Here is a 115,343-nt window from a genome sequence, read left to right as displayed (position 1 = left end):
GTCATGACCTGGTGAAGATCTTTGCCGCGTATCAAAGCGCAATGCTCGAGGGCAAGAAACCTACGGTGATCCTGGCCCAGACCAAGAAGGGCTTCGGCATGGGCGACGCCGGGCAGGGCAAGATGACTGTGCACCAGCAGAAGAAACTCGATAATGAGGCGTTGATCGCGTTCCGCAACCGTTTCAACCTGCCATTGACCGATGAGCAGACTACCTCGCTGAGCTTCTTCAAACCGAGCGACGACAGCGCGGAAATGCGCTACCTGCATGCACGCCGCCAGGCGTTGGGCGGCTACATGCCTGCGCGACCTTCGGCCTGCGCGTCATTGGCCGTGCCCGACGTAGACAGCTACGCCGGATTTGCCATCGCCGCCCAAGGCAAGGAAATGTCCACCACCATGGCCTTCGTGCGGATGCTCAGCGGCTTGCTCCGAGACAAGCAACTGGGGCCGCGCATCGTGCCGATTGTGGCGGATGAAGCGCGTACGTTCGGCATGGCTAGCCTGTTCAAGCAGATCGGCATCTACTCCAGCGTGGGCCAGCGTTATGAGCCGGAGGACATTGGTTCGATCCTCAGTTATCGAGAAGCCCTGGACGGGCAGATTCTCGAAGAGGGCATCAGCGAAGCCGGCGCCATCAGTTCCTGGGTCGCGGCCGCGACCAGCTACTCGGTGCATGGCCTGCCGATGCTGCCGTTTTACATCTATTACTCGATGTTCGGTTTCCAGCGCATCGGCGACCTGATCTGGGCCGCGGCGGATCAGCGCGCTCGCGGGTTCCTGCTCGGTGCCACCGCAGGGCGCACAACCCTGGGGGGCGAAGGCTTGCAGCATCAGGACGGTAACAGCCACGTGATGGCGGCGATGGTGCCCAACTGTCGTGCCTACGATCCCGCGTTCGCGGGTGAATTTGCGGTGATTCTGGATCACGGCATGCGCCAGATGCTGGAGCGTCAGGTCGACGAGTTTTATTACGTCACGTTGATGAACGAGAACTACCCGCAGCCCAACCTTCCTGAAGGTGTCGAACAGGCGATCATCAAGGGCATGTATGCATTTGCCCGGCATGAAGTGAAGGAAGCGCGCGGCGCCGTGCAGTTGCTGGGTTCCGGCACGATCTTGCGCGAAGTCATTGCCGCTGCCGAGTTGTTGGCCAGCGATTGGAGCATCGACAGTCAGGTCTGGAGCGTTACCAGCTTCACCGAGTTGGCACGTGATGCTCGTGAAGTGGAGCGCTGGAATCGTCTGCATCCCGGACAAGCTGCCCAATGCAGTCATGTTCAAGAATGCCTTCGCGACTCGGCGCCCATCATTGCCTGTACCGACTACGTGCGCGCCTTGCCCCAGTTGATCGCCAGTTATCTCGATGGCCATTACACCGTGCTCGGCACCGACGGGTTTGGCCGCAGCGATACCCGCAACCAACTGCGCAGGTTCTTCGAAGTGGACCGCCACCAGATCGTCCTGAGTGCGCTGACCTCACTGGTGCATGAGGGGCGTCTGGACGCGAGTGTCTGTGCCCAGGCCATTGAACGCTACGCGATTGACGTTGACGCCGTGGCCCCTTGGGACGCTTGAAACCAGCTTCCTCCTGTGGGAGCGAGCCTGCTCGCGAAGACGGTGGTTGAGTCACATGGATGTTGGGCTTGCTGGCCTCATCGCGAGCAGGCTCGCTCCCACAGGTTTTTGTGTCGTGTGCAGATGCTGTGAACCCCCGCGAGTCTATGTGCGAGCTTGCTCGCGATAGCGGTGGTTGAGTCACATGGATGTTGGGCTTACTGGCCTCATCGCGAGCAAGCCCGCTCCCACAGGTTTTTGTGGTGTGTGCAGATGCTGTGAACACCCGCGAGTCCATGTGCGAGCTTGCTCGCGAAAGCGGTGGATCAGTTTGAAGTGATGTTGGCTATGCCGACGCCTTCGCGAGCAAGCCCGCTCCCACAGGTTTTTGTGGTGTGTGCAGATGCTGTGAACACCCGCGGCCCCTGTGGGAGCGGGCTTGCTCGCGAAGGCGGTGGTTCAGCTACATAGAGGCTGGACGTGTGTCCTGCTCTTGTTCTTGCTTTGGACTTTGATCTCGACGCCCCGTTATCTCAACTGCTCTCGCCAACAGCCAGAATGGTCGCCACCAAGGCTTGGGCGCGAGGCACCAGCGTGTCCAGTTCCAGGTATTCGCGATCGGTGTGGACCTTGCCACCCACCGGGCCGAGGCCACACAGGGTGGGAATGCCCAGGCTGGCGGTGAATCCGGAGTCGGCGCAACCGCCGGTGAACTCGCCTTCGACGCTGAAACCCAGCGCCAGCGCTTGTTGTTGGTAGATGTGCAGCAGCCGTTCGCTGTGATGGGCTTCCATGGGTAGAAAGGTCGTCGCTTCCTTGAGGATGGCGTGGGTGCCGATCAGTTCTTCTTCGGCGACGATGGCCTGGATGGCGCTGAAGATCCGGTCCCAGTGCTTGAGTTCGATGAAGCGCACGTCCAGCCGGGCCGAGGCGCTCGGCGCGACGGTGTTGCTGGACGTGCCCCCGGATATCAGGCCAACGTTGGTGGTGATGCCCGCCGGGTAATCGGTCAAGGCATGCAACTTGACGATCTTGCGTGCCAGGGCCTCGATGGCGCTGGCTCCGTCGGCATGGTTGACCCCGGCATGCGCCGCGCGACCGCTGACTTCGATGATCAGCGTGGCGCCACCTTTGCGGGCGCTGACCACGTTACCGCTGGCCCGACCGGGTTCGGTATTGAGCACGGCGCGGGCGGCACGGGCGGCGTGTTCGATATGGATTCTGGCGCTACCGGAGCCAATTTCTTCGTCACCGCTGTACAGAACCTGCACCGGATAGGGCAACGCCCCAGCGCGCTTGAGTGCCTTGAGCGCAAAGCAATTGAGCACCAGGCCGCCTTTCATGTCGGCGACGCCGGGGCCAAAGGCGAGGTTGCCATCGCAGCTGTAGCCGCGCGTCGTGGTGGTGCCTTTGGGGAACACCGTGTCGCGATGGCCCAGCAGCAACACTGGCTTTCCAGATTCGCCTGGTACTTCGGCCAGTAGCACGTCGCCAAAACCCTCCACCGGCATGCGCTTGAGCAGGATGCCGTCGGCTTCCAGTTCAGCCGCGAGCAGCGCGCCCACTGCGTCGACGCCCGCTTTGTCATAGCTGTTGGAGTCGGTGTCGACGAGACGCTGCAGCAGCGCTTCCATGGCCTGGCGCTGGTCGGCAAGCCAGTCCAGCGCCTGTTGTGGCGTGGCGCTCATTGTGCCTGCTCCCGCAACTGATGTTCTTGGGTCAGGCGTGCCGCATCGTTGCCCAGGTCCCAGAATAGCCCGGCCATGATTTGCAGGCTTTCCTTGACCACCGGTGCCAGCAAGTGCTCGTTCGGCGCATGTTGCGAGCAGGCCGGGTACGAGTGCGGCACCCACAATGTGGGCAGGCCGAGCACGTCCGCGAACACATCGTTGGGCAGCGAGCCACCGAGGTTTGGCAGCAGCGCAGGTTTTTTGCCGGTGGTCTGGGCCAAGGAGCTGAGCGCCCAATTGACCCAGGGGCTTTGCGGGTCCAGCCGAGTGGCATGCATCACGTCGATGCGGCTTTGCTTGACCTCGACATTGCTGAAACCATGAGCATCCAGGTGGGCGCGCACCGCCGGGATGAACGTCGTGTAGTCGCTGTTCACCACGAAGCGGATATGGCAATGGGCGTTGGCCTTGCCGGGGATCGCGTGCACGGGGGCGTCCGGGTTGCCGGTCTTGAAGGCGATGACGTCGAGGGTGTTCCAGCCGAACACTTTTTCGCTCAGCGAGAGTTCCGGGTTGCCCCAGTTGGCGTCGATCTGCGGATCGCCCGGTCCGCCACCGACGTCGATATCGGCCAGTGCCTGGCGAACCGGCTCAGGCAGTGTCTCGGGCATCAGCCCCGCCACTTTCACCCGCCCGTGTTCATCGACCATGCTCGCGATGGCATTGGCCAGAATGATGCCAGGGTTGGCCAGCAACCCGCCCCAGTTGCCAGAGTGATGAGCGCCTTCGCGCAAATTGACCACCAGCTCGAAGTTGAACACCCCGCGTGAACCGAGAAAAATCGTCGGTCGTGAGGCCGCCAGGCGCGGGCCGTCCGAGGCGATGAAAATATCCGCGGCAAGCTCTTTACTGTGCGCGGCACAGAATGCATTCAAGCCCGGTGAGCCTTCTTCCTCGCCCATTTCCAGCAGCAATTTGACGTTGAAACCCAGCTTGCCGTCGCGCGCCTTGAGCGTTTGCTCCAGCGCGGTCAGGTTGATCAGGTGCTGGCCTTTGTTATCCGCCGTGCCGCGGCCGTACCAGCGATCGCCTTCAGCAACGACCTGCCACGGCGACAGGCCTTCACGCCACTGCGCTTCATAGCCGCGCACCACATCACCGTGGCCGTAGCTGAGCACGGTCGGCAGTTCTGGATGTTCGATGCGCGTGGCGATCATGAAGGGGCCGCGCTCTGCCACCGGGTTGTCGTAGATCTTGACGCTGAAGCCCATCGCCTCGACATGCGGGGTGATGAAGTCATTGAGGTAGCGATACAACTCGGGCCGGCTGTCCGTTGCCTGGCTTTCGGTGTGCAAGGCGACGCTACGTTCGAGCAGATTGAAAAATGCGCCGTTATCAAATTGCTCTGTGGTGTTGCTGATGGCCAGTGAACGACTCATGAGTGGACGAGCTCCAGTGTTTGGGCAGGATTGTCGTGAAGGTGACAACGCACGTTGCCGCCGATAATCGGCTCTTTGGCCGGGTAGGCCGTTTTGCAGGGGGCGAAGCAGCTCGGGCAGCGTGGATGGAAGGCGCAACCGGGCGGCGGTGACATCGGATTGGGGAAGGAACCGTGCAGGCCGATGTCGGGAATGCCCAGGCGCGGATCGGGTGTGAGCACCGAATCCAGCAAGGCGCGGGTATACGGGTGGCCAGGTTTGGCGAACAACGATTCGCGAGTGCGTTCTTCGACGATGCGCCCCAGGTACATCACCGCGACCCGGTCGGCGAGGTGTTCGATGACCGCCAGGTTATGGCTGATCAGTAGATAGGTCAGGCCGAATTCGCGCTTGAGGTCTTGCAGCAGGTTGAGAATCTGCGCCTGCACCGAAACGTCCAACGCCGAGGTGGGTTCGTCGCAGATCAACACGTCAGGGCGCATGATCAACGCCCGGGCAATGGCCACCCGTTGCCGTTGGCCGCCAGACAGTTGGCTCGGATAGCTGTCGATGACCCGTTTGGGCAGGCCGACCACATCGAGCATCTCTTCGGTCTTCTTGCGCCGCTCGGCGGGGCTGCCAATGTCATGCACGATCAGCGGCAGGGTCACGATTTCGCGCAGCGTCTTGCGTGGGTTCAGCGAGGAATACGGGTCCTGGAATATCGGCTGGATGTGCCGGGACATTGCCTTGCGATCAGTCGCCGCTAGATGTTTGCCATTAACCAGCACATCGCCGCTGGTGGGCGGTAACAGACCGAGCAACATCTTTGCCAGGGTACTTTTTCCGCAACCGGACTCGCCTACCAGACCGAGGGTCTCGCCACGCATCAGGCGCAGGGAAACGCCATCGACGGCCTTCAGGGTGGCGGCGGGTTTGAAAAAGCCCTTGTTGATCCGAAACTCGCGACGGATGTCGCACAGCTCCAACGCGATGTCTTTTTTCATGACCGTGCTCGCTCTTGAAGGCGAATCGGCGCCGGGGCCGGTGTGGCGAACAGGCAGCGCGCCATGTGGCCGTCCTGTTCGACTTCTGGGATGTCTTGCGCGCAGGCCGCTATCGCCTGGGCGCAACGATTGCGGAACGCACAACCTTGCTGTTCGCCCACCAGGCTCGGTACCAGCCCTGGAATCGAACCCAGCGCCGCACCCGGTTGGGTCCGGCCAGGGATTGGAATACTGGCCAGCAGACCACGGGTGTACGGATGCTGTGGGTTTTCGAACAGTTGCAGGGCAGGGGCGGTTTCGACGATTTCCCCGGCATACATCACGGCGACCCGATCGGCGATCCGTGCCACCAGCCCGAGGTCGTGGGTGATGAAGATCACCGCTAGGCCGAACTCTTTCTGAATGTCGCGGATCAAGCGCAGGATCTGCGCCTGGATGGTCACGTCCAGGGCCGTGGTGGGTTCATCCGCGATGATCAGGTCCGGTTCGCACATCAGCGCCATGGCGATGATCACCCGCTGGCGCAAACCGCCAGACAGTTGATGCGGGTACTGACGCAAGCGTTCGGTGGCGTTGCTGATACCGACTTTCTCCAGCATCTGCGCGGCGCGCGCCAGGGCATCCTTGCGTGACACCTTGCGATGCTGAGTCAGCACTTCGCTGAGCTGATCGCCAATGCTGTAGGCCGGGTTCAGCGAGGTCATCGGTTCCTGGAAGATCATCGCCAGCCGGTTACCGCGCAGGTCGCACATGCGCCGCTCGCTCTGGCCGAGCATGTCGATGCCGTCCAGCGTCAGCCGGGACGCAGTGCGTTTGGCCTTGCGGGGCAACAGGTCCATCAGCGCCAGCGAGGTCAGGGATTTACCACAGCCGGATTCGCCGACGATACACAGCATTTCCCCGCGCTCGACTTCAAAATCCAGACCGCGCACGGCATGCAGCATGTCATCTGGCGTCGGGCTGTTGCCCATGGGGATGTCCACGCGCAGGTTTTCAACATGGAGTAGTGCCATTGTTCGGTGCCCTCTATCAATTGCGGCCGTCGGGCAGGATCAGATCGCGCAGGCCGTCGCCGACCAGGTTGATGCCCAGCACCAGAACCATCAGGGCGACGCCGGGAATGGCGATGACCCATGGGGAAAAGAACATGTAGGGTTTGCCTTCAGCGATCATCAAACCCCAGGACGGCGTCGGCGGTTGCACGCCAACCCCGAGGAACGACAAGGCCGACTCCAGCAGGATCGCGTGGGCCATTTCCAGCGTCGCGACGACGATCAGCGCGCCGACCAGATTGGGCAGAATTTCACTGACCAGAATGCGCAGGGTCGAGCAGCCAAGCGCTTGGGCCGAGGCCACATATTCAGCATCGCGAATCTGTTGCACCGAAGCCCTGACCACCACCGCGAAGCGATCCCATAACAGGCAGCCGAGCAGCACGATGACCACTTTCAGTGAGCCGCCCATCAGCGAGGCCGAGGCCAGCGCGACCATCACCACCGGCATCGCCAGCCGGGTGGTGATCAGGTAGCTGATAAACGCATCGACCTTGCCGCCGTAATAACCGGCCAACAGCCCCATGACGGTGCCGATAAAACCGGAAATCAACGCCGCCGCAATGCCGATGAACAGCGAAATACGTGCGCCGTAGAGCAGTCGCGACAGGTAGTCACGGCCCAGCTTGTCGGTGCCCAGGACGTATTCCCAGGTGCCGTTGGCCATCCATACCGGCGGTTTCATGCGCAGCATCACGTCTTGCGCATAAGGGTCGTAAGGTGCCAGCCACGGCGCGAACAGTGCACCGGCGAAGATGATCAGCAACAACACCGCGCCGATGGCGAAACCACGATGACGAAAGCTCTTGCCGAGTACTCGGCTCAGGCTGCTCGGGGGTGGCAGGTAGTCATTGATCGCGAGGGTCGTGGGGGTGCTCATGTAAGCCTCCTAGCGCACGCGAATGCGCGGGTCGAGCAGTGCGTTGAGCACATCGGCCAGCAAGGTGAGGATGATGTAGATCACTGCAATCAGCAGGACCACGGCCTGTACCACCGGAAAGTCGTCACGGGCGATAGCGTCCCAGGCGAGTTGTCCGATGCCTTGCAGGGAGAACACGGTTTCGATCACCACCGAACCGCCGAGCATGAAGCCGAACTCCACCGCCGCCAGCGCGACGACCGGAATCAAGGCGTTGCGCAGGGCGTGCTTGAACAGCACACGGGCAGGGCGCAGGCCCTTGGCGCGGGCGGTGCGGATGTAATCGGAACTGAGTACATCCAGCATGCCTGCGCGGGTCAGACGCATGATTGCCGGCGTGGCGTAGTAGCCCAAGGCGATGGCTGGCATGACGAAGTGCAGCAGGGTCGAGTTGCCGGACACCGGCAGCCATTTGAGCGTCACCGCGAACACCACGATCAACATCAGCGCAAACCAGAAACTTGGCATGGCCTGACCCAGCACCGCGATGCTCAAGGCCAGTCGATCAACCCAGGTGTCGCGTTTGACCGCCGCCAGCACGCCCAGTGGAATCGCCACTAGCAAGGCGATAGCCAGCGCCATGGCACCTAACCCCAGGGTAATCGGCAAGCGGCTGGCGACAAGGTTGTAGACCGACTCCTGAAAGAAAAAAGAGTTGCCCAGGTCCATCCGCAGCAAATCGCCCAGCCAGTTGAAGTACTGGGTCGGCAGCGGTTTGTTCAAACCGTACTGCACGCGGATCTGTTCGATCTGTTCGCTGGTGGCTTCCGGTCCGCCAATGGCTGTGGCCAGGTCGCCGGACAGGTGCAAAAGAGAAAAGCTGATCACCGACACGGTAATGGCAACGCAAATAGCGATGCCCAGACGGCGCAGAAGGAATCCAAGCATGGCAAGTTTCCTCATATCCAATGGATGACAGGTGTGAGGAGGTGTCCGTGGTGCGGGTTTGTTCGCAGCCACGGCACCTCTCGATCAATCCGCCCGGTGGCGGATTACTTCCAACTGGACTGAACGAAACGCGGCAGCTCATCCGGGTACGGCGTGAACGCGAGTTCGGCGGTGTAGGCGTAGTTCATCGAGTAGTTGAACATCGGCGCCCAGTACGCCTGTTCGCTGATGCGCTGCAACGCCTTGCGGTAGTTGTCCTTGCGCACTTGCGGGTCGAGGGCGTTATCGGCGGTCTGCAACCAACCCTGGACTTGCGGGTCCTTGATGTTGTCGTCCGGATTGCCCTTGAACCAGGTGCCGGCCGACGCCGAGGTGTCGAGGATTGAAAACGAGCCCCAGGCCTGAAACGACATCGGCACCTTGCCGCCACGTTGCTGATCGCGCAGGGCGGCGTACTTCAAGTAACGCAGCTTGGCGTTGATGCCCACAGCACGCAGGTTGCCGATGATGGCTTCGACGTAATCACGGTCGCGATAAGCGAAGATTTCTGTTTCGAAGCCATTTGGGTAACCGGCTTCGGCGAGCAGCGCCTTGGCCTTGGCCGGGTCATAGTCGTAGACCGTGGCCGCGGTGGTATCGCAGCCGAACTGGCCTGGATAACAGGCAACCTGCAAAGGTTTGGCTTCGCCGCCCACCAATTGCGTAGCCAGCGCATTGCGGTTGATCGCATGGTTGATGGCCTGACGCACCTTGAGGTGCTTCATCGGCGAGTTTTCCGAGGAAGTGCCCCGAGCATCAAGAATCAGGAAGCCGATGCGCATGGTTTCGCCGCTGCTCACGGTCAGGTTCGGCATGCCTTTGAGGTCGACTGCCTGATCCGGGGTCACACGCCAGGTCCAATCGACACCGTCGGTCATCAACTCGGCCAGGCGGGTTTCTGCATCCGGGATCACGCGAAATTTCAGGTGACCGATATGGGGCTTGCCTTGTGGACTGTCCGGGAAGTAGTCCTTGTTGAGCTCCATGGTGACGCCTTCGCCAGCCACCACCGATACGGCTTTATACGGCCCGGTCCCGATTGGCTTGCGGCTGAATTCGGCCAGGCCGACCTTCTCGAAGTACTGTTTGGGGAACATCGGAACGGCGTTGGACAGGTATTCCAGCGCCGGAGGGAAAGGCTTCTTCAAATACAGGCGGACGCTGTAGTCACCGGTTTTTTCGGCGCTCTTGATCCAGTCCACGTTTTGCACGGTAACGACTTTCGATTCCGGCGACACCACGTAGTTGAGGGTGAACACCACGTCGTCGGCGGTGAAGGCGTCGCCGTTGTGAAATTTGACGTCTTTGCGCAGATCAAAGTCGATGGTGGTGTCGTCGACCTGTTTCCAGCGGGTGGCCAACATGGGTTTGTATTCACCGCTGCTGGGGTCGCGGTAGATCAGGTTGTCCCAGATCAGCCGGCCAAGAATCACGCCCTCGCGTAAATCGTTGTGATAGGGGCTGATGTTTTCAGGCTCGCTGTCGGAAGCGTAAACCAGGGTGTCGTTGGCTTTACCGGCATGAGCCGGAAAACTGCTGATGAGGCCCATCAGCGCAATACTGCAGGCGAAACCTTTGATGCCCATGCCGTCGTCTCCGTTGGCGAGAGTGGTTGAATCAAAGGGCAGCGAATCGCAAACGCGCAAAGAAGGAAAAAAGATCGGCTCGTGTTTTTTTTGGTCTGGACTCGAATGTAGGGAAAGGCTATCAATGCCACAAGAATAATATTTCGATACTTTCTTTGCCGAAAAGGCAAACCTTGGGGGCGCCAATGCAGCTGTATGGTGTGCAGTCCACGGCACTGCGCTATTTTCTTGAAGTAGCGCGATGCGGATCGATCAGCGAAGCCTCGGTACGGCTGAATGTCGCCGCGTCCGCGGTGAGCCGGCAAATTTCCAAGCTTGAGTTGGCCTTGGATGCCAGCCTGTTCGAGCGCCGTGCCCGAGGCATGGTGCTGAGCGAGGCGGGGACGCGACTGGCGGCTTATGCGCGCAAGTCGCAGCTTGAGGCCGAGCAGGTGGTGCTGGAAATTACCGAGCTGCATGGCTTGCAACGAGGTCATGTGCATGTTGCCTGCTCGGAAGGGTTTGCACTGGAATACATGCCCAGCAGCATTAGTGCGTTCAGGCGTGAGTATCAGGGCATTCATTTCACATTGGAGGTCTGTGCGCCTGCGCAAGCGACGGAGAAGGTGCGTTCCGGCGAAGCCGATCTGGCGATGACCTTCAGCCTGACGCCGCAAAAGGAAATCAAGGTCGAACATGTCCTGGGCGGGGCGATTTTTGCCGTGGTCTCCAATTCCCATCCTTTGGCCGGGCGTGAATCTGTCAGCCTCGCCGAGTTGCAACCCTGGCCCATTGCGCTCCCCAAGGCCGACACCACGATACGGCAACTGTTCGACATCTGTTGCGGTGTACAGGGCTTGTTGTTCGACCCGGTGTTGACCACTAATTACGTTGCCTCGCTCTATAGCTTCGTCCGCGAAGAGGGCGGTATCAGCCTGGCCAGCGAAATGACCTTGCACAAGCAGGTGGCGGACAAGGCACTGCAATGCTTGCCGATCCTCGATGAGGGCATGCAGGCGCGGCGCATCGAACTGCAAAGCATGGCAGGACGCAATTTACCGGCGGCGGTTTCTGCGTTCAGGGATTTTTTGATTGCTGAGCTGGAGAGGGCGAAGCGTCGTTGAAAAAGGACGAGATAGGCGGGCGCACGGTTCCCCAGGAATGGCGTTGTACATAGAGTTAGGGTAACTTGCGGCGTTATTTTCCATCTTGTTGCATCAGGACCTTGCGTAGCTTCCCCGGCGACAGGCCAAACAGGCTCTGAAAATGTCGAATGAAATGAGGGGCATCCGCGAAGCCGCATTCAAAAGCGATCTCACCGATCTGACGGTCGGAACTCACGAGGAGCCATCGGCCGAACCTGAGCCGGACTTGGCGATAGAACTGGGCGGGGCTGTTGTTGGTTTCAGCGACGAACAGGCGTTCCAATTGCCGTTTACTGGTGCCGACCAGGTGCGCAATGGCCTCGATCTCCAGAGGTTCGGCCATGTGTTTTTCCATCAACATCACCGCTTCATGCAGCCGCCGATTGGACGAGCTGGCGTACCCGAGTGCCTTGCGCCGATCGACGAAGCTGCTGGACGTGTTCTTTGCCACCGTCATCTGATGCACAACCTTGCTTGCCCGATCCGGCCCGCAATGTAGGCCGATCAGGTGAAGGGCCAATTCGATCACTGAAACACCGCCTGCGCAGGTGATCCGGTCTCGGTCGATCAGAAAGTCTCTGTTGATGACAAAGCGCAACGAGGGAAACAGCCGCTTCCAATCGTCGCCATGATAGGCGTGGACACACGCCGTTCGCCCCTCCATCAGGCCATATCGCGCGAGCACGAAGCTGCCGGTGCACAGGCCGATCAACGGCACCTGTGCGGCGGCCGCCTGATGCAGGAACGCGGGATAGGTTTTCGGCACCGCTTCGATGGAATCGAGCAATCCCCCAATGACCACGATGTAGTCGAAGTGCTCTGGGGCAGCGAGTTCGCTGTCGATGGGCACGTCCAGCCCGCTGCTGGAAATGACTCTTTGCCCGGGTGTGCCGAGTACTTTCCATTGGCAGCGTATGGGGCGGCTTTGATCGCCGGTATCGGCGGCATGCCGCAATGCATCGGTCAGGCCTGAGAGTGACAGTAGCGGGAAGCGGGGCCATAGCAGGATGCCAATGGACAGCTCGCTGGCGCCGCGGCGGACGGGCGGATGACGGGCGTGACCGCGATCGAGCTCGCTCACCAGACTTTGCTGAAGCGTAGCCGGCTCTTCATCACCAGAATGTCGCAAATGTTCAATCATTCGTGCAAAGCATCCAACTGTCTATGCCGCCGATCCCACTACGATGGGCCCATACGAAACGTTCTGCTGCCACCACTATAACGAGCGAGGAACATCCGATGAAGAGATCAAACACTCAGCGTTTTTCCGGTATTTGTGCCGGTTTTCTGCTGTCTATGCTGTCTATGCTGGCTGCGGCACCGGTGTTCGCCTTGGAAACGGTAGAACCGGGAAGCCTGACCATCGCTTTCAGTGGTGATATGCCGGGCACAGGATATCAAGACGGTCGAATGGTCGGCTATGACGGTGAAATTATTCAACAAATTTCCGAAAACCTGGGGCTTAAGATCAAGCCGGCATTGATGGAATGGTCAGGGACGATTGCGTCGGTACAGTCCAAGCGGGTGGATGTCATGGCGGGGACTATGGGCTGGACCGAGCAACGCTCGAAAATCATGGCCTTGAGCGACCCTATCCATTACTTCAAGAACGGTATCACCCAGACCCGGAAGACCGATTGGAACAGCCTCAAGGATTTGCAGGGCAAGAAGGTCGGCACCATCACCGGTTTTTCGTTCATCCCTGAGATGCGCAAGATCGATGGCCTGCAAGTCGCGCTGTACGACACCTCTGACGCGGCTGTGCGTGATCTGCTTGCCGGACGCATCGATGCGGTGATCGGCGATCCACCGGTCATGCAATACGCCATTTCCCGCAACGAGCAATGGGACCTGCATTTCAACGCCTTTGTCGACAACGACCCGAACTTCCCATTGCTCACTGGCTTGGGCCAGGTGGTGTTCGGCTTCAACAAGGCCAATCCGGAAATGGTGGCTGCGGTGAATGCGCAGATACAGACGCTCTGGAAAAACTGTGAGATGCGCAAGATCGGTGCGCGTTATGGCCTGACCCAGGATGTCTGGTTCATGCCCGAAGGCAAAGACCTGCGCCAGGGTGTCGATCGCCCGTCGGACTGGACGCTGCCTGGCTGCAAGTAAGTGTGAGGCGATGGGACGGGTCACACACCGGCACCGACTCATCGCCAGGCCGACAACAATAAGAGGTGAGCCGACATGTCGAACCCGTCTGGCGCGGCGTTGCTGCGCGTGCATGAATTACACAAGCACTATGGTGATCTGGAAGTACTCAAGGGCATCAGTCTGGAGTTGAAACCCGGTGAAACCCTATCGCTGATTGGCCCAAGCGGATCTGGAAAATCCACCTGTCTGCGGTGCATCAATTACCTGGAAAAACCTACCAGTGGCGAGATCTGGCTGGGGGCCGAGTTGATCGGGCAGGTCAAGGATGGCAAGCGTTTACGCCTGATGAGCGACCGGGAACTGGCGCCGCAGCGCCGCGAGATCGCCATGGTGTTTCAGTTGTTCTACCTCTGGCCGCACTTGAACGTGCGCGACAACGTCGCACTTGGCCCTATCAAGGCCCAAGGCATACCGCGCAAGCAGGCGTATGAGTTGGCCGACGCGATGTTGGAGAAAGTCCATCTGCGCCACAAAGCCGAGTCTTATCCTGAACAATTGTCGGGTGGTCAGCAACAGCGGGTCGCCATCGCCCGCGCTTTGGCTCAGCAGCCAAAAGTGATCCTGTTCGACGAACCGACTTCCGCGCTGGATCCCGAGTTGGTCGGCGAAGTGTTGGCAGTGATTCGCGAACTGGCGGAGGAGGGCCGCAGCATGATCATGGTCACCCACGAAGTGAAGTTTGCCCGCGATGTGGCGGATCGGGTGATCTTCATGGACGGCGGGCGCATTGTCGAGCAGGGGCCGTCGGCACAAGTAATCGACAACCCTGGACACGAACGCACCCGCAGCTTTCTTGGGCGCATGGCAGTGGAGAGCGCTTGATGGCCAATCTGGACGCTTTCCTCGGGCTGTTGCCGTTGCTGTTGAAAGGCGCCATGAACGCGCTGGAAATCGCCCTCTGCACCTTGGTATTGGCCAGCGTGGGAGGGCTGGTGCTGGCGGTTTTACTGACCTTCAGTCGATCGCGCCTGGTACACGGCGCCATTGCCTGTTTCGTCGAGTGGATGCGCAATGTACCTGCGCTGGCGCACCTGTTTCTTATCTACTTTGGGCTGTCCTACCTTGGAATCAATTTGCCCGCGTGGCTGGCGGCCATCGTCGGTTTGAGTCTGGTAGGCAGCGCCGTGCTGGCCGATATTTTCCGAGCTGGCCTGCAGTCGTTGCACGTCGGCCAACATGAAGCCGGGCAGGCCGTTGGCCTGAATCGTATGCAAACTCTGCGCTACATCCTCTTGCCCCAGGCCCTGCGCGTTGCGTTGCCGGCGTACGCCAACTACGTCACGCAACTGATCAAGGACACGTCCATCGCTTCGGCCATTGCCGTGCCGGAAATCATGTTCCTGGCACGCAATCTGGTGACGTCGACGTTTCAGACCTCGCTGATTTATCTGGCAGTGATGTGCATCTATGCGGCGATGATTCTGCCCATTGGCGTGGGATTCATCCGACTTGAACGTCATCTGGGGGCGGCGCGATGATCAGTTTTTTCCAGCAGTACCCGGAGTATTGGAGCGACTGGAGCGCTCGCCTCCTACTCGGCGCACGGGTCAGCGCCGAATTGTCCCTGACCGGTTTCGCCCTGGCGGCGGTATTGGGCGCGTTACTGGCCTGGGCGATGAAGAGTCCCAGCGTCTGGCTCAAACGTGTGGCGGTGTCCTTTATTCAGGGTATGCGTGCGGTGCCGCTTCTGGCGTTGCTGCTGGCGCTGTATTTCACCTTGCCCAGCCTCGGGCTGACGCTGTCTGGTTACTGGGCAGGAGCCATCGGTCTGGGTTTGCAGGGCTCTGCCTACGTCGCGGAAATCTTGCGCGGTGGACTGGACGCCTTGCATCGCGGCCAACGTGAGTCGGCCATAGCCACCGGCCTGACGCCACTGCAAGCCTTCACCGCAGTGATCTTCCCGCAAGCCATTCGCGGCATGTTGCCGCCGTTGCTCAATGCCTACGTGTCGATTCTCAAGGACAGTTCCCTGTGCGCGCTGATCGCCACCGATGAGTTGATGCTGGCGGCCCGGGCTATCGCATCCGAATCCTTTTTGCCGATGCATATTTTCCTGCTGGTGGGATTGTTTTATTTCGTCATCGCTTTCCCTCTTTCTCTGTTGTCGCGAGCGCTGGAAGTGCGTTTTTCTCGCGGACGCAAAACCATTCGAGGTTGAACATATGAACACCCTGGATCGAACCGCTTCCCACAGCATTGGCCAGTTGCAGCAAGCGCTTGAGGCTGGAACGCTCACCAGTGAGTCCCTGGTTTGCGCGCAACTGGAGCGGATCGAGCACTTCAACGGTCAACTCAATGCTTATGTCGAGGCCTATCCCCAGCGTGCGCTCGGTGCCGCCATCGCGGCCGATCGGCAGCGGGCTGCGGGCGTCAAGCTGGGGCCATTGCACGGTATTCCGGTCGCGATCAAGGATTTGTTCGAGATTGACGGTAAGGCCATCACCGGTGGCTCGCTGGCACAGAAGCCGCGTATCTCAAGGCTGACCGCCACGGCCGTCCAGCGACTGGAACGCGCTGGTGCGATCATTATGGGTAAGACCCACACCGTTGAATTCGCTTTCGGGGGGTGGGGCACAAATGCGGTGATGGGCACGCCGTGGAACCCTTGGGACCGAGAAGTGCATCGTGCTCCCGGGGGTTCCAGCAGTGGTTCGGCGGTGGCCGTGGCTGGCGGGTTGGCCAGCGCGGCGTTGGGCACCGATACCGGCGGCTCGGTGCGGATCCCTGCGGGTATGTGTGGTCTGGTTGGGCTGAAAACCACGCGTGGGTTGATCAGCCGTCACGGTTTGATTGAGTTGTGTCCATCGCTGGATTCGGTGGGGCCCATTACGCACACCGTCGAAGACGCTGCGTGGATGCTTGATGCTCTGCTGGGGCCGGATCCGCTGGATCCGGTTTCGGCCAAGTCGCCGGTATTCAGCGCCGCAGCGGGCTTGAATCGTCCTGTGGCCGGTCTGCGCATCTGGGTGCTGCCACAGACCGAACGAGTACACATCGCGCCCGGCGTATTGGCCGCGTATGACCGGGGGCTTGAGCAATTGGCGGCACTGGGCATGCACCTGATCGAACAGCCGCTCCCGACTTCGCTGGACCAGTGCATGCGCGTCGCCGGTGGCCTTATGAGCGCCGAAGGCTACGCCAGCCTTGGCAGTTTGTTCGAGCGCGGTGATCTGCGCTTCGATCCTCATGTGCAACGTCGGGTGCTGAGCGGACGGGCCATCGACGCGGCGGCTTATATCCATTTGCACACTCAGCGACGTGTTGCCCGTCAAGCCATGGATGAAGCCATGTCCAATGTCGATGCCTGTGCGTTTCCGACCAACGCCATTGGCAGTGTGCCGTTAAGTCAGATCGATGAATATGGCACGCCTCTGGCTTTGCTCGGGCGTTTCGCCAACCTGCTCAATCTCTGTTCAGTGGCGCTGCCGGTGGGCTTCGACGAGCAACGCATGCCGGTCTCGATGCAGATCGTCGGTCGTGCTTTCGCCGAACCCTTGGTCCTGCGGATAGCCCACGCTTACCAGCAAGTCAGTGATTGGCACCAATTGCGGCCTGTGGGCTGGGATCTGTCGGACAGGGTGGTGGCGTAATGGAGATCTGTGTAGTCGGTGCCGGCATCGTCGGATTGAGCAGTGCCTGGTTTTTACACAAGGCCGGTCATCACGTCACCGTTATCGATCGGGCGGGAGGGCCTGGCATGGGGGCCAGCGCTGCCAATGGCGCACAATTGAGTTACAGCTATGTACAACCGCTGGCTGATCCCTCCCTGCTCCCGGGCATTGCGAAATTGCTATTGGAGCGCAACGGACCGCTGAAGTTTTCGCCGCAATGGAACGTGGAGCAATGGCGCTGGTGCGTTGAGTTTCTCGCGGCCTGCCGCACGTCCGTTTCGCGTCAGACCACAGTCGAGTTGCTGGCGTTAGCGCATGAAAGTCGGCTGGCGCTGGACGAATTCATCAGTCAGGAAAAGGTGCAATGCGACTTCGCCCGTAGCGGAAAACTGGTGCTATACCCTGATGCTCAAAGCCTGCGCAAAGCCAGCGAGCAGGTGCAATTCCAGGCTGGTCAAGGCGCCAGGCAACAAAAAATAGTCGGCCCCGAACAAGCCGTATCGATCGAACCGGCACTTGAGGGCTACAAGAAGGCGTTTCACGGTGCGATCCATACCGACAGCGAATGTGCGGTCGACGGGCGCAAATTGTGTGAGGAGCTTGCGCGGCTATTGAGCGAGCAGGGGGTGCGTTTTCTGTTCGACAGTGAGGTTAGCGGTTTCCAGCGTGAGCGCGGGCGCATCACCGCGTTGCAGATACACCACGCCATCGAAGGCCCTGGTCTTTTAGGAGCGCAGGCGGTCGTGCTGGCGGCTGGCGCTTACAGTGCGGGGTTGTTATCAGCGTTCGGTGTGCGCATGCCGGTCTACCCGCTCAAGGGCTACAGCATTACGTTGCCGATCACCGATTCGATGAATGCACCGACGGTCAGCGTCACCGACATGCGGCGCAAAACGGTGTTCGCACGGATCGGTGACCGCTTACGCGTCGCGGGGATGGTCGAGTTGTGTGGACTGGATGCATCGATTCCCGCCAAGCGTATCGAGCAACTGAAAACCTCGACGCAGGCATTGTTCGGCCTGAAAGCGAACGCCGTTGATTGCCAGCCTTGGACGGGCTGGCGTCCGGCGACCCCCACCGGGCGACCGATTCTGGCCGTCAGCGGTTGTGACAACCTGTACGTCAATTGCGGCCAGGGTGCGCTGGGCATGACCTTGGCGTTTGGTAGCGCTCAACGTCTGGTCCGATTGATCGACGGCACAGCGTCTTAACTTTCTCAATTCATGGAGTAAACCGATGGCCACGATTCAACGTTTTCAAAGCAGCGCGCGGATGTCCGGTGTGGTCAGTTGCGGCGATCTGCTCTACCTCTCCGGCCAGGTGCCCACTGATCTGCAAGCCGGCATCGAAGAACAGACGCATCAGGTGCTGGCCAAGATCGAGGCCCTGTTGACACTAGCGGGCAGCGACAAGGGACAACTTTTGAGTGCACAGATCTGGTTGAAAGATATTGAGCGTGATTTCGCGGCAATGAATTCGGTGTGGGACGCCTGGCTACCCACGAACAGTGCTCCGGCACGGGCCACTGTCCAGGCAAACCTGGCGCGACCCGAGGTGCTGGTCGAGATCATGGTGACCGCAGAGAAACTGGCTTCTGATGTTTGAGGCCTTCTCGGGAAATTCAGGATTCGGGTGTTGCGTGGTTTGCCCCCGTTGCTTAGCGAAACCAAGTAGCGCTGAAACCCTTGATTTCACTGGATTTCAGGCACAAAAAGACGTCCGTGGACGTCTTTAGATGATCAAATGGTGGGCCGGGGTAATCTGAACTGATCGTGTATCTATCTGATTTTGAGTAATAAATTGGGTAAGATTTTTTTGATGGAATACGTTAGGGAATACCACTGAGCGCGCTGTGGTTGTGTAACTAATAATGGCTACGATGGCATGCTCGCAAGAGGGCACCATTATCTCCCAAGGTACGTCGCCTAGAAGGACCCATTGTCGGCAGCAACCGATCCGTATCTGACGTTTGCCAAAGGTAGAAAACGGTCAGAAGCGGTCCTTCGTAGGAGGAGATTTACAACCGAAAACTGAAAATTGGAAGCGTTTAGGAACTTTGCGGCGATTTAAGGAGACTGTTCATCTCTTTAAGGGACATGAAATATCGAGAGTAAACTCGAATTTTGAAGCGTCTGCCAGCATCTCTCTTTGAAAATACCTATACCTTACAGGTGATGCCTATACCAAGAGCCTTCACGGAACGAATATGCTTTAAGAGCAAATAACAATAACTAATTAAGTTGGCAAATGCTCTGCGATAATACCAATAATTACTTTTGAGCCTGTCACTTGTTTAATATCATCATGATAAACGCTGGGGCGAGCATGAAAATGAATTCTACCACGATTGAAGGTAAATTTTGTATGCCACTCGCAAACTAGCGGGCTGTCATTAATCTCAATACGTCTTCTCGCCATAGCACGTCTATTGCCGTGCGTATTGGCGCTCTCAGGAGAAATTTCTACTCCTCTGCTGGCAGCCAGCTGAATGATTTGAGTGGGAAGATTTTCTTCAAAATCAAGTATAGCAAAATCATTCAAGTAAGACAGGTGACAAATAATAGCGCTGGAATATTCCCTATAACCTATCCCCATCCGTTTAAGATCACTAGGGTCCGCATGAAAGTAGATGTTAGGAAACATAAGCTCACTAAATCTATCTAAATGTTCTGGTTGCATCTCCAATGCATTGAACAGGAAGCGGAGCGCCAGTTGAAAACTCGTCAAATCAAACACGGTACACATTTTGCCGCTACGCCACCAACCTTCGGCGCTATAATCTAATCCAGTTACACATCCACCAACTCCAAGTCTCGCCAGTTCAATGACACCAGAATCAAGAGACCTACCATATTCGATAAATTCGCTCTCGCTTCTTTCAATTGCCATGTCAAAACGAAGAATCAGATCTCGATAGTCGCCATCGGCGCAATGTGCATACAAAAGGTCTGCAAATAATACCCCATCGAACTCTAAAGAATGCAGGTCGCGGATGTAATACAGTTTGGTGAATTCTGAAGATGCAATCTTGTCCAGGGCATCTACAAATCGTTCAAATGTCGACAGGCGATCGGTTAAATTATCGAGACATCCAGCAACAAAACTTTCGTCCATAAAGAAGTTCATTATAATTTTCCAGTTGCTAAGGCTCGGAGATTTTTAGAGTGCTGGTCAAAGAACCCCTCAGGCCATCTGTCAAGCTTACCATCAGCTCGAATCACCACTTGTTCGGCATGTGTTGACTCGTTTGAATGCTTGGTAAAGAAATAAAGCTGGATGTCTTCAGCAAGAACATTCTCTCTTAGTTTAACGGCCAATCTGATCCCATCCAGCACGTGATCACTGTGGGTTTCAATTAACACCTGAACACCAGAAAACGAAGCCATCGCCGCTAGAATGCCTAGGCTGGTTTGACCGCGAGGATGCAAATGAGCCTCCGGATTTTCTAGGATTAGGAAAGCGCCGGATTTTTTAATTCGCTCGAACCAATGCACCACTCTTGGATCGGAATCATCAACTACACTGGCAGGCATAGTAAGAAGCGAAAGCACAATAGGCAGTGCATAGCTTATCCCATACCCAGAGTTCGTTGGCCTGTAACCATCAATTGAAAGATGTGACATATCAAATTTTTCTTGTACGCCATAATCTAATCTGACACCTGGAGCAATATCACTCATCCACCAGCTCAATTGAGTCTTAAGCGTATTCCCCGGAGCACTCGGGTGCCTCAGGGGCTCCGGTATGATGCATCCCTCCATGAGCGCAGTGAAATGAGCTGAGTACTCACCATTTTGACCTATGGATAAAGAAGATACATCATCCCCCAATGTAGGAAGGCCGACGCGAGGACCAAACCTATCCGCAGATATAAATTGGATTAAAGGCGGAGGGGTTTTCCGCACATGAGAAAAAGAGTTTTTTGATATGTTTAACGAGATATCAGTGCCGTCTAACTTTGCTACCTCAATTTCTATTGAATCATTGGCTCCGGCCAGCCGAGAGCGAAGTTCGGAATAACCGCCAAGCCCATTTATATATGGTCCGCCGACAACATGCTCTGATAAGCACATTCTGAGTGCTTGAATGGCAGTACTTTTCCCTGTGTTATTCAATCCGGTAAAAACCGTTAATTTTTTTAGTTCAAGAGTCTGGAGTTCGAAAGACTTAAATTTTTTTATATCTATACTTTTAAGCACGTTGGTATTCCTTAAGTAGCGAAATCACTCTTGAGTACCTGTCTCGCACGCCGGCAGGTTCGCTGCCGTACTTACCGATAGCATCAGAGAACGCATCATCATCTAAAATTTCATAGTACTGCTGCAAGAATTCTTCTTTGTTCGCAATAATGGTTTCATATGTTGACTGGGAGATTCGCGCAAGTAATACAGTCCACATCTCAAATAGCGATTTATTTATCGGAGTCTTTCTGCGGTTATCATGCGACCTTCTAAATGCATGCTCGCCAAACAACGAATAACTTCTGAGAAGCGCACGCTTGAATGCCTCAGCTAACATGGCCTTATTGTAGGTTACCCTAACAGGTACCGTGTGTTCTCTATTTATGTGCCTCATGGTATCTGCTAGAAACCCATCCATATCGCCTTTAAAGTCAGCTCTTTTTCTTAAGTAAAAAGACATAAATCGTAAGACCAGTTCTCGGCCAGCCATTCGGTCATCTTTAACTGTTTTGCCAACGACCTTTAAGTAGGTTGGGCTTTCAACCAATTCTTTCAGTAAGTCTGATGCTTCACCTTGGTAAAGGGCGTGCCTGATTTCCTGAGTGGACAGCCTCATCCCACCAGTATTAATTCTTTTGAAGATGTTTCTTTTAACTTTTTCTGGGGTGTCTGGATTTATAATCGTAAAGGAAAGCTCAGCCTCCATAATATTGTTTACAATGCGCGCCGCGTTAAGCTTTCGGTCGATTGTGTAGAAGTCTTTCCCATCAAATGGCCCACTCCAAAACTCCAAGCCTCTAAGCTTAAAGCCTTTGCCGTCGTCATCTTCTCCTAAGACAAAATCCTTTATAGTAGTTAATCGCTGCAGCCCATCAACTACTTCCCACCTTCCATCCTTATCCTCGGACACATAAAACATCGGCAACGGAATCCTTAGCATCATAGACTCTATAAGCAGGCTCTTTCGTTTAACATCCCAGACGAAATTCCGTTGAAAATTTGGAGCTAGCTTTATAGTGTTATTGCGGATTCTTCTTAGAACAGTATCTAGAGCCACAACCTTTGACGATAGCGAGATGGATGCCGGATCAAATGGTTCTCCCGCGTCAAATTGATTTCCCTCTAGTTCCCTCTCAACGCCGGACCCAACTCCTTCGTCCGCCAGATCCTCTTGAATATCAACGGCCATTAATATGTCCTTGCATCGCGGTAATTTCTCCAGTTCGCCACATTTTGTGGAGTCTAAGCATCAGCCGCCTCATACGAAGCGCTCGTCCCCTCGGCAGGGACGCTTTGGCACCCCTAAAGCCATTAAAACTCCGCAATGATGCAGCCCATGAGTTGTCTGCGATGAGCTTCAACGTAACTCGAAAGTAACTCGGTTAACCTTACACACGGTTGAACCGAACGAGAAGCCTTTGCTATCGCCGTCCAGGCCGTATACCACAGCGATTAATTGGCGACCAATTTAATCACGGTTCTCGCATTTGTAGACCCCTCCCTCCAAACGCGGACTGCGTGTCGGAAAGGTTCTGGCCATTTTCTACCTCACGCGACGGGTAGAAATCGGCCAATTGCTACCGCATCAATGGTCTCCCGTATGACCTTCGCAAAGCGCACCCCGGAAGCTTACTTAAGTACGGCACTTGGTGGCCGATAGCCTCTCCATGATTACGCACACGCAATGAGTAAGTGGGCCGCAACGCTGGCCACTCGAGAACACCACACACAAGGATTGCTCGTATGGGTTGGGAGAAACTGATCGTTGCTGGAGCCGCAGCTGCGGTCGCGGCTAGTGTTGCTTACTGGAAACGTGACGAAATCAAAGATGTCTGGGAGAGCCTGATCATCAGCCTCAAAGGCAAGCGCGTGGCGGTGTTGGGAGAGCGGAATGTCGGCAAGACAGTCCTATTGAGGTTCCTTGCCAGTGGCGAGGTTCCCGACGAATACATGCACCCCGAGCAAACCATGTTGACCGAGAAAGTCGAACGAAAACGGTTTGCGATGGGTGACCTGAAGCTGGATCTGAAAGAGACACGAGACGTTTCCGGTGGGCATGATGCAATCGAGGAATGGAAAGCACTGCACGATGAAGCTGACATCGTCGTTTATCTGGTCAATGCTCAACAGGTGAATCAGCAACGCATCAGGCGCGACCTCGAAAAGCTTGAAAGCTGGAGCAAGGCACGGGCGCCCCAGCCCACACTGGTCGTGATCGTCACGCATATGGATCTCGACCCGACGTACGTCGCCACACCGGCGTCCGGTCTTGGGCATTTCCGTGATCGCTTTGTCAAACTCAACCTTGACGCGGGCCTGTCGAAACTCAGCCATAGGCCGCCAATCATTCTCGGCAGTCTGGTGAATCGAGACCAGGCGGCCAAACTCGTCGCGACGTTGATCAAGACGGTGACGGCATGATGCACGCGAAGGTTTTTCAGGCTCAAGCGCTGGACAACAGCTCTTCGGACCATTTGCGCTTGGCGGAGCATAGCGTCGAGCTTCGCAGCCCGATCCGAGAGCAGACATATTCCGGAATGGCCAGCATCAGTGCCCAAGGCACCGTCCTGTTCGCACAGGATGGCGTGAAGCTGTTCGTCAAAGGCAACGCAGCTGTATTGCAAGTTGTCGCCGAGGAACGCGACCATGCGGGCCGGTTGGCGCCAGTCGTGTGCTGGGTCGAGCATGATACTGAACAGGGTTCAGAAGCAGGTGGTGTCGATGCGGTGTGGGCGTCGCTTGAGCAGTTCGCTACCGCCATCGGGCGCAGCTTTTCCGAGCCCAAACGGTTGGCCGCGCGGGAGGCGCTTGAGCTACTCGCAAAAAAGCAGCCGAGCCAGAGCTTGATAGCTCTGGCGATAGCACTTCTGCAGCGCGAATGGGCAGCGTGGCTCAAACGCGTGCTGGCGGCATTGAAGAATTTCGGCAAGTGAACGAACAGAACACGCGCATCGCGCGCAAGGGGAGCAATGTGACAACAGGTAGGATTCCGCTGGACCATAGCGCGCGCAGGGTCATGCTGGTGTTGGATGAAAACACAATCAATGAGTGCTTGTACGACCTTGAGCCAGAGGCCAGAGGGTTTCTATTCGATCCCCAGTCTCACATCGTACAGTTCCCCCTGGCGGCCGATGAGCCGGATAGTCAGGCGCTGCAGAACATTATCGATGCCGACTTGCTGCGGCCAGGCGCGGTGCTCTTGCAGAGCCCGTATGACCGCAACGCCTACGTGGACCTGAGCCAGGCAACCGATCAGTTCGCAATAGAGAAGCTCCGGCATTTTTCGCGGCTCTGCCAATACCTGGGGGCTCGGGACGTAACCGTTGAGCAAGTCGAGGTCAGCAAGGACTCATCGTCCGAAGTGTACGAGTTGAACGGTAAAGCTCCTGTTGCCAACCTCGATTTCAAGGTCGAAAACAAGGCGAGCAGTTCACTGGCCAGAAAGTTTTCTATCAATACCGCATTTCGCGGAGGCAGGCCCAACACCGATGCCGCCGAAAATTACTTACGCGGCAAACAGCTCTGGGGCGACGTGGTGATGCGCAGCCTGGTCGAGCAGTGCGCTGATGAAGACAACCAGATCCTTGAACAGAAGGTGACTATCAGCCTGTCGAGCGAGTCGAAGCGTACCTTAGGCGTAGTGGCCAAGCTCCACCTGCCAGCCAAGGGACTTGGACTGACGGCAAGCTATTTGGCCAGCGCTCAGTCCAGCGTAGAGTACCTTCTGACCTTGACGGTGAAGTTTGACGCCCGTGAAACCGATAGATTGTAGAGACATGCCGCCAAAGTCTCCGAGATAAGTTAGCAGTACTGGAATTGGACTGACGAGCCATGCATTAGTGGGGCTTTTTATGATGTTGGCGGTGTAAAACAGATATTATCGCTGTTTGGTGTCGCAGGACTGCTTGAGGTGATCCGGAGATTTACTGAGCCGTTGTGCGTCCGGCAGCAGCCCTTCAGAAGATGATGCGGTCCAAGGCGCGCAGATAATTTCTACGCAGCTAACTGTTAGCTCGCCACGGGCCGCTTTGGCCGAAAGGGCACGTTTCCGTCTTTGTGCTTGTTGGATGGGCCCATCGCAATCCGAACCCAACAAACGTGCTTCCAATCGGTAATTTCAGCTTTGTGCCGCAAGTCGTTCCGATTGCTGGATTGCGGGTTTTGGCAATGCCATGCGCAGGCTTTCGCGATACTGTTCCGCCGGCGCTTCGTGGGTTACCTCGACAACAGAATCGTAATTTTCTCGAATGACCGACTCAATCTCAGCAATATCCGCGCGGAAGAACTCCTTGCGCCCGTTAACCTTGTTGAGGCGACCTACGGCAAAGCGTTCGTGCAGTTTTGCTTCCAATGCGGGAGCGTTATTCGAGAAGACCATCGCATGCACGTCAAACCAAAACGGTACCGACGCATCACCCAGCTCATCAACTCGATCCATGGGCTCTAAGCGGCGCGTCATACCGATCTTGTAAATTCCTTCCCCGAATGCCCCTAGGTTGGAGATCACGTACACGTAGCCGGCCTTAGCATTCTGTTCGCGATAGTCAATGAGCTTTTCTTCGCTCTCTAGCTCGGCTCGGCCCGCTTCGACCTCGGCTAGCTTCGCCAGCAAGGCGGCACGCTCTTCTTCAGATTCTACTTTGTCCAGGCGAGCCTGGAGGTCGCGCATGGCGGTCGTAAAGTGTTTGCGCTCCTTGGCTATCTTCTCCCGGGCTGCGCGAATCTCCTGCTCCAGCTTCTGTTGTTCTCTCAACTCTTCTCGGGCGCGCTTTGCTTCTTCCTTTTCCTCTTGCTTCTTGATCTGAAACTCTTGGGCAAGGTGCAGTTCATCGAGCTTGAGGCTCAGATAAGCGCGCGATATCTCTACGCTCATAATCTTGCCAAGGCGATTGCAGGTTTCGAACGATTTGAGAATTCGTTTCTCGCCCAGTTCGACGTTGTCAAATTTAACGTTGTCCACACAGACATCGGCTTCGTTGTTGAACGAGCGAATCACCAGCTTGATCATGTCGTTAACGAGCTTCCGACCTTGAGCCTTGCTGTCGTTGACTGTCCAGTCCATGTTCCCGGTCGCTGCCTCCCCGCCCTTAATCATCGCTTTCTGACGCTCGCGGACACTTTCCAGTCGGGACTTGTATTCTTGGCTGGTGGTTAGCTTGAACTTGGGTTCATAGAGCGCAAAGCTTTCCAGCAGTAACGTCTCCTCCCATACGAGTATCTGCCCCTGCAGATCAGAGGAGCGTTGCGCTAGCGCAGCCACCTCCCGCTCAGAGCGCTGAGTTTCTTGGCGGGCGGCAGCAAGCTTCTCTTTCTCTTGTTCGATTAGTTTCTGAACTTCCAAGACGTCCATGGCGCCGATCTTCGTAGTGAGCGCTTGGAGCTGCGCATAATGCGTTTGGAGATCCGAAAGCCGGGCTTCCAAATCATCCGCGCGTTGCCGGTGGGCGGGGCCTTTCCAATAGTCGCTAAGGGACACGGGTTCCTTCCTCGTTTCTGAATCAAATGGTCGTCCAGTTCCAAACCAACGCAGGCGCCTTTAAAGCGCAAAGCGTGAAGGCCGGCTGCGTAGTGATTCAATCGCTTTCAGCGTTGATATGCACCGGGTCGGGGTGGGGCTCGCTAGGAAGGAAGGCGAAAATGCAGAGACTTCTTTCCTTGTGTAGTGAGCCATTATTAGGCCATCCCTGGCTAGAATGAGCTGAAACAGTCATTCGTGCAAATCGTTGATGTGCTCGGGGCTGACCGACTTCCATGATTGAATGCGCGACGCAGCAAGCAAGTTTTCAGGTTGACTCCCGACCGGGAACGTTGCCCAGCCCAAATTACTCAACGGCAGGAGAAGCTCTTAAAAAATTGGTAGATAACGCATGGGATGCGGATGCAGAAGAGGTAGGAGGTACACCAAAAAAGCGGCGTCCGATCAAAGGCAGGGAAGGGGTCGGAAATTTGCTGGTTGATGTCCGCTGTGGGAGGGGCAAGTGAGCTGTCTTGCCCGTTGCCAAGAACCGCAAAAAAAATCACCTGTCGAAGGACAGGTGATTTTAGTGGCTTCAGTAATCGCTAAGAAAACTATAAGAAGACTTTCATCGCCCCGATCAAGATGCCGATCGTCACGGCGAGCATGGAAGCCATACGAATGGACAACTTGAGATCAGATTTAGCGATCTCTGCAGTCAGCCGATGATTAGTATTAGCGATTTCAGCAGTCGCCTTGCCGATTTCAGCAGCGAGACTTGCGAGATCACTTTTCGTCGCGAGTAGCGTGAGCATGTCAGATTCCAATGCTTGGATAACGGCTTCAGCTTTGAGCTCAGGCACGTCGATTGCGCGCAGTGCCTGATACATCGCCAGTTCCATTTTCATTAAGGCCTCCTGAAACAAAAAAAGGCCTTCCCCACGACGGGAAAGGCCCGTCGTGGGTGGGAAAGTCATGCTTCCATCGACATTCAAGTCGACTGGCCGCGCTGCCGGAAGCTATGCGGTCATATGAAGGATCCTGCGGAGAACCGCAGCGCCGTCTTGAAGATCCTGGCGGCTGGTGCTGAACGAATCAGCGAGATGCATAGCAAAAATGCCGCTGGGGGCGTTTGCTGTCAATCCGGAAACCGGTTATCGAGTGTTTCCTAATGTTGTATGAGGCTTCTCGCTGCCTGGCGTCACCAATTTCAGATTCGGGTTGTTAAGGGACGAGTCGCTTATCAAGCCATAGTGTTTTTTCAAGAGATAGCCGTGTAAGAAACGTGTTTTGCGTGCACCGTTGAGCTCATATGTCCAGATGCAACGACCGTTCGCTTGTATGCGGTGCAGCTTCATTTTTCCAAAGCGCTTTTGAACCCATTCCCAGTCAGGCTGCCCCTGTTTTTTCGAGATGGAGGCGGGATGAGGGAATGCTTTCGCGTAACGTTGGAATATCCCGGGAGTGACCAAGAAGAGCGAGTCTTCGACGGAATGCACCAGCGCTTGATCGTCATTCATGATGATCTCGTGAGTGCGTACGCCTTCGATCAGCCACTCCATGAAGTGTTCGCCGCTTGGCTTCGCATGCTTTTCTGGCACAGGCGCTTCCTCTGCTGAGGAGGCAGATTCGGTGATAGGTACGGAGTCGGAATCTTCAGGCCACTTGGGAGGCTCGCCGATTTGATTCGTTAATGAGTCGAAATAGTCGGTTGATGGTGTATCTGGCAGTAATGGATCTGATGGTTTGGCGATGGTCGCTGGCTTATGGCTCTCAGCTGCCGCGGTGGTCTGTGCAGGGGCTTTGGCTACTAAAGCTTGTTCGGCTTGAATAATGATCGCGCCGAGTGCGCCGGTATGTTCGCTATGGCCAGACCAGCGGGCCATGAGCGAGGCCCACAGTTCAGGGAAAGCGGAAAGCCAGTCTAGGATTTCGCTGCTTAATAGCTGGTGGATCATCAGGCTGGATGCGGGGCCACGCAGTCGATAATCGAGGTCTTTTCGGTATCGAACTCGGTAAGGTCGAGTCAGCGGTCCGTGCCATGGGTGCCAGGCGCAGCCATCCAAATATTCGACCTGGAGATCAATCGCAATCTTGCCAAGGTTTTCACTCAGGATGGCGTATGCCAGTGCGGCATTCCACGCTTCCGTTTGGATGATCTGAACTTCTGGTGGAGCTCCTGGGGGTAGTAATCGTGATCGGCGAATTTTTAGAGCGTACGTAACTACTTCCAGGCCATGGTCCAGCATCCCACCGGAGTAAGCGTGGTGCTGATTTTCGGATGCTGGGAAAAGTTGAACCAGTTCGGCGTATCGTCTAATTGGGGCGAGATAAAGTTCATCGAATTGAGGGCGGGACATGGCGGTGCACTGCCAGATCTGCCTCAACAACTTTTGTCTGCGGGGAGCGGCCAAGAGTGATTCCGCAGATTGGGGAGTGGTCAGGCCGGCGGGTGATGTTGGGCTAGCTGCAGCTGTGGGGTCGAGTGCACGGCGAAGCTTGCGATGGAACAGTGAGAACATAATTGCTCCTGTCGAGAGGGAAGGGAGGTATTTGCTTGGCGACGACATGAGGCTGCACGCATGAACATGGATGAGTGCTTGGCTTCGAAGCGCCGATACAGACCTGTCAGTGGGCAAAGCATGAGGCGGGCGAGCCGGATTAGTTGGCATCCCCTAGGGGCAGCGGGCGGCTTCTTGCGACGCCCTCAGTTATCCAAGCTTGCAGGGTTGTTCAGGTGACCGAAGCCGGGAATACTCGCCGAGCAGGCATTCGATGCCTCGTGTCCATAGGACACGCAACCGGCAAGCGTAGAAAGATTAAATGCGTCACTACGCATATCCGTATTGGCTGGAAATACGCTTGGTCAAGTCGAGGCGCTAACGAGGCGCGGAGGCGCACTCTTACGGCTCATTGACGTCGAAAGCCTTGAACTATCGTCCGAGGTAGGTCGCAGTAATTTGTGTTCTCTCATGCCCGAGTTCACGGCTGATAATTTGTCGAGCAATACGGTCTTGAGAACGCTGCACTGGGGGCAATTCCCTGGAAAAGCTTCCTCCTGCCGCCGGTGCCTTCCACCCTGTCAAAGCGAAGTAACGGCTTTGTGCATAATGATGACGTAGGCCATGCATGTGGCTCAGGCCTGCTGCCTTGCACTGACCATCGTAGATGTTTCTCTGTTGGATATACGTTTTCTGAGCCGGGATTAATGAGCCGGCTCCCGCTAGCTGATGTGCCGAGTTCAGCACCTCGCGCTGTAGCGAAGTAGTGATCGGCACAGAGCGATCACGCCCACCCTTTGTCCATGAGCCCTTGAGGAGAATGTGATCTCCTTGATCCGCATACTTGGGCTGAAATTTGATCGCTTCCTCGCGGCGTAGTCCAAACGCCGATTGAAGCTGGAGGCTCATGTGTACATGGGCATCGGTGATCTTGCCAAGGTCCGTTCCCAGTTCCTGGGCTTTGCTGACGTTAGTGACGAAGCGCCGGTCGGACACACCCAGCTGCGTGTTGTCTGCTGGGAGAATGCCAGCCTTGCCGATTTTTTCAGCCCACCATCGAAGGTGCGCAAGCCGATTTTTGATGGTGCCAGGTGACAGGCCTTCGCCTTGCCAGCGCTCCAGCAGTGCTAGTACGTGTTTGCCTTTGAGTGAGGGGGCTTTCATCTGCCGGAAACCAGACTCGCGCAGTTGGCGGGCGATCAGCCCCAGTGAGCGGATACGGTCGGCCTGAGTGTTGTGACTGCCATCGCGATTGCGCCGGCAAAGTTGCCGCAGGGTGTAGGTCAAATCGTCCATATACCGTTCACGCTCACAGGCATTGATTTGTGTCGTTGTCCTGTCCTGAAAATCATTGGTAAGTGTTGGTGCCAACTCGCTAGGCGAGATCCCCGAAGGGCAGGGGCATGGTGTTCAGGAAACACCGATGTCTCGACTGAGACTTCCGTCTTGCTTCCTGCTGGAAGATCGGACGGAGATGGAGCGAGATGAGTTGGTTTTTAGTGTTGATGAGTACTCCAAGGAAATGGATGGGATTGTTAAGTGGAAGCAGTAGGCATTGCGCAAAGGTCTGCTGCCTAGGACGGTGCAGTAGCGGCAGATGACGGAATAAATCCGATAGACAAAGGCGGCTCCGCCCCATGGGTATGGGTCGGTATGCTTCTGGAACCTTGCATACCTGGCTAACTCCATCCTGTTGGATCAGCGCTTGCAGAAGTCTTGCGCTGTTGGGATGACGACTCTTGAACCTGTCGTCTTAGGTTTTTGCTGGGCCAGTGTATGGATGCATCATCATGTATGCCGCACTCTTTAGGGTTCAGGATTTGCCCGTGATGTTGGGGGGCGGCGGGGGGCCGTCACTGTGGTTTGCAGTGACGGCCCGACTCATGTGAGTTGCGCGTCATCGGGCAGGGGCAGCCGCTTCGGCAGGTGCATATTTTTCATTGCCTGTGGTGCTGACGCGGCCTTCGGCTTTGTCGGCTCCCTGCGCAGGGGCGGCATGGTTCCCATGCCACGCCTGCGCAGGGAGCTTGTGGGAAAGGCGGAGCATGGAGCTGCCTTGCCGATCAACGTCGGGAATCGCGCGAGCAAGTCGACGACGTTGATATCCAGGTTGACCGAGAGCTTTCTGCCGAAGGTCTGAGCGGATGATAACTAGCAGTCACAATGGAGGAGTTAGGACCCATTGCCGGCAGCAACCGACCCGTATCTGACGTTTGCCAAAGGTAGAAAGCGGCAGAAGCTACCTATTCGTAACGGCAGAACGCTTGGAAGAGGGGGCCTGAACGCGTATGGTCTACGCAATCCCGCTTTAGGTACTAGGACATGCCCTCGATTCATACTCTGAACGCTCGTGGCAACGTTCTGCTCCCTGTAATGCGTGAGTGCTTCTCCCTCGGTGATGCACGCACCTTTGCTGAGATCCAGAGTTTTCATAGAGAGTGCGTCGGTATCCTTCAAACCAAGGGGATCGACTACGCGGCGCTCAGAACCGCCCTGACCCCGCAACCCACAAAGCACGAGGTTGCGTTCCTTTTCGATACGGATCGTTGTGTCCGGAACTTCGCGCCTGGAGTGGATTGCGCCGAAGCGCTCTTTAGCGCACTGGATGCCAAAACAACCCACAGCATCCTGGGTGGAGAGCTTTTCGGCTCGAGCGATACGCTTGCGCGCAAGCTGCTGGATCCCGCAGTGGTCAGCACGAAACCGAGTTTTCGTTTGCCCAATACGTGCTTCGTCCTGTACGTGAACAACCTGTCCGAAGGTGCTGTTGCTGCCATCGATTCCAAACTTCTGCAGCTTCCAGCCTACGTAGGCTACTTGCGATGCACTTACTTGAGCGCAGCTAAAACATTCACCTCGCTGAACCTGATGAACTATGTGATCAAGCATGGCGACACAGTCATCATGGGGCACGAAGATGATCGACCGAATACGCAGGATTACAACCTCCACCAGCATGACTACGTGAAACAAGGTTTCCGACTCAGAAGTATTCAGTCGATCTACTTCGGTACCTTCCTCTCGTACAAACCTGAGCGTCTGTTGCTCGATGTCACCGACGACGACCTGGAGATCGCGGTAAGGGCCATGTCCCCTGTTGCGGCACCGCTGGCAGAGTTCACCGTCTTCATTGAGGATGCCAAGTTCGAGAAGTACCTTCAGACCACGAAGCTCGGAAAACTGCAAAAGGCCGGCTTGGCAGAACTGTCTAAGGCTGAACTCGAGGCCGCAATCCGAAGCAAGCTGCGGATGAACTACCTATACAACCTCGAGTGGGTGAGCCAACCGACCTACCAGCTCACCAAATTCAACATCCTGCTTGAGTTCCCTCGAATTGGTGGTCACCCGGAACGGGTAGTTGTGGCCTTGGAGTACCGTCCGGTCGAACGTATCCTGCGCCTTGTCACCATCACCTGACTACCCCAATCCTTCAGAGCACAGCCCAAGGGCGAAAGCTACCTCCTAACTGCATGGATGTAGTTGCTCGACAGTAAAGACCACCAATTGGGATGCAACGAGCCAGTGGTATACATAGGATTAAGTAGGCGATTTGCCTATCACCTCAACGGAACTGTCGAACCGATGCTGAAGAATGCTTTGCTGCTCGCTGCTGTTGCGCTGTCGCTTCCTGTCCATGCGGCCCAACCAGACAATGTCATCTTTGACTGGAAGCTTTTCCACAATGGAGAGCAGGTTGATGGGCAGCCTCCCATCACAACTCTCCTGGGTGGTAACCCATATCCGTATAGAAACCTGACCCCCCACCGCTACAACAAAAGCATCGTCCATGAAGGCAATAAAATCAAGACGGTCACTGGGTACGTCACTACCGGTGTTGAACTCTCGTTCAGACCCAGCTGGCAAGATGGCGTGGCATTCGACTATGACATTAGTCAGCGCCACCTGAATGGCTTCACCAGGCTACCTGGAAGCCTGCCTATTGATAGGCCGGATCAGCGTACCTATGAGGCACGAGGCTCCTTGCCCTCGCTGGCTGTCGGGGAAACAGCGGTTATCCGACTGGCCTGCGATCTGGATATCCCAGTTGAGCTATGCCCCTACTACGTAGAACTCAAGGTTCTTCAGGTGAACTGAACTTGGGCTTCCCGAGGCACGGCGATCCACAGCCTACTGGATCGCCGGGCCAGGAGAATGTAAGCATCTGTATGTTGCGATGACACGTGGATCGAAGTCCCTCACCATCATTGGGACGAATAGATACATTCCCAGCCAAAAAATCTGACGTGGTCAAGAGAGTCGGGGCCCGTAAGTGTATTTAAAGGACGCAAATATGGTTAAGACGTATTCAAAGCATGACCTGATGAAACTTGCAATTGAGGAACATCTGAAATGTTCAGAATATCCACGAGTTGGGGCTTTAGTCGCGAAAGATGGGGTAGTCCTCTCAACAGGCTATCGTGGCGAGGTTGGCAAACTACATGCGGAACGGGTCGCTCTTGAAAAGCTGGGAATGGACGTTCGCATTGGATCAACTGTTTACACAACTTTGGAACCGTGCGTTAATTTGCATTCTGGCCAGGCAGTAGAATCTTGTTCTGACCTAATTATTTCATCTGGCGTTAGCAGCGTAGTTATAGGGGTGTTAGACCCTAATGGAACTATATACTCTCAGGGTTTCAGAAAGCTATTGGAGAACAACATTTCTGTAAGCTTCTTCAGTAGAAAGTTTCGAGATGCAGTAGAAGAAGAAACCTTCGAATTTGGAGAGGTTCACAGGGTATACGGCAGCGGTAAGCGGCGGGTTCCTGTCGTGCACAGCGGAATTGACATTAGCGTGCAGTTCAGCGAGTTAGACTCCAGAACAATTAGTATCTCATGGAATACTCTGCAGCCTTCACATGGTTGCGTAGACCTAACGAGCGATAACGGTGCTGTGAGGGTTGCTGCAGGAACGAAAAATTTTAGTGATATAACAGATCCAGACGTATTCCGATTCCCCAGTCATATTGCGCGAATGAGAAAAGGGATGATTTCAATTGTTAAGCCACCCGATGCCACTTTCTGCGTGCTGGTCAAGCTGCACGAAATTTTCGAAAACGACATACTTTTCCAGTGGGAAGTGCGCAATAGCAACTAAGTAGAGGAACCGAACACCATCTGGTCTCATGCCGAAAATGGTATAGAGGATGTCGGTTTTTTTTGTTTCTACGGTACTATAGTTTTTCACTTAAGATGTTTTTATGATTAAATCGTTGGGTGTTAAGATAATGCAGTGCTTTAAGAGAAGATTTAGAGCGCTTTTTGTATCCCGGGAAGAAGAGTTCTTGATGGCCTTAGGCGGAGCTTACCTGCACCCGAACACTCACTTTGTGGGTGAGTTTGGTGAGGCAGTAGAGCTTTCGAAGATGCTCTGTCATGACACTGAGGATCTCAGGTCGCTACCCAAGCTCGAATGGCGGGCGGGGGGCGAAGTTTTGGGATACATCCAAGAAGTTTCTGTTGATATGCACCGTAAAACAGCAACAGTGGGGCATTTTGCGGTTGAAAAAAACTTCTCCGGAATGGGCTTAGCCAAGCGGATGGCCCAAGGATTCGCCAAGATGTTAAGAGATGACTTCGGCATAATCGAGATCGTCTTCGACGAGCGCTCACGCAAAGTCGAGTACGAAGTTTTTTTTGAGCATGTGCTTAGGGCAGAGCGTATTCGAACAGGGCCCAATGACAAGTGGCGGTGGGTGTGGCGTGAGCGTTGATTAGTTATCCGCTTCTGGTCGGTTCTGTTGAAAAGCTCGGCGTGCGACAGAGTTGCTTGTTCGTAGCCTGAAGAACGCCCAAGTCGAGTGTTGCTGTGTGAAATTTAGGGCTGCTCGACCACCGGCCTCAGCCACGCACTATCGGCAAAGGAAAATCGTTGCAGTAGTTTTTCAACAGAATAGGTCGGTAGCGGACGCTGGTGACAGGCCGCTATTAACCGATTTTGTTGAAAAAGTCGGTCCTGGTTTGCGCATCAGGAAAATACGCGCCCGAGATTGAAATTGTTACATTGGGCACAGGATTCCCTGGCTCAGATTTCGCGCAGCGGCATGCAAAAAGGCGGTTTCAGCGATCATTATGCGGTCAGTCTGGAAGAACCGACTTTTTCAACAAGGTCGGCCAAAAGCAGTCATTTAGAATTTATCAGTTAAGAGCGATTAAGCTCCGCTGGTACTTAAAGGGGAAATCGTGCCTTTATATAGTACGTCCACATTCCGCCAGAGTGCTACTAGCATAATTCTCAGATGATTTTCACATAAGAATTAAACCGGTTGCCACGCCAGCATTCAAGAAATTGGATAACTAACAATAGAAAGGTGACTCACCAGTGCAATCATTTGATCCCCACTTAAATCAACGGCTGGGAAACTAGAGAAGCTAACGTTCAGTGCAGACAGGCCGACAACTAATGACTCATCGGACAGCTCAAGCTTTTCTGCTCCGGCTGGGAAAATGCCTTTGCCCTTCTCGGTTAAAAGAAATGCCAAGGGGAAGAATGAAAGAATGCTCATACAGCACTGATTGCCGTGATTTTGCATGGTGAAAAGCTTGATGCTTTGGTGGTGCCTATGAGGGAAGAACCAGTAGTAGATGTCATGGGTCGCATCCAGAGCACGGTCATCACCGAGCACAAACTGTTGCAGGGGTGTGAAGTACGGCGTTTCTTGTGGGGGATTTCGACACTCAGTCACAGAGGTGGCAGCGAGGATATGACCGATCATTGCACGACAGTATCTCACGGCGTTAACAGGCGTGTGGACAAGGGAAACTGGGCTATTGGCAGCAGTGAAGAAATGATTGATCTTTCGCGTCAGTGACCTGCACACATCAGCGATTTCACCATCGTTCGCTCCCAAAGCCGTCATATTGCATTCTCGACAGATAGTCCTGAACTTGCTTCCATTCATCGACGGAATGCCCTGCACGGGATTGCGGTCTAAACCGAATACCTCAGTTAAATGAAACTGCTCCACCTTTGTAACTGTGATGCTCCCCTGTGGGGGAACGTGGTCTTTTGAGAGAGATCCGTGTTTTCCACATATCACGCAATAGCCGCTGACGATCTTGGTGTGCTTGCCGCGTTCAGACAGCATCTTCGAATATCTGCCCATCCAAGTGCTCCCGTTCCTCGTGTGTGGTTTATAGCATGCAGCCGTAATATCTCTGCTCTCTGACCCTTTGGTTAGCATGATGGCAATCTGCCAAGATAACGAGTAATGTCTCACCTACACACATAGGAAATGGAAAGCCCACGTGAAGTCAAGAAATCTGTACACCATTCACGACCTGATAGTCAGAGACTATACCGTCACGGCTCTCCCAAGCGGAAAATTCCTTCATCAGTTCAAGCCTTCGACTACTGAGACCCTGTACCAATTTGAGACAAACAGTAGTGCTATCGAGTTAGTAGATGGTGATCGTTATAATATTGGATACATCGAAGATGCGGGTGGCAGAAGAATCATAGAGCCCTCCTCCTTGGGCAAAGCAGATACGGTTAATAAATACCTCAGCTACTCAGCAGCCAAACAGTTCTCTCTCGATAAGCTTGCTGAGAATCAGGGCAAGAATGACGAACGTGTAAAACATAAGGCCGCAGACGGTTACTACTGGGGGCGAAAATATGCTTGGCGCCGGTTTGGTCTGGTGATTGCCAAAGATGCTTTCTTTAACTATTTAGAAGAAATCGCCCATCCATTCGTGCCATGTAAAACCATTAGTGATGACATCGGCATCTATTCCAATCAGGATTCAATTGCTTACAAAGAGGAAGGTCTTGAGGAAGCGATGGATCAACTCATAGAAACGGCAGTCAGGGTTGGACGCCTTTTCAAATCTCCCGGGTATACGAAGAAGTTCCAGATTCGGCCTATTAACGCCATAACCGACAAGAAATGATTAAAGGCCGCACTATTTTTAATAGTTATACAGGGTCGGGGTCGGTCTGTTGCCTGCCTGAAAAATAATTCGGTGCCACGCCTTCACCTCTGGACTGTCCTCAGAATACCGGTGCAGGCGAGCACGTCAGGGATTGTAGTTGCATGGCGGTGGCGATATCTTTAGCGAAGTAGCAGCGGTGCTAAACAGACCAGCAATGGCCTTGTCTGACCGCTAGAAGTCCAGAAATAACCTGACGCCCGGTAGCGCTCTCAGCGACTGCTCCACATCTAGGACAAGACAGAGATCATTGAACGGCCGCTTTGGGCCGATTCTGTTGAAAAATTCGATCCTGGAGTCCGCGATAGAAAAATACGCGCTTGAGATTGGAATTTTTACATTGAGCAGAGGATTCCGGGCTCAGATTTCGCGTAGCAGCGTGCAGAAAGGCGTTCTCAGCGGTCATTATGCGGTCAGTCTGGAAGAACCGACTTTTTCAACAGAATCGGCCGATTTCAGCCCTTAGCAACAGGCTGAAATCGGCCGATTGTGTTGGAAAAGGCGGCTTCGGTTTCTACGACAGAAAAGTATGCGCCTGAGATTGAAAACTGTGTTTTGCGCAGAAGGTTTAGAACTCAGATTTGACGTAGCAGCGTACAAAAAAAGGCGCTCTCACCGCTCAACGCACGGGTAGCCCGGTCGGGTCGACTTTTTCAACACAATCGGCCAAGAGCGGACAGCCGTCCTTGCTGCCCGGCATAACGGGTGACGCCCCGGTGAAGCGGGTGGCGGTTTGCAGGTAGTCCCTCTCAGGTTGAGCACGGTTGCGCTTTCGAGCTGCCAGCGCAGCACCAACTCGACGTTGTAGCGCTCGCTGACAACTCCTCTCCACCGCAACACGCGCGCGAGGGGCATCTCCCATCATCTGGTGGCCTGGCATGATATTTTAAGGTACTTTGTACTGGCATGAGGCCATATTCACAGCAGGACGCACCTTCACGGCTAGGGCCAATATCTTCCTTGCTGGTACCGTTCCTGCGCATTCATTTCGTGACAGGAACGACCATGTCAGGCGGCGAAACCGAAAAAATTGCGAGGCTCGCGGAGCTCGTTTCCAACGACATCTTCAACTTCTTCAGGTGGAAGAGAGAGGGGCCAGCTAACCTCAACTTCGCCTGTGTGAAGAAGGAGACTCATGCACCCTTGAAGAAATCCGAGCACACGCACCCGGCTGACGTGGTATTCAAGTATGCTGATCCTTACCTGAACAAAACCATCTACCTTCATACCGACTTGAAGAGCTATTCGGTTAGTTCCATTAGTCTTGACTCGATCAAGAAGGCCTTGAAGTCCTTGGGCAAGACCATCGACTGTGCTCGTGCTTCGTCGGAATGGCAGACCCGCTATCATTTGGCTAAGCGTGAAAAATATGAAGTCCGTGGGATGCTTTTCGTTTACAACCACGATGACGAATACGACAAGAATTTTTATGATCATTTCAAGGATTACAAGGGTGAGAATCTGCACATTAAAGATTCACAGCAGGTTCATATCGTCGAGCCTTCATTGATCAATTACCTGAAGACGCTGCAACTCGATGTAAACACCCTGAGGGCGGAAGGTAAATTCCCGAAGGAAAATTACACCTTCTATTACCCTGATCTTATCTTGCACAAAGCCAGTGGGGAATACTGGGAGCGTGCAGCCACCGCGGAGCTCATCGCCTCGCCGTACATGATAATTCACCACAAAGAGGTGATGTCGTACTGCGAGAAAGCCAAAAACGTGACTGAGACTTATAGCGAAGGTTATCTGATCTATTATCGCCGTGATGGCAGCACTGAGATCGAGTTCAGGTACCTCTTTGACGCGCTGTCTAGGTTCCAGATTCTTAACGCCAATAAGGACTTTAAGATTCGAATTAGGGTTGCCAATCGGCATCATAGCAGTAGCATAATTAGCAACTTTAATGCTGCCATTAACAGTTATGTGACCGAGTGGGGCGAAGACGAAAACCGCAAGCGGAAACTGCAGGCAATCGAATTGGAAATCGTAAATCATGCGATTCCGAACTATAAGCCCGAAGTAATCGGATGGGAGCGAGACTGACATGAGAATGGGTAGTTTGTACTTTGCATCCGACAAAGCGATCTACGATGCGCTCACGCAGCGAAGCCTGACGAGCGCTGAGCTCAGGAAGGTATTCCTCTCAAGAGGGATCGTGATCTCCAATGAATCGGACAAAAAATTCCTAGCCAATCGATTCAGTGCCCTGTTCCATGACTACTATGATTACCGGAACCTGTCTCTCCTGGTGGGTGGGCGTGACAGCCGTGAGAAAACTACCAATGTGGTCGTCACGACAGCGGTCACTAAAGACCAACTGACCGACGCTCTCACCTCCGTCAAGGAATGGCTGGTGGATGACCAGCATGAGCAGGCTGAGGTGTCCGTCCACGGTGATCAGCTCAAGCTCACCGTCAAATACCAGAAGCTCGATCTGAGTCAGGCGGAGTTCCGCCAAGTGGTTGAGAAGACGGCGGAAGTGATACTTGAGAAGCAGGGCAGTGGGTGGAAGATCACTGGCCCCATGAACGACAAGTTCAAGGACATCACCGATCAGCTGTATTCCCAGATCGAGATCCTGACCGAAGAGGATGTGGGTACCCGAACCATCTCCTTGGAAGCGATCCCTGATGCGGGCACTAGAACGAATTTCCTCCGCAGTTTGATCCGCAATCTCAAGGACATGGAGGTAGTCGATGTGGTCGACGTCTCCACGTTTAACCCTAAGGATCAAGAAGATGATGACTTGGATCTCAGTGACGATGCGCTGGTGATCGAGGATTCGATTGAGGTTGAGTCAGAAGATGAGGGTAAGGATGGCGACCCTGAAGCCGAGCTGGCCAGGCCGCAGCCAGAAGCCAGAATTCACAAGATCATCCGCATCGACAAGGCGTCGCTGAAGGGCAAGGGCGTCTTGGAGTCGAAACAGCTTCTTGAGCTTGAAGGCCATGGGTTCTATCTGTGGAAGATTCGATGGAAAGCTCGTGAGAAGCTCGTTGGATCTGAACTTGTTCTCTTTGAGGCTCAGTTTGGTAACCAGGCCAAGTACTGCGATTTCTCCTACATCGTCAAAGGTGTCTACAACTACAATAACGGGAAATACGCCAAGAACCTGGTACGTGCCGAGCCGGTGTTTGAGCAGAAGCTCAAGATCCGCTTGGAGGCGGCAGCGCAGAAGACACTGGATGACATCGAAAGGAGTCTGAAAACATGAAGTCAAAGCGGCTGAAACTCTGGGTTCTGACCGCTCGCATTGACTTTCAGACTCTTGTGCATGGGCTTCGACAGCAGCCTTTCAACGACCAGAACCGCGTTGGTGTCGAGGCTATTGAGATTCTGGATGGCAAGGCAACCTTTCGGTACTACGAGCAGCGGGATATTACCCAGTCGTTCACGAACCCTCTGGGCGAAACCGTCCAATCGAATTACTCGACGTTCATCAGGTTTGACATGGTGTTCGAAACGCTTGGGCCGGATCGGTATTCGATCTGCATGGGTTCGCCACCGAAAGATTTGAAACTGTTCGTGGAACTCATCCGAGCTGCAACCGGAACGAACTTCGCGCTGGAGATCGTGAAGCCAGACATTTCTTCGATCTATCAGCAGCTCAAGGCTGACAAGCGCTTCACGAGAGTCATGGCCAAGCGGATCGTTTCTGGAGCGGTGACGTTTGATATCGAAAGTAGCTATCGAGTCGATATTGCATCGACGGGGAACGCGATGACGAAGTTGTTGGAGATCACAGGTGGCCGCGTGGCACCGATCGACAAGATCAAACTCGTCTACACGTACGACTCAAAGCCTGTTCAGATTGAGCTCTCGCGCTCAGGTTCGATTGCAGTGTCGTGGGATGATGAGGAGCACCTCCACCTGCTGACAGGTCTCTTGATCCGTTAGATAGGCAAAGGCTACGAGAAGTCGAGCGGGATGTGTCAGGCCTGTCTCGGCTGGCTCGGCGCTTGGAGCGTTCACAAACCCCGGCTTCGTCCATCACATCCTTGACCACCAGCAACAGAAAGGGGACGGCGTTATATTCTCTAGTGTCCCCTTTTGACGATAGCTGCCTTTCGCCGTGTGTACGCACCTGGCTAGGTGTGCCGACCTAGTAGACACCGCCTGCGCAATCCAGTGACTGGTACCTAAAAATAAAAAAACCACCTGTCCTAGAACAGGTGGCTCCCGGTATTGCTGAAGAGAGAGTTTGTCACTGGATAAACGCAATCCCAGCGAAGAGAATCGCCACCACGAGGGAGAGCATCACGCTGATATTTACAATGAGACTCACCTCAAACCGAGATAGCTCTGCCCGAAATGGTGCTATGTCGGGATCGAATTTACCTGCAGAAGAGAAATGCGTATCAGAGTCCAAGGCTTGGATAACTGCTTCGATTTGCTGCTCAGGCACGTTGATCGCCTTCAGGGCTTTATACATTTCCAGTCGATTTTTCATTAAGGCCTCCAAAATAGAAAAAGGCCTGCCCCAAGACGGGGAGGCCCGTCTTGGGTGGGGAATATCATTGCTTCCATCGACATTAAGTCGACTGTCCGCGCTTCCGGAAGCGATGCGTCATTGGGAGGATCCTGCGGGAAACCGCAGCGCCGTCTCGAAGATCCTGGCGGCTAGTGTGAGCTTGTAAATTGCATTCGCTGACATTTGCCGTCAATCCGAAAACCGACTATCGAATGTTCCCGAATGTTGGCCAAGAGTTGTTTGCGGTCCGACACTTTCATCTTCCGATTTGGGTGTGCGGGCAAGCCTTTGATCAGCAGCGGTGATCGCTCACGCGGCTGCAGGCGCGCATCGATTCTGTCGTCAGACCTCTACGGTCAGTATCTCGTGCATGTTGTCGGTCTGAGGATGGCAGGTCTCATGCCTAGTTCACCGTAGAGATGTGAGCGCCGGGGATTAGGTCTTTGAATGTGGGTGGACCGCAGCTGGAGATAGCCAACGTCGTGCTCTCTTGCTGACCGAACAACACCATCGTCATCCATTTCCATTCGTTTGGAGGAAAAGGAGCATGGCTTTCCAGTAGTCGCTGATTTGGTCCAGCTGATGCCAGTGCCGCGGTCGGATGTGCAGAGTATTTTCATGGTGATGCAGCACTACTCCGTCTTTACGCAGTTGCTGAATCAGCAGTTTGATGTCGACAGGGTCTGAGCTGGATGTGGCGACAGCGGCGACACTGGCGACAACCTGCGGGATGCCATGGTTGGCATCTGGCGACAGCGTGGCGGCGGAAGTGGCGACACATCGCATGACAGGGGGTGTCTGATTTTTCGACTGGAAGCGGCGTACTGCTTCATTCAGACGGAACACGACACACCTCGAAGGTCTTGGCGTCTTGGCTCTTCACGCAGTTCGCTGTGAGTAGCTCAACGAGGAGCGTGGCGGTGTGATTACAGCTCTTGCGCGCAAAGCGAGGGCCGTTGCGGTTGATGTCTCGGATGGTAAAGCGAGTCCAGCCTTTCTGCTTCAGCCAGCGTAACAAGCGATCCGCTTCCTCACGCACGGTGTTAATCGGCTCTTGCTCAGTCAGGCGTTGGATCTCGGCCAGGTAATAATCCATCAGCGTTGAAGCGCGCTGAACATGCTCCTCGTTCAAGGCACTGGCTTCTTCGATTGCCGCCAGAACTCCCGCGATGCGCAGTACGTTGGCAGCCGCTTTACTGGCGACGGATTGAACGCCGGCCAGCTCCCCGAACTCGCCAGACTGGCACTCTATGGTGTCGTGAATATCAATCCAGGCAATGCGGGCGGTGTGCGTCAACTCCAATGTCGTGAGGTTGAGTGATCCGTCCTTGTTGGTCGCTAACGGCTTCTTCAGCAGATCCGTGATATGCGTTTGGTAGCGTTGGACTTTGGCGTCTTGCGTCAGATCTACCGCCTTGTACAGGCGCTGACCGATCAAACGTTCGGGCCAACTGATGAGGAATCTGCCGAGCATACCTTGACCATTGATCATAGGGTCTTTGAGGAACTGGTTAGCCAGGTACGGCTGCAGCATCAGATGCATGCTGAGACGACGATCATAGGCGCGTAGGCTTTCTCCTGGCATGGACCGCGTCCGGTCAATGGGACTGCCATCCCAGATCCTCGAGAGCGTGGTGATCGCTTTGAGCTGGTTCTCTTTGCTCATGGTGCTGCCACCGAGGAATTGACCGCCTTCGTCATTGAAGAGGCCCATGCTTGGCAGCCCATAACACAGGTTTTTTATGAGGGCTTCGATGGTGGGCTCGGTGGAGATCAGTCTGGGCTGGACGGGTTCGGACAGTTCACAGGTTTCATGCTTTTCCTGTCGATGGGCTTTGGCCGTAAGACGGATGGCAGCTTGGTAGGCGTTGAGCTTTTCCGTGTACACAGACCATTGCTCTCGCTCCCAGTTACGCGCTGCGGAGAGAGCTTGATGATCCACCGCACTTTTACGGTCACCTGATGATGCGACCGTCAGCAGATACAGAGACAGCGGATAGGTGCGGCCATCGAGTTGTACGTTGGCATGGCCTTGCGTTACCAGAGCTGCGGTGGCCAGCACCGATTGTGCGGCCATGGCACTCGGTGCGCCGATCACCTCTGCCATCCGTTCTACTGCGCCTCCCAGGAGTTCACCCAGCGCTTCGACCGGGTAGGCCAATGGTTGGGGCCGATAATCCAGTAGAGGGCGTGGTGGATCGCATTTTTCGCACAATTGCATCGACAACAATCTCCTTATGGGGGCAGTTTTTCCTCGCTCCTTGGGAAGAAGCACGACGATGTGCCGTAGTCTCAGCGCTCTTGAACTTACCCAGAATCGCCGCTAACTGCGCCTCGTGAGGCGTTGGTGTACCCCGCGTTCGACTAGCGATCAACCGGGCCATTGGGGAATGCAACTGACGTAGAGGACCTTGGATCTCGGTGGCTCCAGATGGATTTTTTACCGTTTGTAAGTTCGCCAAGCGAGCCGCTGCAAACGTTGCTGCGAAGCCTTCCCGACTGCAGCGGCTTTGGCTGAAAAGCATGATCGAAACGTGTGGTGGCGACGGCTGCCAGTTTGTCGCCTCGCCCGTGGTCAGAGACGGCGAGGGTTGTCGCCGCTGTCGCCGCCGTCGCCATCAAGTCGACTTTGATTAACGAATCGAGACGACTTTCCGGCTTCTGTTTTCATGGAGTGCGGCTACTGAGAGGTCACCCGTGGCCGCCTTTTGGATGTGCTCGCTCCACCAGGCCATCATCGGACGTCGACGCTCGATGTAGTCTGCGCGGTTGTAAGCGCTTCGAACCTCATCTTTGTCGACGTGAGCCAGAGCAACCTCAATCAGTTCGGCATCCCATGCATGCTCGTTCAGGATGGTGCTCGCCATGGAGCGCATTCCGTGGCTTACGAGTCGCCCCTCAAAGCCCATCCGTTTCAACGCCATGTTCGCGGTCTGGCTGTTGCAATGGGTGCGAGGATTACGGTCGGCGGGAAACACGTACTCCCTGTGTCCGCTGTAGGGCTTGATGGCTTCCAGGAGTGCCAAGGCCTGATCCGTGAGCGGGATGATGTGTGTGCGACGTTTCTTCATGCGCTCCGGTGGAATCGTCCAGATCTTCTTCTTGAAGTCGATGTCAGCCCATCGGGTGGTCGCAGCTTCTGCTGGCCGAGTCATCGTGTGGAGTTGCCACTCGATGAGGCAGCGGGTGGTTCTTTTGATGCTGGCGTTGGCAATCGCCACCATGAGTTCATTGAGCTCATCGGGGGGCAATGCCGGCATGTTTTTCTTCTTTGGTTTTTTGAAGACCGATCGAATTCCGCTCAGGGGGTTGGCATGAATGAGTCCGTAGTTCACCCCGTAGGTCATGATTTCGTTGAGGCGTTGGGTCAGGCGCTTGACCGTTTCCAAGCTGCCTTTGGTCTCAAGTGGCTTAAGCAGCTTGATGACCTGGGGAGCGCTGATTTCGGAAATTGGGGTCGCGTGTAAATCGGGGAAGATGTGCAGCGTGAGCGAGCGCCAAATGTCTTCAGCGTAGGCGGTTGTTACGGAATCTTTCTTCAGTTCAAACCAGGCCGTCGCCACGTTTTGAAAGGTGTGCTCTGTCGCGGCTTTTTTCGCTTGGCGATCTGCATCGCGCTGCTCTTTGGGGTCCAGTCCCTGGGCGACCAATTCCCTGGCCTCAACGGTGCGTTTTCGCGCTTGAGCCAGGCTGAGCTCGGGGAATGTTCCGAGTCCCATGTTGATCCGTTTTTTCGTCACGGGATGGACGTAGTTGAAATTCCATAGCCTTGAACCATTGATACGGACTCGCAGCTGGAGGCCGTTGCCGTCGGTCAGTATGTAGTCCTTGGCTTTGGGCTTGGCGGCTTTGATTTTCAGGTCTGAAAGGCGTGTGGCTTGGGCTCCCATGGGTACTCCAACGCTGTTTGTGTATTCCAAAATTTACCAGCCGCAGGCTTGGAATACGTCTTGGAATACATTTCAAAATGGATCTGCGTGAAGTGCTATGGAGCCCGATGGCGCTGAAACCCCCGTATTTACTGGGTTTCAGGCACAAAAAAAGACGTCCGTGGACGTCTTTAGATGATGAAGTGGTGGAGCCGGGGGGATTTGAACCCCCGTCCGCCAGTACTCCGCTGTCGGTACTACATGCTTAGCCGTGTCTATTAAGTTAACCCTCAGCGACCCGACGGGCAGGGTGCTTTGGGCGAGTTGTGTAAGTTTTAGCCGATTCGTCCACAACGTACTGCACGGCGATTCCGTTCTATATGACAATCACTTTGGGTTTACGGACATCCCCTGGTGATTGCTGGACCCGAAGGTACCAGAAGGGAAGGGCTAAGGCTGCTTACGCAGCGAGAGCGTATTCCCCGTAGGTTTCGTCATTGGCAACTATAGGAAGTTGCAACAGTGGATTTACGAGTTCTGTTACCAACTCGGCATGCACCTAAAGTTTCGCAACCGGCGTCGAATCCTAAACGGCCCCGAGCCTGTAGCTCCGTGAATCAGTTGGAGCGACAAGCCTGTGCAGTGTACGCCAATCCTCGTCGAAGGCCAACCCGAAGGTTGGCCGGCCGCGAGGTTACTGCTGATCGCCTTTATCGTTGTTCTCCAGTTTTTGCAGGACCTGGTTGGTCAGCGAGATGCAATTTTCGATGCCTTTCTCGGTGCCTGTCGCCTGCTCGGCCTTGGCTTGACCCACTGTCGCGGTAACCTCGGTCTTCAAGCCTTCGCTCATTTGTTGAGCAGTGGCCATATCGTTGTCAATTTGTTTCAGATTGGTATCGCAAAGGTTTGGGTCCGCTGCAAACACCGGAGAGGCCAACAGTGCCGCGGAAATGAACAAGCCAGCAAATGCGGTGCGCTTCATGTGTATCTCCTTGAACGTTTGGTCTCGGTGCTGGCGGACGGTCACGGCCAGGACCCGAGTCAATGAAGGGCCCGACGGCGTCGGGCCTATTCAAGTGACTACAGCGACACACAGGAATTCGATTTTTCTTCGGGTGCGATGGGGAACCCTTCACCGTCGGCGGATTTGGGTCGGGTGACGCGGTCTACCAGATACACCAGGCTGTGGTAGTCGATTTCGCCATGGCGCGTCAGACCGATCTCACAGGTGCGGCTGGTGGAGACGCCTTCGCTGCAATGCTGCACCGCGTCCTTGAGGGTTCGCAGTGAGTGGGCGTTGAGTTCCGGTGTAGTGAACCCCTTGTCGCCGGCAAACCCACAGCAATGGATGCCTTCGGGGATCACGACTTGCTTGCTGCATTTGCGCGCCAGGTCGATCAGCGCCTGACTTTCGCCCAGGTGCTGGGTACTGCAAGTGACGTGTACGGCGATCGGTTCATCCTGGGGCGTGAATTCAAGGCGGTTCATCAAATGCGTACGAATGAAACGCACCGGATCGTACAGGTCCAGCCGAACATTCCCCAGGTCCTGGACCAGCCGCAACGTGCAAGGGCTGGTGTCGCAGTAAATCGGGTCAAGCCCGCCGCGGCTGGCGTGGAGCAGGGCGCCGATCAACTCCTGGCGCTTGTGCTCGGCCTGTTCCGCGTAGCCTTTGGAGGCGAAAGGCTGGCCGCAGCAGAGGCTGTCCACGTTGTCTGGGAAGACCACCTGATAGCCGGCTTTTTCCAGCAGCCGTTGAGTTTTTTCATACAGCGACATCTGTTCTTTATCACCCGCCGTCGGAGCCATTGCCCGCGACACGCAGGCGGCCAGATAGACCACGCGGGGGCGTGCGTCGGACACGGCCGGGCTGAAGCGGATGGCTTTTTCCGGCTGCGGCATGGCGTTGTCCCACTGAGGCACCTGGCCCTTCGATAAGTGGGTCAGCCCGGCTGACAAGCGAGCCAGGCGCGGCGCGCCCAGCAACATTCGGGCGCCGTTGGCGACGTGCAGGGTAAAGCGTGCCCCTTGCAGCGCCGTGGCGAAATGGCTTGCAAGCCAGTCGGCGGTTTTCGTACGTGTGGCGGTACGCGCGCGAAGTTTTTTCACCAGCTCGCCAGTGTTGATGCCGACCGGGCAGCGTTGTGCGCATAAGCCGGTGGCGGCGCAGGTGTCGATGCCCTGATATTGATAGGCCGTTTCCAGTTCTGAAGTGTCGATGCCTGCGCGCTTTTTCGCCTGGATGTCGCGCCAGATCACGATGCGCTGGCGCGGGCTCAGGGTCAGGTCTTTCGACGGACAGACTGGCTCGCAGAAGCCGCATTCGATGCACTTGTCCACTATCTCGTCGGCCGCTGGCAGCGGCTTGAGGTGCTTGAGGTGGATTTGTGGGTCTTCGCTGAGCACCACGTCCGGGTTGAGGATGCCGTTAGGGTCGAGCAGGCGTTTGAGTTGCCACATCAACTGGTAGGCGTCGCTGCCCCACTCCAGTTCGACGAATGGCGCCATGTTGCGTCCGGTGCCGTGTTCGGCCTTCAGCGAACCGCCGAACTCCACCGCCACCAACTGCGCCACGTCGTCCATGAACGCTTGATAGCGCGCAACTTCTTCGGCGTTGTTGAAGCCTTGGGTGAAGACAAAGTGCAGATTGCCTTCCAGCGCGTGCCCGAAAAGAATTGCTTCGTCGTAGTGATGTTTGTCGAATAGCTCGATCAGGCGGTTCACGCCAATGGCCAGTTGTTCCACCGGGAAGGTCACGTCTTCGATGATCACCGTGGTTCCGGTTTTGCGGACCGCGCCCACTGCCGGAAAAGTGTCTTTGCGGATGGCCCAGAGTCGGGCGTTTTCTCGCGGGTCTTCGGTGAAGTCGACCTGTTTTTCCACAGGGAAACCGGCCAGCGATGCCATGATCCGGGCCAGTTGCTCTTGCAGCAGAGATGACGAGGCCGCGCGGGATTCGATCAGCAGGGCGCAGGCATTTATCGACAGATGTTGTACGAAATCTGGCATGCCCGGTTTGTCCTGCACCGAACGCAAGCTGCGCCGGTCCAGCAGCTCCACCGCCGATACCGGTTGGCTTTTCAACACCGTGACTGCATTGCAGCAGGTTTCCACGTCCGGGAAGACGATCAGCGCCGAGGCTTTGTTCGGGTGATCGATGACGGTGTTGTAGGTCACCGCGCTGATGAAGCCGAGGGTGCCTTCGGAACCCACCAACAGGTGGCTCAAGATATCCACAGGCTCGTCGTAATCCACCAAGGCATTGAGCGACAGGCCGGTGGTATTTTTCAGACGGTATTTGTGGCGAATTCGAGCCGCCAATTCGGTGTTGGCGCGGGTCTCGCGGCCAAGGGTTGCCAGACGTTCCAGCAGTTCGCCATGGCTTGTACGAAAGGCCGCCACGCTGGCTTCATCTTCTGTGTCCAGACGGGTGCCATCGGCCAGTACCAGGCGAATGCCGGCGAGGGTGTGATAGGTGTTTTGCGCTGTGCCGCAGCACATGCCGCTGGCATTGTTGGCGACGATGCCGCCGATTTTGCAGGCGTTGATCGATGCCGGATCGGGGCCGATCTTGCGGCCGAACGGTGCCAGCCAGGCATTGGCCTGGGCGCCGATCACGCCGGGCTGCAAGCGGATCTGCATGCCTTCTTGGCGAATCTCGCGAGCGTTCCAGTTATCCCCCAGCACGATCAGCACCGAGTCGCTGATGGCTTGGCCGGAAAGGCTGGTGCCGGCCGCGCGGAACGTGACCGGAACCTGGTCGCGTTGGGCCAGTTGCAGTAGCGCCACCACTTCGTTTTCGGATTCGACGCGGATCACCAGTTTCGGAACCAGCCGATAGAAACTGGCATCGGTGCCGAAGGCCAGTGTCGACAGCGGGTCGTCGAAACGTCTTTTTGCCGGGATCAGTTGTTGTACATCGCGCAGGAACGGGGCCGGGAGGGTCATTGGTCCTCCAGAATCAAAACCACCAGATCCTTCGGACCATGGGCGCCATAGGCCAGCACTTGTTCGATGTCGGCCGTCTTGGAGGGGCCCGACACCAGCAATGCGTTGGTAGGCATGCCTTGGGCCCAGGCGAACTCCTGCTGCACTTCATAAAAGTTGTCGCGGATTTCGCTGGCCTTGAGCAACGCGAAATGCACTGGCGGAACCAGGCTCATCAGCCGCGGTTCTTCCCGCGTCGGCCAGAGAATCAGGCTGCCGGTCGCGGCAATGGCGCCCAGAGTCGCGGTCAGGCTGGCGGGGGTGTCGTTGAACAGCTCGGCTTTCCATTCCTCCACCGGGCGGTCGTAAGCCTTGAGGGTTGGCAGGTCGGGATTGTTCGCCCAGAACTGTGTGATTTTTTTCCCGTGAGGCGTCGCCGGAGCGATGAGCAGGCTTGGCAATTGACGGTCGCGCAGCAACTGCGCCAGCAGCGCCGGCCAACCTTCGCCAGACGTCAGGTGGATTTCAGTGTGCACCGCTTCCATCAGTTTGCGCAGTTGGGCGATGCGCTCCTCGGGGGCGTAGCGATAGGTTTGCGTCACCAGCTCGACATCGAAGTTGTCGGCCACTGGCGTGGTGCCGGTCAGGCTTTTACGCAGCTTGGCGAGGATGTTTTCCTTGGCGCTCATCGACGGTCTCCCTGCTGGTTCAGGTGTTCGCGGGCCAGGTCATGCAATGAGCGGGCGGCGGGTTTGGGGGCGCTGTGGTTTTGCGTCCAGGGGCCGACGTTAGCGGGCATCAGGGCGCGCAGGCGCGTGGCGAGGAAAGCGAACAGCCGATACAGGCGCGGCGAACTGTTGAGCCGCGCCCAGGCGTTCCAGATGAAGCGCTCCTTGGGCGAATACTTACTGCCTTGGCCGCGCATCATCGGGTTCGGACTGTCCGGTGCCTTGACGTTTTCTTCGCGCAGGCGCCGCAACAGCGCCGGAATTGGAATCTTCACCGGGCACACTTCACCGCAGGCACCGCACAGCGAAGAGGCGCTTGGGTGGTCCGGCACTTTGGCCAGGCCGACCATGTGCGGCGTGATGATTTTTCCGATAGGCCCCGGGTAAACCTCGCCGTAGGCATGACCACCGATCCGGGTGTAGACCGGGCAATGATTCATGCAGGCGCCGCAACGAATGCAGTTCAGGGTCTGGCGCAGTTCGCTGTCGGCAAAGGCCTGGCTGCGGCCATTGTCCAGCAGGACCAGGTGGACTTCCTGGGGACCGTCCAGTTCGTTGGCCTTGCGTGGGCCGGAGATCATGTTGACGTAGGTGGTGATCGGCTGGCCGAGGGCCGAGCGGGTCAGCAGCGAGAGCAGCGGCACCACGTCCCGCAGGTTCTCCACGACTTTTTCAATGCCAGTCACGGCAATGTGGACCGGTGGCACGGTGGTGGACATCCGCCCGTTGCCTTCGTTTTCCACCAGCAGCAGTGTGCCGGTTTCGGCCACGGCGAAGTTGACGCCGGAGACGCCGATGTCAGCCTCGAAGAATTTCTGCCGCAAGACCTTGCGACCGATCTGAATGAGTTGGTCAACGTCCTTGGTGTACTCCACGCCAAGTTTGTCGTGGAACAAGGACGCGACCTGACCGGCGTTCTTGTGGATCGCCGGCATAATGATGTGTGAAGGCTTCTCGTGGTCGAGCTGGACGATGTATTCCCCCATGTCGGACTCGAGACATTCAATGTCCCGACCCTCGAGGAAATGGTTCATCTCCATCTCTTCGCTGACCATCGATTTGCCCTTGATCACTTGCCGCGCCTCGTGAGCGCGGATGATCGAGAGGACGATGCCATTGGCTTCGTCCACCGTTTCCGCCCAGTGTACTTTCACACCGTTGCGGGTCAGGTTGGTTTCAAGCTGCTCGAGCAGGTCGGGCAACTTCGATAACGCACGAGCGCGGACGGCATTGCCCAGCACTCGCAGATGTTCTCTTTCGTGGGCATCGCTGAAGGACGCTGCCCGCTTGGTCATCAGTGAATCCATCGCTGTGCGAAAGTTATTTCGCAGTTGCGTGTCGTCCAGTGCCTTATGGGCTCTGGCGCGAAAATCTTCCTGCGCCGCAATCGGCACTTCAACGGTCGGAATCAGCGTCGGTGTGCTCATACGACACCCCCGGTGCGCTGCCAGAGGAAGCTCGCCAGGTGCTGGCCGCGTAACGCCTCTTGCTGTTTCTCCAGTGCGCCGTTGATATTCATCAGGCAGCCGCAGTCGGCACTGACGACTTGGTGCGCGCCGGACTCCTTCAGCGCGCGGGTCTTGTCGGCCACCATCGCGCCGGAAATATCCGGCATGCGAACGCTGAATGTCCCACCAAACCCACAGCATTCACTTTCATGGCTGTGTTCGACTCGCTCCACGTTGTCCAGCTGCGCCAGTAAGGCGCGGCCATGCAGGTGCGTGTTCATTTCCCGGCGTGCCGAGCAGGAGGTGTGCAGCGCGATCTTCACCGGCTCGCCACTGTCCTGAAACTGCACCTTGCAGACAAATAACAAGAACTCGGCCAACTCATAGGTCCGGGCCGCCAGGGCCTGGACCTGTTTGAGCATATCGGGCTCGTCCTTGAACAGGTCGGCGTAATGCTCGCGCAGCATGCCGGCACAGGAGCCCGACGGCACCACCACCGGATAATCCCCGGCAAACAACGCCAATTGCGCCCGGGCTACCGTCCGGGCCTGCTCGGTGTAACCGGAGGTGTACGCCGGTTGCCCGCAACAGGTTTGCCCTTGCGGGTAGTCCACCTGGATCCCTTCGCGCTGCAAAAGATGAATCGCATCCATCCCGGCTTCGGGATAGAACAGGTCCACCACGCAGGTTCCGAACAGGTAAACCCGTTCGGGCTTGTTGCTGGGGTACTGCCGAGGCTCGGGCAATGGCGGGGCGACACGGGTCGCATTCGGCACGGCGTTGTAAAAAAGCTCGCTCATCAGGCGTGTCTCCGGGTGGTCCCGGTTATCCGTCCGCTGAGGCTGCTGAATATAGATAAGGAATCTTTCAGCAGCCTTGCAGACCCGGTTATCAATAGCAGACGCCGAATCGTGGTTCGGCGTCGTTCTTTTTCGGTGTTAGCTGTCGTGCTTAGTGCACCAGCATGCCGGTGAGCCAATAGGCCTGGGCCAAGGTGATCAAGCCCACGATCGTTGCAAAGAATAGGCTGTGTTTCAGGGTGAAGCGGAACAGGTCCGACTCCTTGCCCACCAGGCCGGTCGCAGCGCAGGCCACGGCAATGGACTGTGGCGAAATCATCTTGCCGGTCACGCCGCCGCTGGTATTGGCTGCGACCAGCAATGTGTCATTGACGCCGATCTGGTGCGCGGTGGTGGCTTGCAGCGAGCCGAACAGCGCGTTGGACGAGGTATCGGAACCGGTCAGGAATACTCCCAGCCAGCCCAGGAATGGCGAGAAGAACGGGAACGCCGCGCCCGTGCCGGCCAACACCAGGGCCATGGTGGACGACATGCCCGAGAAGTTGGTGACGAAGGCGAACGCCAACACCATGCCAATGGACAGGATAGGCCACCGCAGCTCGTAGAAAGTTTCTTTTAAAGTGGTAAGACCAGTTCTAAGGTTGATCTTCAGCACCAGCATCGAGATCAATGCCGAAAAGAAAATCGCCGTGCCGGTGGCGGAAATCGGATCAAGTTTGAAGATCGCCGGGATGGCTGTTGGATTGGTCACGATCGGCGCGACCTTGATCACCATCTGATCCAGGTGCGGGATGGCGAAATTGAACACCCAGCCGTACATCGATCCGCCCGGGGCGAACATGGCCTTGAACGGTTTGAGCGTCCAGATCGTCACCAGCACGGTGAGGATCAGGAACGGTGACCAGGCCTTGATGATTTCTCCCAGGCTGTAAGGGGACGCCACGGTGCTGCGCGGCTGGCCGAAACCGCCGACGCTGGCGGTAATGGCTGCGCTGGAGGTGGCGCCGGCAATCTGCGCGCCGGCGGTGCGTTTTGGCTGCCAGACTTTCAGGAACAGAGTCAGGGAAACCAGGCTGGCCAGGGCCGAGGTGATGTCCGGCAGTTCCGGGCCGATGAAGTTGGAGGTGAAGTATTGGGTGATGGCGAAGCTCAAGCCTGCCACCAGCGCTGCCGGCCAGGTTTCCCGTACGCCGCGCACACCGTCCATCATGAACACCAGCCAGAACGGCACGAACAGCGACAACAATGGCAACTGACGGCCCGTCATGGCGCCGATCTTGAACGCGTCGATCCCGGTGACCTGACCGGCCACGATAATCGGAATGCCCAAGGCGCCGAAGGCCACGGGGGCGGTGTTGGCGATCAGGCACAGGCCGGCGGCGTACAGGGGGTTGAAGCCCAGGCCGACCAACAGTGCTGCAGTAATCGCTACCGGCGCGCCGAAGCCGGCGGCACCTTCCAGAAATGCCCCGAAGCAAAAGCCGATCAACAGCACCTGAAGGCGCTGGTCATCGGTGATCGACAGCACCGAGCTGCGGATCACTTCGAACTGGCCGCTCTTGACGGTCAATTTGTAGAGAAATACCGCTGCAACGATGATCCAGGCGATCGGCCACAGGCCATAGGCAAAACCATAACCGGCAGCAGCGAACGCCATGTCCGCCGGCATTTGAAACGCGAAGATCGCTACGGCGATCGCCAGGGCCAGAGTGATGCTGCCGGCCACATGTCCCTTGAGGCGAAACACCGCCAGGGCCAGGAAGAAAAATACGATGGGGATGACGGCCGCAAGTGCGGACAAGCCGAGGCTGCCGAGCGGGCTGTAGAGCTGTTGCCAGGTTTGCATAGTGGGTGGGCCCCTAATTGTTGTTGGTCAGGCACTGGTCAGCGATTTTGGATAATTGGTAAGACCAATTTACAAGCGCTGTCGGCTAGGGTAAAAGCCTTGGTTGTCGCATGTCAATTTGCCGCTCTGAAACTTTCGTCGAATGAGGACGGTCGTTGGCATCTGATCTGTGGGTATAAGTGGCTTCTGGAGGGTGTCGGCGGGGCGCGGATAGGCCAGAATAGAGAGCCCGGCGAGCCGTCGGGATCGTGGAGAGTCGAGTTATGGGGTTTGATCAGATTCGTCAGCGCCGTTTGTCTGACGATATTGTCGAGCGGCTTGAAGGAATGATCCTTGAAGGCACGCTGAAATCCGGCGAACGCCTGCCCGCCGAGCGTGCCTTGGCTGAGCAGTTCGGCGTGTCACGCCCTTCGTTGCGCGAAGCGATTCAGAAACTGGCGGCCAAGGGTTTGCTGGTCAGTCGCCAGGGTGGTGGCAACTATGTGGTGGAGTCGCTGGGCTCAACCTTCAGTGATCCACTGTTGCAGTTGTTGGAAAGCAATCCTGAAGCGCAACGTGATTTGCTGGAGTTTCGCCATACCCTGGAAGCTTCCTGCGCTTACTACGCGGCACAGCGGGCCACTGACGTGGATCGCGAGCGGCTGACGGCGGCGTTCGAGGAGCTTCAGGATTGCTATTCACGCCATGAAAATGTGAGCCGGGCAGAGGAGGGCGCGGCCGATGCCCGGTTTCACCTGGCCATCGCCGAAGCCAGTCACAATGCAGTGTTGCTGCATACGATTCGGGGTCTGTTCGACCTACTCAAACGCAACGTCGTCACCAACATTGGCGGCATGTACAAGCAGCGCAGCGAAACCCGAGACATGCTCATCAGCCAGCATCGTGAGTTGTACCAGGCTATTATGGGCGGGCACGCCGAGCAGGCCCGGGAAGTCTCCAGCCGGCATATTCTGTATGTGCAGGAAGTGTTGGAAGAGGTACGTCAGGAAGTGCAGCGGGTGGCGCGGGCGGAGCGGCGCAAGGGGATGTAGTCAGTTGGTTCTATAGCGATTGGACCCCTGTGGGAGCGAGCCTGCTCGCGAAAACGGTCTGTCAGACACATCAAGGTTGCATGTGCCTCCGTCATCGCGAGCAGGCTCGCTCCCACATTGGATCTTCAGCGAACACAGAGCCCAGGCGAAAGAGTCAGTCTTCCTTGCCCTTGTTACGCACCGCGCGTTGCAGCTCGCGACCGGCGTCGCGTTCGCGCTCGGTATCACGCTTGTCGTATTCCTTCTTGCCTTTGCCCAGCGCAATTTCGCACTTGATCAAATGCTTGCTCCAGTACAACGACGTGCAGACGCAGGCGTAGCCTTTTTGCTGCACGGAGGCGAAGAGCTTTTCCAGCTCGCGCCTGTTGAGCAGCAGCTTGCGCGAGCGTGTCGGATCGGCGATGACGTGGGTGCTGGCGGTGGTCAGGGGCGTGATATGGCTGCCCAGCAGCCAGGCCTCGCCGTCCTTGAGCAGCACATAACTGTCGACCAGTTGCGCCTTGCCTGCACGTAAGCTCTTTACTTCCCAGCCGGCCAGGACCATGCCAGCCTCGAAACGCTGTTCGATGAAGTAGTCGTGTCGCGCTTTTTTATTTTGCGCGATGGTCCCTGTGGGGTGTTTCTTCTGTTTAGCCATAGGGGCGGCATTATAGGCAGTTGCGGGCGTGTCGGCTACGGTGAAGCTACGTGCTTGAGCAGGTTGAATGAATCCCGGACAATGCGGCCTCTTTTTCGAACGCTTGGGCGTGATCACGATGTCGACAGACAAGGTTTCTGTCCACGGCAGTTGGGCTAGCCGCTGGGTCTTCATATTCGCCGCGACCGGTTCGGCCGTGGGGCTGGGCAGTATCTGGAAATTTCCCTACATGGTCGGCGTCTATGGTGGCGGTGCCTTTGTATTGATGTTTCTGGCGTGCATCGCGCTCATCGGCGCGCCGGTGATGCTGGCCGAAACCCTCATCGGTCGTCGCGCCCGGCAAAGCCCGGCCAATGCCTTGAAGGTGCTGGCGCTGGAGGCCGGGCACTCGGCCAAGTGGTCGTGGGGCGCGTTTGCCGGAATGATCACGGCGCTGCTGATTCTGTCTTTCTACAGTGTGGTTGGCGGCTGGTCGCTGGACTACATCATCGATATGGGACGTGGGGACTTTCAGGGGGTGACACCCGATCAGGTCGGCGCCTACTTCGGCGATGTGATCTCCGATCCCTGGCGGCTGACACTTTGGCATACGATTTTCATGCTGCTTTCTGCGGTGGTGATTGCCCGTGGGGTTGTTGCGGGGCTTGAGCGCAGCCTGCGAATCATGATGCCGCTGCTGTTCGTGATGATCCTGGTATTGCTGGGCTACAGCATGACCACCGGGCACTTCATGGAAGGCGTTCACTTCATGTTCGATTTCCAGCCGGAGAAAGTTCTGGATGGCCTGCTGCCGGCCATGGGGCATGCTTTTTTCTCCCTGAGCGTGGGGGTGGGGTCGATCATGATCTATGGCGCCTACATGCCCAAGAGCGCCTCGCTGACCAGGACCGTCGTTGGTGTTGCGCTGCTGGATACCTTTGTATCGTTGCTGGCCGGGCTGGCGTTGTTTCCGATTGTCTTCGCCGCCGGCCTGAACCCTAGCGAAGGGCCGGGGCTGATGTTTGTCAGCCTGCCATTCGCTTTCGGCAACATGGCGTTTGGTCAATTCATGGGCGTGGTGTTTTTTCTCCTGGTGGCCATTGCTGCCTGGAGTTCGGCCATTTCCCTGCTCGAACCCATGGTCGCCTATCTGGTGGAGCGGACCCGGCTCAGTCGCGCCTGGGTGACGTTCTGGCTGGCCTTTACCTGTTGGTTCGTTGGCCTGGGGACGGTGTTTTCCTTCAATATATGGAAACAAGCGAAGTTTTTCGTGAACGACGGCGGGCTGTTCCATCTCTACCAGTGGGGAGCGGCCGGAGGGCTGGATTTCTTCGGCGTGATTGATTTCTTCACATCACGGATCATGCTGCCGCTGGGTGGTTTGTGTTTCGTGGTGTTTGCAGGATGGGTCATGGGGCGTGAGGCGGTGCGGGACGAATTGTCGTTGCGCAGTCCTGTATTGTTTACCTTGAGCCTGTTCTTGATGCGCTATGTGGCGCCCATCGGCATTCTCGTAGTGTTTGCCGCCCAGCTGTGGAAGTGACGCTTACATGACGACACATATTCAACGCTCGGCCTTGCTGCCCTATCCGGCGCAGGCGTTGTACGACCTGGTCAACGATGTGGCAAGTTACCCGCAATTTTTGCCTTGGTGCTCGTCTGCCGAAGTGCTCGAAAGCTCTGAAACCCATATGCGCGCCAGCCTCAATGTCGCCAAGGGCGGATTGAGCCAGCACTTTGTCACGCGCAACACCCTGGTGCCTGGACAGTCCATTGAAATGAACCTGGAAGAAGGGCCCTTCAATCAGCTCCACGGCGTCTGGGTGTTCAAGGCGCTGGGAGAGAAAGCCTGCAAGATCAGTCTGGATCTGTCGTTCGACTACGCTGGCCCGTTGGTGCGAGCCACGCTTGGCCCGCTGTTCAATCAGGCGGCCAATACCCTGGTCGACGCGTTCTGCCAGCGCGCCAAGCAAAACGCCGAGCTTGCGCGTTGATTGAGCTGGAAGTGGTGTATGCCTGCGTCGATCGTCAGGTCTTGCGCGTATTTTCCGTGCCGGAAGGCACCAGTGTTCGGGCGGCGTTAGCGGCTTCTGGCATTGCTGCCGAGTTTCCGCAGCTGGATCTGGCCACTTGCCCGGTGGGGATTTTTGGCAAGGTGGTGGCCGATCCGGATCGCCAGGTGGTGCGGGCGGCTGATCGACTTGAAATTTATCGACCGTTATTGGCCGATCCAAAAGAGATTCGGCGGCTGCGCGCCGCCAAGGCCGCTCAGGCGCGCCAAACTGATCAATAGCGCTGAATTGCAGGCCATAAAAAACCCGGCAAGCCGGGTTTTTTATTGAGCAATTTATTGCGGCGAGGTATCCAGCGGTTCTGGCGTCGGGACCGGTACGGTCTCGACGTTGTCCACGTCCTTCTGGATCTGATCGAGCAACGAGCCTGGCTTGACCGGTTTTTCCGGTTTCGGCTGCTCGGCATTCTGGGCTGGGTCGGTCACCACAGTGCCGCTGTCCTGGCCCATAATGGCCTCGTCGCGGCTCACACCGGGCATGAAGTCGCCCGACAGGCTGACAAGCTGGTCATTGGCGTTGAAGATAACGCTGATGCGTTCCTGTTGGCGTTCACCACCACCTGGTTGCAGGCTGTACAAATAATCCCAGCGATCGGCATGGAACGTGTCGGTCAGCAGAGGGTTACCCATGATAAACCGTACTTGCCGACGGGTCATTCCCGGGCGTAACTGGTCTATCATGTCCTGCGTGACGACATTGCCCTGCTGGATGTCGATTTTGTAAACCCCGGGGAATGAACAACCGGCGAGTGCGAGCAGTCCCACAAAGGTGAAACTGGTTAGCAAGAGCTTGGTGTTTTGCATCGGTGGGCGACTTCCACTATCTTGGCTGGGACAACGTAAACGCCGATCATACCCGCATTAAGAGAAGCTGCGAAGCAGCATCGCGAGAAAGCTGACCATGGTTGAAAATAGCGAACTACGCAAAGCCGGCCTCAAAGTGACCCTGCCACGGGTCAAAATTCTACAAATGCTCGATTCCGCCGAGCAGCGCCACATGAGTGCCGAGGATGTCTACAAGGCACTTATGGAAGCTGGCGAGGACGTCGGTCTGGCCACGGTTTACCGTGTCCTGACCCAGTTCGAAGCGGCGGGGCTTGTGGCTCGTCACAATTTCGATGGCGGTCATGCGGTCTTTGAATTGGCTGACGGGGAACATCACGATCACATGGTGAACGTGGAAACCCGTGAGGTCATCGAATTCATTAGCCCGGAAATCGAAGCGCTGCAAAAGGAAATCGCTGAAAGACATGGTTTCGAGCTGATCGATCACCATCTCGTCTTGCATGTGCGCGAGAAGAAGTAAGCACGTCGCGTGAGCCCAAAGCTCTCAAAACGAAAGAAGGCGACCCCCCGGGGTCGCCTTCTTGCTTTACGGCTTTTGTCAGGCTTTTGCCGCGACGACCATTTTCTTCGCGTGGGCCAGGGATTCTTTGGTGAGATCAATCCCCCCCAGCATCCGTGCCACTTCTTCAACTCGCTCGTTCTTGTTCAGCTTGGACACAGCGGTGCGAGTGGCGTCCTCATCACGCACCTTGTGCACAAATAAATGCTGGTGTCCTTGGGCTGCGACCTGGGGCAGGTGAGTCACTGTCAGCACCTGGCCACGCTCCCCGAGTCGACGCAGCAACTGGCCGACAATTTCCGCCGTAGGGCCGCCAATGCCCACGTCCACTTCGTCGAATACCAGCGTCGGCACGCGAGAGGTCTGTGCGGTGATGACCTGGATGGCCAGGCTGATTCGTGACAACTCGCCGCCGGAGGCGACTTTGGCCAGGGCCTTGAGCGGTTGCCCGGGGTTGGCGCTGACCAGCAACTCCACCTGCTCCAGCCCGTTGGGTTGAAGTTCGTCCCCCGTGTTGGGGTGCAGCTCGATGGTGAAGCGCCCGCCGGGCATGCCCAGGCGCTGGATCTCCTGCTCAACGGCACCGGCCAGCCCGATCGCGGCCTGCTGACGCAGTTCACTGAGCTCCCTGGCTTTCTCCTGATAATGACGGGCATAGGACGCCAATTCGTCTCCCAGGCGCTCAATGGATTCGTCGTTAGCGTTCAGGGTCTCCAGTTCTTCAAGCAGGCGTTGCTGCAGTTCGGCGACATCGGTTGGCTGGACGCGGTGCTTGCGTGCCAGCGTATAGATAGTGTCCAGGCGTTCTTCCAGATATTGCAGGCGCGCCGGATCGGCGTCGAAATGATCCAGAAACCGGTTGAGTTCGCCGACGGCCTCCTCGACCTGAATCTGTGCACTTGTGAGCAGATTGGTCGCCTCGCTCAGGGCGCCTACCGAATTGTTGACGCTGGACAGCCGGTTCAGGCTGGCCGTCAGTGCATTGAGCACGTTACCCGAGTCGCTTTCACTGCATTGCTCGACCACTTGCCGGCAAATGCCCAGCAGGGTTTCGGCATTGGTGAGGTTCTTGTGTTCCTGTTCCAGTTCCGCCAGCTCGTTTTCACCCAAGGCCAGGTTCTCCAGCTCTTCGAGTTGATAACTCAGCAACTGGTGGCGGGCACGTTGTTCGTCACCGGAGTTGGAGAGTCGATCCAGTTCCTGGCGGGTCTGGCGCCATCGCTGGGCGGCCAGTTGAACCTGGCGGGCCAGGTCGGTGGCGCCGGCGTATTCGTCGAGCAGGCGGCGATGGGTCTCGGTCTTGAGCAGGGACTGGTGTTCATGTTGGCTGTGGATGTCGATCAACAGCTCACCCAACGCCTTGAGGTCGCCGAGGGGGCAGGGCGTACCGTTGATGTAGCCCCGCGACCGACCTTCGGCGGTGATGACGCGGCGCAATATGCACAGGCCGTCGGTATCCAGGTCACGTTCCGCCAGCCAGGCGCTGGCTTCGGGAATGTCGATCAGGTCGAAGGTGGCCAGGATGTCGGCCTTGTCCGCCCCGGGGCGTACCACGCCACTGTCGGCGCGATCGCCCAGCGTCAGGCCCAGGGCGTCGAGCATGATCGATTTGCCGGCACCGGTTTCACCGGTGATCACGCTCATGCCCCGATCGAGTTCGAGGTCGAGGTGTTCGACGATGGCGTAGTTGTGTACGGACAGGTGCACCAGCATAAAGGCCGCTCCCAGGCTTAGGTCTGGTTATTTATACAGTGTTTTGTTTCGAGCTGACAATGCCTTCGCTTAGCTCGATTTGCTTGAGCGAATGACTTTCTTAGCACCGGGAGGAATGGATATGCAGGGGTTTTTTGTAAGGTTAATTCGTCGGACCGCCCTTGAAGCTGAAAAACCCGGCCCCATATACCGGGGCAGAAGCGCGAGTTGAGCTCGCGGACGAAGTTGAAAGGAGAAATCTATGGCTGACGAACAGACGCAGGACACGCAAAATCTAGACGCCAATCAGGCTCCCCAGGATTCGGGTGACGACCTGGCGGCACGTGTACAAGTGCTCGAAGAGCAACTGGCCGGTGCGCAGGATCAGGCGTTGCGTGTAGCCGCCGACCTGCAGAATGTCCGCCGTCGCGCCGAGCAAGATGTTGAAAAAGCTCATAAATTCGCCCTGGAGCGGTTCGCAGGCGACCTGTTGCCGATCATCGACAGTCTGGAGCGCGGCCTGGAGCTGTCCAATCCGGACGACGAAAACATTCGTCCGATGCGTGAAGGCATTGAGCTGACCTTGAAAATGTTCCAGGACACGCTCAAGCGCTATCAGCTTGAAGCCATTGATCCGCATGGCGAGCCCTTCAATGCCGAGCACCATCAGGCCATGGCGATGCAGGAAAGTGCAGACGTCGAGCCCAACAGCGTATTGAAGGTTTTCCAGAAGGGCTACCTGCTCAACGGTCGCTTGCTGCGCCCGGCCATGGTTGTGGTCAGCAAGGCACCAGCACCGGTTTCGCCTTCTATTGATGAGCAGGCTTGAAATTCCGCGCAGCGGCCCCATTTAGAAGTCAAGCGTTTAAGTGCTACCGCAGTTAGCCACCACTGCTGCGGCAACAAAATCCAAGTTCCGGGAGAGTTAACATGGGCAAGATTATCGGTATCGACCTGGGGACCACCAACTCGTGCGTCTCCGTGCTGGAAAACGGCAAGGCCAAAGTAATTGAAAACGCTGAAGGCGCGCGTACTACGCCGTCGATCATCGCGTACGCCAACGATGGCGAAATTCTGGTTGGCCAGTCCGCCAAGCGTCAGGCAGTGACCAATCCGCATAACACCCTCTACGCGGTGAAGCGTCTGATCGGTCGCAAGTTCGACGAAGAAGTCGTTCAGAAAGACATCAAGATGGTGCCTTACAAAATCGCCAAGGCTGACAACGGCGACGCCTGGGTTGAAGTGAACGGCCAGAAAATGGCGCCGCCACAGATCTCGGCGGAAATCCTGAAGAAAATGAAGAAAACCGCCGAAGACTACCTCGGCGAAGCGGTGACCGAAGCGGTCATCACTGTTCCGGCCTACTTCAACGACAGCCAGCGTCAGGCCACCAAAGACGCCGGTCGCATCGCGGGCCTGGACGTCAAGCGCATCATCAACGAACCAACCGCAGCCGCTCTGGCTTACGGCATGGACAAGGCCAAGGGCGATCACACCGTGATCGTTTATGACTTGGGTGGCGGTACCTTCGACGTCTCCGTGATCGAGATCGCTGAAGTCGATGGTGAGCACCAGTTCGAAGTACTGGCCACCAACGGTGACACCTTCCTCGGTGGTGAGGACTTCGACATTCGTCTGATCGACTACCTCGTCGACGAATTCAAGAAAGAAAGCGGCATGAACCTCAAGGGTGACCCGCTGGCCATGCAGCGTCTGAAAGAAGCTGCCGAAAAAGCCAAGATCGAGCTGTCCTCGAGCCAGTCGACCGACGTGAACCTGCCGTACATCACTGCAGATGCCACCGGTCCGAAGCACTTGAACGTGAAAATCTCCCGCGCCAAGCTCGAAGCGCTGGTGGAAGACCTGGTTCAGCGCACCATCGAACCTTGCCGCATTGCCATGAAGGACGCCGGTATCGACGTTGGTTCGATCAACGACGTGATCCTGGTCGGCGGCCAGACCCGTATGCCGCTGGTTCAGAAGCTGGTGACCGATTTCTTCGGTAAAGAAGCGCGTAAAGACGTGAACCCGGACGAAGCCGTTGCCATGGGTGCCGCGATTCAGGGGGCTGTTCTGGCTGGTGACGTGAAAGACGTTCTGCTGCTCGACGTCAGCCCGCTGACCCTGGGTATCGAAACCATGGGTGGCGTGATGACTGCGCTGATCGAGAAAAACACTACGATTCCTACCAAGAAATCCCAAGTGTTCTCGACTGCCGATGACAACCAGAACGCCGTGACCATTCACGTGCTGCAGGGTGAGCGCAAGCAAGCTGCGCAGAACAAGTCCCTGGGCAAGTTCGACTTGGCCGAGATTCCGCCAGCTCCACGTGGCGTGCCACAAATCGAAGTGACCTTCGACATCGACGCCAACGGCATCCTGCATGTTGGTGCGAAAGACAAGGCCACCGGCAAGACCCAGTCGATCGTGATCAAGGCCAACTCCGGTCTGTCCGAGGAAGAAATTCAGCAGATGGTTCGCGATGCTGAAGTCAACGCCGAAGAAGACCGCAAGTTCGAAGAGCTGGCCAGTGCTCGCAACCAGGGTGACGCCCTGGTGCACTCGACTCGCAAGATGATCGCTGATGCTGGCGACAAAGTGACCGCTGAAGAGAAAACCGCCATCGAGGCTGCCGTGGTTGCCCTTGAAGCAGCTGTCAAAGGCGACGACAAGGCAGCCATCGAGGCGAAGATCGAAGAGCTGTCCAAGGTCTCCGCACCAGTGGCTCAGAAGATGTACGCCGAGCAGGCTCAGCCGGCTGAAGGCGCAGCGCAGCAAGGCGAGTCGGCCGAAAAAGCCGATGATGTCGTTGATGCCGAGTTCGAAGAAGTGAAAGACCACAAGTAATCGCTTGTTGGTCGGCCGGTTGACTGCATTTGTGCGGTGACTGGTAGGATGTCGCCGCGCGGGAGCTTGCTCCCGCGTTGGCGTGTCTGGAGTCAGTGAATTTTTACAGCATGCGACAGCGTTCGGATGCTGGCGGTGTGATCGGGAATGCTCCTGCTTTCCGAGCGAGAGACGCCGCGTTTTGGCCGGTTCCCTGGCTGAAAGAGGTGGGTTTGTACGGAAAGTCGCACTTTTCGTTCAAGGCCCAAGACCAGGATCGTTGAATCGACGTGAGTTGGGTCCGGGCCTGTATTGCGGCTCAACGAGTTTGGCAAGGTTCAGGAGAGGTTTGCCGGACGTCCTATAAGAGTGCAAAGACTAATGGCAAAGCGTGACTATTACGAAGTATTGGGTGTCGAGCGTGGTTCAAGCGACGCGGACCTGAAAAAGGCCTACCGTCGTCTGGCAATGAAGCACCACCCGGACCGTAATCCCGACGACAAAGCGTCGGAAGAGTTGTTCAAAGAAGCCAACGAGGCTTACGAAGTACTGTCCGACTCCAGCAAGCGTGCAGCTTACGACCAGTACGGTCATGCTGGTGTCGACCCGAGCATGGGTGGCGGCGGTGCCGGTTTTGGCGGGCAGAACTTCTCCGATATTTTTGGCGATGTGTTCAGCGACTTCTTCGGCGGCGGTCGCGGTGGTGCGCGTGGTGGCGCCCAGCGCGGCAGCGATTTGCGCTACACGCTGGAGTTGAATCTGGAAGAGGCGGTGCGCGGTACCACCGTCAACATCCGTGTTCCCACGCTGGTCAATTGCAAGCCGTGTGACGGTTCGGGCGCCAAGAAGGGCTCCTCGCCCGTCACCTGCCCGACCTGCGGCGGCATCGGTCAGGTGCGCATGCAACAGGGTTTCTTCTCTGTGCAGCAGACCTGCCCGCGTTGCCACGGGCAAGGCAAGATCATTTCCGATCCGTGCGATTCCTGCCACGGCGAAGGGCGCGTTGAAGAGTACAAGACGCTGTCGGTGAAAGTGCCGGCTGGTGTCGATACCGGCGACCGCATCCGTTTGTCCGGTGAAGGCGAGGCGGGTGCCCAAGGCGGCCCGACCGGCGACCTGTACGTGGTCATCAATGTGCGTGAGCACGCTATTTTCCAGCGCGACGGCAAGCATCTGTTCTGCGAAGTGCCGATCAGTTTCGTCGATGCGGCCTTGGGCGGCGAGCTTGAGATTCCAACCCTCGATGGTCGCGTGAAGCTGAAAATTCCCGAAGGTACGCAAACCGGCAAGCAATTCCGGATTCGCGGCAAGGGTGTTGCGCCGGTGCGTGGCGGCGGTGCGGGTGACCTGATGTGTCGTGTTGCGGTGGAAACTCCGGTCAACCTGAGCCGGCGCCAGCGCGAGTTGCTGGAAGAGTTCCGCAGTTCGCTGGCGGACGATAACAGCCACTCTCCGAAAACCACCGGTTGGTTCGAAGGCGTGAAGCGCTTCTTCGGCGATCTGTAAGGAGCTCGCATGCGACGTATAGCTGTGATGGGCGCTGCCGGGCGCATGGGCAAGGCGTTGGTCGAGGCGGTGCAGCAGCGCTCGCCGCTCTCGGGCCTGACAGCCGCTATCGTCCGGCCCGACAGTACACTGGTCGGTGCTGATGCGGGTGAGCTGGCATCCCTGGGGCGTATCGGGGTACCGATGTCCGGTGGTCTGGAAAAGGTCTTGGATGAGTTCGATGTCCTAATCGATTTCACCCTGCCGCAAGTGATGCTGAAAAACCTCGCCATTTGCCGCAAGCACGGCAAGGCGATGGTCATTGGTACGACCGGGCTGGATGCTGCGCAAAAGCAGTTGCTGGCCGAGGCTGGCAACGATATTCCGATCGTTTTTGCGGCGAACTTCAGCGTGGGTGTGAATCTGTCGTTGAAGCTGCTGGAGATGACGGCTCGAGTTTTGGGTGACGATGCGGATATCGAAATCATCGAGGCTCACCACCGACACAAGATCGACGCGCCTTCGGGCACGGCCCTGCGCATGGGTGAAGTGATTGCCGATGCCTTGGGTCGCGATCTGCAGAAGGTCGCCGTCTACGGGCGCGAAGGGCATACCGGTGCTCGTGAGCGAGACACCATCGGTTTCGCCACGGTTCGTGGTGGTGATGTGGTGGGGGATCACACCGTGCTGTTCGCCACAGAGGGTGAGCGTCTGGAGATCACTCACAAGGCGTCAAGCCGGATGACCTTCGCCAAGGGTGCGGTGCGTGCCGCTTTGTGGCTGGATGGTCGCGAGGCTGGTCTGTACGACATGCAGGATGTTCTCGACCTGCGTTGATGTTCCGGTGTGCTGTCTCGCAAACCTTTTGCCAGACGCAGCGCCAGAAAGCGGGGTTCAGGTTATACTGAGCCCCGTTTTACACCGCCTCGCGACGACCTGTCGCATTCCCCTGCCTTTAAGGCTCATTAGCGGTGGACCAAAAAAGCCTTTTTCTGTAAGCTACAGCTTTAGTGTGTCCACTAAAAGCGCGCAGAATAATTCAGTGAACAAGCGGGGTGACGTGTCCATACGTCACTCCGCTTTTTTACAACCTGCGATCGCCCTTTCAGGCTTTATTTACGGGAGGTCTTCTTGACTAAGCCAGCCATACTCGCCCTTGCTGATGGCAGCATTTTTCGCGGCGAAGCCATTGGAGCCGACGGTCAGACCGTTGGTGAGGTGGTGTTTAACACCGCAATGACCGGCTATCAGGAAATTCTTACCGATCCTTCCTACGCCCAGCAAATCGTTACTTTGACTTACCCGCACATCGGCAACACCGGCACCACGCCGCAAGATGCCGAGTCCGATCGTGTCTGGTCCGCCGGCCTGGTCATCCGTGATCTGCCGCTGGTAGCGAGCAACTGGCGTAACACCATGTCCCTGTCCGACTACCTGAAAGCCAACAACGTTGTGGCGATCGCCGGTATCGACACCCGTCGCCTGACCCGCATCCTCCGCGAGAAAGGCGCGCAGAACGGCTGCATCATGGCCGGTGACAACATCACCGAAGAAGCTGCCATCGCCGCTGCCCAGGGCTTCCCTGGCCTTAAGGGCATGGATCTGGCGAAAGTCGTCAGCACCAAGAAGCAGTATGAGTGGCGCTCCACGGTCTGGGACTTGAAAACCGACAGCCACGCGACGATCGAGGCTTCCGAGCTGCCGTACCACGTGGTTGCGTACGACTACGGCGTCAAGCTGAACATCCTGCGCATGCTGGTGGAGCGTGGTTGCCGCGTGACCGTGGTGCCCGCGCAGACCCCGGCGGCAGATGTCCTGGCCCTCAATCCTGACGGCGTGTTCCTGTCCAACGGCCCGGGTGACCCCGAGCCTTGCGACTACGCTATCCAGGCGATCAAGGACGTGCTGGAAACCGAGATCCCGGTGTTCGGCATCTGCCTCGGTCATCAGTTGCTGGCCCTCGCGTCGGGCGCCAAGACCTTGAAAATGGGTCACGGTCACCACGGCGCCAACCACCCGGTCCAGGACCTGGATACTGGCGTGGTGATGATCACCAGTCAGAACCACGGTTTTGCGGTGGATGAGGCGACCCTGCCGGCAAACGTGCGTGCGATCCATAAGTCGCTGTTCGACGGCACGCTGCAAGGCATCGAGCGTACCGACAAGAGCGCATTCAGCTTCCAGGGCCACCCTGAAGCGAGCCCTGGCCCGAACGATGTAGCGCCGCTGTTCGATCGCTTCATCACCGAGATGGCCAAGCGACGCTGACCGCGTGAAGCCCGAGGGCGGCCCCGAAACCGGTGGTCCCCTTGGGCGCTGCAAAGATTGTTCGACGGCCTAGCCGACTGACCTGCGGATTTGAGTGACAAACCCATGCCAAAACGTACAGACATAAAAAGCATCCTGATTCTCGGCGCTGGCCCGATCGTGATCGGCCAGGCTTGCGAATTCGACTACTCCGGCGCCCAGGCCTGTAAAGCCCTGCGCGAAGAGGGCTATCGCGTCATCCTGGTGAACTCCAACCCGGCCACCATCATGACCGACCCGGCCATGGCCGACGCCACCTACATCGAGCCGATCAAGTGGCAGACCGTTGCCAAGATCATCGAAAAGGAGCGTCCGGACGCACTGCTACCGACCATGGGTGGCCAGACTGCATTGAACTGCGCCCTGGACCTGGAACGTGAAGGCGTCCTGGAGAAGTTCGGCGTGGAAATGATCGGCGCCAACGCCGACACCATCGACAAGGCCGAAGACCGTTCGCGCTTCGACAAGGCGATGAAATCCATCGGCCTGGACTGCCCACGCTCGGGCATCGCCCACAGCATGGAAGAGGCCAACGCCGTTCTGGAGCGTCTGGGCTTCCCGTGCATCATCCGTCCGTCCTTCACCATGGGCGGCACCGGTGGCGGCATCGCTTACAACCGTGAGGAATTCGAAGAAATCTGCGCCCGTGGTCTGGACCTGTCGCCGACCAAAGAGCTGCTGATCGACGAATCCCTGATCGGCTGGAAAGAATATGAAATGGAAGTTGTCCGCGATAAAAAGGACAACTGCATCATCGTCTGCTCCATCGAAAACTTCGACCCGATGGGCGTGCACACTGGTGACTCGATCACCGTTGCGCCAGCCCAGACCCTGACTGACAAGGAATACCAGATCCTGCGTAACGCCTCCCTGGCGGTACTGCGCGAGATCGGCGTGGAAACCGGCGGCTCCAACGTCCAGTTCGGCATCTGCCCGAACACCGGTCGCATGGTGGTCATCGAGATGAACCCGCGGGTATCCCGTTCCTCGGCCCTGGCCTCGAAAGCCACCGGCTTCCCGATCGCCAAGGTCGCGGCCAAACTGGCTGTGGGTTACACCCTGGACGAACTGTCGAACGACATCACCGGTGGCAAGACCCCGGCGTCTTTCGAGCCGTCCATCGACTATGTCGTCACCAAGCTGCCACGTTTCGCCTTCGAGAAGTTCGCCAAGGCCGACGCCCGCCTGACCACTCAGATGAAGTCGGTCGGTGAAGTCATGGCCATCGGTCGGACCTTCCAGGAGTCCCTGCAGAAAGCCCTTCGCGGTCTGGAAGTGGGTGTTTGCGGCCTCGATCCGAAGCTGGACCTGAGCCACCCGGACGCCATGAGCGAGCTCAAGCGTGAGCTGACCGTGCCGGGTGCCGAGCGGATCTGGTACGTGGCGGACGCCTTCCGTGCCGGCATGACCGTCGAGCAGATCTTCGGCATGAACATGATCGACCCTTGGTTCCTGGTGCAGATCGAAGATCTGATCAAGGAAGAAGAGAAGGTCAAGACCCTGGGCATGTCCAGCATTGACCATGCCACCATGTTCCGCCTCAAGCGCAAGGGCTTCTCCGACATGCGCCTGGCCAAACTGCTGGGTGTGACCGAGAAGAGCCTGCGGGCTCATCGCCACAAACTTGAAGTGTTCCCGGTCTACAAGCGCGTTGACACTTGCGCCGCTGAATTCGCCACCGACACCGCTTACCTGTACTCCACGTACGAAGAAGAGTGTGAAGCCGCGCCGTCGACTCGTGACAAGATCATGATCCTGGGCGGCGGTCCTAACCGGATCGGCCAGGGTATCGAGTTCGACTACTGCTGCGTGCACGCGGCACTGGCCCTGCGCGACGACGGGTACGAGACCATCATGGTCAACTGCAACCCGGAAACCGTGTCCACCGACTACGACACCTCCGATCGCCTGTATTTCGAACCAGTGACCCTGGAAGACGTGCTGGAAATCGTCCGTGTCGAGAAGCCAAAAGGTGTGATCGTCCAGTACGGTGGCCAGACCCCTCTGAAACTGGCGCGTGCTCTTGAAGCGGCCGGTGTGCCGATCATCGGGACCAGTCCGGACGCCATCGACCGTGCCGAAGACCGTGAGCGCTTCCAGCAGATGGTTGAGCGTCTGAACCTGCGTCAGCCGCCTAACGCTACCGTGCGCAGTGAAGACGAAGCGATTCGCGCCGCCGCCAAGATCGGTTACCCGCTGGTGGTGCGTCCGTCCTATGTGCTGGGCGGTCGGGCGATGGAAATCGTCTATCAGGAAGATGAGCTCAAGCGCTACCTGCGTGAAGCGGTTCAGGTGTCCAACGACAGTCCGGTGCTGCTGGACCACTTCCTCAACTGCGCCATCGAAATGGACGTGGATGCGGTCTGTGACGGCAAGGACGTGGTGATCGGCGCGATCATGCAGCACATCGAGCAGGCCGGTGTTCACTCCGGTGACTCCGCTTGTTCGCTGCCGCCTTATTCGTTGCCGGCCCACATCCAGGACGAAATGCGCGAGCAGGTCAAGAAAATGGCCTTGGAACTGGGCGTGGTCGGCCTGATGAACGTGCAACTGGCCCTGCAGGGCGAGGACATCTACGTCATCGAAGTCAACCCGCGCGCTTCCCGTACCGTACCGTTCGTCTCCAAGTGCATCGGTGTGTCCCTGGCGATGATCGCTGCACGGGTCATGGCCGGTAAGACCCTGAAAGAGCTGAACTTCACCAAGGAAATCATTCCGAACTTCTACAGCGTCAAAGAGGCGGTGTTCCCGTTCGCCAAGTTCCCTGGCGTGGACCCGATCCTCGGCCCTGAAATGAAGTCCACCGGCGAAGTCATGGGCGTGGGCGATACCTTCGGCGAAGCGTTTGCCAAGGCCCAGATGGGCGCCAGCGAAGTTCTGCCGACTGGCGGCACGGCGTTCATCAGCGTGCGTGATGACGACAAGCCGCTGGTTGCAGGCGTGGCCCGTGATCTGATCAACTTGGGCTTCGAAGTGGTCGCCACTGCCGGTACCGCCAAGCTGATCGAAGCGGCTGGCTTGAAGGTGCGCCGCGTGAACAAGGTGACCGAGGGGCGTCCGCACGTGGTAGACATGATCAAGAATGACGAAGTCACGCTGATCATCAACACCACCGAAGGTCGCCAGTCGATCGCCGATTCGTATTCCATTCGTCGCAACGCGCTGCAGCACAAGATCTACTGCACCACGACCATTGCTGCGGGCGAAGCTATCTGCGAAGCGCTCAAGTTCGGTCCCGAGAAGACCGTGCGTCGCTTGCAGGATCTACATGCAGGATTGAAGGCATGAGCATAACCAAGTACCCGATGACTGTTCAGGGCGCGAAGGCCCTGGAGGAAGAACACGCTTTCCTGACCAAGGTCGAGCGCCCGCGCCTGAGTCAGGCGATTGGCGAAGCGCGTGAGCTGGGCGATCTCAAGGAAAACGCCGAATACCACGCTGCCCGCGAGGAGCAGGGTATGGTCGAGGCGCGAGTCCGTGATATCGAAGGCCGCATGCAGAATGCCGTGATCATCGATGTCACGACGATCCCGCACACTGGCAAGGTCATTTTCGGCACCACGGTGGAAATCGCCAACGTTGAGACGGATGAAAGCGTCACTTACCAGATCGTTGGTGAGGATGAGGCGGACATCAAGCTCGGCAAGATTTCCGTCGGCTCTCCCATTGCTCGCGCCTTGATTGCCAAGGAAGAGGGTGATGTGGTGGCTGTGAAGACACCAGGTGGTGTCATCGAGTATGAGATTGTCGAAGTCCGTCACATCTGAGCGAAGGCGTCCGCTGCGAGCGGGCGCCATGATCTGGCAGCTCACCCAGATGTTATGGGTGGGCGGCGTCTGGTTGTTGCACGTCGGTTTGCTGCCGGTGCTGGGTCGAATCGGCCTGGCACCGCTGCTCATCGATGAAATCGCAGCTATGCTGACGTCGCTTCTGGTGGGCTTTTCCTCGGCATGCATAGTGTTTCAGGCTTTGGTGCTGGTTCAGGCCGAGGGCCTTGACAGTCTATGGCGCGACATTCGTGGGCAGTTGCTGCTCATGTCGTTGTATGCGTGCGGGATGTTTCTTGCTGTACGTCTCGGCTGGCCGGATGCGAGCCTGTGGCAGGTATTCAGTTATCTGGTGCTGGGTTTTTCCGGGTTGGTGCTGGTGTTGCAACCGGTACCCGGATGGAGCAGCAGGGTGCGCGAAGCACACCCCTGACCCTTTGGCATTACTTGAAGCGGTGAACGTTCGACAGTTGCTTGTTGACGCTGAAATTCTTGCGATAAATCAGTGCCATCTTGCCGATGACCTGCACCAGGTCTGCCTTGCCGGTCTTGCACAGTTCGGCAACGGCAGCCAGGCGGGCTTCGCGATCGAGAATATTGAGCTTGATCTTGATAAGCTCATGATCGCCCAAGGCGCGTTCCAGCTCGGCTAGAACACCTTCAGTCAAACCGTTGTCAGCCACAGTCAAAACCGGTTTCAGATGGTGGCCAATGGATTTGTATTGTTTCTTCTGCTCTTGAGTGAGCGGCATAATCTGACCCCTGCGTCTGATCTTGTAAAAAGCGGCGGCCAGTTTACCCGAGCGAGTCCGGGACCGCCCAGTTAATCACGACCCGTTTTATTTTTTAGAGGTGGCCCGTGGCCCGTTCCAAGACTAGCCAGAACTGGCTCAGAGAGCATTTCAACGATCCGTACGTCAAAATGGCGCAAAAAGACGGCTATCGTTCTCGTGCCAGCTATAAATTGCTCGAAATCCAGGAAAAGGATCGTCTGATCCGCCCTGGCATGACCGTGATCGACCTCGGCGCCGCGCCGGGGGGGTGGTCTCAGGTGACCAGTCGTCTGATCGGCGGTCAGGGGCGATTGATTGCTTCCGACATCCTGGAAATGGACAGTATCCCCGACGTGACCTTCATTCAGGGCGATTTCACCGAAGACGCCGTGCTGGCGCAGATTCTCGAGGCTGTCGGAAATACGCAGGTTGACCTTGTGATTTCCGATATGGCCCCCAATATGAGTGGATTAGCAGCTGTCGACATGCCTCGAGCCATGTTCCTCAGCGAGTTGGCCCTGGATCTTGCCGGGCGGGTGTTGCGCCCAGGTGGTGATTTTTTGATCAAGGTCTTCCAGGGTGAAGGTTTTGATGAATACCACAAGGGGATGCGCAAGCTGTTCGACAAAGTGCAGATGCGCAAGCCATTGTCGTCGCGCGATCGCTCTCGTGAGCAGTATCTGCTGGCGCGGGGCTTCCGGGGAATTGAAGGCGCAGCCAGTGATGAGCGTCTTTGATAAAGGCTGATAGTTTTTTTTGTCTCGCCTTGCAAGAGCCGTGTTACGAAAATTACGCGGTCAGAGTTTCACAAAGGGTTACAGACGGCGCCTGCCAGAGTCGTAGGTAATGTAGTAAGTTAGGCCGGTGAATATCATGCGAAGCGCGCGCCAGTAGCGGAGCTTGCTTCAGAGGGTAGTTAATTGAACGATATGGCAAAGAATCTGATCCTGTGGTTGATCATCGCCGCTGTCCTTGTGACCGTGATGAACAACTTCTCCAGCCCTAACGAGCCGCAGACCCTCAACTATTCCGACTTCATCCAGCAAGTCAAGGATGGCAAGGTCGAGCGCGTTGCCGTCGATGGTTATGTGATTACCGGCAAGCGCACCGATGGCGACAGCTTCAAGACCATTCGTCCGGCGATTCAGGACAACGGCCTGATCGGCGATCTGGTGGACAACCATGTTGTGGTAGAAGGCAAGCAGCCTGAGCAGCAGAGCATCTGGACCCAGCTGTTGGTGGCCAGCTTCCCGATCCTGGTGATCATCGCGGTGTTCATGTTCTTCATGCGCCAGATGCAGGGCGGTGCTGGTGGCAAGGGCGGGCCGATGAGTTTCGGCAAAAGCAAGGCCCGACTGCTCTCTGAAGACCAGGTGAAGACCACCCTGGCCGACGTCGCCGGGTGCGATGAGGCCAAGGAAGAGGTCGGCGAGCTGGTTGAATTCCTACGTGATCCGGGCAAGTTCCAGCGCCTGGGCGGCCGTATCCCGCGCGGCGTGCTGATGGTGGGTCCTCCGGGTACCGGTAAAACCTTGCTGGCCAAAGCGATTGCTGGCGAAGCCAAAGTGCCGTTCTTCACGATTTCCGGTTCCGACTTCGTTGAAATGTTCGTCGGTGTGGGCGCCAGTCGTGTGCGCGACATGTTCGAACAGGCCAAGAAACACGCGCCATGCATCATCTTCATCGACGAAATCGACGCTGTCGGTCGCCATCGTGGCGCCGGCATGGGTGGTGGTCACGACGAGCGCGAGCAGACCCTCAACCAGTTGCTGGTCGAGATGGACGGTTTTGAAATGAATGACGGCATCATCGTGATTGCCGCCACCAACCGTCCGGACGTGCTCGATCCTGCGCTGTTGCGTCCAGGTCGTTTCGACCGCCAGGTTGTGGTGGGGCTGCCGGACATTCGTGGTCGCGAACAGATCCTCAAGGTTCATATGCGCAAGGTGCCGATGGGTGACGACGTCGCTCCGGCAGTGATCGCTCGTGGTACTCCGGGTTTTTCCGGTGCCGACCTTGCGAACCTGGTCAATGAGGCGTCGCTGTTCGCTGCTCGGACCGGCAAGCGTGTCGTTGAAATGAAAGAATTCGAACTGGCCAAAGACAAGATCATGATGGGCGCGGAGCGCAAATCCATGGTCATGTCCGAGAAAGAAAAGCAGAACACGGCGTATCACGAGGCGGGTCACGCGATCGTTGGTCGTGTGGTGCCCGAGCATGATCCGGTCTACAAGGTTTCGATCATTCCGCGCGGTCGTGCCTTGGGTGTGACCATGTTCCTGCCGGAAGAAGATCGTTACAGCCTGTCCAAGCGGGCGTTGATCAGCCAGATCTGTTCGCTCTACGGTGGCCGTATTGCCGAAGAAATGACGCTGGGCTTTGACGGTGTTACCACCGGCGCATCCAACGACATCATGCGTGCCAGTCAGATCGCTCGGAACATGGTCACCAAGTGGGGTCTGTCCGAAAAACTGGGCCCACTGATGTACGCCGAAGAAGAGGGTGAAGTGTTCCTCGGTCGTGGTGGCGGTGGCCAGCACGCAAGCTTCTCCGGCGAGACGGCAAAGCTGATCGACTCTGAGGTGCGCAGCATCATCGACCAGTGCTATGGCACCGCCAAGCAGATCCTCACGGATAACCGTGACAAGCTCGACGCCATGGCTGATGCCCTGATGAAGTATGAAACCATTGATGCCGAGCAGATCGACGACATCATGGCAGGTCGCGAGCCTCGCGAGCCTCGTGACTGGTCGGGCGGCGGCACCGGTACGTCCGGTACGCCTCCGGCGGTACAGGGCGAGCGTCCGGAGACACCGATTGGCGGTCCGGCTGCTGACGTTTAAGGCTTGAAATGACTTCTGTTCAGTCCTCAACCCGGTTGCCTTGCGGCAACCGGGTTCTTGATTTGTCCCATGTCCATGTCATGGGCATTCTCAATGTCACTCCCGATTCCTTTTCCGATGGCGGTCGATTCAGTCAGCTTGATGCTGCCTTGCGGCATGCCGAGGCTATGGTCGCTGCCGGCGCGACGCTGATCGATGTCGGCGGTGAGTCGACCCGGCCAGGCGCGCGGGCAGTTTCGCCCACCGAAGAGCTGGAGCGCGTGGCGCCGATTGTCGAGCGCATCCATCGCGAGCTTGATGTCATCATCTCGGTGGATACGTCCACGCCCGCGGTCATGCGTGAATCTGCGCGGCTTGGAGCAGGGTTGATCAACGACGTTCGCTCCTTGCGGCGCGATGGTGCCCTGGATGCCGCAGCGGCTACGGGGTTGCCGGTGTGCCTGATGCATATGCTGGGCGAGCCCGGAACCATGCAGGACGACCCGCACTATCATGATGTGACCAGGGAAGTCGGAGAGTTTCTCGTGGAGCGCCTGGATCAATGTGCCGCCGCAGGCATTCCTGCGCAGCGGATCATTCTTGATCCCGGGTTCGGCTTTGCCAAGACGCTGGCTCACAACCTGAGCCTGTTCAAACATATGGAAGCCTTGCATGCCCTGGGGCGGCCCCTGTTGGTCGGGGTTTCGCGAAAGAGCATGATAGGCAACGCCCTGGGTCGTCCCGTGGGGGAGCGCCTGTACGGCGGTCTTGCGCTGGCGGCCCTGGCTATTACAAAAGGCGCACGCATATTGCGGGTGCATGATGTGGCCGAAACGATGGATGTTGTGCGGATGATCGCAGCAGTGGATTCAGCCGAATAAGAATGACGGAGCACTTATGAGCAAGAAATACTTTGGCACCGACGGTATTCGTGGTCGGGTCGGTGAATACCCTATTACCCCTGATTTCATGCTCAAGCTCGGCTGGGCTGCCGGCATGGCGTTCCGCAAGATGGGCGCCTGCAAGGTACTGGTTGGCAAAGACACGCGAATTTCCGGCTACATGTTCGAATCGGCGCTTGAGGCCGGCCTGACTTCGGCGGGCGCCGATGTGATGCTGCTCGGCCCGATGCCGACGCCGGCCATCGCCTACCTGACGCGCACGTTCCAGGCCCAGGCAGGCATCGTGATCAGTGCTTCGCACAACCCGCATGATGATAATGGCATCAAGTTCTTCTCCGGCCAGGGTACCAAGCTGCCGGATGATATCGAGCTGATGATCGAAGAGCTGCTGGACGCGCCGATGACTGTGGTTGAGTCGAGCAAGATCGGTAAAGTGTCGCGGATCAACGATGCTTCAGGTCGTTACATTGAATTCTGCAAAGGCAGCGTGCCCACCGGTACGAGCTTTTCGGGCCTGAAAATTGTCGTCGATTGTGCTCATGGCGCAACTTATAAAGTCGCACCAAGCGTATTCCGCGAGTTGGGGGCAGAGGTTGTCGTACTCTCCGCCCAACCTAACGGACTGAACATCAACGACAATTGCGGTTCCACTCATACCGAGGCGCTGCAAGCGGCTGTGCTGGCCGAGCAGGCTGATCTCGGGATTGCCTTTGATGGTGACGGTGATCGGGTCTTGATGGTTGATCACACCGGCACAGTCGTCGATGGTGATGAGCTGCTGTTCATCATTGCGCGCGATCTGCATGGGCGCGGCAAGCTGCAGGGCGGCGTGGTGGGGACGTTGATGAGCAATCTCGGGCTCGAGCTGGCCCTGGCGGACCTGGATATTCCCTTCGTGCGGGCCAATGTCGGTGATCGCTATGTGATCTCGGAGCTGCTGGAGCGCAATTGGGTGATCGGGGGCGAGAACTCCGGGCATATCGTTTGTTTTGACCACACCACCACTGGTGATGCGATTATTGCTGCCTTGCAAGTGCTGATGGCGCTCAAGGCGCGCAATGAAGGACTGGCGCAGTCGCGTCAGGCATTGCGCAAATGTCCGCAGGTGCTGATTAATGTGCGTTTCGGCGGAGGTGCGAACCCTCTGGAGCATGCGACGGTCAAGCAAGCCAGCGAGCGCGTAACGCAGGCTATGGCCGGGCGTGGGCGCGTGCTATTGCGCAAGTCGGGTACCGAGCCGTTGGTGCGGGTCATGGTCGAAGGCGAGGATGAAGCACAGGTCCGCGGTTATGCTGAAGAGCTGGCGAAGCTTGTTAGTGAAGTTTCTGCCTGAATTCGGCTTGCCAGTCATCAATCGGTTGGGTAACATCTGCGCCCACTTTGACCGACGAGGTACAGCATGCGTCGCCCTATGGTAGCTGGTAACTGGAAGATGCACGGTACCCGCGCCAGCGTCGCTGAGCTGATCAACGGCCTTCGTCATCTGGCCTTGCCAAGCGGTGTTGATGTCGCGGTATTCCCGCCTTGCTTGTATATCAATCAAGTGGTTGATGGCTTGAAAGGCAAGTCGATTTCGGTCGGCGCGCAGAATTCTGCGGTGGAATCCATGCAAGGCGCGTTGACCGGTGAGATTGCGCCAAGTCAGTTGGTGGATGCAGGTTGTTCCCTGGTCCTGGTCGGGCACTCCGAGCGCCGCATGATCATGGGCGAGAAGGACGGGGCTCTGACTCGCAAGTTTGCGGCGGCCGAGGCTTGTGGTTTGATTCCGGTGTTGTGCATAGGGGAGACCCTTGAGCAGCGTGAGTCCGGGAAAACCCTTGAGGTTGTCGGGCGTCAGCTAGGCAGCATCATCGAAAGTCTGGGTATCGGTGCTTTTGCAAAGGCGGTCATTGCTTACGAGCCGGTCTGGGCCATTGGCACCGGACTGACTGCTTCGCCGCAACAGGCGCAGGATGTGCACGCCGCCATCCGCGCGCAGTTGGCGGCAGAGAATTCTGAAGTGGCACGAGGTGTGCGGCTTCTATACGGCGGCAGCGTGAAGGCGGCCAATGCGGTCGAACTGTTCGGCATGCCGGATATCGATGGGGGGCTCATTGGTGGAGCGTCCCTGAATGCAGATGAGTTCGGTGCGATCTGTCGCGCCGCGGGAAACTGAAAAAATGCTGGAAACAGTCGTAGTCGTTTTTCATCTGCTGGGTGCATTGGGTGTAGTTGCCCTGGTATTGCTGCAGCAGGGTAAAGGTGCGGATGCTGGTGCGTCTTTCGGTGCAGGTGCTTCAAATACTGTGTTCGGAAGCCAAGGTTCCTCTACCTTTCTTAGTAAGTTTACTGCTATACTCGCTGCCGGTTTCTTCATAACCAGCTTGGGGTTAGGTTACTTTGCTAAAGAGAAGGCTCAAGAGCTGACTCAAGTAGGTTTGCCAAACCCAGCGGTGTTGGAAGTACCAAAGCAACAACCGGCTTCTGATGATGTACCGGTGCTTCAAGAGCAACAGTCGGCCAATCCGGCGACTGACGTACCTCCAGCTCAAGAGCAGAAGTAAGAAGGTTTCAAACGCTGTATTGCCGAGGTGGTGGAATTGGTAGACACGCAACCTTGAGGTGGTTGTGCCCATAGGGTGTAGGGGTTCGAGTCCCCTTCTCGGTACCAATTATCAGGAGAGCCCGCGATTGCGGGCTTTCTTGTAGGTGGAAGGGTTACATTGACCCTGTAAGGGATCGGTCGTATACTTCCGCCCCAGCTTTGTCGCGGGATGGAGCAGTCTGGTAGCTCGTCGGGCTCATAACCCGAAGGTCGTCGGTTCAAATCCGGCTCCCGCAACCAGTTTCAGGGGCCCCTTCCAAGGGGCTTTTTGTTAGCTGGACACTTTATAACGCCGCTGTTCAACGGCGTTTCAGGGATGGGCTATTCGCCCATTTTTTTTTATTTGCACAGCATGCACAAACATGCACGAGGGGGTTCAGGTGTCGAGCAAGCTAGAACAGTTGCAGGCCTTGTTGGCCCCGGTGGTCGTGGCCCTTGGCTATGAATGCTGGGGTATTGAGTTTTCGGCTCAAGGTCGCCACTCACTGTTGCGCGTTTATATCGATAAGGAAGGCGGCGTATTGGTGGATGACTGCGCCATCGTCAGCCGTCAAATCAGCGGTGTATTGGATGTCGAAGATCCAATCACTTCCGAATACACCCTTGAAGTTTCCTCGCCTGGCATGGAACGCCCTCTGTTCACCCTTGAACAGTTCGCTTCGTTTGCCGGTGAACAAGTGAAGATCAAGCTGCGCTCGCCCTTCGAAGGTCGACGCAACTTTCAAGGCCTTCTGCGCGGTGTAGAAGAGCAGGATGTCGTGGTGCAGGTAGAAGACCATGAGTTCCTGTTGCCGATCGATATGATCGACAAGGCCAACATTATTCCCAGTTTTGACTGATACGTGCCAGATACTGCGGATCCCGCGGATCCAATGGCTTGCGAAAGGCGAGGCGTACGATGAGCAAAGAAGTACTGCTGGTTGTTGAGTCGGTATCCAATGAAAAGGGCGTACCGGCTAACGTTATTTTTGAAGCGCTGGAGCTGGCCCTGGCCACTGCTACCAAGAAGCGGTTTGAAGACGAAGTTGATTTGCGTGTGGAAATCAATCGCCACACCGGTGCCTATGAGACTTTCCGTCGCTGGACGGTAGTCGAAGAAGCCGACCTGGACGATCCGGCTATCGAAACCTGGCCAAGCAAGGTTGCAGAAACGCATCCTGGCGCCAAGGTAGGTGATGTAGTCGAAGAAAAGATCGAATCCATCGAGTTCGGTCGTATTGCTGCGCAGACCGCCAAGCAGGTCATCGTGCAGAAAGTTCGCGAAGCCGAGCGTGCGCAAGTCGTCGATGCTTATCGCGAGCGCCTGGGGGAAATCATCTCCGGCACCGTGAAAAAAGTCACCCGCGACAACGTGATCGTCGACCTGGGCAACAACGCCGAAGCGTTGCTGGCCCGTGAAGACATCATTTCTCGCGAAACTTTCCGGGTCGGCGTGCGACTGCGTGCGCTGCTCAAGGAAATCCGCACCGAGAACCGGGGCCCGCAGCTGATCCTGTCGCGTACCGCGCCGGAAATGCTGATCGAGTTGTTCCGCATCGAAGTGCCGGAAATTGCTGAAGGCCTGATCGAAGTAATGGCCGCCTCCCGTGATCCGGGTTCGCGTGCCAAGATCGCGGTCCGCTCCAAGGACAAGCGCATCGACCCGCAAGGTGCCTGCATTGGCATGCGTGGTTCGCGTGTCCAGGCCGTATCCGGCGAGTTGGGCGGCGAGCGTGTGGATATCGTCCTGTGGGACGACAACCCGGCTCAGTTCGTGATCAATGCCATGTCGCCTGCTGAAGTGGCGGCAATTATCGTCGACGAAGATGCCCATGCAATGGACATCGCCGTTGGCGCAGACAATCTCGCTCAGGCCATCGGTCGCGGTGGTCAGAACGTGCGTCTGGCTAGCCAATTGACTGGCTGGACACTGAACGTGATGACCGAATCGGACATCCAGGCTAAGCAGCAAGCTGAAACCGGCGATATCCTGCGCAACTTCATCGAAGAGCTTGAAGTCGATGAAGAACTGGCGCAGGTGCTGGTGGATGAAGGCTTTACCAGCCTGGAAGAGATTGCCTACGTACCGGTGGAGGAAATGCTCAACATCGACGGCTTTGACGAGGACATCGTCAACGAGCTTCGCGCTCGGGCCAAGGATCGTTTGTTGACCAAAGCCATCGCTACTGAGGAAAAGCTGGCAGACGCCCATCCGGCCGAAGACCTGCTCTCGCTTGAGGGCATGGACAAGGATTTGGCGATGGAACTGGCGGTGCGCGGCGTAATTACCCGCGAAGACCTGGCCGAGCAGTCTATTGACGATCTGCTCGACATCGACGGCATTGACGATGATCGTGCCGGCAAGTTGATCATGGCCGCCCGAGCCCACTGGTTCGAGTAATTAGGCGCGGCCTGAGGAGAGAAGTGCATGACGCAAGTCACGGTGAAACAACTGGCCGATGAGGTCAAAACACCGGTAGAGCGCCTGTTGCAGCAGATGCGTGAGGCAGGTCTGCCGCACACCGCCGCCGAGGAACATGTGACCGACAGTGAGAAGCAGTCCCTGCTGACTCACTTGAAGAGCAGTCACAAGGCGAAAGTGGAAGAACCGCGCAAGATCACTCTGCAGCGTAAAACCACCAGCACCCTGCGTGTTGCCGGTAGCAAAAGCATCAGCGTTGAAGTACGCAAGAAGAAAGTCTTCGTACAGCGCAGCCCGGAAGAAATCGAAGCCGAGCGCAAACGCGAACTGGAAGAACGTCGCGCAGTAGAAAATGCTGCACGTCAGAAGGCTGAAGAAGAAGCCAAGCGTCGCGCCGAAGAAGAAGCGCGTCGCCAGCCTGCTGCTGCGCAATCCGCTCCGGCCGAAGCCGTTGCGGCTCCAGCCCCGGCAGCCGAACCCGTGCGTGAAAGCGCGCCGGTCCTGGCAGCAGCTCCAGCACCTGCGGCCGATACTCGCAAGCGCGACGAACAGCGTCGTCCGGACAAACCACGTGCCGACGACAACCGTCGGGGCAGTGGCGATGGCGAGCGTAAAAACGCTCCTCATCGTGCTTCGGTCAAGGAAAAGGCGCCAGCGCCACGCGTTGCGCCACGTACCACCGACGAAGAAAGCGATGGCTTCCGTCGTGGCGGTCGCGGCAAGGCCAAGCTGAAGAAGCGCAACGCCCACGGTTTCCAGAGCCCTACCGGCCCTGTCGTGCGTGAAGTGAAGATCGGCGAGACCATCACTGTGGGCGATCTGGCCCAGCAGATGTCGGTCAAGGCTGCTGAAATCATCAAGTTCATGTTCAAGCTGGGTACGCCGGCCACCATCAACCAGGTACTGGATCAGGAAACTGCCCAACTGGTTGCCGAAGAGCTGGGCCACAAAGTGACCCTGGTCAGCGACACTGCCCTGGAAGATTCCCTGGCCGAGTCCCTGAAGTTTGAAGGTGAGGCGGTTTCCCGTGCGCCGGTCGTGACCGTAATGGGCCACGTTGACCACGGTAAAACCTCCCTGCTCGACTATATCCGTCGTGCGAAGGTTGCGGCAGGCGAGGCGGGTGGTATCACCCAGCACATCGGCGCCTACCACGTTGAAACCGACCGCGGCATGGTGACGTTCCTCGACACCCCGGGTCACGCTGCGTTTACCGCAATGCGTGCTCGTGGTGCCAAAGCGACCGACATCGTGATCCTGGTGGTCGCAGCGGACGACGGCGTGATGCCACAAACCATCGAAGCCGTTCAGCATGCCAAGGCAGCTGGCGTCCCTCTGGTGGTTGCGGTGAACAAGATCGACAAGCCGGGCGCCGATCTCGATCGCATCCGTAGCGAACTGTCGGTTCACGGCGTGACTTCCGAAGAGTGGGGTGGCGATACTCCATTCGTACCGGTCTCCGCGAAAATGGGTACCGGCGTTGACGAACTGCTCGAAGCCGTTCTGTTGCAAGCCGAGGTTCTGGAACTGACCGCTACACCTTCGGCTCCTGGCCGTGGCGTGGTCGTCGAATCCCGTCTCGACAAGGGCCGTGGCCCGGTTGCGACCGTTCTGGTTCAAGACGGTACCCTGCGCCAGGGCGACATGGTGCTGGTCGGTTCGAACTACGGCCGTGTACGTGCCATGCTCGACGAGAACGGCAAGCCCATCAAGGAAGCAGGTCCTGCTATCCCGGTCGAGATCCTCGGCCTGGACGGCACTCCGGACGCTGGCGACGAGATGAGCGTTGTGGCTGACGAGAAGAAAGCCCGTGAAGTGGCTCTGTTCCGTCAAGGCAAGTTCCGCGAAGTCAAACTGGCTCGTGCTCACGCCGGCAAGCTGGAAAACATCTTCGAGAACATGGGCCAGGAAGAGAAGAAGACGCTCAACATCGTCCTCAAATCCGACGTCCGTGGATCGCTGGAAGCGTTGAACGGCGCCTTGAACGGCCTGGGTAACGACGAAGTGCAAGTGCGCGTGGTCGGTGGCGGTGTCGGTGGTATCACCGAGTCCGACGCCAACCTGGCACTGGCCTCCAACGCTGTACTGTTTGGCTTCAACGTGCGTGCCGATGCCGGCGCTCGCAAGATCGTCGAGCAGGAAGGTCTGGATATGCGTTACTACAACGTGATCTACGACATCATCGAAGACGTCAAGAAAGCCCTGACCGGTATGCTGGGCAGCGATGTTCGCGAGAACATCCTGGGTACCGCTGAAGTGCGTGACGTGTTCCGTTCGCCGAAGTTTGGCGCGATCGCCGGTTGCATGGTGATCGAAGGTGTCGTTCACCGTAACCGTCCAATCCGTGTACTGCGTGAAGACATCGTTATCTTCGAAGGCGAGCTGGAATCCCTGCGCCGCTTCAAGGATGACGCTTCGGAAGTCCGTGCCGGCATGGAATGCGGTATTGGCGTCAAGAGCTACAACGACGTCAAGGTCGGCGACAAGATCGAAGTCTTCGAGAAGGTCCAGGTTGCTCGCAGCCTCTGACTCGCGTACTTCAAGAGCCGTACTGGGCAGCCGCATGAACATGCGCTGCCACTCAGGCGGACTCTAAACGCAACGCCCGGTCTGGCTTTTGTCAGGCCGGGCGTTTGCCGCTTTCAGACCTCACGGGTTTGACCGTGGGGCAGTAACAGGTAACAAGACATGGCAAAAGAATATAGCCGTACCCAACGAATCGGCGATCAGATGCAGCGCGAGCTGGCCCAACTGATCCGTCGCGAAGTCAAAGACCCGCGCGTCGGCCTGGTCACCATTACCGCAGTGGAAGTCAGCCGTGACGTCGGTCATGCAAAGATTTTCATCACCGTGATGGGGCAGGACAGCGCCGAAGAAATCGCCCAAAGCATCAAGGTGCTCAACTCGGCTGCCGGTTTCCTGCGTATGCAGTTGGCCCGGGAGATGAAGTTGCGCAGCGTTCCACAGTTGCACTTCCACTACGACGAAAGCGTCGTGCGGGGCGCGCATCTGTCGGCCCTGATCGAGCGCGCCGTGGCTGAAGACAGTCAGCACCCGGTTGCGGCTGAACCCGAAGACACCAAGGAGTAAATGGTGGCTCAGGTCAAACGTATCCGCCGTAACGTCAGCGGCATCATCCTGCTCGACAAACCGCTGGGGTTCACCTCCAACGCGGCGTTGCAGAAGGTTCGCTGGCTGCTCAATGCCGAGAAAGCCGGGCACACCGGCAGCCTCGATCCGCTGGCCACCGGCGTGCTGCCGCTGTGTTTTGGTGAGGCGACCAAGTTCTCCCAGTACCTGCTCGATTCCGACAAGGGTTATGAAACCCTGGCGCAACTGGGCAAGACCACCACCACGGCGGACGCCGAAGGTGAGGTGTTGCTGGAGCGGCCGGTGACCGTTGGTCAGGCTGATGTCGAGGCTGTGTTGCCAGGTTTTCGCGGCCAAATCAGCCAGATACCGCCGATGTACTCTGCTCTCAAGCGTGATGGCCAGCCGTTATACAAGCTGGCCCGTGCAGGCGAAGTAGTGGAGCGTGAACCGCGTTCTGTTACTATTGCGCGCTTGGAATTGCTGGCCTTTGACGGTAATACTGCGCGGCTGGCAGTCGATTGCAGCAAGGGCACCTATATCCGGACCCTGGTGGAGGATATCGGTGAAAAGCTCGGCTGTGGTGCGTACGTGGCCGAACTGCGACGGACCCAGGCCGGACCTTTCACGCTGGCCCAGACGGTCACGCTGGAAGAGCTCGAAGCGGTACATGCCGAAGGCGGCAACGAAGCGGTCGACCGCTTCCTGATGCCATCGGACAGCGGCCTGCTGGACTGGCCGCTGTTGCAGTTCTCCGAGCACAGCGCGTTCTACTGGCTCAACGGCCAACCGGTACGTGCCCCGGATGCACCGAAGTTCGGCATGGTACGGGTACAGGATCACAATGGCCGCTTCATCGGTATCGGTGAAGTGAGCGAAGACGGGCGCATTGCGCCGCGTCGACTGATTCGGTCGGAATGACCGGAACCAGCCTGTGTAACAGCAGGTTGGCGAGTGTGGCTGTTAACAGGCACGGTCACTACTCATTTATAGATACAGGGATTTGTCCCTGGCCTGTTGGTACGGTTTCCTTGGGAACGGTACCTTACAAGAGGAAAGCCACATGGCACTCAGCGTTGAAGAAAAAGCTCAGATCGTGACCGACTACCAGCAAGCTGTTGGTGATACTGGTTCGCCAGAAGTGCAAGTTGCACTGCTGACCGCCAACATCAACAAACTGCAGGGTCACTTCAAGGCCAACGGTAAAGATCACCACTCCCGTCGTGGTCTGATCCGCATGGTAAACCAGCGTCGTAAGCTGCTGGATTACCTCAAGGGTAAGGACGTAAGTCGTTACAGCACCTTGATCGGTCGCCTGGGTCTGCGTCGCTAATCAGCGATTGCGCTATGAGGTTGGTTGTCTGCCTGTTGCCTGCGTTTTGCGCCGGCAGCCGGCAGGCTCCCAGCCTCAAGTTTTATCTGGACAGTCGTTGGGCCGATTCCCCGCACTGCCCAAGAATTTCGCAAGAAGACAAGTTCCCCAAGAGCCACAAAGAAGGTAGGACACCGTGAACCCGGTAATCAAAAAATTCCAGTTCGGTCAGTCGACCGTTACCCTCGAGACTGGCCGTATCGCCCGTCAGGCCTCCGGCGCAGTGCTGGTCACCGTTGACGACGACGTCAGCGTATTGGTGACCGTTGTCGGTGCCAAGCAAGCCGATCCAGGCAAGGGCTTCTTCCCTCTGTCTGTCCACTACCAGGAAAAGACTTACGCTGCCGGTAAGATCCCTGGCGGTTTCTTCAAGCGCGAAGGCCGTCCTTCCGAGAAGGAAACCCTGACTTCCCGACTGATCGACCGTCCGATCCGTCCGCTTTTCCCTGAAGGTTTCATGAACGAAGTGCAGGTTGTCTGCACCGTCGTTTCCACCAGCAAGAAGACCGATCCGGACATCGCTGCGATGATCGGTACTTCGGCTGCGCTGGCGATCTCCGGCATTCCTTTCGATGGTCCGATCGGCGCTGCCCGCGTTGCGTTCCACGAAAGCACCGGTTACCTGCTGAACCCGACCTACGAGCAACTGAAAGCTTCGAGCCTGGACATGGTCGTGGCCGGTACTTCCGAAGCTGTGCTGATGGTTGAGTCCGAAGCCAAAGAGCTGACCGAAGACCAGATGCTGGGCGCCGTACTGTTCGCCCACGACGAGTTCCAGGTGGTGATCAACGCCGTCAAGGAACTGGCCGCCGAAGCCGCCAAGCCAACCTGGACCTGGGCTCCACAAGCCGAAGCCACCGAACTGCTGGGCGCGATCCGTGCCGAGTTCGGCGAAGCGATCTCCCAGGCTTACACCATCACCGTCAAGGCCGATCGTTATGCGCGCCTGGGCGAGCTGAAAGACCAGGTGGTTGCCAAGCTGTCCGGTGAAGAAGGCCAGCCGACTGCCGCTGAAGTCAAAGCCGCTTTCGGTGAAATCGAATACCGCACCGTTCGCGAAAACATCGTCAACGGCAAGCCACGTATCGACGGTCGCGACACTCGCACCGTGCGTCCTTTGAACATTGAAGTCGGCGTTCTGCCAAAGACCCACGGTTCGGCGCTGTTCACCCGTGGCGAAACCCAGGCCCTGGTCGTTGCAACACTGGGCACCGCCCGTGACGCGCAACTGCTGGACACCCTGGAAGGCGAGAAAAAAGACCCGTTCATGCTGCACTACAACTTCCCTCCGTTCTCGGTGGGCGAGTGTGGTCGCATGGGTGGCGCCGGTCGTCGCGAAATCGGTCACGGCCGTCTGGCCCGTCGTTCGGTCCAGGCCATGCTGCCAGCCGCTGACGTGTTCCCGTACACCATTCGTGTGGTATCGGAAATCACCGAGTCCAACGGTTCGAGCTCCATGGCTTCGGTCTGCGGCGCTTCCCTGGCCCTGATGGACGCCGGTGTGCCGATGAAGGCTCCAGTTGCCGGTATCGCCATGGGTCTGGTGAAAGAAGGCGAGAAGTTCGCCGTCCTGACCGACATCCTGGGTGACGAAGACCACCTGGGCGACATGGACTTCAAAGTGGCCGGTACCGCCAAAGGCGTGACCGCACTGCAGATGGACATCAAGATCAAGGGCATCACCGAAGAGATCATGGAAATCGCCCTGGGCCAAGCCCTGGAAGCGCGCCTGAACATCCTCGGCCAGATGAACCAGATCATTGGTCAGTCGCGTACCGAGTTGTCGGAAAACGCTCCGACCATGATCGCGATGAAAATCGACACCGACAAAATCCGTGATGTCATCGGTAAAGGAGGCGCGACCATCCGTGCGATCTGTGAAGAGACCAAGGCTTCGATCGACATCGAAGACGACGGCTCGATCAAGATCTTCGGCGAAACCAAGGAAGCGGCAGAAGCAGCACGTCAGCGCGTCCTGGGCATCACCGCAGAAGCCGAGATCGGCAAGATCTACGTGGGCAAGGTTGAGCGCATCGTCGACTTCGGCGCGTTCGTCAACATCCTGCCGGGCAAGGACGGTCTGGTTCACATCTCCATGCTGAGCGATGCTCGCGTCGAGAAAGTGACCGATATCCTCAAAGAAGGTCAGGAAGTGGAAGTGCTGGTACTGGACGTGGACAACCGCGGCCGTATCAAGCTGTCCATCAAGGACGTAGCGGCAGCCAAGGCGTCGGGCGTTTAATCACCCCCTCGCTTAGTCGCTGAACAAGCAAACGCCCCGACTGGTTCGGGGCGTTTTGCTGTGCGGCGAAAATCCCTGTGTCGCGGGTTGCCTGGCCGCAGGGGACGATGCTAGGTTTAGCCACCGCCCGTGTAGCTCAGTCGGTAGAGCAGCGCACTCGTAACGCGAAGGTCGCAGGTTCGATTCCTGTCTCGGGCACCATCTCCCCTCGCTATTTCACCTTTCTGCTCAGTTCATCGACAGTGCGTTTGAGCTGATCCATCTCGCGATCCTGATCGCTGAGTTCCCGTTTCAGGGACGAAATTTCGCTGTTGTTCGAGCTCGAGTTGGAGCCGCTGTTGCGCTTGAGTTCTTCCACTTGCTTGGCAAGGTCTTTCAGATCGCTTTCCTGGTCCTTGAGCGTGCGCTTGAGATCCTCAATCTCCTTACTGCTGGAGTTGGAACTGGTCCCACTGTTGCGCTTGAGCTCCTCAATCTGGCGAGCTTGCTCGTGGAGGGTGCGCTTTTGATTTTCCAGTTCGGCGGCGTTGTCCTTCACCGTTTTTGGCAGGTTTTCCAAGGCCCCTACGCTGATGTTGGTCTTGACGAGTATGTCCTTATCAAATGAGTTACGAAGAGCAGGAATTGTGTCTGACGCCAACGGCAAGTCGGAGGTGGCTTCGACAGCGGCTTGAGCAAGGCTGGCCATTGTCAGGCTGCCGAGCAGCAAGGTGGCGGTCGCAAGCCGGGTAGAGGGAAGCTTGGAAAAACTGCGCATCACTGGGTTCCTTGTGAAATGCTGATGTGGCACATGGCTATGACTGGATGTTATGACATATGTTCCCAGCTTCCTGCGCACCTTGCGCAACTGTTTTTTTGTGGGATAGATGTAAAGAGCCGTGTAAATCATCGGCAAAACATCCTATATTCGTGGTTGCACGAGCATCGCCAAGCAGTTTTCAGATGATCCCCGAATGGTTCTGAAGGCCAGGAAAACCGGGCTTGTAACGGTTTCTGCGGCAGAGAGATCCTTGATGATCCAGATCCATCTTCCATTCCCAAGATCAGCGAGAACGCCATGACCGTTAAAGAATTGACCCAGGAAGCCAGGCACGAAGAGGCGCTGAAGAAATACGTGCTGGATGCGCCCCAGTTGCTCGAAGAGATCAAGGACTTGTCCGCCGACGATCAGAAAGACCAGATCCAATGGGCGTTTGAGGATGAGGCCGAAGCCCAGGGGTTACAGCCTTGGGAGTTGACGCTCAAGTACACCAGCACACCTGAAGAGTTCGAGGAACAGCGCCTTGCCTTGCACAAGGAAGCGGCCGAGGTGCTGGGTGTGGAATGGGATGAATACTGCGAGATGAATAATCTTGTAGTTTGAGAGCAGCTACAAGCTACAAGCTGCAAGACAAGCGTCACACCGCTTGAAGCTTGCAGCTTGAGCCTTGAAGCTGCTCAGAGACTGAGCCGCATCGACAGGTCCACCGCTTTCACATCCTTGGTCATTGCCCCGATCGAGATGTAGTCCACCCCGGTCTCGGCAATCGGGCGCAACGTGCTTTCGTTGATCCCGCCGCTGGCCTCCAGCTTCGCTTTGCCGCCGTTCAGGCGCACGGCTTCGCGCATGTCATCCAGGCTCAGTTCGTCGAGCATGATGATGTCGGCATTGGCCGCCAGCGCTTCTTTCAATTCGGCCAGGCTTTCCACTTCGATTTCCACCGGTTTGCCCGGGGCGATCTTGTGGGCGGCGGCAATGGCCTGGGCGATGCCGCCGCAGGCGGCGATGTGGTTTTCCTTGATCAGGAAGGCATCGTAGAGGCCGATGCGGTGATTATGGCAGCCGCCGCAGGTGACGGCGTACTTCTGGGCCAGGCGCAGGCCAGGGAGGGTTTTGCGAGTGTCCAGCAGCTTGACCTGGGTGTCGGCAACAAAGTCGGCCAGGTAGCGGGCCCGGGTGGCCACGCCAGAAAGCATCTGCAGAAAGTTCAGCGCGCTGCGTTCGCCGGTGAGCAGCGAGCGGGCCGGGCCTTCGAGGTGGAACAGCGCCTGGTCGGGGCTTGCCCGGTCGCCATCGCGCACTTGCCAATGCACGGCGACGCGCGGGTCCAGTTGCCGGAACACGGCATCGACCCAGGCCGTGCCGCTGATGACCGCGGTGTCCCGGGTAATGATGGTGGCTTTGGCCAGGCGTTCGGCGGGGATCAGTTGCGCGGTGATGTCGCCGCTGCCGATGTCTTCGAGCAACGCGCGGCGCACGTTAGCCTCGATTTCGGCGGTCAGATCGGCGAGACGTAGATTCGGCATAACGGGCTCCACAAACAAAGTGGCCCGATTATAGGGCCAGTGGCTTGTCTCACAAACAATGTTCCTTATGGGTGGCAGCGCCGGACGTCTGCGCCAGGCATTGAAACCTGCATTTGGTCGCATCCTCGCAACATTTCCCCGATTGTTTGGTCACTTATTGCGGAGTATTTCGACCTGGGTCACAGAGTCTGCTGGCATGACCGGGTTCTTTTACCAGATAATCCGCCTTTCGATTGACGTCATGGCTTTGACGTTTTGGGCGCAAGCGCACCCTTTCAGGAGACCAGGATGCACAACGACGGGAATGTAGTGCCCTTGCACAAGGCTTCTACCGATCAGGCGAACCGTTCGCCGCTCGCCCGCCTGCCTGTGATTCTGCTTCAGGTGCGCGACAAGGCCGCCCAGCAGTTGCGCCTTGGCTTGCAGGGGCTGTTCGACAATGCCGACGACACGCTGTTTGAAATGGCCGATCGGGCGCGCAACGATGTCGATCAGAACCTGTTCTTCGAAGCCATGCGGGACTTGCGCCTCAAGCGCAAAAGCATTGAGCGCGAATTTATCGAGCAGTTTTTCGAAGCGTTCGTCAGCCTCGCCCAATACGATCCAACCCAAGCCACTTTGGTGCCGGCGCAGGCCTGCGGCCCTCAGGTTCAGCGCACGCATGATGACCTGGAGCGTCATCTGGCGGTGGAGGCCATGGTCACCCGCGTGCTCAGTCGCGATAGCGTGGCTCTTGAGCAACTGACGGCGCGGCTCAGCGTCCTGTTGACCAGGCCGCTGGCAAACCAGCAGAACCCTTTGAGCCCGGCGCTGCTGTGTGAAAATTTTCTACAGGCCGGTCGCAACCTGGGGGTGGAGATCAAGGTCAAGCTGATCCTGCTCAAATTGTTCGAGCGCTATGTGCTCAGCGAGTGCGATCAACTGTATACCGAGGCCAACCAGTTGCTGGCCGCTACGGGCATCCTGCCGGATCTCAAGATTTCACCATCGCGACGGGCCTCGGATCGCACCGATGACGCCCCGCGTACCAAGACTGAAAGTGCCGGCCCCAAGGCTGCCGAAGTCGATGACAGCGTGCAGGAAGTGTTTGCTGCGTTGCAGAAACTATTGATGCAGGTACGTGGCAGTGTGGCGCCGACCCTGGAGGCCAGCGCACCGGCCCAGCCGATCTCGACCCGTGATTTGCTGCGCCTGCTTTCCCATTTGCAGCAGTACGTGCCGGCGCCAGCCATCGAGGATGAGTTCGACCTGCGCAGCCAGCTCGAGCAACTGCTGACCCGGGTGAGCGTGCGAAGCGGCAAGTCGCGGGTGGTCGACGACGCCGATGAAGACGTGATCAACCTGATCTCGATGATGTTTGAATTCATTCTCGACGACCATAACCTGCCGGACTCCTTCAAGGCGTTGATCGGTCGTCTGCAGATTCCGATGCTCAAGGTTGCGGTGCAGGACAAGAGCTTTTTCAGCCGGGGCAATCATCCGGCCCGTCGGCTGCTCAATGAAATCGCCGCTGCTGCCACGGGCTGGGGCGATTGCGACGACCATCAGCGCGACAGCCTCTATCTGCGCATTGAACAGGTGGTGCAGCGGTTGTTGAATGATTTTGTCGATGATCCGGCGATCTTCTCTGAATTGCTGGCCGATTTCCTCGCCTTCACCAGCGATGAAAGACGTCGCAGCGAACTGCTCGAACAGCGCATTCGTGACGCCGAAGAAGGTCGGGCCAAGGCCGAATTGGCGCGCCTGCGCGTTGAAGGCGTGCTGAACCAGGTCATGCTGGGCAAAGTGTTGCCGCAGGCGGTGGTGGAGTTCGTGCAGCACGCCTGGAGCCAGGTGTTATTGCTGACCTGCTTCAAGCACGGCAAATATTCAGCCGAGTGGCAGGCCGACGTTTTGACGCTGGAACAACTGATCTGGAGCGTTCAGCCTCACGAAGAACCGGATGCCGGCCTGCGTTTGCTGACGATAGTGCCGCAGTTGCTCAAAGCCTTGCGTGAAGGCCTGAGCCGTTCGGCGTTCGACCCGTTTGCCACCAGCGAATTTTTCAGCGAGCTGGAAACCCTCCACGTGCTGGCCCTCGAACGCATGGGACAGGCAACGGAACAAACCCAGTCGTTAAATTCGCCGGCCATGGTCCTGGTCTCGGAGAAAGTTGTCCTGCGCACCGCTCAAAAGGCTTCGGAGGACACTGCGGTGCACCTGCCGGCCGATGATGTGGGCCTGCTTCAGGTCGATCAGTTGCGATTGGGAAGCTGGGTTGAGTTCCAGGAGGACGATGACAACAGCTTGCGTTGCAAACTGGCGGCGATCATCGAGGCCACCGGCAAATACGTCTTCGTCAACCGCACCGGCCTTAAAGTGCTGGAGCACAGCCGCACCAGCCTGGCCCTGGAGTTTCGCCGGAGCACGGCGCGTCTGTTGGACGACACCTTGCTGTTCGACCGGGCGCTGGAATCGGTGCTGGGCAATCTGCGTCAGCTCAATCGCGGCAAGTGATCGCACAGCCAGGGCCGATCGCGGCATACTGGCGGCATTCACTGACGTCATCGAAGGAACCTGTATGCAGTTGGACCCCGCCAGTGGTTGGTGCGATGGCGTGCGGCATTGCCCATCACCCAACTTCAATGCGCGCCCCGAGGGCGAAATTTCACTGCTGGTGATCCACAACATCAGCCTGCCGCCGGCACAGTTTTCCACGGGCAAGGTGCAGGAGTTTTTCCAGAATCGTCTGGATGTCACGCAACATCCCTATTTTGCCGGTATCGCCGATCTGCGAGTGTCTGCGCATTTTCTGATCGAGCGTGACGGCGCGGTTACCCAGTTTGTTTCCTGTCTGGATCGTGCCTGGCACGCGGGCGTTTCGTGCTTTGAAGGGCGGGAGACGTGCAACGATTTTTCCCTGGGCATCGAGCTGGAAGGCACCGATGATCTGCCCTTCACTGACGCGCAATATGCCGCCTTGGTCTGCCTGACCCGGCAGTTGCAGGCGGCGTTCAAGGCGATCACGCTGCAGCGCATCTGCGGGCACAGCGACATCGCTCCGGGTCGCAAGACCGATCCGGGACCGGCATTCGACTGGGTGCGCTACCGCGCGGCCCTGACAGAAGGGGAAGGGCAATGAGTTTTCTGGTACTGCTGCTGGCGATCTGGATCGAGAAGTTCTCGGCGTTGCGCCATCGGGTCCAGCGTGACGGCGGTTGGCTGCGCGAACTGAACAAACTCGAGACTGGCCCGCGCTGGGTCAACCGGCCCTGGCTGGTGCTGATTGTGCTGATCCTGCTGCCGGTGGCGCTGTTGGCTCTGTTGCTGTGGGTGTTGGAACCGGTGGCCTATGGTCTGCTGGCTTTGCCGGTGCATCTGCTGGTGGTGATTTACAGCCTGGGTCGAGGGGATCTGCTCGCTGACCTGGGGCCGTTTCGTGACGCCTGGCGGCGGGAAGACCTGCAAGCGGCCGACCATGTGGCCAAGCGCGATCTGAATATTGAGGCCGATAGTGGCGAGCAGTTGCTAGAGCGGGTCCAGGGGCATCTGCTGTGGCAGGCTTATCAGAGTTTTTTTGCGGTAATTTTCTGGTATTTCCTGCTGGGGCCGGTCGCGGCGCTGAGCTATCGCCTGCTGGCGCTGGCGGCCGAGCACAGTCAGAACCCCGGCGTGGCGGAGCGGGCGACGCAACTGCGTCATGCCTTCGATTGGGTGCCGGTGCGGCTGCTGACCGCAAGCTTCGCCCTGGTGGGCAACTTCGTAGCAGTCAGCCGGGTCATGCTGCATGAGTTGCTGAACTGGAACATCAGCGCGGCAGACCTGATCGGCAAGGTCGGGCTGGTGGCTGGCGAGATTCCCGACCCTGTTGCCGGGCCGGACGGCATCAACAGCCTGGATCGGCTGTGGGAGCTGTTGTTGCGTGCCGCGGTGCTCTGGTATGCCGGGTTTGCGTTGTGGACGCTGCTGGCTTAGGCGAGCGCACGCTCTGTGGCGAGGGGATTTATCCCCGCTGGGATGCGCAGCAGCCCCATTGATTGCGGGCTTTAAGATAGCTAGGGGCCGCTTCGCGCCCCAGCGGGGATAAATCCCCTCGCCACAAGAACCGTGCCACGGCTCGTCGTTAACCTTAAGTTACAAATCTTCCCGCCGATTTAGGCTATACAGGGACAGCGCCCAAATAGTGGCTATCTGCTGTCTCTGTGCGCCTGCCCATAAAAACAAGAAATACAACCGGGAGACTTCCTTGTGAAGAGTTTGCTCTGGCCCGCCGTCGCGCTGATGAACCGCCTGAGCTTCGGCATGAAGTTCAGCTTGATCAGCGTGTTGTTCCTGCTGCCGATGCTGGTGACCAATTTCTTTTTGGTGCGCGAGTCCTATCGCGAATTCCAGGGCACGCAAGTGGAGCTGCAAAGCCTCGATCTGCTGGGCAACAGCCTGACCCTACGGCGCGACCTGGAAACCCTGAACAATCTGGTGCAGATCAATGCCAGCCTCGGTCAGTCCGGCAAGGCCGGGGACGTGGAGGCGAAGATCGGCACCCTTGAAAAACAGGTCCTGGCGCGGTTGCAGAGCTTGAACGCCATGGCCGTCGATCCTGAACAGGTCAGCGCGTTCGCTGCCAAGCGCGACGAAATGATTGCCGCTTTCAAGGCCCAGCAGGCCGAGCGCTCCCTGCAAAGCAAAAGCGCACTGATCGGCAAGCTGCTCAACAGCGCGCAGATGTTCAGTCAAATCATCGCCAGCCAGGCTGGCCTGAGCCGCGACAATCAGGGCGACATCCGCCAACTGAGCGAATTGATCATCGGCGTGACCCCCAACGTTACCCAAACCCTGGGTGAAGGCCGTGCGCTGGGCGCTGCGTCCCTGGGCCTGGGCTTTCTCAATTCGGCGTCGAGCACCCGGTTCGACGAGTTGCTGGGGCAAATCGAAAAGCTGCAGGGTGAATACGACCTCAAGCTCCAGGACGCCCTGGGTTCCAGCAAGGCGGCCGAGCAGGCGCTTGCCACTCAGGCCGAAGGCAGCAAGGCGACCCTGAAGAAAGCCGCAGAACTGATCGAAGAGCAGGTGGTGATGGCTGACACGCTGGATGCACCCTGGCTGCCGTTTTACGAGCAGGTCAGCAGCCTGATGGAGCAGACCTACCGACTGAACGATGTGACCCTGGGTTTTCTGGACGTGCAGTTGCAGCATCGCCTGGAGCAGAATCGCAGCCACATGGTGCTGCAAGCGGTGGCGCTGGTCGCCGTATTTCTGCTGATCTTTTACCTCTACGCCGGCTTCTACGCCTCGACCCGCACCACCCTCAAACATCTCGGCGAGATGATGGACAAGGTCGCAGCGGGCGACATGACGGTCAACTTCGTGGCGCGCAGCAAGGATGAGTTGGGCGAGTTGGGTGAAGTGTTCAATGGCACGGTGGCGAAGATCCATGACCTGATCGAACAGGTCGGCCGGACCGTTGCCGAGGTCGAGCGCCAGGCCGGGCAGGTGGAGGCGGTGTCGGCCCAGAGCAACCAGGCGGTGTCCGGGCAGCGCAGTCAGATCGAACTGGTCGCCACGGCGATGAACCAGATGTCGGCCACCGCCCAGGAAGTGGCTCGCAGCGCCGCCGCTGCGGTCAGTAGCGCCCACAGCGTGAACGACGAAACCCTCAGCGGGCGCGGGCTGGTGGAGTCGCAACAGAGCAGCATCGTGCGCCTGGCCAGCGAGATCGATCAGTCGGTGCAGGTGATCAATCAACTGGCGACTGACAGCCAGGCCATCAGCCGTGTGCTGGACGTGATCAAGAGCATCGCCGAACAGACCAACCTGCTGGCGCTCAACGCCGCGATCGAAGCCGCGCGCGCCGGAGAGCAGGGGCGCGGTTTCGCGGTGGTGGCTGACGAAGTGCGGACCCTGGCCAAGCGCACCCAGCAATCGACCGAAGAAATCGAAGAAATGATCACCCGCCTGCACGGCGGCGTGGGCGCTGCCGTCAAAGCCATGGGTACCAGTCATGAGATGGCCAGTGGCACGGTGGGGCAGTCGGAAAAGGTCCAGCAGGCGCTGGAAAATATCCTCGGCGCCGTCGGTATGATCGTCGACCAGAACCAGCAGATCGCCGCCGCGGTGGAGCAGCAAACGGCCGTGGCCCATGACATCGACCAGAACATCGTCGAGATCAACCGCGCCGGTGAACGCACCGCCGAAGGCGCGCACCAGACGGAGGACGCCAGCCGTGAGTTGTCCGCCCAGGTGGTGCAGCTCAAGCAGTTGATCAATGCGTTTCGGGTGTGATTCTGGCTGATTCGCCGCAAATCCAATGTGGGAGCGGGCTTGCTCGCGAAGGCGTTGTGTCAGTCAATGATGAGATCACCTGATACACCGCCTTCGCGAGCAAGCCCGCTCCCACAGGGGGTCACCAATTGAACAATTGGCTGGCGTTGGCCGTGCTGGCTTCTGCCAACTGCTCAGGGCTGATCGACATAATCCCAGCCAGTGCTTCACAAATGGCCGGCAAATGCGTCGGGCTGTTGCGTTGGCCGGGGAACATCGCCGGGGCCATGTCCGGCGAATCGGTTTCCAGCACCACCGTGTCCAGCGGCAGTTTTGCCAGTACCCGATGCATGCGCAGGGCCTGAGGCCAAGTGGCGGCGCCACCGAGGCCGAGCTTGAAGCCGAGCTTGATGTACTCGCGAGCCTCCTCAAAACTGCCGGCGAAGGCGTGGATAATCCCCCCGCGCTTGAGGCCTATGCGCTTGAGCGTAGCGATCACGGCGGCATGGCTGCGGCGCACGTGGATCAACGCCGGCAATTCGAATTCCGCCGCCAGTTGCAGTTGCGCCTCGAACAATGCCTGCTGGCGCTCCCGATCCAGGGTTTCGATGTAGTAATCGAGGCCGATTTCCCCCACCGCACACAACTGCCGATGCCCAGCCAGGCGGATCAGCCACTGGCGCAATTGCCCCAGGTCATCGGGGCGGTGCTGATCGAGATACACCGGATGCAGGCCCAGCGCGGCGTACAGGTCCGGGTCGCCTTGCACCAGATCCCAGACCCGTTGCCAGTTCTCCCGATACACCCCCAGCACGACCATCTGCCGGACGCCCAAGGCGCGGCTTTCGGCCAGCAGCGCCGGGCGATCCGCATCGAAGTCGGGGAAATCCAGATGGGTGTGGGTATCGATCAGTTCCATGCTTCAATCCTGAAGAATGCTCAGCCCTGATGAATGCGCTGCTTGAACGTGCGTGCGATGGCCTGCACACCGGGTTGGTAATCATCGTTTTCGATGGCGGCCAGGGCCAGCGCCAGGGCCTTGTCGGCGATCAGTTGATGCTGCTGGGACATGGCGTTGACCGGCAGTGGCAGGAAGTCCAGCAGTTGCGTATCACCAAAGGTGCCCAACCGTAGCGGACGCGACTTGAGCGGGAAGTCGTGCAGGGCGTCGAACACCCCTTGCAGCAGCACATAGGAGGTGGTGATCAACGCATCAGGCAGGTGTCCCAGTCGCGCAAGCAATTCTTCCATCAACTGGCGGCCGCATTCACGGCTGAACGACTCGCCGTGCTCGATCAGCACCTGGCCTTCGAACCCGGCCAGGGCTTCGTTGAACCCGGCGGTGCGTTCCTGGCTGATGCTCAATTCGGGCCGGGCGCTGATCAGCGCGATCTGGCGGGGATTGGTTTGCAGCAGGCTACGGGTCAGTTGCAGGCTGGCCTGGCGGTCATCGCTGATCACCGAGCAGAAGTGCGCAGGCTCCATCACCCGGTCGATGGCGATGATCGGGATACCCTTGGCCTGCAACTGGCGATAACTGTCGTCCCCGGCCGGCAAACAACTGGCGACGATCAGCGCGTCGCAGCGCCGGGCGCGGAACAGTTGCAACAGTTGTCGTTCGCTCTCGGGCGCATCGTCGGAGCTGGCGATCAGCAACTGATAGCCCCGCGCTCGGGCACCCTGTTCCAGCAGTTTGGCGATGCGCGCGTAACTGGGGTTTTCCAGGTCCGGGAGGATGAAACCCAGCGTGCGCGTATGCCGGCTGCGCAACCCGGCAGCCTGGGGGTTGGGCGTGAAGCCATGCTCCTCGACCACGGCGCGCACGCGTTCGACGGTGGCGCTACTGATGCGTTGCTGTTCGGCCTTGCCATTGATGACATAGCTGGCGGTGGTCACGGACACACCGGCCAACTGGGCGATATCACTGAGTTTCAACCCGGTTTTCCTTGTTTTTTCGAGTTTGCCCCGACAATGAGGGGCATCCTACCCGATTCAGGATGACGGTTGCTGTCGCAACGGCGGCGACAAGTTGCACTTCAAGGATGAGAGATTATCGAGTAACGTGCCAATCTTTCTAGATTAAACGTTTCAGCAAGCGTATTTTCAAGGTTAGCAGGATTTTTTGGCCCGTCTGCCGCGATAGCGCCAAAAGCCGTCCTGTAACGCTAAGCTGATTCATTCAAAACAATACCTGGCGCCAACCCGACGCCAAAAAGGAGAAAGCATGCTCGAGCTCACTCTAGAGCAGATATCCATGGCCCAGACGGCTGTGGATAAAGACGCCGCGCTGCAATTGCTCGCTGACAAACTGGTGGCCGATGGCCTGGTAGCCGAGGGTTACCTGGCCGGTCTGCAGGCTCGCGAGGCCCAGGGCTCGACCTTTCTTGGCCAAGGTATTGCCATCCCCCACGGCACCCCGCAAACCCGCGATCTGGTTTACTCCACCGGCGTGCGTTTGCTGCAGTTCCCTGAGGGGGTGGACTGGGGCGACGGGCAGATCGTTTACCTGGCGATCGGCATCGCGGCCAAGTCCGACGAACACTTGCGTCTGCTGCAATTGTTGACCCGGGCCCTGGGGGAAACTGACCTGGGCCAGGCCCTGCGCCGCGCCGGTTCGCCCGAAGCACTGTTGAAGCTGTTGCAAGGCGCCCCGCAAGAATTGGCCCTGGATGCGCAGATGATCGGCCTTGGCGTGTCGGCCGACGACTTCGAAGAGTTGGTCTGGCGCGGTGCCCGTCTGCTGCGCCAAGCCGACTGTGTGAGCAACGGCTTTGCCGGTGTGTTGCAGCAGGTCGAGGCGTTGCCGTTGGGCGATGGTTTGTGGTGGCTGCACAGCGAACAGACCGTCAAGCGTCCGGGCCTGGCCTTCGTCACGCCGGACAAGCCCATCCGTTACCTCGGTCAGCCCTTGAGCGGTCTGTTCTGTCTCGCCAGCCTCGGCGAGGCGCACCAGGCCTTGCTCGAAAGGCTCTGTGCGTTGTTGATCGAAGGTCGCGGTCATGAACTGGGGCGCGCCACCAGCAGCCGCAAGGTCCTGGAAGTGTTGGGCGGCGAACTGCCCGCCGATTGGCCCAGCGCCCGCATCGGCCTGGCCAATGCCCATGGTTTGCACGCGCGTCCGGCGAAGATCCTCGCGCAACTGGCGAAAAGCTTCGAAGGCGAGATCCGCGTGCGCATCGTCGACGGCCAGGACAGCGCCGTGTCGGTCAAGAGCCTGAGCAAGTTACTGAGCCTGGGCGCCCGTCGCGGCCAGGTCCTGGAGTTCATCGCCGAACCGAGCATCGCCGCTGACGCCTTGCCGGCGCTGCTGGCCGCGATCGAGGAAGGCCTGGGCGAAGAGGTCGAGCCGCTGCCGCCACCGAGTGCGCCACAACAAACCACCATGGCCGAAGTGGCTACCGTCATGCTGGCGCCGGAGTCCGGCAGTTTGATCCAGGCCGTTGCCGCCGCGCCGGGCATTGCCATCGGCCCGGCCCATATCCAGGTGTTGCAGGCCTTCGATTATCCGTTGCGCGGCGAGTCGGCAGCCATCGAGCGTGAGCGCCTGCAAAACGCCTTGAACCAAGTGCGCCGCGATATCGAAGGTCTGGTCGAACGCGCCAAGGCCAAGGCCATCCGCGAAATCTTTATCACCCATCAGGAGATGCTCGACGATCCGGCGCTGACCGATGAGGTCGACACCCGATTGAAGCTGGGCGAAAGTGCGCAAGCGGCGTGGATGGGCGTGATCGAAGCGGCTGCCAAAGAACAGGAAGCGTTGCAGGACGCGCTGCTCGCCGAACGTGCCGCCGACCTGCGGGACGTCGGTCGACGTGTGCTGGCGCAATTGTGCGGCGTCGAAACCCCGAGCGAACCCGAGCAACCTTACATTCTGGTGATGGACGAAGTGGGTCCATCCGACGTCGCCCGTCTGGACCCCGCCCGCGTAGCGGGGATTCTCACCGCGCGCGGCGGCGCCACCGCCCACAGCGCCATCGTCGCCCGAGCCTTGGGTATCCCGGCGCTGGTGGGGGCCGGGGCGGCGGTGTTGCTGCTGGCACCGGGCACTTCCCTGTTGTTGGACGGCCAGCGCGGTCGCTTGCACGTGGACCCCGACGCGCCCACGCTGCAACGGGCCACCGAAGAGCGCGACACCCGCGAGCAACGTCTCAAGGTTGCTGCCGAACAACGTCATCAACCGGCGTTGACCCGTGACGGCCACGCCGTGGAAGTATTCGCCAACATCGGCGAGAGCGCCGGTGTCGCCAGTGCGGTGGAGCAGGGCGCCGAAGGCATCGGCCTGTTGCGCACCGAACTGATTTTCATGGCTCACACCCAGGCGCCCGATGAAGCGACTCAGGAAGCCGAATACCGCAAGGTGCTCGATGGCCTGGCCGGGCGGCCGCTGGTGGTGCGTACCCTCGATGTGGGCGGCGACAAACCGCTGCCGTACTGGCCGATCGCGAAAGAAGAAAACCCGTTCCTCGGCGTGCGTGGCATTCGCCTGACTTTGCAGCGTCCGCAAGTCATGGAAGCGCAATTGCGCGCCTTGTTGCGTTCGGCGGACAACCGTCCGTTGCGGATCATGTTCCCGATGGTCGGCAGCGTCGATGAGTGGCGTCAGGCCCGGGACATGACCGAGCGCCTGCGTCTGGAGATCCCGGTGGCGGACCTGCAACTGGGGATCATGATCGAGGTGCCATCCGCAGCACTGCTGGCGCCGGTGCTGGCCAAGGAAGTCGACTTCTTCAGTGTCGGCACCAACGACCTGACGCAATACACCCTGGCCATCGACCGCGGTCACCCAACCCTTTCGGCCCAGGCTGACGGCCTGCACCCGGCGGTGCTGCAACTGATCGACATCACCGTGCGTGCCGCCCATGCCCATGGCAAATGGGTTGGCGTGTGCGGTGAGCTGGCGGCCGATCCGCTGGCGGTGCCGGTGCTGGTGGGCTTGGGCGTAGACGAGCTGAGCGTTTCGGCCCGCAGCATTGCCGAGGTCAAGGCGCGGGTGCGCGAAGTGAGTCTGGCGCAGGTGAAAATCCTGGCCCAAGAGGCCTTGGCCGTGGGCAGCGCCAATGACGTGCGCGCATTAGTGGAGGCGCTGTAATGGCCAAGATCCTTACCCTGACCCTCAACCCGGCGCTCGACCTCACGGTGGAGCTGGCGCGGCTGGAACCCGGTCAGGTCAACCGCAGCGATGCCATGCACAGCCACGCCGCCGGCAAGGGCGTGAATGTGGCCCAGGTGCTGGCTGACCTCGGTCACACAGTGACCGTCAGTGGTTTTCTCGGTGAAGACAACGCCCAGGCGTTCGACACGCTGTTCGCCCAGCGCGGTTTTGTCGACGCCTTTATTCGCGTGCCCGGGGAGACTCGCAGCAACATCAAGCTGGCCGAGCAGGACGGACGCATCACTGACCTCAACGGTCCAGGCCCGGTGATTGATGACGCCGCGCAGCAAGCGTTGCTTGAGCGACTGGAACAAATCGCCCCAGGCCACGATGTCGTGGTGGTGGCGGGCAGCCTGCCCCGGGGCGTCAGCCCACAATGGTTGCAGGCGCTGATCATTCGCTTGAAGGCATTGGGCTTGAACGTAGCTCTCGACACCAGTGGTGAAGCCTTGCGCGTCGCCCTCGCAGCGGGACCGTGGCTGATCAAGCCAAACACCGAGGAACTGGCCGATGCGCTGGGTTGCGAGGTGGTGAGCGAACTGGCCCAGGCTGAAGCGGCGCAACGCCTGCACGCCCAAGGCATCGAGCACGTGGTGATTTCCCACGGCGCCGACGGTGTGAACTGGTTCAGTGTCGGTTCAGCGTTGCATGCTTCGCCGCCCAAGGTCACCGTCGCCAGCACCGTGGGGGCCGGCGATTCGCTGCTGGCCGGCATGCTGCATGGCCTGCTCAGTGCCGACACACCGCAGCAGACCTTGCGCACCGCCACGGCCATTGCCGCGATGGCCGTGACGCAGATCGGTTTTGGTATCCATGACACCGCGTTGCTGGCGTCGCTTGAACAGGGCGTGCGCGTGCGCCCCCTGACCGAACAATAAGAGGGTTCGCAAGAATGAAATTAGCCATTGTGACGGCCTGCCCGAACGGTATGGTCACCAGTGTGTTGTGCGCCCGTTTGCTGGACGCGGCGGCCCAGCGCCAGGGTTGGAGCACCAGCGTCGAAGTCCATGACGCGGCCCATCCTGAACGCCAATTGTCGGCCGCAACCTTGGACGCGGCTGAATGGGTATTGCTGGTTGCCAGCGGCCCGGTGGACATGTCGCGGTTCGTTGGCAAGCGTCTGTTTCGCAGCACCCCGGCCCAGGCGCTGCAAGACGTTGACTCGCTGCTGCGCCGTGGTGCCGAAGAGGCCCAGGTTTTTACCGAGTCGGATGTGCTGGAAGAGGCGCCGACGGTGGCGGCCGAGCGCGCTCCGCGTCTGGTCGCCATTACCGCTTGCCCGACCGGCGTTGCCCATACCTTCATGGCCGCCGAAGCGTTGCAGCAGGCAGCGAAGAAGCTCGGTTACGACCTGCAGGTGGAAACCCAGGGCTCGGTGGGCGCTCGCAACCCGCTGAGCCCCGAGGCCATCGCCGAAGCTGACGTGGTGCTGTTGGCCACCGACATCGAGGTTGCCACTGAGCGTTTCGCCGGCAAGAGAATCTACCGTTGCGGCACCGGCATCGCCTTGAAGCAGGCCGAAGCCACGCTGAACAAAGCGTTGGCCGAAGGCCGCCAGGAAAGCGCCGCGAGCGGCGCCAGCGGCCCGACCAAAGCGGAAAAAACCGGCATCTACAAACACCTGCTCACCGGGGTGTCGTTCATGCTGCCGATGGTGGTGGCCGGTGGTTTGATGATCGCCTTGTCGTTCGTGTTCGGCATCGAGGCCTTCAAGGAACCTGGTACCCTGGCGGCCGCGCTGATGCAGATCGGCGGCGACACCGCGTTCAAACTGATGGTGCCGTTGCTGGCCGGCTACATTGCCTACTCCATCGCTGACCGTCCAGGCCTGGCGCCCGGCATGATTGGCGGGATGCTGGCAAGCACCTTGGGCGCGGGGTTCATCGGCGGGATCATCGCCGGCTTCCTGGCGGGTTACGCGGCCAAGGCGATCAACCGCTACGCGCGCCTGCCCCAGAGCCTGGAAGCGCTCAAGCCGATCCTGATTATCCCGCTGCTGGCGAGCCTGTTTACCGGTCTGGTGATGATCTACATCGTCGGCAAGCCGGTGGCGGGCATGCTCGATGGCCTGACCCATTTCCTCGACAGCATGGGCACCACCAACGCGATTCTGTTGGGTGTTTTGCTAGGGGCGATGATGTGCGTCGACCTTGGCGGGCCGATCAACAAGGCCGCCTATGCGTTTTCCGTGGGGCTGCTGGCGTCGCAGAGTTATGGACCGATGGCGGCGGCCATGGCCGCTGGCATGGTGCCGCCGATTGGCCTGGGCATCGCAACCTTTATCGCCCGTCGCAAGTTTGCCCAGACCGAACGCGAGGCCGGTAAAGCGGCGCTGGTGCTGGGGCTGTGCTTCATCTCCGAAGGGGCGATTCCGTTCGCCGCCAAGGACCCGTTGCGGGTGATCCCGGCCAGCATCGCCGGTGGCGCGTTGACCGGTGCGCTGTCGATGTACTTCGGCTGCAAACTGATGGCGCCTCACGGCGGGCTGTTCGTGATGCTGATCCCTAACGCCATCAACCATGCGTTGTTGTATCTGCTGGCGATCGTGGCGGGGAGTTTGCTGACGGCGGTGTCCTATGCGCTGCTCAAGCGCCCGGAAGTGGTGGAGATGGCGTTGGAGCCGGCCAAGGCCTGAACACGTTAGTTTGAACAATGAAATTCCCTGTGGGAGCGAGCCTGCTCGCGATAGCGGTGTATCCGTCGACAATGGGTCGCCTGACACTCAGCAATCGCGAGCAGGCTCGCTCCCACAGTGGTTTTGGGGTGTTCACAAGATCCCTGTCACGCCTGATTAACACTGCCATGCTTAAGTCTCCCCATTTGGGGGAAACACCATGAGCGAATTCGACCTGGGCCGTCGCCGTGTGATGCAAGCCGTGGGGGCGGGGTTGTTGTTGCCGGGGCTGGCGCCGGCAGTGATTGCCTCAGTCAAGGATCGCCCGCTGCTCACCGATGGCGTGCAGTCTGGCGATTTGCAGGGTGATCGGGCGATGATCTGGAGCCGCTGCGACCGCCCGGCCCGGATGGTGGTGGAATGGGACACCCGCAGCCAGTTGCCCAACCCGCGGCGTTTTGTCTCGCCACTGGTCGACAGCCGCAGCGATTTTACCGCCCGGGTCGAGCTCACCGGGCTGCCGCCTGACCAGGCGATTTTCTACCGGGTGCATTTTGAAGATGCCCAGACCGGTGTCGCCAGTGAACCCTGGCTCGGTCACCTGCGCAGCGTGCCGCAGTTCAAGCGCAACATCCGGTTTGTCTGGAGCGGCGACACCGTCGGCCAGGGCTTCGGGATCAACCCGGACATCGGCGGGATGCGCATCTACGAAGCCATGCGCTTGCGCCTGCCGGATTTTTTTATCCACAGCGGCGACACCATCTACGCCGACGGTCCGGTGCCGGCGCAGATCACCACCGAAGGCGGGCGCATCTGGCGCAACCTCACCACTGAAGCCAAGAGCAAGGTCGCTGAGACCCTGGACGAGTATCGTGGCAACTACCGCTACAACCTGATGGATGAAAACGTGCGCCGCTTCAACGCCCAAGTGCCGCAGATCTGGCAGTGGGACGACCATGAGGTGGTCAACAACTGGTCGCCGGGCAAGCAACTGGATGAACGCTACCAGACCAAGGATATCCACAGTCTTGTGGGCCGTGCGCGGCAGGCCTGGTTGGAATACGCCCCCATGCGCTTGCAGAAGGCCGACGGCGGCGGGCGGATCTACCGCAAGCTCAGTTACGGGCCGATGCTGGATGTGTTCGTGCTGGACATGCGCAGCTACCGCGAAGCCAACGACGCCAACCTCGGCGCAGCCAAACCCTTCCTCGGTCGCGAGCAGTTGAACTGGCTCAAGGGCGAACTGAAGCAGTCCCGGGCCCAGTGGAAAGTCATTGCTGCCGACATGCCCATCGGCCTGGGCGTGCCCGACGGCGAAGTCAGCCCCGGCGTGCCGCGCTGGGAAGCGGTCGCCAACGGTGATCCGGGCGCGGCCCAGGGCCGGGAACTGGAGATCGCCGAATTGCTCGGCTACCTGCGCAAGTATCAGGTGCGCAACTACGTCTGGCTCACCGCTGACGTGCACTATTGCGCCGCCCACCATTACCACCCGGAACAGGCCGCGTTCCAGGATTTCGAACCCTTCTGGGAGTTTGTCGCCGGGCCGTTGAATGCCGGCAGCTTCGGGCCCAACCCTCTGGACGAGACCTTCGGTCCCGAAGTGGTGTTCCAGAAAGCACCACCTGCCCAGAACACCTCGCCGTTTGCCGGGTATCAGTTCTTTGGCGAGGTGAACATCGACGGCCAGAGCGGGGAGATGAGTGTGGTGTTGCGGGATCTGGAAGGCGTGGCGGTGTTTGAGAAGAAGTTGCAGCCGGTTTGAGTTTCAAAGCGCACCACAAACCAATGTGGGAGCGAGCCTGCTCGCGATGCGGAGTGTCAGTCGACAAAAGTGCTGTCTGATACTCCGCATCGCGAGCAGGCTCGCTCCCACAGGGGATGGTGTGAAGTGGGATCTTGGTCCGTCAGTAGACATCCCGCCGATACCGCCCCTGTTCGATCAAGCGCTCCACTGCCTCGGCTCCGAGCACGTCGTTGAGCACCTGCTCCACGCCCGACGCCATGCCCTGCAAGCTGCCGCAGACATAGATCGCCGCACCGTCGGCCAGCCATTGCTTGAGCAGGACCGAGGATTCGCGCAGGCGGTCCTGAACGTAGATTTTCTGTTCCTGATCCCGGGAAAATGCCAGGTCCAGGCGTTCCAGATCGCCGGATGTCACCCATTCCTGTAACTCATCACGGCAGTGGAAATCATGCTCGCGCTGGCGCTCGCCAAACAGCAGCCAGTTGCGCTGCATGCCCTCGGCCACGCGCGCCTTGAGCAGGCTGCGCAGGCCGGCCAGACCGGTGCCGTTACCCAGCAATATCATGGGCACGCCCTGGGGCGGCAGATGGAAGCCGCTGTTGCGGCGCACCCGCAGACTGATGGCGCTGCCCAGCGGCGCATGCTCGGTGAGCCAACCGGAACCGATACCCAGGTTGCCGTCGGTGTGGCGTTCCTGGCGTACGATCAGTTCCAGCCGGCCATCAGCGGGAATCGAAGCGATGGAATATTCGCGCAGTGCCAGTGGCGCCAGGGCATCCACCAGGGCCTGGGCATGCATGCCCACCAGATGGGCGCGATTTTCCGGCAGTTGGCGGTTGGCCAGCGCCTGATCGAGACGTTGAGGCAAGCCATCGACCTGCACGCGAGCAACGCCGGCGATGCCCAGGCCCTCCAGGAAATGTTCGATGGCCGACAGGTCATTGCGCGGCAGGATTTCCACCAGGTCTCCGGCCAGCCAACTGTTCGGGCCGGGCGCGGTGAGGCCCAACAGATACACGCCAGAGCCGCTGCTCTCGGGGTTGAGCAAGGTGCGCTGGTGCAGGGTCCAGTTCTCGAAACTGGGCGCTTGCCAAGTGTCCAGCGGAGCCTGTCCGGTCAGTTCGGCCAATTGCTGTTGCCAGTGACGCAAGGCGTAAGGGTCGCCACTGTCGACTTCCACCGGAGCGAACAGGGCCTTGCCGCCGTGCTCCGACAGCCAGGTGTGCAGGCGTCGGGCGAAGCCGCAGAAGTTTTCGTATTGCCGATCGCCCAGGCCCAGCACTGAATACTGCAGGCGCTCCAGGCTCATGGCCCGGCCCAGCACGTTGCGCTCGAAACCCCGGGCGCTGTCCGGTCCGTCGCCGTCGCCAAAGGTGCTGACGACGAACAAGGCATGGCTGCAGTTGCTCAGCTCCTGCTCGCTGACACCGGCCAGCGGCTGGACCTTCACCGGCAAACCGGCGGCCTGGAGCTGGCCGGCGGTCTGCCAGGCCAGTTGCTCGGCGAAACCGCTCTGGCTGGCGAACCCGATCAGCCAGGCGGGCGCATCGCTACGGTTGGCACCTAGCGCCTGGCGGGCATTCTTGATTTGGCGCTGCTTGCGGCGACGGTCCAGGTACAGCAACCAGCCGGTGATGAAGAACAGCGGCATGGTCAGCGCGGCGACCGTCACCAGGATCCGCCCGATCAGGCCGAAATAGCTGCCGATATGCAAGGCATAGACGCTGGTCAGCAACTGCGCCTTGAGGCTCTTGTCGCTGTAGCGGCTGTGAGCACTGATGACACCGGTGGCCGGGTCGAGGAGGAGCTGGTTCAGCGCCCGGTCATGAGGCGCGTTTTTCAGCAGGTAGAAGACCGTCGCCGGTTGCCCGGCCACCGGCGGCATGCGCACGTTGTAGGAGATCAGGCCAGGGCCCGCGGCGCTGTAGATGCTGCTCCACATGGCTCGATAATCGGCCACCGGCGGCGGGCCGCTCGGCGCTGGGCCGCGGTTGCGCAGCCGTTCTTCTTCGGGGGAATCGGAGAGCAGGCGGGTCACGCCTTTGTTGTACCAATCGTAGGACCAGGTCAGCCCGGTCAGGGCCGCCAGCAAATAGAACGCTAGGCACCAGGTGCCCGCCACCGAGTGCAGGTCCCAGTTGAAGCTGCGGCCTTTTTTCGCCCAGTCGAGAGTCAGCCAGGCACGCCAGCTTTTCCATTGGCGTGGCCAGCGCAGGTACAGTCCGGACAGGCAGAAAAACACCAGGATCAGCGTGCAGGCACCGGTAATCTGTCGACCCACATCCTCCAAGGCCAGGACGCGATGCAGCCTGAGTATCAGAGCGAAGAGATCCTGGCCCAACACATCGCCCATGAATTGTGCGTTGTACGGGTTGAAATAGCGCATGGGGCCGCGCTTTTCCCCAGGCGGGGCGGCGAAAATTGCCCGTGCGGCGTGGCCGCTGTCGGTCTCGACCCAAAGCATGGCGACGGTTTTACCGGAAGCGGCCTCGATCTGTTGCACCAGTTCGGCAGGCGGCAGGACGCCTTCCGGTTGTTTCGGGACCATCAACACCTGGGGGTTCAACGCCCGCAGGATTTCGTCCTGAAACGACACCGCGGCACCGGTAATGCCCATAAACGCCAGGACCAGCCCGGCGCTGATGCCGAAAAACCAGTGCAACTGGAACAGGGTTTTCTTGAACACGTCGCCCGCCTTTCAGTCATTGCTGTTCATCACGGCGCGCATGTTATCGAGAACCATTCATAAACACACATAAAAAGCCACGCTGATGGGCGCGTTTCGTCCTATTACAAAAAAGCCCGTGACACAGTCACGGGCTTTCGGGTCCAGCGACCAGCCAATTACACGTAGAACGACTTCAGCGGCGGGAAGCCATTGAATTCCACCGCGCTGTAGCTGGTGGTGTAGGCACCGGTCGACAGCCAGTACAGACGGTCACCGATGGCCAGGTTCAGCGGCAAACCGTACTTGTAGTTTTCGTACATGATGTCGGCGCTGTCGCAGGTCGGGCCGGCGATGACCACTTCTTCCATCTCGCCTTTCTTCTCGGTCCAGATCGGGAACTTGATGGCTTCGTCCATGGTTTCGATCAGGCCGGAGAACTTGCCCACGTCCGTGTACACCCAGCGCTCGACGGCGGTACGGGATTTACGGGCGACCAGCACCACTTCGCTGACCAGGATGCCGGCGTTGGCAATCAGCGAACGGCCCGGCTCCAGGATGATCTCCGGCAGGTCGTCGCCGAAGTCTTCCTTGAGGAAACGGATGATTTCCTCGGCGTAGGTTTCCAGGCTGTTGGTGCGGGTGATGTAGTTGGCCGGGAAGCCGCCACCCATGTTGATCAGCTGCAAGACGATGCCGTCTTCTTCTTTCAGGCGCTCGAAGATCACCTTGACCTTGGCGATCGCCGCATCCCAGACGCTGATGTCGCGCTGTTGCGAACCGACGTGGAACGAAATGCCGTACGGCACCAGGCCCAGGTCGCGGGCCAGGATCAGCAGGTCCATGGCCATGTCGGTCTGGCAGCCGAACTTGCGCGACAGCGGCCAGTCAGCGGTGGTCGAGCCTTCGGTAAGAATGCGCACATAGACTTTCGAGCCCGGCGCGGCCTTGGCGATGTTGCGCAGGTCTGCTTCGGAGTCGGTGGCATACAGGCGCACGCCCTTCTCGTAGAAGTAGCGGATGTCCCGGGATTTCTTGATGGTGTTGCCATAGCTGATCTGATCCGGGCCTACGCCACGGCTCATGACTTTATCCAGCTCATAGATCGAAGCGATGTCGAAGTTCGAACCTTTATCCTTGAGCAGGTCGATGATTTCCACTGCCGGGTTGGCCTTGACGGCGTAATAGACCTTGGCGAATTCGAAACCGGCGCGCAGGTCGTCATAGGCCTGGGAGATCATCGCGGTGTCGATCACCACGAACGGGGTTTCCTGCTTGTCGGCGAACGCCTTCATTTTCTGAAAGGTCTCGCGCGCGAAATAATCTTCGACCTGGATCGACATACTTGGGACTCCTACTGGCAAACATCAGGATCAATGGGTGTAAGGGCAAGCAGCCCTCGTGAACGTCCTCCGTATCCCCACTTTGGTTCGCCTACTTCCCAAGGCATGTCGCCGAAAGCAAAAAGGCCACGGGATGCTTGATTCCCTTGGCCTTGCTGTCTCGTCGTCAGTACTTGAGCCGGATGGATCGTTTCCAGCATGGACGTTCGGCGCGAACTTTAGGGCGTGAGGGGCCTGAGATCAACTAAAAATGTCGCGTTTTTGCACTCATTCGTCGTGCGGCCCGCGACAGCTCCTGATGTAACCGACCTGTGTGACAGTCAGATGTTCCTCGGCAATGCGACACAGACCTCACGGGTGGCTCTTGCACATGGGAATGTGAGGGGGCCTTTGATACCGCAGATCATTTGTTGATTGATGACCGCCTGGTTATGAAGAAATCGTTTAAACAGCCTTAAAAGACTGTAAGTTTTGACAGTGGGCGCGACGAAGCGATTATCGAATACTCATCTCTCAAGTTGTACTCGCCGCTGAATAAAACCGGTGTTGGGATTATGTCCGATTGCGCGGTTTATTAGGCGGGGTTTTATGACGGATTGAATTGAGCGAAGAAAAAGCTCTAGGAGAGAGTCATGCGCAAACGTCGGGTCATCCGGATATTAAACATTTCTTTGTTTCTCGGGTTTGTATCGGGCTCCAGCCTGTTGCAGGCAAGCCCTGGCACCGATACGGCCAAACTTATGGAGTACTGGTATCGATTGACCGCACGGGATTGTGGAAGTGGCAGGTTGGCGTCTGATTGCTCAGGATTGATACTTCGAGGAATCGTCAGTAAACAAAGTTATTTGCCGTGGGATGCCAGTCCGTTATCGCATAGCCTGGAAGCGGGGGGCTCGGGTATTGCCGCCGGAGGTACATCGGTTTCATATCTAAGAAAAGATGTGGAATTCAATGGGCTGGGCATGCTCAGGTTCAATGGTTTTGCCTTGGTGCCCAATGATTTTGTGAATGAGCGGGAGCAATTCAAAATCAAAGTGTTGTGTGCCTTTCCTATTGATTCCTGGACGAATTATCGAACCAACAGCGGCTGTGGCGACTATCAGGAGAATGGGAACTCCCTCGGCGTTGTCGAGGACTATTGCCAGAAGCTGGGCATTAGCAATGCCAAGGCGTGGATGGAACACTATGACCGTCAAACCCGAGACCCGGAAGCGACGAAAGCGCACAAGTTTCAATGCGGTTTTGATACCACGAAAGACTACTTCGGTACCTACAACAAGGCTGATGCATTCAATACGTTTGTCGAGGCACGAAAGATTTTGGCCAACGATCCTGATGAAAAGGGTGATGCGATCCATACCCAGTCGGAGCTGAGAATTGAAACCTGGCCGGATAATAAATACTGGAAAAGGGACTGGAGCAGTCAGGAACGGGTAAAGTTTGATGCACCTGTCGCTAGTGACAGCGACTCAGCGAAAGCCACGTACCTGGAACTCCCTATCGCTGCTTTTATTTATGAGAGTGGTGTTGATTACATTGACAGAACTACAAAGACTTTTAGATCTCGTGAGCTTGCTCGAGATGATCAGCGTCGATGGGTAGAGCAAGGCAATACGTGGAAGCCGATCATCAAGATACAGTTTCCTAAATCGATCGCTGAGGACGCGAAATTTGCCTACTACCCCGTCGATCAGCACGTTCAACCACCCGTGGATAGTCGCTCCTGTGATAACTACATAGAAAAGATCGAGTGGGACAACAATTATGTAGAGCCCGTATTGGGGAAAATTTCATCGCTCAAGGTCACGCCCACGGCGTGCGGAAGAAAAGCCGGAGTAGGAAAAACCAATGTCGTGCTGGCCGAGTTGGCGATCAAGGCGGCTGCCCTTGATCCGAATCGCAAGGACTGGAATTTCGACAACATGGGCAGCAGCATGCGCCGACAATTAGCCTGTCATCTTGATTCCCCCGATATCGCCGAGAATAAACCTACGTGGAGCCTTGAGCCCGCTCGTCCCTATGTTGCCCATGATGTGATTATGAAGTTGCCGGGTGATAACCGCTGTAATCCTCATTGAAGGGGCAGATCAGGCTGTTGACCCGACCGGGATACTCAAGGCGACGAACATGGCAAATCTCACGTTTAAAAAATCAGCAGAGCTGTTGATTCTACTGGGCAGTCTTTGTGTTTGGCCGCTGTCCTTTAGCGAAGCACTGGTGGGCACGATCGTGCAGTCAGGAGAAGCAACGGCAGCCGCCTTGACCCGCAACTACTACGACACCGCGGTCAACTGCGGGGCTGCCACGGCACCTGCTTTTTTATGCACGGGTGTCCTGGCACGCACGACCAATGCGGGAAACTTCGATCCTTGGGACCACAGCGAGTTTTCCAGGACCAGCGGCGCGGTTTCATTTTCCTACCTGAGGGCCGACGCCAAGTTTGGTGGTGCGCCATGGGGCAATAACGAAGCCCGGCATGGCTATATTTTTTATCCCACCCTCCGGGCGCCACAGGGAAAAATAAAGCCCTCGGTCATCTGCTATTTTCCCTACGATGGCGCGACGATCTATCGCAGCAAACCAGGCGCCCGCGCTTGCCGTGACAGCATTACCCAGTTCGTCTATCCCCTGAGTAAACCTTGTAATGAACAGAATATTTTCACTGCCAGGGCCTGGCTGACCCATTTTCGAAGGGTCAGTTACGGAAATCCTGCCAGTTGCGCGTGGATGCTCAACGATGCGTTGAATGAGCAAGCCGTGGCTAACTTCAATGCGGGATTGCAGGTCAGAAAACTTGTTGAACTTGAGCCCGGAGGCGCCGATTTTAACTTCAAGAATCACAACGAGCTTCGAATCGAAGCCTGGCCGGAAAAAAATCCGGCTCCGCTGCCCATCCAGGCGTTTTTCTGGATCACCGGTTCAAACGATCTGGAAGCCTCCCGAATCGACCAAAAAAAATACCATGAGCGCACCAACGGTCTTGTTGTCCCCATCGTTCGTGTCACATTGCCCCCCAGCCCACAAGGTCATTTCAGTTTCCAATATGTGAGTGCGGACCAGGCGATCTCTCCGGTTCTCCCAATGCCCGCTTTGGCCCCACCCACCATTCCCAAGGCTTACAGCTCCGTCTCTGGCGACCGTCTGAACACTAAGGATATCTATAGGGATGAGTACCTCATCGTGCAATTGCCCACCGAGGCAATTGCCGCCTCCGATATCCTGAGTGTTCGATGGGGAGGCCGCGTGCCATACAGCAGTCCGCCGGTCGTATATGGCGAGCTCCCCGCGGACAAACAGGTGCTGATTCCCCGCATTGAGGTCGTCGATAGCATTGGGCTTACCGTACCGGTGAGCTACACGATCAAAAAAAGTGGTGCCGGTGAAACCCTGGAGTCTGGGGTGCGGTTTCTGACCATCGATCCCCAGGCGCTGGTTCTTCCGGCACCCAGTTATGCCTCGGGGACCGTCACGGTCAACTCTCCAGCTCCGACGGGCTCGACCCTGCGCGTACGTGTCATGGGGCAAACCCTCCTTGATACGCCCCATCAAATGGTTACGGCCGGTAAGCCCAACGTTTTCGTGCTTGACCCGACCTGGGTCTCGAAACACAAGGGAAAAACGGTACTGATCAATTATTCGGTGTTTACCACGCTCAGCCCGCAGTGGTTGTTTTCCCAAGTGCTCCGGGTCCAGCTATAAACGTCAGGCCGACGCAGTCTCGGCTGGTAAAACAACACGGGGCTTGCCTCCACAGGACTTGCGGTTGATGGCGGCTACCGCGCCGAAAGGTTCATCCATCAGCAATAACGGGTATCTGGCCACCCCGGATGTACCCAAGGGTTCGGTTCCTGGTACAAGTTGAGCTATAATCGCCGCCCTTTTTTGAATCACCTGCCAGGCGATTTCCCATGACCAAACAGGCCGCCGAAGTCGCGAAACGCCGCACTTTCGCCATTATTTCCCACCCCGATGCCGGTAAGACCACCATCACCGAAAAGCTCTTGCTGATGGGCAAGGCGATTGCGGTGGCCGGCACGGTGAAATCTCGCAAGTCCGACCGCCATGCCACCTCCGACTGGATGGAAATGGAAAAACAGCGGGGTATTTCCATTACCACGTCGGTCATGCAGTTCCCGTATCGCGATCACATGATCAACCTGCTCGACACCCCGGGCCACGAAGACTTCTCCGAAGACACCTATCGCACCCTGACTGCGGTGGACTCGGCGCTGATGGTCCTCGACGGCGGTAAAGGCGTCGAGCCACGGACCATCGCCCTGATGGACGTCTGCCGGCTGCGGGACACGCCGATTGTCAGCTTCATCAACAAACTCGACCGGGACATCCGCGATCCGATCGAACTGCTCGACGAGATCGAAGCGGTCCTGAAGATCAAGGCTGCGCCGATCACCTGGCCGATCGGCTGCTACCGCGATTTCAAGGGCGTGTATCACCTGGCTGACGACTACATCATCGTCTACACCGCCGGTCACGGGCATGAGCGCACCGAAGTCAAAATCATCGAGAAGCTCGACTCCGACGAGGCCCGCGCCCACCTGGGCGATGAGTACGACCGTTTTGTCGAGCAACTGGAACTGGTGCAGGGTGCCTGCCATGAATTCAACCAGCAGGAATTCCTCGACGGCCAACTGACCCCGGTGTTCTTCGGGACTGCGTTGGGCAACTTCGGTGTCGACCATGTGCTCGACGCTGTGGTCGATTGGGCGCCGCGTCCGCTGCCGCGCGTGGCCAACGAGCGCACCGTGGAACCGGTGGAAGAGAAGTTCACCGGTTTCGTGTTCAAGATCCAGGCGAACATGGACCCCAAGCACCGCGACCGCATCGCGTTCATGCGCATCTGTTCCGGCAAATACGAGAAAGGCATGAAGATGCGCCACGTGCGCACCGGTAAGGATGTGCGCATCGGCGACGCCCTGACGTTCTTCTCCTCGGAACGCGAGCAATTGGAAGAAGCCTTTGCCGGTGACATCATCGGCCTGCACAACCATGGCACCATCCAGATCGGCGACACCTTCACCGAAGGTGAAGTGCTGGGCTACACCGGCATCCCGCACTTCGCCCCGGAGCTGTTCCGCCGCGTGCGCCTGAAGGACCCGCTCAAGTCCAAGCAATTGCGTCAGGGCTTGCAGCAGTTGGCCGAGGAAGGCGCCACCCAGGTGTTCTTCCCGACCCGCAGCAACGACATCATCCTCGGCGCCGTCGGTGTGCTGCAGTTCGACGTCGTCGCCAGCCGTTTGAAAGAGGAATACAAGGTCGAGTGCTCCTACGAGCCCATCACCGTGTGGTCCGCTCGTTGGGTCGATTGCGCCGACAAGAAGAAATTCGAAGAGTTTTCCAACAAAGCCGTGGAAAACCTCGCGCTCGACGGCGGTGGCCACCTGACCTACCTGGCGCCGACCCGGGTCAACCTGGCACTGATGGAAGAGCGCTGGCCGGATGTGAACTTCCGCGCGACCCGTGAGCATCACTAAGCGCTGAGCTTTACACCCAGAACCCCGCACCGAAAGCTGCGGGGTTTTTTATTTCCACTTAATGATTGGACTCCACCAATTCCCCTTGTGGGAGCGGGCTGATCGCAGGATCCATGTTCACCTCAAGTCCCCTGTGGGAGCGAGCCTGCTCGCGATGGCGGTAGATCTGCTTGCATCCATGTCGAATGTACCGCCGCCTTCGCGGGCAAGCCCGCTCCCACACGGGTATCGGGCTGGTCGCAGGACCCATGTTCACCTCAAATCCCCTGTGGGAGCGAGCCTGCTCGCGA

At 57.9% G+C, this 115,343-nt stretch carries 94 protein-coding genes, 3 tRNA genes, 1 other RNA gene and 1 pseudogene (1 of these 99 cut by a window edge); 62 read left to right on the top strand and 37 right to left on the bottom strand.

Features of this window, described 5'->3' with window-relative positions:
• Positions 1 to 1,577, top strand: the 3' portion of a protein-coding gene (gene mdeB / locus BMY45_RS03270; protein WP_092394454.1) for an alpha-ketoglutarate dehydrogenase. The gene continues 1,120 nt to the left of window position 1, outside the view; 1,577 of the gene's 2,697 nt are visible here — the last part of the coding sequence; its start codon lies beyond the left edge, outside the window; the stop codon is at positions 1,575 to 1,577.
• Between the two features lie 512 nt (positions 1,578 to 2,089).
• On the opposite strand, the gene BMY45_RS03265 is transcribed toward mdeB, so the two are convergent.
• The 7 genes from BMY45_RS03265 to BMY45_RS03235 all read right to left on the bottom strand — a co-directional run bounded on the left by BMY45_RS03265 (position 2,090) and on the right by BMY45_RS03235 (position 10,135).
• Positions 2,090 to 3,244 carry a M20 family metallopeptidase gene (locus BMY45_RS03265; protein WP_092394451.1) on the bottom strand — a complete coding sequence of 385 codons (1,155 nt, stop codon included), beginning with the start codon at positions 3,242 to 3,244 and terminating at the stop codon, positions 2,090 to 2,092.
• Positions 3,241 to 4,665: a M20 family metallopeptidase gene (locus tag BMY45_RS03260; RefSeq protein WP_092394448.1), complete on the bottom strand. Its 1,425-nt coding sequence runs from the start codon at positions 4,663 to 4,665 to the stop codon at positions 3,241 to 3,243. Before BMY45_RS03260 ends, BMY45_RS03265 begins: the two co-directional genes overlap by 4 nt.
• On the bottom strand, positions 4,662 to 5,651 hold the full coding sequence (locus tag BMY45_RS03255; protein WP_092394445.1) for an ABC transporter ATP-binding protein: 990 nt from the start codon (positions 5,649 to 5,651) through the stop codon (positions 4,662 to 4,664). The genes BMY45_RS03260 and BMY45_RS03255 overlap by 4 nt, the downstream gene beginning before the upstream one ends.
• A complete protein-coding gene (locus tag BMY45_RS03250; protein WP_092394442.1) occupies positions 5,648 to 6,664 on the bottom strand; it encodes an ABC transporter ATP-binding protein in 1,017 nt (338 codons plus the stop codon). Before BMY45_RS03250 ends, BMY45_RS03255 begins: the two co-directional genes overlap by 4 nt.
• Positions 6,665 to 6,680: 16 nt before the next feature.
• Positions 6,681 to 7,583, bottom strand: a complete 903-nt coding sequence (locus tag BMY45_RS03245) for an ABC transporter permease (RefSeq protein WP_092394439.1) — start codon at positions 7,581 to 7,583, stop codon at positions 6,681 to 6,683.
• A gap of 9 nt (positions 7,584 to 7,592) precedes the next feature.
• Positions 7,593 to 8,510: an ABC transporter permease gene (locus BMY45_RS03240; protein WP_092394435.1), complete on the bottom strand. Its 918-nt coding sequence runs from the start codon at positions 8,508 to 8,510 to the stop codon at positions 7,593 to 7,595.
• Positions 8,511 to 8,614: 104 nt separating this feature from the next.
• Positions 8,615 to 10,135, bottom strand: coding sequence for an ABC transporter substrate-binding protein (locus BMY45_RS03235; protein ID WP_092394432.1), 1,521 nt, complete (start codon positions 10,133 to 10,135; stop codon positions 8,615 to 8,617).
• A 185-nt stretch (positions 10,136 to 10,320) separates the two neighbouring features.
• Here BMY45_RS03235 and BMY45_RS03230 point away from each other — a divergent pair, with 185 nt between their 5' ends.
• A complete protein-coding gene (locus tag BMY45_RS03230; RefSeq protein WP_092394429.1) occupies positions 10,321 to 11,238 on the top strand; it encodes a LysR substrate-binding domain-containing protein in 918 nt (305 codons plus the stop codon).
• A gap of 73 nt (positions 11,239 to 11,311) precedes the next feature.
• Here BMY45_RS03230 and BMY45_RS03225 read toward each other — a convergent pair whose 3' ends face one another.
• Positions 11,312 to 12,400: a GlxA family transcriptional regulator gene (locus BMY45_RS03225; protein WP_092394426.1), complete on the bottom strand. Its 1,089-nt coding sequence runs from the start codon at positions 12,398 to 12,400 to the stop codon at positions 11,312 to 11,314.
• A gap of 98 nt (positions 12,401 to 12,498) precedes the next feature.
• Here BMY45_RS03225 and BMY45_RS03220 point away from each other — a divergent pair, with 98 nt between their 5' ends.
• From BMY45_RS03220 to BMY45_RS03190, 7 genes are all read left to right on the top strand, one after another.
• Positions 12,499 to 13,377 carry an ABC transporter substrate-binding protein gene (locus tag BMY45_RS03220; RefSeq protein ID WP_092394422.1) on the top strand — a complete coding sequence of 293 codons (879 nt, stop codon included), beginning with the start codon at positions 12,499 to 12,501 and terminating at the stop codon, positions 13,375 to 13,377.
• 75 nt (positions 13,378 to 13,452) lie between these two features.
• A complete protein-coding gene (locus BMY45_RS03215; RefSeq protein WP_092394419.1) occupies positions 13,453 to 14,241 on the top strand; it encodes an amino acid ABC transporter ATP-binding protein in 789 nt (262 codons plus the stop codon).
• Entirely contained in the window at positions 14,241 to 14,897 is a 657-nt protein-coding gene (locus tag BMY45_RS03210) for an amino acid ABC transporter permease (protein ID WP_092394417.1), read from the top strand. The genes BMY45_RS03215 and BMY45_RS03210 overlap by 1 nt, the downstream gene beginning before the upstream one ends.
• Entirely contained in the window at positions 14,894 to 15,577 is a 684-nt protein-coding gene (locus BMY45_RS03205) for an amino acid ABC transporter permease (RefSeq protein WP_092394414.1), read from the top strand. The genes BMY45_RS03210 and BMY45_RS03205 overlap by 4 nt, the downstream gene beginning before the upstream one ends.
• A gap of 4 nt (positions 15,578 to 15,581) precedes the next feature.
• Complete coding sequence (locus BMY45_RS03200) at positions 15,582 to 17,009, top strand: amidase (RefSeq protein ID WP_092394411.1); 1,428 nt, start codon at positions 15,582 to 15,584, stop codon at positions 17,007 to 17,009.
• On the top strand, positions 17,009 to 18,241 hold the full coding sequence (locus BMY45_RS03195; RefSeq protein ID WP_092394408.1) for a D-amino acid dehydrogenase: 1,233 nt from the start codon (positions 17,009 to 17,011) through the stop codon (positions 18,239 to 18,241). The genes BMY45_RS03200 and BMY45_RS03195 overlap by 1 nt, the downstream gene beginning before the upstream one ends.
• Positions 18,242 to 18,266: 25 nt before the next feature.
• Positions 18,267 to 18,635: a RidA family protein gene (locus BMY45_RS03190; RefSeq protein ID WP_092394405.1), complete on the top strand. Its 369-nt coding sequence runs from the start codon at positions 18,267 to 18,269 to the stop codon at positions 18,633 to 18,635.
• Positions 18,636 to 19,265: 630 nt separating this feature from the next.
• Here BMY45_RS03190 and BMY45_RS03185 read toward each other — a convergent pair.
• From BMY45_RS03185 to BMY45_RS03175, 3 genes are read right to left on the bottom strand one after another with little or no spacing between them, the layout of a single operon-like run.
• On the bottom strand, positions 19,266 to 20,156 hold the full coding sequence (locus BMY45_RS03185; RefSeq protein ID WP_092394402.1) for a hypothetical protein: 891 nt from the start codon (positions 20,154 to 20,156) through the stop codon (positions 19,266 to 19,268).
• Positions 20,156 to 21,229: an AAA family ATPase gene (locus BMY45_RS03180; RefSeq protein ID WP_092394399.1), complete on the bottom strand. Its 1,074-nt coding sequence runs from the start codon at positions 21,227 to 21,229 to the stop codon at positions 20,156 to 20,158. Before BMY45_RS03180 ends, BMY45_RS03185 begins: the two co-directional genes overlap by 1 nt.
• Positions 21,222 to 22,400: a DUF262 domain-containing protein gene (locus BMY45_RS03175; RefSeq protein ID WP_092394396.1), complete on the bottom strand. Its 1,179-nt coding sequence runs from the start codon at positions 22,398 to 22,400 to the stop codon at positions 21,222 to 21,224. Before BMY45_RS03175 ends, BMY45_RS03180 begins: the two co-directional genes overlap by 8 nt.
• A 554-nt stretch (positions 22,401 to 22,954) precedes the next feature.
• Between BMY45_RS03175 and BMY45_RS03170 the strand changes: the two genes are divergently transcribed.
• From BMY45_RS03170 to BMY45_RS03160, 3 genes are read left to right on the top strand one after another with little or no spacing between them, the layout of a single operon-like run.
• Positions 22,955 to 23,632 carry a GTPase domain-containing protein gene (locus BMY45_RS03170; protein ID WP_092394393.1) on the top strand — a complete coding sequence of 226 codons (678 nt, stop codon included), beginning with the start codon at positions 22,955 to 22,957 and terminating at the stop codon, positions 23,630 to 23,632.
• Complete coding sequence (locus tag BMY45_RS03165; RefSeq protein ID WP_092394390.1) at positions 23,629 to 24,144, top strand: hypothetical protein; 516 nt, start codon at positions 23,629 to 23,631, stop codon at positions 24,142 to 24,144. The genes BMY45_RS03170 and BMY45_RS03165 overlap by 4 nt, the downstream gene beginning before the upstream one ends.
• Entirely contained in the window at positions 24,141 to 24,983 is an 843-nt protein-coding gene (locus tag BMY45_RS03160) for a hypothetical protein (protein WP_092394387.1), read from the top strand. Before BMY45_RS03165 ends, BMY45_RS03160 begins: the two co-directional genes overlap by 4 nt.
• A gap of 345 nt (positions 24,984 to 25,328) precedes the next feature.
• Here the strand turns inward: BMY45_RS03160 and BMY45_RS03155 are convergent, their stop codons facing one another.
• The 4 genes from BMY45_RS03155 to BMY45_RS03135 all read right to left on the bottom strand — a co-directional run bounded on the left by BMY45_RS03155 (position 25,329) and on the right by BMY45_RS03135 (position 30,463).
• Entirely contained in the window at positions 25,329 to 26,687 is a 1,359-nt protein-coding gene (locus BMY45_RS03155) for an SNIPE associated domain-containing protein (protein WP_092394384.1), read from the bottom strand.
• A 593-nt stretch (positions 26,688 to 27,280) separates the two neighbouring features.
• Entirely contained in the window at positions 27,281 to 27,574 is a 294-nt protein-coding gene (locus BMY45_RS03145; RefSeq protein ID WP_024617742.1) for a hypothetical protein, read from the bottom strand.
• A gap of 246 nt (positions 27,575 to 27,820) precedes the next feature.
• The gene (gene mobH, locus BMY45_RS03140) at positions 27,821 to 29,188 is read right to left on the bottom strand and encodes a MobH family relaxase (RefSeq protein ID WP_092394378.1); all 1,368 of its coding nucleotides are present in this window, start codon (positions 29,186 to 29,188) and stop codon (positions 27,821 to 27,823) included.
• Positions 29,189 to 29,599: 411 nt separating this feature from the next.
• Positions 29,600 to 30,463, bottom strand: coding sequence for an integrase domain-containing protein (locus tag BMY45_RS03135; protein ID WP_092394375.1), 864 nt, complete (start codon positions 30,461 to 30,463; stop codon positions 29,600 to 29,602).
• A gap of 1,026 nt (positions 30,464 to 31,489) precedes the next feature.
• Between BMY45_RS03135 and BMY45_RS03130 the strand changes: the two genes are divergently transcribed.
• The 4 genes from BMY45_RS03130 (at position 31,490) to BMY45_RS03115 (ending at position 34,881) form a co-directional block, all read left to right on the top strand.
• The gene (locus BMY45_RS03130; RefSeq protein ID WP_092394372.1) at positions 31,490 to 32,584 is read left to right on the top strand and encodes a hypothetical protein; all 1,095 of its coding nucleotides are present in this window, start codon (positions 31,490 to 31,492) and stop codon (positions 32,582 to 32,584) included.
• Positions 32,585 to 32,749: 165 nt separating this feature from the next.
• Entirely contained in the window at positions 32,750 to 33,262 is a 513-nt protein-coding gene (locus tag BMY45_RS03125; RefSeq protein ID WP_092394369.1) for a hypothetical protein, read from the top strand.
• Between the two features lie 196 nt (positions 33,263 to 33,458).
• The gene (locus tag BMY45_RS03120; RefSeq protein WP_092394366.1) at positions 33,459 to 34,265 is read left to right on the top strand and encodes a CMP deaminase; all 807 of its coding nucleotides are present in this window, start codon (positions 33,459 to 33,461) and stop codon (positions 34,263 to 34,265) included.
• 103 nt (positions 34,266 to 34,368) lie between these two features.
• Positions 34,369 to 34,881, top strand: coding sequence for a GNAT family N-acetyltransferase (locus BMY45_RS03115; RefSeq protein ID WP_092394363.1), 513 nt, complete (start codon positions 34,369 to 34,371; stop codon positions 34,879 to 34,881).
• A 567-nt stretch (positions 34,882 to 35,448) separates the two neighbouring features.
• On the opposite strand, the gene BMY45_RS03105 is transcribed toward BMY45_RS03115, so the two are convergent.
• On the bottom strand, positions 35,449 to 36,273 hold the full coding sequence (locus tag BMY45_RS03105) for a metal-binding protein (RefSeq protein WP_092394357.1): 825 nt from the start codon (positions 36,271 to 36,273) through the stop codon (positions 35,449 to 35,451).
• 142 nt (positions 36,274 to 36,415) lie between these two features.
• Between BMY45_RS03105 and BMY45_RS03100 the strand changes: the two genes are divergently transcribed.
• The 4 genes from BMY45_RS03100 to BMY45_RS03085 all read left to right on the top strand — a co-directional run bounded on the left by BMY45_RS03100 (position 36,416) and on the right by BMY45_RS03085 (position 41,002).
• A complete protein-coding gene (locus tag BMY45_RS03100; RefSeq protein WP_092394354.1) occupies positions 36,416 to 37,060 on the top strand; it encodes a hypothetical protein in 645 nt (214 codons plus the stop codon).
• Positions 37,061 to 38,104: 1,044 nt separating this feature from the next.
• On the top strand, positions 38,105 to 39,148 hold the full coding sequence (locus BMY45_RS03095; RefSeq protein ID WP_092394351.1) for a PD-(D/E)XK nuclease domain-containing protein: 1,044 nt from the start codon (positions 38,105 to 38,107) through the stop codon (positions 39,146 to 39,148).
• Between the two features lie 7 nt (positions 39,149 to 39,155).
• On the top strand, positions 39,156 to 40,319 hold the full coding sequence (locus tag BMY45_RS03090) for a hypothetical protein (RefSeq protein ID WP_092394921.1): 1,164 nt from the start codon (positions 39,156 to 39,158) through the stop codon (positions 40,317 to 40,319).
• The gene (locus BMY45_RS03085; protein ID WP_092394348.1) at positions 40,316 to 41,002 is read left to right on the top strand and encodes a hypothetical protein; all 687 of its coding nucleotides are present in this window, start codon (positions 40,316 to 40,318) and stop codon (positions 41,000 to 41,002) included. The genes BMY45_RS03090 and BMY45_RS03085 overlap by 4 nt, the downstream gene beginning before the upstream one ends.
• A gap of 307 nt (positions 41,003 to 41,309) precedes the next feature.
• Here BMY45_RS03085 and BMY45_RS03080 read toward each other — a convergent pair whose 3' ends face one another.
• The 11 genes from BMY45_RS03080 to BMY45_RS03030 all read right to left on the bottom strand — a co-directional run bounded on the left by BMY45_RS03080 (position 41,310) and on the right by BMY45_RS03030 (position 54,194).
• Positions 41,310 to 41,555, bottom strand: a complete 246-nt coding sequence (locus BMY45_RS03080; RefSeq protein ID WP_092394345.1) for a hypothetical protein — start codon at positions 41,553 to 41,555, stop codon at positions 41,310 to 41,312.
• A gap of 534 nt (positions 41,556 to 42,089) precedes the next feature.
• Positions 42,090 to 42,422, bottom strand: coding sequence for a hypothetical protein (locus tag BMY45_RS03075; RefSeq protein ID WP_143071602.1), 333 nt, complete (start codon positions 42,420 to 42,422; stop codon positions 42,090 to 42,092).
• Entirely contained in the window at positions 42,406 to 43,797 is a 1,392-nt protein-coding gene (locus tag BMY45_RS03070) for a YfjI family protein (protein ID WP_092394342.1), read from the bottom strand. Before BMY45_RS03070 ends, BMY45_RS03075 begins: the two co-directional genes overlap by 17 nt.
• A gap of 412 nt (positions 43,798 to 44,209) precedes the next feature.
• On the bottom strand, positions 44,210 to 45,466 hold the full coding sequence (locus BMY45_RS03065; protein ID WP_092394339.1) for an integrase domain-containing protein: 1,257 nt from the start codon (positions 45,464 to 45,466) through the stop codon (positions 44,210 to 44,212).
• Between the two features lie 183 nt (positions 45,467 to 45,649).
• Positions 45,650 to 46,043, bottom strand: a transfer-messenger RNA (tmRNA) gene (ssrA, locus tag BMY45_RS03060).
• Between the two features lie 96 nt (positions 46,044 to 46,139).
• The gene (locus BMY45_RS03055) at positions 46,140 to 46,427 is read right to left on the bottom strand and encodes a hypothetical protein (protein WP_092394336.1); all 288 of its coding nucleotides are present in this window, start codon (positions 46,425 to 46,427) and stop codon (positions 46,140 to 46,142) included.
• 98 nt (positions 46,428 to 46,525) lie between these two features.
• Positions 46,526 to 49,393, bottom strand: coding sequence for an FAD-binding and (Fe-S)-binding domain-containing protein (locus BMY45_RS03050; RefSeq protein WP_092394333.1), 2,868 nt, complete (start codon positions 49,391 to 49,393; stop codon positions 46,526 to 46,528).
• Entirely contained in the window at positions 49,390 to 50,061 is a 672-nt protein-coding gene (locus BMY45_RS03045; protein ID WP_092394330.1) for a LutC/YkgG family protein, read from the bottom strand. The genes BMY45_RS03050 and BMY45_RS03045 overlap by 4 nt, the downstream gene beginning before the upstream one ends.
• On the bottom strand, positions 50,058 to 51,527 hold the full coding sequence (locus tag BMY45_RS03040) for a LutB/LldF family L-lactate oxidation iron-sulfur protein (RefSeq protein ID WP_092394327.1): 1,470 nt from the start codon (positions 51,525 to 51,527) through the stop codon (positions 50,058 to 50,060). Before BMY45_RS03040 ends, BMY45_RS03045 begins: the two co-directional genes overlap by 4 nt.
• Entirely contained in the window at positions 51,524 to 52,348 is an 825-nt protein-coding gene (locus BMY45_RS03035; protein ID WP_092394324.1) for a (Fe-S)-binding protein, read from the bottom strand. The genes BMY45_RS03040 and BMY45_RS03035 overlap by 4 nt, the downstream gene beginning before the upstream one ends.
• Before the next feature lie 151 nt (positions 52,349 to 52,499).
• Complete coding sequence (locus BMY45_RS03030) at positions 52,500 to 54,194, bottom strand: lactate permease LctP family transporter (RefSeq protein WP_092394321.1); 1,695 nt, start codon at positions 54,192 to 54,194, stop codon at positions 52,500 to 52,502.
• 263 nt (positions 54,195 to 54,457) lie between these two features.
• Between BMY45_RS03030 and BMY45_RS03025 the strand changes: the two genes are divergently transcribed.
• Positions 54,458 to 55,225, top strand: a complete 768-nt coding sequence (locus BMY45_RS03025; protein ID WP_092394318.1) for an FCD domain-containing protein — start codon at positions 54,458 to 54,460, stop codon at positions 55,223 to 55,225.
• Positions 55,226 to 55,379: 154 nt separating this feature from the next.
• Here BMY45_RS03025 and smpB read toward each other — a convergent pair whose 3' ends face one another.
• Complete coding sequence (smpB, locus tag BMY45_RS03020) at positions 55,380 to 55,862, bottom strand: SsrA-binding protein SmpB (protein ID WP_025211771.1); 483 nt, start codon at positions 55,860 to 55,862, stop codon at positions 55,380 to 55,382.
• Between the two features lie 118 nt (positions 55,863 to 55,980).
• On the opposite strand from smpB, the gene BMY45_RS03015 reads away from it, so the two are divergent.
• Genes BMY45_RS03015 through BMY45_RS03005 form a run of 3 tightly spaced genes read left to right on the top strand, consistent with a single transcriptional unit; the run spans position 55,981 to position 58,134 of the window.
• The gene (locus BMY45_RS03015; protein ID WP_092394918.1) at positions 55,981 to 57,384 is read left to right on the top strand and encodes a sodium-dependent transporter; all 1,404 of its coding nucleotides are present in this window, start codon (positions 55,981 to 55,983) and stop codon (positions 57,382 to 57,384) included.
• A gap of 7 nt (positions 57,385 to 57,391) precedes the next feature.
• Entirely contained in the window at positions 57,392 to 57,835 is a 444-nt protein-coding gene (locus tag BMY45_RS03010; RefSeq protein ID WP_092394314.1) for a type II toxin-antitoxin system RatA family toxin, read from the top strand.
• Positions 57,832 to 58,134, top strand: a complete 303-nt coding sequence (locus BMY45_RS03005) for an RnfH family protein (protein WP_092394311.1) — start codon at positions 57,832 to 57,834, stop codon at positions 58,132 to 58,134. Before BMY45_RS03010 ends, BMY45_RS03005 begins: the two co-directional genes overlap by 4 nt.
• Before the next feature lie 54 nt (positions 58,135 to 58,188).
• On the opposite strand, the gene BMY45_RS03000 is transcribed toward BMY45_RS03005, so the two are convergent.
• Positions 58,189 to 58,716 (bottom strand): outer membrane protein assembly factor BamE, encoded by a 528-nt coding sequence (locus tag BMY45_RS03000; protein WP_092394308.1) that lies wholly within the window; start codon positions 58,714 to 58,716, stop codon positions 58,189 to 58,191.
• Positions 58,717 to 58,813: 97 nt separating this feature from the next.
• On the opposite strand from BMY45_RS03000, the gene fur reads away from it, so the two are divergent.
• Positions 58,814 to 59,218: a ferric iron uptake transcriptional regulator gene (fur, locus tag BMY45_RS02995; RefSeq protein ID WP_092394305.1), complete on the top strand. Its 405-nt coding sequence runs from the start codon at positions 58,814 to 58,816 to the stop codon at positions 59,216 to 59,218.
• A gap of 78 nt (positions 59,219 to 59,296) precedes the next feature.
• On the opposite strand, the gene recN is transcribed toward fur, so the two are convergent.
• Positions 59,297 to 60,970, bottom strand: a complete 1,674-nt coding sequence (gene recN, locus BMY45_RS02990; protein ID WP_092394302.1) for a DNA repair protein RecN — start codon at positions 60,968 to 60,970, stop codon at positions 59,297 to 59,299.
• A gap of 241 nt (positions 60,971 to 61,211) precedes the next feature.
• Here recN and grpE point away from each other — a divergent pair, with 241 nt between their 5' ends.
• The 8 genes from grpE (at position 61,212) to BMY45_RS02950 (ending at position 71,767) form a co-directional block, all read left to right on the top strand.
• Positions 61,212 to 61,778, top strand: a complete 567-nt coding sequence (gene grpE, locus BMY45_RS02985) for a nucleotide exchange factor GrpE (protein ID WP_092394299.1) — start codon at positions 61,212 to 61,214, stop codon at positions 61,776 to 61,778.
• Positions 61,779 to 61,879: 101 nt separating this feature from the next.
• The gene (gene dnaK, locus BMY45_RS02980) at positions 61,880 to 63,796 is read left to right on the top strand and encodes a molecular chaperone DnaK (protein WP_092394296.1); all 1,917 of its coding nucleotides are present in this window, start codon (positions 61,880 to 61,882) and stop codon (positions 63,794 to 63,796) included.
• A gap of 360 nt (positions 63,797 to 64,156) precedes the next feature.
• Entirely contained in the window at positions 64,157 to 65,281 is a 1,125-nt protein-coding gene (dnaJ, locus tag BMY45_RS02975; protein ID WP_047229065.1) for a molecular chaperone DnaJ, read from the top strand.
• A gap of 9 nt (positions 65,282 to 65,290) precedes the next feature.
• Positions 65,291 to 66,097: a 4-hydroxy-tetrahydrodipicolinate reductase gene (gene dapB, locus BMY45_RS02970; RefSeq protein ID WP_092394293.1), complete on the top strand. Its 807-nt coding sequence runs from the start codon at positions 65,291 to 65,293 to the stop codon at positions 66,095 to 66,097.
• 294 nt (positions 66,098 to 66,391) lie between these two features.
• The gene (gene carA, locus BMY45_RS02965; RefSeq protein WP_047229063.1) at positions 66,392 to 67,528 is read left to right on the top strand and encodes a glutamine-hydrolyzing carbamoyl-phosphate synthase small subunit; all 1,137 of its coding nucleotides are present in this window, start codon (positions 66,392 to 66,394) and stop codon (positions 67,526 to 67,528) included.
• A 105-nt stretch (positions 67,529 to 67,633) separates the two neighbouring features.
• The gene (gene carB, locus BMY45_RS02960) at positions 67,634 to 70,855 is read left to right on the top strand and encodes a carbamoyl-phosphate synthase large subunit (RefSeq protein WP_092394290.1); all 3,222 of its coding nucleotides are present in this window, start codon (positions 67,634 to 67,636) and stop codon (positions 70,853 to 70,855) included.
• A gap of 2 nt (positions 70,856 to 70,857) precedes the next feature.
• Positions 70,858 to 71,334, top strand: a complete 477-nt coding sequence (gene greA / locus BMY45_RS02955) for a transcription elongation factor GreA (protein ID WP_030139783.1) — start codon at positions 70,858 to 70,860, stop codon at positions 71,332 to 71,334.
• A gap of 28 nt (positions 71,335 to 71,362) precedes the next feature.
• Entirely contained in the window at positions 71,363 to 71,767 is a 405-nt protein-coding gene (locus tag BMY45_RS02950) for an MFS transporter (RefSeq protein WP_092394287.1), read from the top strand.
• A gap of 10 nt (positions 71,768 to 71,777) precedes the next feature.
• Here the strand turns inward: BMY45_RS02950 and BMY45_RS02945 are convergent, their stop codons facing one another.
• Positions 71,778 to 72,086: a YhbY family RNA-binding protein gene (locus tag BMY45_RS02945; protein WP_003177852.1), complete on the bottom strand. Its 309-nt coding sequence runs from the start codon at positions 72,084 to 72,086 to the stop codon at positions 71,778 to 71,780.
• A 107-nt stretch (positions 72,087 to 72,193) separates the two neighbouring features.
• On the opposite strand from BMY45_RS02945, the gene rlmE reads away from it, so the two are divergent.
• From rlmE to BMY45_RS02865, 16 genes are all read left to right on the top strand, one after another.
• Positions 72,194 to 72,844: a 23S rRNA (uridine(2552)-2'-O)-methyltransferase RlmE gene (gene rlmE, locus BMY45_RS02940; RefSeq protein WP_047229060.1), complete on the top strand. Its 651-nt coding sequence runs from the start codon at positions 72,194 to 72,196 to the stop codon at positions 72,842 to 72,844.
• A 192-nt stretch (positions 72,845 to 73,036) separates the two neighbouring features.
• Positions 73,037 to 74,950 carry an ATP-dependent zinc metalloprotease FtsH gene (ftsH, locus tag BMY45_RS02935; protein WP_047229059.1) on the top strand — a complete coding sequence of 638 codons (1,914 nt, stop codon included), beginning with the start codon at positions 73,037 to 73,039 and terminating at the stop codon, positions 74,948 to 74,950.
• A gap of 8 nt (positions 74,951 to 74,958) precedes the next feature.
• A complete protein-coding gene (folP, locus tag BMY45_RS02930; protein WP_092394284.1) occupies positions 74,959 to 75,810 on the top strand; it encodes a dihydropteroate synthase in 852 nt (283 codons plus the stop codon).
• Between the two features lie 16 nt (positions 75,811 to 75,826).
• On the top strand, positions 75,827 to 77,164 hold the full coding sequence (glmM, locus tag BMY45_RS02925; RefSeq protein WP_092394281.1) for a phosphoglucosamine mutase: 1,338 nt from the start codon (positions 75,827 to 75,829) through the stop codon (positions 77,162 to 77,164).
• 66 nt (positions 77,165 to 77,230) lie between these two features.
• The gene (tpiA, locus tag BMY45_RS02920; protein ID WP_092394278.1) at positions 77,231 to 77,986 is read left to right on the top strand and encodes a triose-phosphate isomerase; all 756 of its coding nucleotides are present in this window, start codon (positions 77,231 to 77,233) and stop codon (positions 77,984 to 77,986) included.
• Positions 77,987 to 77,990: 4 nt separating this feature from the next.
• A complete protein-coding gene (secG, locus tag BMY45_RS02915; protein WP_047229055.1) occupies positions 77,991 to 78,374 on the top strand; it encodes a preprotein translocase subunit SecG in 384 nt (127 codons plus the stop codon).
• 21 nt (positions 78,375 to 78,395) lie between these two features.
• Positions 78,396 to 78,481 (top strand) — tRNA-Leu (locus BMY45_RS02910).
• 97 nt (positions 78,482 to 78,578) lie between these two features.
• Positions 78,579 to 78,655: transfer RNA gene (locus BMY45_RS02905), tRNA-Met, on the top strand.
• Positions 78,656 to 78,795: 140 nt separating this feature from the next.
• Entirely contained in the window at positions 78,796 to 79,254 is a 459-nt protein-coding gene (gene rimP / locus BMY45_RS02900; protein WP_025211790.1) for a ribosome maturation factor RimP, read from the top strand.
• A gap of 59 nt (positions 79,255 to 79,313) precedes the next feature.
• Positions 79,314 to 80,795 carry a transcription termination factor NusA gene (nusA, locus tag BMY45_RS02895; RefSeq protein ID WP_047229054.1) on the top strand — a complete coding sequence of 494 codons (1,482 nt, stop codon included), beginning with the start codon at positions 79,314 to 79,316 and terminating at the stop codon, positions 80,793 to 80,795.
• A 27-nt stretch (positions 80,796 to 80,822) separates the two neighbouring features.
• Positions 80,823 to 83,345 carry a translation initiation factor IF-2 gene (infB, locus tag BMY45_RS02890; protein WP_092394272.1) on the top strand — a complete coding sequence of 841 codons (2,523 nt, stop codon included), beginning with the start codon at positions 80,823 to 80,825 and terminating at the stop codon, positions 83,343 to 83,345.
• Positions 83,346 to 83,504: 159 nt separating this feature from the next.
• Positions 83,505 to 83,906: a 30S ribosome-binding factor RbfA gene (gene rbfA, locus BMY45_RS02885; RefSeq protein ID WP_003177871.1), complete on the top strand. Its 402-nt coding sequence runs from the start codon at positions 83,505 to 83,507 to the stop codon at positions 83,904 to 83,906.
• A gap of 3 nt (positions 83,907 to 83,909) precedes the next feature.
• Complete coding sequence (gene truB / locus BMY45_RS02880) at positions 83,910 to 84,827, top strand: tRNA pseudouridine(55) synthase TruB (protein WP_092394915.1); 918 nt, start codon at positions 83,910 to 83,912, stop codon at positions 84,825 to 84,827.
• A 142-nt stretch (positions 84,828 to 84,969) separates the two neighbouring features.
• Positions 84,970 to 85,239 (top strand): 30S ribosomal protein S15, encoded by a 270-nt coding sequence (gene rpsO, locus BMY45_RS02875; protein ID WP_024684882.1) that lies wholly within the window; start codon positions 84,970 to 84,972, stop codon positions 85,237 to 85,239.
• Between the two features lie 175 nt (positions 85,240 to 85,414).
• Positions 85,415 to 87,520 carry a polyribonucleotide nucleotidyltransferase gene (gene pnp / locus BMY45_RS02870; RefSeq protein WP_047229052.1) on the top strand — a complete coding sequence of 702 codons (2,106 nt, stop codon included), beginning with the start codon at positions 85,415 to 85,417 and terminating at the stop codon, positions 87,518 to 87,520.
• Positions 87,521 to 87,645: 125 nt separating this feature from the next.
• Positions 87,646 to 87,721: transfer RNA gene (locus tag BMY45_RS02865), tRNA-Thr, on the top strand.
• A gap of 10 nt (positions 87,722 to 87,731) precedes the next feature.
• Here the strand turns inward: BMY45_RS02865 and BMY45_RS02860 are convergent.
• Entirely contained in the window at positions 87,732 to 88,277 is a 546-nt protein-coding gene (locus BMY45_RS02860) for a hypothetical protein (protein WP_092394269.1), read from the bottom strand.
• A gap of 300 nt (positions 88,278 to 88,577) precedes the next feature.
• Here BMY45_RS02860 and BMY45_RS02855 point away from each other — a divergent pair, with 300 nt between their 5' ends.
• On the top strand, positions 88,578 to 88,883 hold the full coding sequence (locus BMY45_RS02855) for a DUF6388 family protein (RefSeq protein WP_092394266.1): 306 nt from the start codon (positions 88,578 to 88,580) through the stop codon (positions 88,881 to 88,883).
• Positions 88,884 to 88,957: 74 nt separating this feature from the next.
• Here the strand turns inward: BMY45_RS02855 and nadC are convergent, their stop codons facing one another.
• The gene (nadC, locus tag BMY45_RS02850) at positions 88,958 to 89,806 is read right to left on the bottom strand and encodes a carboxylating nicotinate-nucleotide diphosphorylase (RefSeq protein ID WP_092394263.1); all 849 of its coding nucleotides are present in this window, start codon (positions 89,804 to 89,806) and stop codon (positions 88,958 to 88,960) included.
• A 288-nt stretch (positions 89,807 to 90,094) separates the two neighbouring features.
• Between nadC and BMY45_RS02845 the strand changes: the two genes are divergently transcribed.
• From BMY45_RS02845 to BMY45_RS28560, 5 genes and pseudogenes are all read left to right on the top strand, one after another.
• Positions 90,095 to 92,302, top strand: coding sequence for a DUF1631 domain-containing protein (locus tag BMY45_RS02845; protein ID WP_092394260.1), 2,208 nt, complete (start codon positions 90,095 to 90,097; stop codon positions 92,300 to 92,302).
• Positions 92,303 to 92,366: 64 nt separating this feature from the next.
• Positions 92,367 to 92,927, top strand: a complete 561-nt coding sequence (gene ampD, locus BMY45_RS02840) for a 1,6-anhydro-N-acetylmuramyl-L-alanine amidase AmpD (RefSeq protein WP_092394257.1) — start codon at positions 92,367 to 92,369, stop codon at positions 92,925 to 92,927.
• Entirely contained in the window at positions 92,924 to 93,760 is an 837-nt protein-coding gene (gene ampE, locus BMY45_RS02835) for a regulatory signaling modulator protein AmpE (RefSeq protein ID WP_092394254.1), read from the top strand. Before ampD ends, ampE begins: the two co-directional genes overlap by 4 nt.
• Before the next feature lie 306 nt (positions 93,761 to 94,066).
• Positions 94,067 to 95,158, top strand: a pseudogene (locus BMY45_RS28565) (methyl-accepting chemotaxis protein); the annotation flags it as partial.
• Complete coding sequence (locus tag BMY45_RS28560) at positions 95,135 to 96,064, top strand: methyl-accepting chemotaxis protein (protein WP_370695208.1); 930 nt, start codon at positions 95,135 to 95,137, stop codon at positions 96,062 to 96,064. The pseudogene BMY45_RS28565 and the gene BMY45_RS28560, both read left to right, overlap by 24 nt.
• Before the next feature lie 121 nt (positions 96,065 to 96,185).
• On the opposite strand, the gene BMY45_RS02825 is transcribed toward BMY45_RS28560, so the two are convergent.
• Together BMY45_RS02825 and cra are read right to left on the bottom strand one after the other, a co-directional pair.
• The gene (locus BMY45_RS02825) at positions 96,186 to 96,962 is read right to left on the bottom strand and encodes a TatD family hydrolase (RefSeq protein ID WP_092394248.1); all 777 of its coding nucleotides are present in this window, start codon (positions 96,960 to 96,962) and stop codon (positions 96,186 to 96,188) included.
• Between the two features lie 20 nt (positions 96,963 to 96,982).
• Entirely contained in the window at positions 96,983 to 97,978 is a 996-nt protein-coding gene (gene cra, locus BMY45_RS02820) for a catabolite repressor/activator (protein WP_092394245.1), read from the bottom strand.
• A 289-nt stretch (positions 97,979 to 98,267) separates the two neighbouring features.
• On the opposite strand from cra, the gene ptsP reads away from it, so the two are divergent.
• The 4 genes from ptsP (at position 98,268) to BMY45_RS02800 (ending at position 105,571) form a co-directional block, all read left to right on the top strand.
• Positions 98,268 to 101,132 (top strand): phosphoenolpyruvate--protein phosphotransferase, encoded by a 2,865-nt coding sequence (gene ptsP, locus BMY45_RS02815; protein WP_092394242.1) that lies wholly within the window; start codon positions 98,268 to 98,270, stop codon positions 101,130 to 101,132.
• Positions 101,132 to 102,073, top strand: a complete 942-nt coding sequence (pfkB, locus tag BMY45_RS02810) for a 1-phosphofructokinase (protein ID WP_092394239.1) — start codon at positions 101,132 to 101,134, stop codon at positions 102,071 to 102,073. The genes ptsP and pfkB overlap by 1 nt, the downstream gene beginning before the upstream one ends.
• A gap of 14 nt (positions 102,074 to 102,087) precedes the next feature.
• Entirely contained in the window at positions 102,088 to 103,830 is a 1,743-nt protein-coding gene (locus BMY45_RS02805; RefSeq protein ID WP_092394236.1) for a PTS fructose-like transporter subunit IIB, read from the top strand.
• Positions 103,831 to 104,029: 199 nt separating this feature from the next.
• Complete coding sequence (locus tag BMY45_RS02800) at positions 104,030 to 105,571, top strand: alkaline phosphatase D family protein (RefSeq protein ID WP_092394233.1); 1,542 nt, start codon at positions 104,030 to 104,032, stop codon at positions 105,569 to 105,571.
• A gap of 142 nt (positions 105,572 to 105,713) precedes the next feature.
• On the opposite strand, the gene BMY45_RS02795 is transcribed toward BMY45_RS02800, so the two are convergent.
• Both BMY45_RS02795 and BMY45_RS02790 read right to left on the bottom strand, forming a co-directional pair.
• Positions 105,714 to 108,239 carry a PepSY domain-containing protein gene (locus BMY45_RS02795; protein WP_092394230.1) on the bottom strand — a complete coding sequence of 842 codons (2,526 nt, stop codon included), beginning with the start codon at positions 108,237 to 108,239 and terminating at the stop codon, positions 105,714 to 105,716.
• A 158-nt stretch (positions 108,240 to 108,397) separates the two neighbouring features.
• Positions 108,398 to 109,561 (bottom strand): type III PLP-dependent enzyme, encoded by a 1,164-nt coding sequence (locus BMY45_RS02790; RefSeq protein WP_092394226.1) that lies wholly within the window; start codon positions 109,559 to 109,561, stop codon positions 108,398 to 108,400.
• A 632-nt stretch (positions 109,562 to 110,193) separates the two neighbouring features.
• On the opposite strand from BMY45_RS02790, the gene BMY45_RS02785 reads away from it, so the two are divergent.
• From BMY45_RS02785 to BMY45_RS02775, 3 genes are all read left to right on the top strand, one after another.
• Positions 110,194 to 111,639 (top strand): DUF2599 domain-containing protein, encoded by a 1,446-nt coding sequence (locus BMY45_RS02785; protein ID WP_092394223.1) that lies wholly within the window; start codon positions 110,194 to 110,196, stop codon positions 111,637 to 111,639.
• Between the two features lie 49 nt (positions 111,640 to 111,688).
• On the top strand, positions 111,689 to 113,260 hold the full coding sequence (locus tag BMY45_RS02780; RefSeq protein ID WP_143071601.1) for a hypothetical protein: 1,572 nt from the start codon (positions 111,689 to 111,691) through the stop codon (positions 113,258 to 113,260).
• A gap of 209 nt (positions 113,261 to 113,469) precedes the next feature.
• A complete protein-coding gene (locus tag BMY45_RS02775) occupies positions 113,470 to 115,053 on the top strand; it encodes a peptide chain release factor 3 (protein ID WP_092394217.1) in 1,584 nt (527 codons plus the stop codon).
• Positions 115,054 to 115,343 lie beyond the last annotated feature (290 nt).

This window comes from Pseudomonas sp. NFACC39-1, assembly GCF_900110355.1.
Classification (GTDB): domain Bacteria; phylum Pseudomonadota; class Gammaproteobacteria; order Pseudomonadales; family Pseudomonadaceae; genus Aquipseudomonas; species Aquipseudomonas tehranensis.
This window is presented reverse-complemented; position numbering and strand designations above follow the sequence as displayed.

What these genes read in the sequence shown, in the direction of transcription:
- BMY45_RS03265 (WP_092394451.1), bottom strand. Translation starts at nt 3,244, where the DNA reads ATGAGCGCCACGCCACAACAGGCGCTGGACTGGCTTGCCGACCAGCGC.
- BMY45_RS03260 (WP_092394448.1), bottom strand. Translation starts at nt 4,665, where the DNA reads ATGAGTCGTTCACTGGCCATCAGCAACACCACAGAGCAATTTGATAAC.
- BMY45_RS03255 (WP_092394445.1), bottom strand. Translation starts at nt 5,651, where the DNA reads ATGAAAAAAGACATCGCGTTGGAGCTGTGCGACATCCGTCGCGAGTTT.
- BMY45_RS03250 (WP_092394442.1), bottom strand. Translation starts at nt 6,664, where the DNA reads ATGGCACTACTCCATGTTGAAAACCTGCGCGTGGACATCCCCATGGGC.
- BMY45_RS03245 (WP_092394439.1), bottom strand. Translation starts at nt 7,583, where the DNA reads ATGAGCACCCCCACGACCCTCGCGATCAATGACTACCTGCCACCCCCG.
- BMY45_RS03240 (WP_092394435.1), bottom strand. Translation starts at nt 8,510, where the DNA reads ATGCTTGGATTCCTTCTGCGCCGTCTGGGCATCGCTATTTGCGTTGCC.
- BMY45_RS03235 (WP_092394432.1), bottom strand. Translation starts at nt 10,135, where the DNA reads ATGGGCATCAAAGGTTTCGCCTGCAGTATTGCGCTGATGGGCCTCATC.
- BMY45_RS03230 (WP_092394429.1), top strand. Translation starts at nt 10,321, where the DNA reads ATGCAGCTGTATGGTGTGCAGTCCACGGCACTGCGCTATTTTCTTGAA.
- BMY45_RS03225 (WP_092394426.1), bottom strand. Translation starts at nt 12,400, where the DNA reads ATGATTGAACATTTGCGACATTCTGGTGATGAAGAGCCGGCTACGCTT.
- BMY45_RS03220 (WP_092394422.1), top strand. Translation starts at nt 12,499, where the DNA reads ATGAAGAGATCAAACACTCAGCGTTTTTCCGGTATTTGTGCCGGTTTT.
- BMY45_RS03215 (WP_092394419.1), top strand. Translation starts at nt 13,453, where the DNA reads ATGTCGAACCCGTCTGGCGCGGCGTTGCTGCGCGTGCATGAATTACAC.
- BMY45_RS03210 (WP_092394417.1), top strand. Translation starts at nt 14,241, where the DNA reads ATGGCCAATCTGGACGCTTTCCTCGGGCTGTTGCCGTTGCTGTTGAAA.
- BMY45_RS03205 (WP_092394414.1), top strand. Translation starts at nt 14,894, where the DNA reads ATGATCAGTTTTTTCCAGCAGTACCCGGAGTATTGGAGCGACTGGAGC.
- BMY45_RS03200 (WP_092394411.1), top strand. Translation starts at nt 15,582, where the DNA reads ATGAACACCCTGGATCGAACCGCTTCCCACAGCATTGGCCAGTTGCAG.
- BMY45_RS03195 (WP_092394408.1), top strand. Translation starts at nt 17,009, where the DNA reads ATGGAGATCTGTGTAGTCGGTGCCGGCATCGTCGGATTGAGCAGTGCC.
- BMY45_RS03190 (WP_092394405.1), top strand. Translation starts at nt 18,267, where the DNA reads ATGGCCACGATTCAACGTTTTCAAAGCAGCGCGCGGATGTCCGGTGTG.
- BMY45_RS03185 (WP_092394402.1), bottom strand. Translation starts at nt 20,156, where the DNA reads ATGAACTTCTTTATGGACGAAAGTTTTGTTGCTGGATGTCTCGATAAT.
- BMY45_RS03175 (WP_092394396.1), bottom strand. Translation starts at nt 22,400, where the DNA reads ATGGCCGTTGATATTCAAGAGGATCTGGCGGACGAAGGAGTTGGGTCC.
- BMY45_RS03170 (WP_092394393.1), top strand. Translation starts at nt 22,955, where the DNA reads ATGGGTTGGGAGAAACTGATCGTTGCTGGAGCCGCAGCTGCGGTCGCG.
- BMY45_RS03165 (WP_092394390.1), top strand. Translation starts at nt 23,629, where the DNA reads ATGATGCACGCGAAGGTTTTTCAGGCTCAAGCGCTGGACAACAGCTCT.
- BMY45_RS03145 (WP_024617742.1), bottom strand. Translation starts at nt 27,574, where the DNA reads ATGAAAATGGAACTGGCGATGTATCAGGCACTGCGCGCAATCGACGTG.
- mobH (WP_092394378.1), bottom strand. Translation starts at nt 29,188, where the DNA reads ATGTTCTCACTGTTCCATCGCAAGCTTCGCCGTGCACTCGACCCCACA.
- BMY45_RS03135 (WP_092394375.1), bottom strand. Translation starts at nt 30,463, where the DNA reads ATGGACGATTTGACCTACACCCTGCGGCAACTTTGCCGGCGCAATCGC.
- BMY45_RS03130 (WP_092394372.1), top strand. Translation starts at nt 31,490, where the DNA reads ATGCCCTCGATTCATACTCTGAACGCTCGTGGCAACGTTCTGCTCCCT.
- BMY45_RS03125 (WP_092394369.1), top strand. Translation starts at nt 32,750, where the DNA reads ATGCTGAAGAATGCTTTGCTGCTCGCTGCTGTTGCGCTGTCGCTTCCT.
- BMY45_RS03120 (WP_092394366.1), top strand. Translation starts at nt 33,459, where the DNA reads ATGGTTAAGACGTATTCAAAGCATGACCTGATGAAACTTGCAATTGAG.
- BMY45_RS03115 (WP_092394363.1), top strand. Translation starts at nt 34,369, where the DNA reads ATGATTAAATCGTTGGGTGTTAAGATAATGCAGTGCTTTAAGAGAAGA.
- BMY45_RS03105 (WP_092394357.1), bottom strand. Translation starts at nt 36,273, where the DNA reads ATGGGCAGATATTCGAAGATGCTGTCTGAACGCGGCAAGCACACCAAG.
- BMY45_RS03095 (WP_092394351.1), top strand. Translation starts at nt 38,105, where the DNA reads ATGTCAGGCGGCGAAACCGAAAAAATTGCGAGGCTCGCGGAGCTCGTT.
- BMY45_RS03090 (WP_092394921.1), top strand. Translation starts at nt 39,156, where the DNA reads ATGGGTAGTTTGTACTTTGCATCCGACAAAGCGATCTACGATGCGCTC.
- BMY45_RS03085 (WP_092394348.1), top strand. Translation starts at nt 40,316, where the DNA reads ATGAAGTCAAAGCGGCTGAAACTCTGGGTTCTGACCGCTCGCATTGAC.
- BMY45_RS03080 (WP_092394345.1), bottom strand. Translation starts at nt 41,555, where the DNA reads ATGAAAAATCGACTGGAAATGTATAAAGCCCTGAAGGCGATCAACGTG.
- BMY45_RS03070 (WP_092394342.1), bottom strand. Translation starts at nt 43,797, where the DNA reads ATGCAATTGTGCGAAAAATGCGATCCACCACGCCCTCTACTGGATTAT.
- BMY45_RS03065 (WP_092394339.1), bottom strand. Translation starts at nt 45,466, where the DNA reads ATGGGAGCCCAAGCCACACGCCTTTCAGACCTGAAAATCAAAGCCGCC.
- BMY45_RS03055 (WP_092394336.1), bottom strand. Translation starts at nt 46,427, where the DNA reads ATGAAGCGCACCGCATTTGCTGGCTTGTTCATTTCCGCGGCACTGTTG.
- BMY45_RS03050 (WP_092394333.1), bottom strand. Translation starts at nt 49,393, where the DNA reads ATGACCCTCCCGGCCCCGTTCCTGCGCGATGTACAACAACTGATCCCG.
- BMY45_RS03045 (WP_092394330.1), bottom strand. Translation starts at nt 50,061, where the DNA reads ATGAGCGCCAAGGAAAACATCCTCGCCAAGCTGCGTAAAAGCCTGACC.
- BMY45_RS03040 (WP_092394327.1), bottom strand. Translation starts at nt 51,527, where the DNA reads ATGAGCACACCGACGCTGATTCCGACCGTTGAAGTGCCGATTGCGGCG.
- BMY45_RS03035 (WP_092394324.1), bottom strand. Translation starts at nt 52,348, where the DNA reads ATGAGCGAGCTTTTTTACAACGCCGTGCCGAATGCGACCCGTGTCGCC.
- BMY45_RS03030 (WP_092394321.1), bottom strand. Translation starts at nt 54,194, where the DNA reads ATGCAAACCTGGCAACAGCTCTACAGCCCGCTCGGCAGCCTCGGCTTG.
- BMY45_RS03025 (WP_092394318.1), top strand. Translation starts at nt 54,458, where the DNA reads ATGGGGTTTGATCAGATTCGTCAGCGCCGTTTGTCTGACGATATTGTC.
- smpB (WP_025211771.1), bottom strand. Translation starts at nt 55,862, where the DNA reads ATGGCTAAACAGAAGAAACACCCCACAGGGACCATCGCGCAAAATAAA.
- BMY45_RS03015 (WP_092394918.1), top strand. Translation starts at nt 55,981, where the DNA reads ATGTCGACAGACAAGGTTTCTGTCCACGGCAGTTGGGCTAGCCGCTGG.
- BMY45_RS03010 (WP_092394314.1), top strand. Translation starts at nt 57,392, where the DNA reads ATGACGACACATATTCAACGCTCGGCCTTGCTGCCCTATCCGGCGCAG.
- BMY45_RS03000 (WP_092394308.1), bottom strand. Translation starts at nt 58,716, where the DNA reads ATGCAAAACACCAAGCTCTTGCTAACCAGTTTCACCTTTGTGGGACTG.
- fur (WP_092394305.1), top strand. Translation starts at nt 58,814, where the DNA reads ATGGTTGAAAATAGCGAACTACGCAAAGCCGGCCTCAAAGTGACCCTG.
- recN (WP_092394302.1), bottom strand. Translation starts at nt 60,970, where the DNA reads ATGCTGGTGCACCTGTCCGTACACAACTACGCCATCGTCGAACACCTC.
- grpE (WP_092394299.1), top strand. Translation starts at nt 61,212, where the DNA reads ATGGCTGACGAACAGACGCAGGACACGCAAAATCTAGACGCCAATCAG.
- dnaK (WP_092394296.1), top strand. Translation starts at nt 61,880, where the DNA reads ATGGGCAAGATTATCGGTATCGACCTGGGGACCACCAACTCGTGCGTC.
- dnaJ (WP_047229065.1), top strand. Translation starts at nt 64,157, where the DNA reads ATGGCAAAGCGTGACTATTACGAAGTATTGGGTGTCGAGCGTGGTTCA.
- dapB (WP_092394293.1), top strand. Translation starts at nt 65,291, where the DNA reads ATGCGACGTATAGCTGTGATGGGCGCTGCCGGGCGCATGGGCAAGGCG.
- carB (WP_092394290.1), top strand. Translation starts at nt 67,634, where the DNA reads ATGCCAAAACGTACAGACATAAAAAGCATCCTGATTCTCGGCGCTGGC.
- BMY45_RS02950 (WP_092394287.1), top strand. Translation starts at nt 71,363, where the DNA reads ATGATCTGGCAGCTCACCCAGATGTTATGGGTGGGCGGCGTCTGGTTG.
- BMY45_RS02945 (WP_003177852.1), bottom strand. Translation starts at nt 72,086, where the DNA reads ATGCCGCTCACTCAAGAGCAGAAGAAACAATACAAATCCATTGGCCAC.
- ftsH (WP_047229059.1), top strand. Translation starts at nt 73,037, where the DNA reads ATGGCAAAGAATCTGATCCTGTGGTTGATCATCGCCGCTGTCCTTGTG.
- folP (WP_092394284.1), top strand. Translation starts at nt 74,959, where the DNA reads ATGACTTCTGTTCAGTCCTCAACCCGGTTGCCTTGCGGCAACCGGGTT.
- glmM (WP_092394281.1), top strand. Translation starts at nt 75,827, where the DNA reads ATGAGCAAGAAATACTTTGGCACCGACGGTATTCGTGGTCGGGTCGGT.
- tpiA (WP_092394278.1), top strand. Translation starts at nt 77,231, where the DNA reads ATGCGTCGCCCTATGGTAGCTGGTAACTGGAAGATGCACGGTACCCGC.
- secG (WP_047229055.1), top strand. Translation starts at nt 77,991, where the DNA reads ATGCTGGAAACAGTCGTAGTCGTTTTTCATCTGCTGGGTGCATTGGGT.
- nusA (WP_047229054.1), top strand. Translation starts at nt 79,314, where the DNA reads ATGAGCAAAGAAGTACTGCTGGTTGTTGAGTCGGTATCCAATGAAAAG.
- infB (WP_092394272.1), top strand. Translation starts at nt 80,823, where the DNA reads ATGACGCAAGTCACGGTGAAACAACTGGCCGATGAGGTCAAAACACCG.
- rbfA (WP_003177871.1), top strand. Translation starts at nt 83,505, where the DNA reads ATGGCAAAAGAATATAGCCGTACCCAACGAATCGGCGATCAGATGCAG.
- rpsO (WP_024684882.1), top strand. Translation starts at nt 84,970, where the DNA reads ATGGCACTCAGCGTTGAAGAAAAAGCTCAGATCGTGACCGACTACCAG.
- BMY45_RS02860 (WP_092394269.1), bottom strand. Translation starts at nt 88,277, where the DNA reads ATGCGCAGTTTTTCCAAGCTTCCCTCTACCCGGCTTGCGACCGCCACC.
- BMY45_RS02855 (WP_092394266.1), top strand. Translation starts at nt 88,578, where the DNA reads ATGACCGTTAAAGAATTGACCCAGGAAGCCAGGCACGAAGAGGCGCTG.
- nadC (WP_092394263.1), bottom strand. Translation starts at nt 89,806, where the DNA reads ATGCCGAATCTACGTCTCGCCGATCTGACCGCCGAAATCGAGGCTAAC.
- BMY45_RS02845 (WP_092394260.1), top strand. Translation starts at nt 90,095, where the DNA reads ATGCACAACGACGGGAATGTAGTGCCCTTGCACAAGGCTTCTACCGAT.
- ampD (WP_092394257.1), top strand. Translation starts at nt 92,367, where the DNA reads ATGCAGTTGGACCCCGCCAGTGGTTGGTGCGATGGCGTGCGGCATTGC.
- ampE (WP_092394254.1), top strand. Translation starts at nt 92,924, where the DNA reads ATGAGTTTTCTGGTACTGCTGCTGGCGATCTGGATCGAGAAGTTCTCG.
- BMY45_RS28560 (WP_370695208.1), top strand. Translation starts at nt 95,135, where the DNA reads ATGACGGTCAACTTCGTGGCGCGCAGCAAGGATGAGTTGGGCGAGTTG.
- BMY45_RS02825 (WP_092394248.1), bottom strand. Translation starts at nt 96,962, where the DNA reads ATGGAACTGATCGATACCCACACCCATCTGGATTTCCCCGACTTCGAT.
- ptsP (WP_092394242.1), top strand. Translation starts at nt 98,268, where the DNA reads ATGCTCGAGCTCACTCTAGAGCAGATATCCATGGCCCAGACGGCTGTG.
- pfkB (WP_092394239.1), top strand. Translation starts at nt 101,132, where the DNA reads ATGGCCAAGATCCTTACCCTGACCCTCAACCCGGCGCTCGACCTCACG.
- BMY45_RS02805 (WP_092394236.1), top strand. Translation starts at nt 102,088, where the DNA reads ATGAAATTAGCCATTGTGACGGCCTGCCCGAACGGTATGGTCACCAGT.
- BMY45_RS02800 (WP_092394233.1), top strand. Translation starts at nt 104,030, where the DNA reads ATGAGCGAATTCGACCTGGGCCGTCGCCGTGTGATGCAAGCCGTGGGG.
- BMY45_RS02790 (WP_092394226.1), bottom strand. Translation starts at nt 109,561, where the DNA reads ATGTCGATCCAGGTCGAAGATTATTTCGCGCGCGAGACCTTTCAGAAA.
- BMY45_RS02785 (WP_092394223.1), top strand. Translation starts at nt 110,194, where the DNA reads ATGCGCAAACGTCGGGTCATCCGGATATTAAACATTTCTTTGTTTCTC.
- BMY45_RS02780 (WP_143071601.1), top strand. Translation starts at nt 111,689, where the DNA reads ATGGCAAATCTCACGTTTAAAAAATCAGCAGAGCTGTTGATTCTACTG.
- BMY45_RS02775 (WP_092394217.1), top strand. Translation starts at nt 113,470, where the DNA reads ATGACCAAACAGGCCGCCGAAGTCGCGAAACGCCGCACTTTCGCCATT.